Below are 114,431 nucleotides of genomic sequence, written 5' to 3'. Positions count from 1 at the left end.
CTCTTCGCCCGTCCAGACAAGGAGGGGAAGGAGGAAGCCGAGCCCGGCCAGATAGCCGAGTCCGAACGCGGCCCGCAGGCGTCGCCCGTACAGGCACCAGGCGAGCAGGGCGAAGCCGGGCAATACCAGCCACCAGAGCGGGCGGGGCGGGAAGCTCGCGTACAGGAGCAGGCCGGACAGTGCGGCGGCCGACGAAGCCACGAGCCGGCGCAGCATTGTTCTCCCGCGGTGGGTGGGGGCGGACTGCGGGGCCAGCTGTGCTGGCTCGTCTACGGCGGTGCGGGTGGCGCTCACGCCGGGGAGTCTACGGTGGCCGGGCGGGGCACCGGGAGTCCGGTCCCGGCGGCTGATGCAACGTTCCTGCGCAATCTGTACACAAACCCGTGTCCCTACCGTTACGGTGTGCGCCAGTCCCTGCCACCGGCCGGATTCAGCCGTGGTGAGCGGGGCCCGTCACATGTCGGGGGGTCGACGGGGATGGCTGCACAGGCCGTACGGTCCGTCGCGCGCGAACGCGGCGGCATCACCGATGGCGCCGGTGTCGTGATCCTGGGCGGCTGCGCCGTCTGGTCGCTGATCGCCGCCACGGGCAGGGACGCCAGGCCGGAGGGCGTCCTGCTCGCCGTGCTCGCCGTCGCCGGGGGTTACGCGTGCGGCCGGATCTGCGGCTCACTGCTGCCGGTCGCCGCCGCGTCTGCCGCTTCCCTCGCCGCACTCTGCCTGGCCGTCGCCTCGCTGCCCGGATCCGGAATGGCCGGTGCAGACCCGGTCACTGCCCCCGGGAGTACGGGCGCGACCGCCGCGCTGCTGGCTCTCGCCTCGGGCGCCGCCTGCTGTGCGGCCTGGGCAGCGCGGCCGTATCCACTACGGCTCGGGCTTCGGCTGCTGGCCCTCGGCATCGCGGTCACGGCGCTGCTGCTCGGCTCTGTCGCCGGGTTCGCGGCGGCGCTCGGCGTACTCCTCTGTTCCCTGGCGGCGGCCCGGGCGCATCGCAGGGCGGTGGGACTGGCGGGGCTGGCGCTGGCGGCGGGACTCGTGGTGGGGGGTTCATGGGCGGTGGCGGAGGATGCGCTGCCCGACGGGCTGACCGTCTCGCTGGAGGGCCGGCTGAGCACGAACCGGGTGCTGCTGTGGCGGGACGCGATCGCTCTGGCAAAGGAGAATCCGGCGCGCGGCACGGGTCCCGACCGGTTCGGCAGGCTGAGCCCGACCGCCCGGCAGACGCCCGGCGCCGACGGCAAGCCCCACTCGGCGCCGTTGCAGCAGGCCGCCGAACAGGGGATCCCGGGGGTCGTGCTGCTGGGCGCCGCGTTCGCCTGGATGCTGTACGGGCTGTGGCGCTCGCCCCGGTCCACACCGGTGGCCCTGACGGCCGCGGCGGCCCTGACCGCGCTGGCGGCCCTGGCTGGCATCGGCAACGCGCTGAGCTTTACGCAGGTGACGGCGGGCGCCGGTCTGCTGGCGGGTCTGGCGACCGCGCGGCAGCTGGGCGAGGACGGGGCGGACGCGGTCGCCGTATCCGGGGCGGGGGCGCGGCCGCGCAGCCGTCAAACGTAGGGAGGTAGGGACGTACAGGTTCATACAGGTGACAGGTACGTCCGTCCGGGGGATCAGGCCCCGGCGGCCTTGCCCGTGGTGCCGAGGCCCAGTCGGCCACGGATAACGCGTACCGCGGTCTGCGCATCGTCCACGGTCACCGAGAACGTCCCGCCGTCCCCGAGCTTGAGGATGACGCCCTCGCCTTCACGGACGATCATGCCGACCCCCAGGTCGGGGCGCCAGCGGTAGCCCCAGCCGCCCCAATGCCGGGGTGTGAGGCTCGGGGCGAATTCGGCGCCCGCCACATGGTCGAGCCGGATACGCCGACGGGGCAGACCCAAGTGGCCGCAGCGCACCTCGACCACATCGCTGTAGACCTTGACCGCCACATGGACGAAAGCCAGGGTCCCGAAGAGCATGAGCACGCCCACCGCGAGGCAGCCGACGATCGACATCACCAGGGGCACATTCGTCCACGAGGCATCGACGGCCAGCACGATGCCGAACGCCAGGCAGGCGACGCCCGCGGTTGCGAGCAGCCACTGTGCGCGGTTGGTCGCGCGACCGGTCCAGATCGGGAGAGCGGGCTTCGCGGCAAGCCCCTCGCCGTTGGGGTGGTCCCTCATGCGTAGCAGCGTACTCACGTTCAGCGTTCCGGGCAGTGCCGCGCCGGGCCCCGGTCAGCGCACGGTGCTGACGGCTTCCAGCAGCCTGCCTTCGGCGTACGCGAGGGCCGGTCCCGGCAGGGCGGAGTCGCTTCCGCCGAGCAGCACGGTGAGCCCGCCGCCGGGCGTGGCCTCGGGGGCGGGCTGCGCCCCGATGCGGCGCAGTGCCTGCGCGGCGACGGCACCGGCGGAGCCGTGCAGCACCACGGGGGGTGCGCCGGGCGGCTGGACGGCGGCGCGGATGCGCTCGGCGACCAGTTCGTAATGGGTACAGCCCAGGACGACGGCCCTTACATCGGCCGGGGTGAGGGCGGCTGCCGCGGCGACGGCCCGGTCGATGGCCTCCTCGTCGGCGTGCTCCACCGCGTCGGCGAGACCGGGGCAGGGCACCTCGGTGACCGTGACGCCATCGGCGAAGTCACGGATGAGGCCTCGCTGGTAGGGGCTGCCCGTGGTGGCGGGGGTGGCCCAGATGGCGATGGGTCCGCCGCCCGCGGCGGCCGGCTTGATCGCGGGCACGGTGCCGATGACCGGAATCCCGGGCTCCAGCTCTGCGCGGAGCGCGGGCAGAGCGTGCACGGAAGCGGTGTTGCAGGCCACGATCAGGGCGTCCGGCCGGTGCGCGGCGGCGGCGCGTGCCACGGCGAGCGCGTGCGCGGTGACATCGGCGGGCGTCCGTGGCCCCCACGGCATGCTGTCGGGGGCGGAGGAGAGGACCAGAGCGGCGTCGGGCCGCAGCCGGCGTACAACGGCGGCCGCTGCCAGCAAGCCGATTCCCGAGTCCATGAGCGCGATCTTCACCCGGTCACCATAGTCGACTGCCCTCCCACCCCGGCCGGGGTGGGGCAGACTTCGGCGGATGAGCGCCATTGCGTGGATTGCTGTGGGATCACTGGCCGCATGGGTGTGGCTGCTGCTGGGCCAGGGCTTCTTCTGGCGTACGGATCAGCGGCTTCCGCAGCGCGCCGAGCCGGACCGTCTGCCCGGCACATGGCCGGATGTCGCCGTTGTCGTACCGGCGCGCGACGAGGCCGAGGTGCTCCCGTCGAGCCTGCCTTCGCTTCTCGCACAGGACTATCCCGGACGGGCGGAGATCTTCCTGGTCGACGACGGCAGTCAGGACGGTACGGGCGCGCTGGCCCGCGAGCTGGCCGCCCGGCACGGCGGGCTTCCGCTGACCGTGGTCTCCCCCGGCGAGCCCGAGCCCGGCTGGACCGGGAAGCTCTGGGCGCTGAAGCACGGCATCGCGCTGGCCCGCGCGCGCGAGCCCGAGACTCCGGAGCCGGAGTATCTGCTGCTGACGGATGCCGACATCGCGCACGGTCCGGACAGCCTGCGCGAGCTGGTGGCCGCCGCCCGCTCCAACAGCCTCGACCTCGTCTCCCAGATGGCGCGGCTGCGCGTGGTCAGCGGGTGGGAGCGGCTGGTCGTACCTGCCTTCGTCTACTTCTTCTCCCAGCTCTACCCCTTCCGGTGGGTGAACAGGGCGGGTGCGCGGACGGCGGCGGCCGCCGGTGGCTGTGTGCTGCTGCGGACCGAGGCCGCGGTGCGGGCGCGGGTGCCGGACTCCATCCGCCACGCGGTGATCGACGATGTGTCACTTGCGCGGGCCGTCCAGCGCAGTGGGGGCAGGATCTGGCTGGGGCTCGCGGAGGGCGTGGACAGCGTGCGCCCCTATCCGCGGCTCGGCGATCTGTGGCGGATGGTGTCGCGCAGCGCGTACGCCCAGCTCCTGTACAGCCCGCCGCTGCTCGCCGGGACGGTCGTGGGGCTCGCGCTGGTATATCTCGCGCCCCCGGTCACGCTTTGCGCCGGTCTGCTGTCGGTTGACGGGATCGCGGCGTGGGCGGGCGGCCTGGCGTGGGCGGTGATGACAGCGACGTACCTGCCGATGCTCCGCTACTACCGGCAGCCGCTGTGGACGGCTCTGCTGCTGCCGATCACGGCGGTTCTGTATCTGCTGATGACCGTCGATTCCGCCGTGCAGCACTACCGCGGGCGGGGCGCGGCCTGGAAGGGGCGTACGTACTCCCGTCCCGAGGCCGCGCCGGAGCGCTGACCGGAGCGTTGAGGCGTCACTTCCTGCCGGGGGTCCAGTTCATGCCCCAGCCGTAGGCGTAGTCGATGGTGCGCTGCGGGCTGACGCCGCGTTCCGGTACGAGATAGCGGGCTTCGCGGCGCACGGTCAGGTCTCCGTCCTCGTTCGTGATGAGGGCGAGCGAGGCGACGGTCGACGGCACGGTGCACTCGTCGAGGGAGAAGTCGATGGGGGCTCCGTGCTGCGGCTGGAGGGTGACCGTGGCGTGCAGATCGGCGAACGAGCGGGCGCCTTCGTACACGGCGACGAAGATGATGACGCGGCGGAGCTTGTCCTTGTGGTCGAGGTTGATGGTGAGGTTCTCGCCGGTGCTGACGGCTCCCGTGCGGTCGTCACCGTCGAGGTGGATGTACGGCGGCTGGTGCAGCGAGCCGAAGGCGTTGCCGAGGGCCTGGACGACTCCCTTGCGGCCGTCGGTGAGTTCGTAGAGGGCGCACAGATCGAGGTCGAGGTCGCTGTGCATGGCGACGGCCCGGCCGAGCTTGGCGCCCCAGCCCTTGAACTGCTTGCGCACCTCCCAGTTGAGGTTCACGCGCATGGTGCCGGTGGTGCCGCCCTGCTTGGCGAGGGAGACGGACGGGGCTTCCTTGGTGAGCGTGATCTTGGTGAGGCGTACGGGGGTGGCGGCGGGGGCCGGAGGGGCCTGGGGCGGCTGGGGCGGCGCGGCCTGGAGCGGCTGGGCCGGGGCTTGGGTGGGCTGAGCCGGCGGCTGGGCGTGGGCCTGGGCCGGCTGCTGGGGCTCGTCGACGCTGATACCGAAGTCCCTGGCCAGGCCTTCCAGGCCGCTGTCGTAGCCCTGCCCCACCGCGCGGAACTTCCACGCACCCTGACGCCGGTAGAGCTCGCCGAGGACGAAGGCCGTTTCGACGGTGGCGTCCTGGCTGTCGAAGCGAGCGAGCTCCGCGCCGTTCGCCATATCCAGGATTCGTACGTAAAGTCCTGGCACCTGCCCGAAGTTGCCGCCGTCCGCCGATGCCGCCACGACAACGGTCTCGACGGACGGCTCCACGCTCGCCAGGTCGACGGAGAGCGTGTCCGTCACGCCGTCCCCGGCGGGCGTCTTGCCGTCGTGCCTGACCGCGCCCGAGGCGTGCGCGGGCTGGTTGTAAAACACGAAGTCCGCGTCGGAGCGGACCTTTCCGGACACCAGCAACAGGGCGGAGGCGTCGACATCCGGCACTCCGGGGCCTGAACGCCATCCCAATTCGACGCGCACACTCGGCGTCGGCACCGGCACATTGGTTCCCTTTAGCATGGACATGCTCGCCCCCATCGCGAGTCCCCCGGTGTCTGAAGTCCGGGCGTCTGAAGATTTCTGTACGGCCAACCTATTGCCCAGCGTTCCACAGACGTCACGGCGGCCGTTTCAAGATCGCCCGCGACCGCGGGTAACCCATGGCCAGGGCGGTCTTTACACGATCCGAACGCCGCGCGGCGACCGATTTTGCCAAGTTCGCTCGGATTAGGGATCCGCAGTCACTCGCAGCATGTAAAACAACCCTCTTATCGGGCTCCCCAACCAGAACATCTTCGGCTTAACTTAGGTGCCATGACGTCCCCCCGCGCCACCTACGGCGGCGGTTACTACTCCGCCCCGTCCTTCCCGGACACCCCGATCTACGACTCCCTGGTCGCAGAACGAGGCACGCCCCAGATTGCTCCTATCCGGGTGCCCTCCGCGTACGACACCGGGAACAGCTACCTGCCGGCACTCCCGGCCGCGCTCCCCGCCCTCCCGTCCGCGCCTTCCCAGTACGCCCCTTCGTACGGTTCGCAGGGTTCATACGGCTCGCAGGGTTCGTACGGGTACCCGCAGCAGGCGGCGCCCCAGCCGATGCCCCTGCAGCACGCGCCCGCGCCGTACATCCCGCAGCAGGCCGCGGCCCCGCGCGGCTACGGCTACCCCGGCCCGCAGCAGCAGCCCCGCCAGGCGGCTGCCACCGGGTACGAGGCGATGCGCCCCGCGGCGCAGCGTCCTGTGCCGGCGGCCGGGCCGTACGAGGACCCGTACAACCGTCAGTACCAGGGCCGGGGGTACTGACCGGCCGCACGGATGTCAGACCTGGCTGGCAGGATTGACCGCATGCCGAATCCAGTTCTCCATGCGGTCCATGTCTATCCGGTCAAGTCGCTGGCGGGGTGTGCGCCGGGCGAGGTGAAGGTCGAGCCCTGGGGACCGGCCGGGGACCGCAGATGGATGCTGGTCCACCCGGACGGCAAGGTGGTCACCCAACGACCCCAGCCGAGCCTGGCACTGGCGCGCGCCGAGCCGCTGCCGGACGGCGGGATCCGGCTGTCCGCGCCCGGGCGGGAGACCCTCACCGTTGCCGTGCCCGAGCCCGCCGGCACTACATGCGTGGAGATCTGGAAGGACAAGGTCGAGGCTGTAGAGGCGGCTGCGGGGGCGCACGCCTGGTTCAGCGACTATCTGGGCACCGAGGTGCGGCTCGTCCATCTCGACGATCCGGCGAGCCGCCGTGCCATCGATCCGGATTACGCGAAGCCGGGCGAGACCGTGAGTCTCGCCGACGGCTATCCCCTGCTGGTCACCACACTCGCCTCGCTCGACGCTCTCAACTCCCTGATAGCCCAGGGCGACCACGCCGACGAGGGCCCGCTGCCGATGAGCCGGTTCCGGCCGAACGCGGTGGTGGACGGAGCCGCGCCGTGGGCCGAGGACGACTGGAAGCGGATCGCGATCGGCGAGGTCAGCTTCCGGGTGGCCAAGCCCTGCGGCCGCTGTGTCGTCACGACCACCGACCAGCGGACGGCGGAGCGTGGCAAAGAGCCGCTGCGCACGCTCGCCAGGCACCGGCGCTCGGGCGACAAGCTGCTTTTCGGTCAGAATCTGGTGCCCGAGAACACCGGGACCATCCGCGTCGGCGACCCGGTGGAGATACTCGAATAGCCTCCCCCCGCCCGGGAACCCGCCGGGGCGGCAGGCGCGTTGAAGGGGCGGACGCGGAAGGGGGTGCGGACCGTGCGAACGGCAGTCGGCGTCTGGCGTCGGCGGCACAGTCCCCTGTGCCGCCCGACCGATCTCGTCGAGGCATGGGTGGCATTCGCCGCCGTGCTGCTCATCGCTGTGGCCGCCCCGGCCGTGGGCTGGATCTGCGGTTCGCTCACCGGCGAGTCGCTACACCGGTCGGTACGCATCCAGCACGAGCAGCGCCACCCGGCGACGGCCGTCGTCGTCCGTGCCGCGCCCTCCCCCGCCGCTGCCCCCGACCCCGAAATCTCCTCGGAGCGCGCTACGCACACCCGGGTCGTCGCCAACTGGATGGCGTACGACGGAAGCCGGCACAGCGGGACGGTTTTCATGAGCGAGCGGTCCCCGCGGCCGGGCGACCGGTTCCGGATATGGACGGACGCGCAGGGCCGGTCCGTCCAGCGCCCGCTGGACGGTGCCACGGCCTCCGCCCACGCCGCTCTCGCGGGGCTCGGCGCGGGAGCGGCCACCGCGGGGCTCGTCGAAGGCGGCAGGCGCCTGGTCGTATGGCGCCTCACGCAGCGGCGGTACGCCCGCCTCGACGAGGCATGGGCAGAGGCAGGTCCCGACTGGGGGCGTACGGGCGCGGGCAGCTAGGGCCTGTCAAATTCCCGGCGTCCGCCCGAAGGGCTGGGGGCACCTCCCGGCCGAAGGCTGGGGGAGGGAGTTTGACGACAGGCCCTAGAGCCCGGCTCCCAAGCATCAGTGACCTGTCAACTCCCCGTCGCCGCGCGCGCTACGGTGGACCGACCAGATCGTCGGCACAAGGTGGGGGCACAACAACGCCATGGCACAGGGCACGGTCCAGGTGACGCACACCGGCACATCGCGGTGGCGGCGCCGCACAGGCGAGTACGCTTCCCTCGCCGCAGCCCTGGAGGCCGCGGGAGACGGTGACGTCCTCACCGTCGCTCCCGGTACGTACCGGGAAAACCTTGTCGTCGAGCGTGCTGTGACCCTGCGCGGGCCCGAGGGCACCGTCGGCTCGGTCCGTATCGCACCCTCCGACGGTGTGGCGCTGACCGTGCGCGCCTCCGCCGTGGTCCAAGACCTGTACGTCGAGGGCCAGGACACCGCCGCCCCCGCCCTGCTCGTCGAGGACGGCACCCCCGAACTCGTCGACCTGCGGATCGTGACCCGCTCCGCCGTCGGCATAGAGGTGCGCGGCGCGGCCCGGCCGACGGTGCGCCGCTGCACCGTCGACAATCCGGCGGGTGTCGGCATCGGCGTGCTGGAGGGCGCGGGCGGGGTGTTCGAGGAGTGCGAGGTGGTCGCGGCGGGCCAGTCGGGCGTCTCCGTTCGCGGCGGGGCGCACCCGCGACTGGAGCGTTGCCGGATCCATCGCACCTCGGGCGCCGGCCTGTCCGTCACCGGCGAGGGCAGCGGCCTCGAGGCCATCGGGTGCGAGGTGTACGAGATCAAGGGCACCGGCGTGCAGATCACCGCGCGCGCCGCCGCGCATCTCACCGACTGCACGGTGCACCGCACTTCGGCCGACGGCATCACGCTCGACACCGACGCCGTGCTGACGCTCTCCGACTGCGACATCCACGACATTCCGGAGAACGCGATCGACCTGCGCTCCCGCGCGGTCCTCACCCTCACCCGCTCCACGGTCCGCCGCTTCGGCCGCAACGGCCTGTCCGTCTGGGACCCAGGCACGCGGGTGGACGCCAACCAGTGCGAGATCCACGACAGTACGGGCGACTATCCGGCGGTCTGGATCAGCGACGGCGCGACTGCCGTCCTCGAAGCCTGCCGCGTCCACGACGTCCCCGACGCGCTCTTCGTGCTCGACCGCGGCTCGCGCGTCGATGTCGTCGACAGTGACCTGTCCCAGGTGCGCAATACGGCGGTATCCGTGAGCGACGGCGCGACCGCGCAGCTCGACGACTGCCGGATCCGCGAGGCGTCGACCGGCGCCTGGTTCCGCGACCACGGCAGCGGCGGCACGCTCTCCGGCTGCACCATCGACGCGGCGCAGACCGGAGTCATCGTCACCAAGGGCGCCGATCCCCGCATCGAGCGCTGCACGGTCACCTCGCCCGCCGAGGCGGGTTTCTACGTCTCCGCCGAGGGCCGCGGCACCTTCCACAACTGCCGGGTGAAGGGCAGCAGTGGCTACGGCTTCCATGTGATCGACGGCTGCCGCACGACGCTGACCCGCTGCCGGACGGAGCGCTGTGCGCGCGGCGGTTACGAGTTCGCCGAGGACGGACCGGTCGTCGAGGACTGCACCAGCGACGAGAGCGGCGTACGGTCGACGGCCCAGGAGGCCGCCGCCCCGGCCGTGCTGCCCGCGACGCAGTCCGCCGGGCTGCTGAGCGCGATCCCGGGCCCGCGCGCCGAGCACCCCACGGCGCCCGCCCCCGCGCCGGAGGCCGCCCCCGCCCGCTCGTCGAAGGCCGTCCTCGGTGAACTCGACGCGCTGGTGGGCCTGGAGAGCGTCAAGCGCGAGGTGCGCGCCCTCACCGATATGATCGAGATCGGCCGCCGCCGCCAGGAGGCCGGGCTCAAGGCCGCGTCGGTCCGCCGTCATCTGGTCTTCACCGGCTCCCCCGGCACCGGAAAGACCACGGTGGCACGGCTGTACGGCGAGATCCTGGCCTCGCTCGCGGTCCTGGAGCGCGGTCATCTCGTCGAGGTGTCCCGGGTGGACCTGGTCGGCGAGCACATCGGCTCGACGGCCATCCGCACGCAGGAGGCCTTCGACCGGGCGCGCGGCGGTGTGCTGTTCATCGACGAGGCGTACGCGCTGTCCCCCGAGGACTCGGGGCGCGACTTCGGCCGCGAGGCCATCGACACGCTCGTGAAGCTGATGGAGGACCACCGGGAGGCGGTCGTCGTCATCGTCGCCGGGTACACGGCGGAGATGGAGCGCTTCCTGTCCGTCAACCCGGGCGTGGCGTCGCGCTTCTCACGGACCATCAGGTTCTCCGACTACGAGCCCGACGAGCTGCTGCGGATCGTGGAGCAGCAGGCGGAGGAGCACGAGTACCGGCTGGGTGCGGGCACGGCCGAGGCGCTGCTGAAGTACTTCACGGAGCTTCCCAAGGGCCCCGCCTTCGGCAACGGCCGTACCGCCCGCCAGACCTTCGAGTCGATGGTGGAGCGGCACGCGGGCCGGGTCGCCCAGCTCACCGAGATGAACACGGACGACCTGACCCTGCTCTACCCGGAGGACTTGCCCGAACTCCCTTGACCCTGCGGGGCGTCCGGCCGCTGCCTGGGCAGTGCGGGCGGTGGCAGCCGGTCGAGCAGTGCGGTCCTCTCCCGGTCGAATTCGGGGTCGGCCTGGTAGTCGGAGTGCCCCAGTACGGGGGCGGGCAGCGGCTGTTCGCGGGTACGCCCGTAGGCGAGCGGGTCCTTGAGCGCGGCCCGGTCCACCTCGGGCTCCTGGCCGCCGCCCGTGACGCGCACCGGGCCGCCGATCGGGTCGGTGGGCCGCCACAGGTTCCGCCAGCAGTGCACCTCGTCGCTCAGGGCCTCCAGGCAGGCGGGGCCGAAGTACGCGGGGAACCAGCGTCCGTACAGCCGCTCCAGCGGTGATCCGTACGTGAGCAGGGCGACCCGGCGCCGGGTGCGCAGGGGCAGTTGCCAGACCGCGGCCGCCGACAGGACGCTGCCCTGCGAGTGGCCGGAGATGACGAGCCGTCCGCCGGTGCGGTCGGTCCAGGTGGCCATGCGCCAGGTGAGGTCGGGGACGGCGCGCTCGGCGTAGCAGGGGGGCGCGAAGGGATGCGCCGCGCGCGGCCAGAAGGTGCCGACGTCCCAGAGGATGCCGATGGTGCGGCGGGCCGCGGCGTCGCGGTAGGCGCGGCGGCCCCAGGTGACGAACAGTATGAAGCCGAAGCCGATCAGCCAGGAGCCGAGGGCCTGCGCGGTCTGGGCCGCCGATGCGATGAAGGCGTACGTCCCTTCGGCCGCCCTGCCCGGCACTTCCCCCGTCCCCCAGGCGCCGACGACTGCGGCCGCGCCCAGCAGCAGTGTGGTGCCCGCCGTAATGCCGACGATGGAGGGCGCCGAGTCGGTGAGGGCGGCCCTGGCGCGGGTCCCCGCTATACGGCGGGTGCGGACGGAGTCGGGCTCCGCGTCCGGGAAGTCCGCCTCGACCTCGCCGGTCAGTGCGCGGCGCACGCGCCAAGTACGCACGGCGAGGAAGGCTCCCAGTGCCAGCAGGACAACCAGCAGGGGCGGGATGGCCGACGCCTGCCAGGTGAGCAGTACCGGGGGCCCTTCGAAGCCGCCTCCCGCGCCTTCCCCCGGGGTGGCCGCGCCGTCGAGCCAGTCGCCGACGCGCTGGGCGACTCCGCCGGTCATGACGCCGCCGAGGGCGCAGGCGAGCATGGCGACAGCGGGGCCGCCGAGTCCGCGCATCACCGTACGGGCGTCGGGCGCCCGCCGGTACATGGCCAGGGCGACTGCGGCGAGGGCGATGACGAGGCCGCCCTGACCGAGGGCGATGATCCCGAATGTACGGTCGCCCGGGAGTCGGCCTCCTGAGACCCAGTCGGGGCGGGACCAGGCGGCGTACAGCATGCTCAGGGCCAGCAGGGCGAGTGCGGCTCCGGGCAGCCAGGCGACGACGGCCTGGTCGAGCTTCAGGTCGAGGCGGGATTCGCTGCGGCCTCTGCGGCAGACCACCCAGACCACCAGGGCGCCACCGGCGAGCAGGGTCAGTTCGAGGACCCAGCCGAGGGTTTCCAGGAGCGGGCCCGAGGCGCGGCGGTCGTAGCGGGCTCCGGCGCCGGCGAGCGCCGCGGCGACGGTGAGGAACCCGGCGGCGGTGTGGGCGGCGCGCAGCCGGGCGACGAGCCTGCGGCCGTACCAGAAGCCGGGCATCCCGAGGGCGGGGCGGGCGGTCGGCTCGTCGGGGTCGGGCTCGGCGCCGGGCGGCAGGGGGCGCTGGGACTCGTACGCGCTCCAGGTGCGGTTGGACAGGTACCAGAGGAGGCCGGTCAGGGCGACGGGCACGAGGGCGGCGAGGGCGAGGCGCCGGCCGGGCTGGCTCCACCAGCCGTCGCGGGCGGTGGACATGAAGCCGAGCCAGGACTTGTCGCGGGAGCAGCCGGGCGAGCCCGCGCACTGCCAGGCGGCCAGGTCGAGGGCGACCTCGCAGGCGGCGGCGGTCAGCAGCACGGTGAGGCTGAGGGCGACGAGCCGCACCAGCACCCCGTACATGCGCACGGTCTTCTTGAGGCCCTCGGTGGTGGGCTGCATCCAGTGCGCGAGATTGGCGACCATGAAGGGCAGCAGGAGCAGCCACAGGGCGCGGGCGCCGTTGCCCGAGGTGAGATTGCACCAGACGTACGCCTCCGGGACCGGCCGGTCGCGGGCCTCGTCCGGTGCCGGTTCGTCCGGGTGGAGTCCGGCTTCGGCGTCGTCGGTACGGCGGTACACGGCGGCGGTCTCGTCGCCGGTGACGCGGACCGTGCGCGGATCGCCGAGCATCTCCTCGGGGGTGGTCCCGCCGACCCCGTGGACCAGCAGTTCGAGCGCGGCTCCGCCGTCGGTGGGGGACGGTGTGACACGGGGCACTTCTGTGGCTCGCTCTCGTGGTGGGAGGATCGTGTTCCGCGCACGGCGGCGCCGCTCAAGGATCCCGGATCATGGGCGGCTGCCGCAGGGCTCTCACCGAATCTCCCCGAGGTCCGGCCGTCGAGCGCCCGTGCGAGGATGAGCAACCCCCAGTGCACGCACCGAGTTCACCAACGCGAAAGGACCGGCCTGTCCGTGACCGAGAATCAGAACCTGCTCGCCGAGCAGCGTCGTGCCCTGATCCTCGACGAGGTAAGGCGGCGCGGCGGTGTCCGGGTCAATGAGCTCACCAGGAAGCTCAATGTCTCCGACATGACGGTCCGCAGGGACCTGGACGCGCTGGCCCGCCAGGGTGTGGTGGAGAAGGTCCACGGCGGCGCGGTGCCGGTGGTCGAGGCGAGTACGCACGAGCCTGGTTTCGAGGCGAAGTCGGGTCTCGAACTGAGCGCCAAGGAGGACATCGCGCGGGCGGCCGCGGCGATGGCGGCGCCGGGTTCGGCGATCGCGCTGTCCGGCGGGACGACGACGTACGCGCTGGCCCAGCATCTGCTGGAGGTGCCGGACCTGACGGTGGTGACCAATTCGGTGCGCGTCGCGGATGTGTTCCACACCGCTCAGCGCGCGGGCACGGGCGCGGGCAGCGGGCTGCGGCCCGGTGCGGCGACGGTGGTGCTCACCGGTGGCGTGCGGACACCGTCGGACTCACTCGTCGGTCCGGTCGCCGATCAGGCGATCCGCTCGCTCCACTTCGATGTGCTGTTCCTCGGGGTGCACGGGATTTCGGTCGAGGCGGGTCTTTCCACCCCGAATCTGGCCGAGGCGGAGACGAACCGGCGTCTGGTGCGGTCCGCGCGGCGGGTGGTCGTGGTCGCGGATCACACCAAGTGGGGCACGGTGGGCCTGAGTTCGTTCGCGACGCTCGAAGAGGTCGACACGCTGGTCACGGACAGCGGGCTCTCCGCGCAGACCCGCGAGGAGATCGAGGAGCATCTGCCGGGCCTGGTGGTCGCGGGCGAATCCCAGGAGACAGATCCGGAGCCCGCAGACATCTGACGGTCCGACAGTTACGGTGTACGGGCCCGGGACCACTCGTGTCCTGTCCTGTCCTGTCCGTCACCGAACCCGCTGGGGGTGCAGGTTCCATGGCACGCCGACTCCGCCCTGTCGAGCTCGACTTCGTAGAAACCGCGCCGCTGCGCCTGGTCTTCACCGCCGAGGTGTCCGCACCGCCCGAAGCTGTGTACCGGGCGCTCGCGGAGGACGTCGATGCCTGGCCCAGCTGGTTCGCCGCAGTGACGCTGGCCCGGCCCACGGCGGGCGGCGCGGGGCGCGAGGTGCGGCTCAAGGGCGGGACGCGCTTCCAGGAGACGATCCTGGCGGCGGAGCCCGGCGAGCGGTACGCGTACCGCGTCGACGAGACCAACGCTCCCGGCCTGCGCGCCCTGTTGGAGGAGTGGCGGATCGCTCCGGTCGGTACTGGTGCTGGACCTGGTACTGGTACCGGTACGCGCGTGCAGTGGACGTTCGCGGCGGACGGCCCCGCGCCGCTGCGGCTGGCGTTGCGGGTCGGCCGGGCGGGGCTGGGGCGGGCGTTCCGGGACGCGGTACGCAGCCTGGACCGGCGACTTGCGTCGGCAGCCGCCTGAGCCCCTACCCGTATCCCTTCGGCAGGACCGGTCAGCAGGGGCCGGTCAGCAGGTCCACTCGCCGGTGGCCAGGAATTCGTCGATCGCGGCGGCGTACGGCGCAATGTCCAGGCCCTGTTCGGCGAGCCAGGCGTCCGAGTAGTACTTGTCGAGGTAGCGCTCGCCCGGGTCGCAGAGCAGCGTGACGACACTGCCCCTGCGCCCCTCCGCGACCATCCCTGCGATGATCTTCAGTGCGCTCCACAGCCCCGTACCGGTGGAGCCGCCCGCCTTCCGGCCGATGGCCCTGTCCAGCGCGCGTACGGCCGCGACGCTCGCCGCGTCCGGGACCTTCATCATCCGGTCGATGGCGCCGGGCACGAAGCTGGGCTCCATCCGGGGCCTGCCGATGCCTTCGATGCGCGAGCCGCAGTCGCTGGCGGCGAGCGGGTCGCGGCGGGTCCAGCCGTCGAAGAAGCAGGAGTTCTCCGGGTCCGGGACGCAGATGCGGGTGTCGTGCTGCATGTAGTGCACATAGCGCGCGATGGTGGCCGATGTGCCGCCGGTCCCGGCGGTCGCGACGATCCAGGCCGGTTCCGGGTAGCGCTCCAACTTCAGCTGCTGGTAGATGGATTCGGCGATGTTGTTGTTGCCGCGCCAGTCGGTGGCCCGTTCCGCGTACGTGAACTGGTCCATGTAGTGGCCGCCGGACTCGACCGCGAGGGCGGCCGACTCTTCGTACATCTTCCGCGAGTCGTCCACGAAGTGGCACTGCCCGCCGTGGAATTCGATCAGGCGGATCTTCTCGGGGCTGGTGGTGCGCGGCATCACGGCGATGAACGGCACGCCGATCAGCTTCGCGAAGTACGCCTCGGAGACCGCGGTCGAGCCGCTGGACGCCTCGATGACCGGTTTGCCGGGTCTGATCCAGCCGTTGCACAGGCCGTACAGGAAGAGCGAGCGGGCGAGCCGGTGCTTGAGGCTGCCGGTCGGGTGGGTGGACTCGTCCTTGAGGTACAGGTCGATCCCCCACTGCTCGGGCAGCGGGAAGCGCAGCAGGTGCGTGTCGGCGGAGCGGTTGGCGTCGGCCTGGACCTTACGGACGGCTTCTTTCAGCCACGCCCGGTACTCCGCGTCGCTGCGGTCCACATCGATGGTCGCCATGGCGGCGTCGCCGCCGCGTGCCTGGTCAGTGGTGCTCATGCGGGCCACTCCTCGTCGTAGCGTCCCCGCGGCAGCTGGTTCCACCTCGGGACTCACGTCTCCCACCCGCCACTTTAAGCCTCTCACCTGCACAAACGTTGACTTTGGGCATCCATAGGGATCCCTTGTTGATGGGCGAGGTGCTCTGGTGCGTACGCCCACGTTTGTGCAGACTGCCCCCCAGGACCTATGCGCGAAGGGGGCGAAGTGGCATGGCGGAGCCCGAGTTCAGCGCGACGGGCGTACGGATCGAGCGTTGGCCCCGCTCACTCACCAAGGCCGGCCAGGTGCTGGTCAAAGACGGCAGGCTGGTGCTGCTGACGAGCAACGGGCGCGAGATCGACAGTGCGCCGCTGGGCTCTGTGAGTGCGGGGAAACCCTGGTACGCCGGGGAGGACAGCACGGTGGCGACGGTCAACGGAACCCGGTACCGGCTCATCATGGGGAAGCACGGGCGCACCCCGAAGGGTGAAGAGCTGGCGGGCCGGCTTCTGGAGGCCATTCGCAGCGCCCGCGACACGCGGGGTGCACGTGACTGATGTGATGCGAGTTGCGGAGCAGTATGACCTGGGTCACCCTGATCTCACATCACTCAGGGTGCAACGGCGGTGACGCTGAGATCCAGTCCGCCGGACCACACAGCAGCCAGCAACTGCTGGATCCGTTCTTCGTCTTCTTCCGGACCGATTTCGGGGAGTCGCAGCCGTGATCAGCCAGCCAAGCAGGCACTGCACGGTGGAGCTCCAGGCCCTGCCGTCGCGGATCGGTCAGGTCCGCAGAATCATCTCGGCGCAATTGCGCTACTGGCATCTCGATACCTTGATCGACCAGGCGGCGCTCGGCGTCACCGAATTGCTGACCAACGTCCACCGGCACGCAGAGCCGGACAAGACATGCACGGTGAAGATCGAGCTGCTGCTCGACCGCCTCACGGTGTCCGTCCACGACCACGATCCGCGTCTGCCCACGGTCCGTGCGGCCGACGCGGGTGAAACGAGCGGGCGCGGGCTCGCTCTGATAGAGGCGTTCAGCGAGAGCTGGGGTGTACGCCCGCAGGGCGATGCCGGGAAGGTCGTGTGGTTCACACTGCCCGCACCGCCCTCCCCCGTTGTGGCGCTGTCCTCCTACCCCGTGTACGGGGCGACGACCGACGGACCGTTCTCCCAGGACGACGCTGCTCACGAAGTCGTCGAGGCGACGCACGCACATACGCCCGCCCGGTCGGCCGTGGTCGGCTGACGGGTCGGGCGAGGCGCGCACCACGGGCTGCCATCGGGGGCCCGCACGACCGGCGTTCACGGGCGTGCGGGCCCACGTGATTGGCCTCAGCCGGGCGCGGGCCGCACTACCGGCCTAACCGGAGTGGCCTGCGCGCTACCGGCCTCAACCTGGTGCGGGCCGGGCCCGCACTGGCAGCACCTCACTCCGTGGCGATCGCGCGCAGTACGTCCAGGCGTGCCGCCCTGCGGGCCGGGCGCCAGCCCGCGAGGGCGCCGGCGGTCAGGCCAACCAGCGCGACCACCGCCAGCTGGAGCAGCGGCAGCGCGAACGCGAAGGCGGTGTCGCCCGCGCCCTCGGAGGCCTTCACCAGCACCCACCCGAGGAAGGCGCCGAGTGCCAGGCCGCCCGCCGTACCGAAGGCGGCGACCAGCACCGACTCCCAGCGGACCATGGCGCGCAGCTGCGCCCTGGTCTGGCCGACCGCGCGCAGCAGGCCGAGTTCCCTGGTCCGTTCGTGGATCGCAAGGGTGAGGGTGTTGGCGATGCCGAGCAGCGCGATCAGGACGGCGAGGGCCAGCAGTGCGTAGATCAGCGTCAGCATCATGTCGATGGCGCCGGCCGCGGACTGGGCGTACTCGTCGCGGGTCTGCACCTCGGGATCGCCGTACGCCGCCGCAGTCTTCTCGACCGCTGCCGTGCCGTCCGCGTCCGTCACGCCGCCCTTGAAGGTGACGGCGACGAGGGTGTCGGAGTCCTGTCCGCGGTGCGGGGCCCAGGCTTCGCGGCTGATGACGTAGTCGCCCGGCAGCTCGGACCGTTCGAAGACGGCGCGGACGGTGAAGGTCTGTTTCCGGCCGTCCGTGAACGCGAGTTCGGTGGTGCTGCCCGGCCGCCACCCCTTCTTGTCCGCCTCGGACCGCGATACGGCGAGGCCCTCGGCACCGAGGCCGTCGAGCGATCCTTCGACCGTGCCGAGGTCGAAGCCCTTGGCCAGCGCGGCCGGGTCGGTGACGGTCAGCTGCCGTCCCCCGCCGTCGACGTCCGCCACGCCCTGGCCGAGTGCGACCGTGGCCGCCACCTCGGGCAGCTCCGCGATGGCGGGACCGAGCTTCGGGCTGAGTCCGCTGCCGCCCGCGCCGAACGCCGGTGCGCTGATCGCGACATCGCCCGCGAAGGAGCGGGCCACCGTCTGGTCCATCGTCGCCTTCAGCGAGGCGCCGAAGACCGTGAACAGGGACACGACGGCGACGCCGATCATCAGCGCGGTGGCGGTCGCCGCGGTGCGCTTCGGGCTGCGCAGCGCGTTGCGCTTGGCCAGGCCGCCCGTGACGCCGCGCAGCCGGTCGAGTGGGCGGCCGAGTACTCGTACGGCGTACGACGCTGCGACCGGCCCGAGGATCACGAAGGCGACGAGCGCGAGCACCGCGCCGGCCCCCGCGAGCCACACGGACGGGCTGGCCAGCACCCCGACGAGGATGATGCCGACCCCGGCCAGGCCCAGACCCGTACCGGCGACGCCACGCGACCTGGACGCGCCGGAGTCGTCGACGGCGGTTTCGCGCAGCGCGGCGAGCGGTGCGGTGCGTCCGGCGCGGACGGCCGGCAGCAGTGCGGAGCCGAGGCATACGAGGACGCCGACGACGAGCGGCAGCAGCATCGAGACGCCGCTGACCACCAAGTCGCCCTCCGGGAAGGGGAATCCGATGGCGGGGAAGAGTGCCTGGAGGCCGGCGGCCATGCCGATGCCGCCGAGCAGCCCGGCCGCGGATGCGATCACCGCGACGACGGTCGCCTCGGCGAGTGTCGAGCCGAGGACCTGGCGGCGGGAGGCGCCGAGGGCGCGCAGCAGGGCGTTCCCGCGGGTGCGCTGGGCGACGACGATCGCGAAGGTGTTGTGGATGGAGAAGGTCGCGACCAGCAGCACGATGCCGGAGAAGACGAGCAGCAGGGTGGTGAAGAGGCTCAGGAACTGGCCGGAGATGGCGTCCTGGTTCTCCGCGGTCGACTGCTCGCCAGTGATCGCCTCAACCCCCTCCGGCAGTACGGGGGCCAGCGCGTCCACAAGCTCCTGCTGACTGGTCCCGGGCCCTGCCCGTACCTGAATGTTCGACGCCTCGCCCGGCTTCGGCGTGAGGTATTTCTCCGCGTCGGCGCGCGTCATCCCGGTGAAGGTGACCTCGCCCATGCCGTCCTCGCCGCCGAAGGTGGCCAGGCCGACCACCGTCACGCGCACCGGGTCGGGGGTGCGCAGCACGGTCGTGTCACCGACTTTGAGACCACCGTCCTCGGCCGCTCCCCGGTTGACGACGACCTCGCCGGTCGCGCTGGGTGCGCGCCCTTCGGCGAGTTCGTACGGGTTGAGCTCGGGGTCGTCGATCCAGTTGCCGGCGGTGGTGGGCGGGCCCTCGCCACCGATGGGCTCGCCGTCGGAGCCGATGAGCCGGCCCGCGCCCTGGATGCTGGGTACGGCGGCCGCGGCGCCCGGAGCCTCCTCGACCGTTGTGACGAGCGAGGTGGGGACAGCCTGCCGCGTCCCCTGGCCCTCCCCGACGACGTTGGAGCTGCGGACAACCGCGTCCGTACCGCCGGTGGCGTTGCCGAACATCGTGTCGAAGCTGCCGCGCAGGGTGTCGCCCATGACGAGCGTGCCCGCCAGGAAGGCGACTCCGAGCAGCACGGCGGTGAACGTACCGGCGAAGCGCCGCTTGTGGCCGCGCAGGGAAGACATGCTCAGCCGTACGGACGTCCTGACGGAACTCATGTCGTCACCCCCCTGACGTCGAAAGCCTTGAGGCGGTCGAGCACGCGTTCGGCGGTGGGCGATTCCATGCGGTCGACGAGACGCCCGTCGGCGAGGAAGACGACCTCGTCGGCGTGGGCGGCGGCGACCGGGTCGTGGGTGACCATGACGACCGTACGGTCCATCTGGCGCACCGCCCGGCCGAGGAGGCGCAGCACCTCCTCGCCGGACCGCGAGTCGAGGTTGCCGGTCGGCTCGTCGGCGAAGACGACGTCGGGGCGGCCGGCGAACGCGCGGGCCACGGCGACGCGTTGCTGCTGACCGCCGGAGAGCTCGCTCGGCCGGTGGTGCAGCCGGTCGCGCAGCCCGACGACGTCCACGAGCGCGTCGGTCCACTCCTGGTCGGCGCGGGTGCCCGCGAGGTCCATGGGCAGCGTGATGTTCTCGGCGACAGTCAGGGTGGGGATCAGATTGAACGCCTGGAAGACGAACCCGATGCGCTCGCGGCGCAGCAGCGTGAGCCTGCGGTCGTCGAGCGCGCTCAGGTCGGTGGGCCCGATGAAGGCGGACCCCGAGGTGAGCGTGTCGAGCCCGGCCGCGCAGTGCATCAGCGTGGACTTGCCGGACCCGGAGGGCCCCATGATGGCAGTGAACCGCCCGGCCGGAAAGCCGACGCTCACCCCGTCCAGGGCCCTGACTTCGGTGTCGCCCTTGCCGTAGACCTTGACGGCGTCGACGACGCGGGCGGCGGTATCGGTACGGACCGTCGTGTCGGTGCTGATCACGCCACACCGTCCTTCGACGTACGGCCGAACTGCTCGTCCAGTACGGAGAGCCGACGCCAGTACTCCTCCTCGTCGATCTCCCCGGAGGCGAAGCGGCGCCCGAGCATGGCGATCGGCGAGCTCTCACTGTGCGGGCCGCGGCCGGCGTCTGCCCGCCAGGGCCCACGGCGCCCACGCCACACGGTACGACGCAGCACGGTGACGACGCCGACGACGACGGCCGCCCAGATGAGCGGAAAGAGAAGGATCCACGGGCCGGGTCCTTCGTGCGCGAGGGTGTTCATGTCGGTCAGCTCCTCGGTGCGATCTGCGTACTTCCTTGTCGCTACCGAGAGTGGCTCGGGGAGGGGGTCCGGGTCGTCGTACGGCCAGCGGCAGTGCACGTACCACGGAGGGAGTAGGCGGGGCGTGCGCGACTGCTTCCGGCGCGCAGCTTCCCAAGCTCAGAGCGCGAGTTCGATTCTCGTCACCCGCTCCACAACGAAGGCCCTGGTCAGAGACCGGGGCCCTGTTTGTTGTCTAGACCTCTCCGGGGCCTCCGCACCTTCCGCGTGCCCCATCTCGCAAAAACACCCTGCCCCGAAGGGTCCTGGTGCGCCATTCACACCTCACCGGTGATCGATCGTCTCGAATAATGAGACGCATTCTCTGTGAGCTGTGCCAGTCAATATGTGGGGTGTGCGAATTCGCTGTCACAAAGGGGCAGTTACCTGCCGGCGTCATCGGATGGGGCGCCGATCAGAGCGCTGGGACCATCGCACGGCGATGAAGGCCAGGTCGGCCACGAGGAGCACGATGCCGATGATCAGCAGATAGCCCAGGCCCTCTGCCACCGCGCCGATGATTCCCAGCACGACGGCCACCAGGACGAGGAGCAGGAAGAGAGTCATGACGCGGACGCCTCCTTCGAACGGAGCGCGGGCGGTCAGCGGCGCGCGAGTTGCCTCTCGCCGCCGGCTCCAGGCTGGTAGGTCATGTCGTAGTGCTGGAAGATCGCTTCCTCTGCCTCGGCGGGCAGGATGTCGTCCATGCCGACCGAGGGCGCCTTCTTCACCAGTGCCCTGGCGTAGGAGACCTTGAGGTAGTCCGGCCCGAGGATCGCGTCGCCAAGGGGCACGAAGACCAGGCGGTGACGGGTGGGGACTCCGGTCCGGACCGTAGCCATGGCCGGCTCGTCGGTGGTGGTGTCCACGTAGATCGCTTCGAGCACGCCTACCTTGTGGCCCTTCGGATCGACGACGTTGCGGTTGCGCCACTCACGGATATCGGCTGCCTGGATCATGGCGCGCCCTCCTGAGCCGTTCACCCGGCCGATGCGAACCGTGACAGACGGGTCGCAACCAGTCAAGATCGATCTGCCTTTTTACTCTCCCAGGCTATCCGGGAACCCGCGCGTCGTGCCCCCGCGCGGCAACGGTATCGACCGTGGTAGTCGACAGGCATGCCGATGAAGCCATCCAATGCAGCAGGCCGTGCATCTCTGTTCGGACGGCTAGGCCGCGCGATCAGCCATTCCCCAGTCGCACGGGGATGGCGGCGGGGCAGCGATATCGAACTGTGGCAGCGCGCCCTGGGCTTCGCGGCGCTGGGGTTCCTCACGCTTGTGCCGCTGCTGATCATTGTCTCCTCGGGTGATCCCAAGCACGGGCGGGGGTTCGCGCAGTGGCTGGGGGAAGGGCTCGGCGTGTCGACGGCCTCCAGCGAACAGGTCGAGCAGTTGTTCACCCGGCCTGGCCAGGCGCTGCGGACCACGACCGCGTTCGGCATCGCCGCCCTCGCCGTGTTCGGCCTGACCTTCGGGGCGGCGGTGCAGACCGGCTACGAGAAGGTCTGGGACTTGCCCCCAGCTCGCTGGGGGCCAGGTGGCGGCATGTGGTGTGGCTCGGTGTCCTCACCGGTTACCTCTTCGTCTCCGCCACCACCACTCTGCGGCGCGAGCCCCTGGCGGGTGGGGCCGTCGCGTCGCTGAGCGCCGTCCTATTCATCTGGTAATCCCAGCGCATGCTGCTCGGCGGGCGGGTCCGCTGGCGCGCCCTGTTTCCCGGCGCGGTGGCCACCGTGATCGGGCTGCTCGGTCTGAGGGTCTTCTCCCGGCTCGTCTTCTCTCCGTTGATCGCATCAAACGCCGTCAGCTACGGGGCCATTGGAACCGTCCTGGTCATCCAGTCCTGGCGGTGGGCGTGGGCGTCGTCGTCTTCGGTGGTGCCCTGGCCGGCCGGCTGCTGCACGAGGAGATCCCACGCGCGGCACACGCACTGAAACGGCGAGGATGAGATGCGGATCTGGATTTGGTCACGCCTGACTCGGGCAGGAGCTCAAGCCCCTCCTGTGGGTGTCGGTGGGCACTCCCGCCGGAGCGGGACGTGGACAGCTCGCGCATCAGGGCCTGCGCGGTGTCGTTTGAGGGCCGCTGCTTTCCGCTGCCCGCCGGGGTGTGTCGCTCACTGCGGGTTCGGTCCCGGGACCCGGGCCGTCTGCGGCTGCTTCGCTGGACTGCACCGCAGTCCCCGTCCCCGCCGCCGTCGCCGTCGCCGTCGCCGTCCAAGCTGCGCAGTACAGCAGCAGCCTGGCCATGAGGTTGATCCACAGAACGACGGCGACCGGCACAGCGAAGGCGCCGTACATGCTCTTCCCCGCGACGCCCTGCAGATAGCCGGTCAGCAACAGCTTGAGCAGCTCGAAGCCCACCGCACCGATCAGACCGGCCACCACGACCGCGCGCCGACCCGGATGCACCCGCGCCAGCCGGGTGAGCACGTAGACCAGCAGCAGGAAATCGACGAGCAGGGCGATGGCCAGACCCGCGAAGAACAGCAGCGCCCGTCCCGCCCCGCCCTCGATCCCGACCCTGTCGGCGGCCCAGCCAACCGCACTGTTCGCGAACACCGAACTGCCGAGCGCAACCAGCCCGACCACGCCGAGACCGACCAGCACAACGGTGTCCTTGACCCTGAGCAGGATCGGATTTCCAGGGTCCTGCTCCTTCTCCCACACCGCACGCAGGCACCCGCGCAGGGCGCCGACCCAGTTGATGCCGATCACAAGCAGCAGCGCGCCCGCGATGAGCCCGACGGCCCCGGCGTGCGCGACGAGACTGTCCAGGTCCAGCAGGTCGGAAAACCCCGGCGCCTGGTCGGCGATCTTGTCCTGGAGTTTCCCGAGCTGGTCGTCGCTCAGCAGCTTGGCGCTGATCGCCGCGGCGACGGTGACCAGCGGAAAGAGCGCAACGAAACTGGTGAAGGTGACGGCGGCGGCAAGCCGGGCCCAGTGGGCCGAGGCCACCCGCTCGTACGCGCGCCACACGTGCGTACGCATCAGCCGCGCAATCATGGGCCCAATCCCGGGCAACCTGGTCAGCCATTCCATGGTGGTCACCCACTCACAAGCGTACGCACCGAGACGATGAGCTCACCAGGGCAGGGAAGCCGAAGCGGCTCAGGCCGACAGGTGCGAAGGCGCGACAAGGGGCACCCTCGCTTGACAGGACGCCTTCACCATCGACGCCGAACACCGACGAACCGCGAAGCACTGGGGCGACGTCCGACGACCTCCTGCTGCCACTCGTCGTCGTCGGAGTGCTGATTCAGCATGCCGTTCCGCGGATGGTTAACCACAAGCTCGTCGTACGAGTGCTCGCATCCGTCGTGCCGTTGCAACGAAGCGCGCACATGACGCGCCGCTCAGCGCCGGGGGGATGCGGTGGCCGGGTGGGGGATCAGGGTGGTGTCGAAGTCGCCGTCGGCGATCTCGCGAGCGAGCTGTGCGAGCTGACGTTGGTGGGCGCGGGCGTAGGAGCGGAAGGCGGTGAACGCGTCGTCGAGTGAGATGTGCCAGCGTTCCGCGAGGATGCCCTTGACCTGTTCCAGGACGATGCGGCTGGTGAGGGCGTACTGGAGTTGGGCACGCTCGATGTGGCTGTGGTCCAGGGTGCGCTGCTGCAGGATGGCGATGGTCGCGATGTCTGCCAGGGCCTGGGCGAGGGTGATGTCCTGGTCGCTGAGGGGGTCGGGGTCGGTCTGGAACAGGGAGAGTGCGCCGATCACGCGGCCGCGTAGCCGCAGCGGGAGTGCGTTGGTGGCCACGAACCCGGTCTCGTGGGCGCGGGTGGCGAACTGCGGCCAGCTCTCCGTGGCTTTCGGATCGGTGAGGTTGATGTTGGTGCGGGCGTGGCCGCTCTTGTAGCACTCCACGCAGGGGCCTTGGTCGTGCTGCAGGGCGAAGAGTTCGAGCAGTCGGGTGTGTTCGTCGGAGGCGGCGATGGTCTGCAGGGTGTCGTGCTGGTCGGCCAGCAGGATGCCGACCGCCGCCACGTCCAGCAGTTCCATGCAGCGCACCGAGAGCTGCTGGAGGAAGTCGATGAGGTCGAAGTCGTCGGTCAGGGAGTCGGCGACTTCCACGAAGACCTCGGTGAGCCGTTGTTCGCGGGGCATGTCGATCAGTCCTTGTCTACGACGGTCGGGGGCGTGCCGTTGCCGTTGTGGTCCAGGCGAAGCCGCCGGTCCACCACGTCCTGGGAGATGTCGGTGATGGAGCGCGCACTGCTGTAAGCATGCGCGCGCAGCCGCAGCAAGGCTTGGGGCAGGGACAGGGAGAGTTGGACGCTGACCATGCCCGTCGCCTGGTGGATCACAGCGTGCTGCAGGGTGCCGGCGGGCGAGCCGTCCACGGGGGGCTCGCCACTGCCCAGGCACCGGGCGGTGAGCGCGTCGGCCAGGATCAGCGCGTCGTCGGCCTGCTGTGCGGTCAGCGGGCCCGGGGTGCGGCGTACGGCGGTCAGGACGCCGGTGCGGATCGCGCCGATCCCCATCGGGAAGCAGAAGACCGCCCGGGCCGGCAGGCCGGGGGCCTCCATGGCCAGCGCGGGCCAGCGCGCAAGGCGAACGCCGGCCAGGTCGGGCACCCACACCATCGCGCCGGTGCGGGCCGCGTCGGGCCCAGGGCCCTCCCCGAGGGTGAGCTGAAGGTCCTCGAAGCGGCGCGTCGCGGCGTCAGAGCACCACAGGAGCTCGGTGAGGTCGCCCTCGGTGACCAGGGAGACCGCGAGGCCGTCCACGCCCAACGCGGCGGCGCCGGCCGCGGCGACATCGGCGACCTGGCCGGAGCCGTCGTCGGACTGCAGCAGACGCAGAACCCCGACCATGCGGTCACTGATCACCCACCACCACCTCGCCCCGTGCCACCTGCGTCGGGCGGGCTCTTGGTCGTGCTCCCGGGCCCGGTCACGAGGCCAGCGACGTGGGACGCGCGGCAGCCAGGTCGTCCGTAATGGCGACAGGCGGCGCGGGTACCAGAGGCCGGTCGTACAGGAGGAACCCGGTGGCGGTCAGATCCAGGAGTCGGGTCAGCATCGGACTCGGGTGGCGCAGGCACAGCGAACCCTCAGCTGTGGTGGTGAGCCGAGCGGTGGCCAGGAAGGCATTGAGGCCGCTGACATCGCAGAAGGTGAGAAGGGTCAGGTCGATGTCGAGCGTACGGATTCCGTCCCGCAGACAGTCCTCGATCATCACGCGCACGGAGGGTGCCGTCTCCAGGTCGAGTTCACCCGCCAGGGTGATGGTCGCGTGGCTTCCTCGGTCGTGCCGGTGGAGGTTCAAGCTTGACAGAACAGGCATAGTGCCTCAGTTCCTATGTGACCACCTGGTGCACCGCTGGGCGGGCCTTAAATTTCGGCTTAACCTGGCGCGTATTCCCCGTGGTCGGACGCCTTTACAGGTCAGGCAAAAGCGACGGATGGCAACCCTGTTTCCAGGGCCGTGAAACCGACCGGCTTCGCCTCGAAGGTGGGCCTGTGGTGATCCAGACGAGTCGTCCACTCCCCGCAGGCACGAGCACGACAACAGCATGGGTCACGCCGGGGTCTGGGACGTCCATCGCAGCATAGCCCGTGCGCCCACCCCCCCCAACAGCCGTTCCTCGGTCACCGCGTTCCACCGACCCCGCGGCACCTCCTCGGCGTACGGCCCCAAGGGCTCACTCACCGACCGGTGCCACCTGTGGACGCGCGAGCAGTCCACCGCCACTACGCCGCACGAAGGCACCGCAACGCACGACGCCACTCCCGTTGCATCTCCTGCGGGAGCTTCTTGCCCTCCGTCGTGGCGACCAGGGCCGCAGCTACGTCCCTGAGTTTGACGTTGCAGTGCTGCGACACGTCCACCAGCAGATTCCAGGCCCCGTCACTGGAACACGGCGCCAGGGCCATCACCATCCCGCACGCCTGGTCGATCACCGCGTGGCTGACCAGCGCCTGCCCCAACTGCTTGTTCTCGGCACGCAGTGCAAGAATTTCCACGACCAGAGCAGCGTCTGCCACCACGCCCACAGTCGTCACAGCCCGCTGCTCTTCATGAACCGTGATCGTCTGACGCATGGTGTGTACCTCGCAGCGCAGTCAGCACGTCCGGCCTGGGCGAAAGCCGTTGGCACGCCTGGAAGGCAGTCCGCCCCATCGGTCACCTGTGATGTTCACGGTCCCGACGGTCCCAGCCGCCCCGGCGCTGCCGCCTGTACCGGCGGTCCCAACGGTCCTGACGGTCCCGGTAATCCCGGTAATCGGAATCGCCGCCACGGGCCCCGCCCCTGGCGCCCCCGCGGCCGTAGTGCACGAGACCGAAGATGAGAACGGCTGCTGCCACCCACCAGACGGGGCTGAGGAAGCCGAGACCGAACAGGACCACGATGAGGATGAGAAGCAAGACGAACACGGCGACCCTTCCCGGAGCGCAACAAGACATCGCTGCCAGGGACCGGGGCCTCACTCAACAGCATAGTCCTGACCAAAGGTTGCGGATAGCGCCCCGTGTCAGCCCGTATCACGATGGCTGCATGGAGACTTGACGCCCTTTCAGAAGTGCGGCGACGACTGGCGTGCGCGGTGCGGCCAGCCCCCCGTCGCCGGCCCCGGCATCATCGAGAAGCGACCGCGCTCCGACGGAAGCACACCTTGCGCATCGGTGTCCGGACCTGCCTCGTCACAAATCGACTCTCCGATGCCGACCTCGATGCCATCAGGTCTGTCGATCGCTGGGACCGAATCGAGCCAGTGCCGCAAGAGCGCGTTGCGTCGCCTGCTTCTGTGTAGCTCGACGACGCTGTAGCCGGGCAAGCGAGGCAGCGTCAACCGGCGTAAGACGATCGCGGCGATGAACCGGATCATGGGCAGGGTCACAGACCGGCGCGGCGACTTCTGCGCGTGGACAGCGAACCGGATCACCGCCCGCAACGCCCTGGTAGTGCTGGAAGACCTCAAGACGAGGAACATGTCTGCGTCGACCTCGCACACCGTGGCGGCGCCGGGCGTGAACGTCGCCCAGAAACGGGGCCTGAACCGGGTCATCCTCGATAAGGGATGGCATCGTCTCGAACTCGCCCTCACCAGCGCCGCCCGGTACACGGGCAGCGTCGTGGCGAAGGTCAGTCCCGCGTACACGTCGCAGCAGTGCCACGCCTGCAAGCACACGGCACCGGAAAACCGCGAGAGCCAAGCGGTCTTCCGGTGCCGTGCCTGCGGCCACACTGCACACGCTGACGTGAACGCGGCCCTCAACATCAAGGCGGCAGGGCTTGCCGTCTCAGCCTGTGGAGACCTCGGCATCAGCCGGTCCCTGAAGCAGGAACCCGTAAGCCGGGCAACCGGCCGAAACCCCTGAAAAAGGGCAATCCCCCTCATTCATGAGGGGGAGGACGTCAACGGACCGTACTCGGTGAGCAGCAGGGCGATGTCGTCGGCGCGGTACGAGGAGCGCCGAGCGTCGCGCAGAAGCCGGTCGGCGAGTTCGTCCAGTGAGTCCGCGCGGGCGTGGGCCAGGGATGCCCGCAGGCGGTCGATCCCCACGTCGATGTCGGTGCCGCGCTCCTCGACCAAGCCGTCCGTGTAGAGGGCGAGTACGGAGCCCGGCGGGAGGCCGATCCGGGTTCCCGGATAGGCGCTCGCGCGATCCACACCGAGGAGAGGGCCGATGTCCAGGTCGAGGACGTCGGTCGTCCCGTCGGGGCGGCGAAGCAGTGGCGGGAGGTGGCCGGCACTGACGGCGTACGCCTGGTGGCGGCGGGGTTCGAAACGGATGTAGCAGCAGCTGGCCAGCAGCCCGGCATCGAGGTCGATGAGGGTCTGGTTGGCGCCCGCCACCACGTCACCGGGCGTATGACCCACCGCCGCGAAGGCCCTTACAGCACTGCGCAGTTGAGCCATGGTGGCCGCGGCAGCGATGCTGTGCCCCTCCACGTCTCCGATGACGAAAGACACTCCGTCACCGGTGAGGATGACGTCGTACCAGTCGCCGCCGATGTCCATTCCGCTGGTGCCGGGCAGATAGCGCGCGGTGGTGCGGACGCCCGGGACTGCCGGCAGCCGGTGCGGCAGGAGGGCCTGCTGCAGACCACGGGCGAGGGCGAATTCCGAGTCGTAGAGCCGCGCTCGTTCCAGGGCCTGGGCGATCAGCCCGGCAAGTGCGGTGAGGACGCCGCGGTCCTTCGCGGTGAACGGATGGGTCTCGTCGAAGCCGAGAACGCAGGTGCCGACGGGGCGGCTGGAGGCGATCAGCGGCAGATACGCCCAGGAGTTCACCTCGCCCGTGGGGATGTCCGGGTATCCCTGGGACAGGTCCTGCCGCGACTCGATGAAAAGCGGAGCCCCGGAGGTCAGGGCCTCCGTACCGGGGAGGCGGGCGTGCAGAGGCACGCCCTCCAGCCAGTCGAGGAAGTTCGCGTGGTGGCCGGTGTGGAACAGCAGGTGCATCGTTCCCTCGCGAACCATGTAGATCGCCAGCTGCTGGCCGCCGAAGGCCGGGAGAAGCTGGTCGGCGACGACGTCGCAGACTTCGCGGACGGTGACTGCCTCGGTCAGCGCGCTGCCCAGTTGCAGGACGTGATACATGACGCCCAGGCGCGCCGATGCGGCAGCGGGTGCCGGCACGGCCGATGGGGCAGGTGCTGCTGTCGCGGCCGGGGCAGCAGGTGCCCTCGCGGCCGGGGCAGGACGCCCCACGGGGACCACCCGGCCGGTAACCCCGTCCGCCTCCGGATGGAGGTAGAAGGCGAGCCACCGGTCGGGCGGGCGGCATGCAAGGAAGGAGACCGGCGCCTGCGAGATCATCGCGGACCGGTGCCGGTACTCGAAATCGGGGTCGGACAGCCACGGCAGCACGTCCCAGAGGCACTGGCCCAGCAGCTCGTCGCCGCGCAAGCCCAGCAGCTGCTCAAGCCTGTGGTTGGCGTGGCTGATCCGTCCGTCGGGAGCGAGGGAGAAGAGCCCGTCCCGCAGCCGCTCGACCGCGGCGACGGCCGCACTGCCGGCCCGCGCGTCGACGACCGCGCCGACCAGATGGGTGCGCGCCCGCGTGTCGTCAGGCTCCGGTACGCGGCCCCACAGCTCGACGGTCCGGTACCCCTCGCCGCCGCCCGTTCGCTCTCGTATGCGCAGCCGCCGTCCGTTGATCCGGCCCTCGTCAGCTGCCGCGCGGGCCGCGGCCCGGAAGGCAGCGAGGTCACCGGGGTGCAGGCGGGAAGCAAGCGTTTCGGCTCGTCCGTCGAAAGCGCGCGGGTCGATACCGAAGATCGCGCAGAGCTCGTCGTCCAGGGTGAAGGTGCCGGCGACGAGGTCCCAGTCGAACAACCCGACCCGTACAGCCGATTCCGAGGGAGCCGGGGACTCGACGGGAACCGTCTGCGGGTCGCACTCGACGGGATCGCCGGTACGGGCCCGGAGGGCGGCGAAGGAAGCGCCGAGCCGGTTGGCGATGGTGCGCACCTGGCGGCGCTGGGCCTTGGACAGCCCTTCGCCACCCTGAGACGCCCCCCAGACGACGGCCAGTGCCCCGAAGGTCTCCCCCTGTGCGCCCACCGGCACGGAGCAGGAGCCGAAGGAGTGCGGCAGAGCCACCGCGAGCTGGGGAAACCGGCGCATCGTCTCGTCGGCGTCGGCCAGGTGTACCGTGCGCCCGGAGCTGTACGCCACGGCGACCGGGATGGGGCTGGTCACCGGAATGAAGCGCCAGCCGCCCAGCAGGGAAGGTGGCACCCCGCACGTCGCGGCGAGCACGATCGAGCGGCGGTCGCCGGAGCGGAGAAAGACACTCCCGGCGTGCGCGCCAGTTCCTGCGACGGCTTTGACGACGGCCGCAGCAAGCAGATCCTCGCGCTCCGCCGTCTCGCCGGCGATCGTCCCGCGCATAATCCCAGTGTGCGCGGAGCTAGCCCAACCGGCCCAATATGGCAACCCAGCGAGACTCGCTGATCACAGATCGCAGCGCCCTCCGCTGTCCCGGGACACCCTTCTCGAAGAAGGCCAGGGCCCACAGCCGGTAGAGCGGCCCGCGATGCGTAAGGGCACTCCCACCAGGCGTGGCGGTCACCAAGATCTTGTGTGGTGTTGTCGACTCCCGACGCCACCGCACGGCGCTGAACCAACCGCGTGCCGCAATGTGCTTCCGCGAACCACGGCTCGAAAAATGGCCGAGCGAGCGCGAGTGCACCATGAACCAGCCCGCACACCTGCTGCGCAGGTTGAAATTCAGCCAAAGCGGGAGCAGGGGATTTCTGCGGTTCGTCTGTATCGCCGGCTTTGCCGGCTGAGGCTCGGCGAATATGCCTTTGTCATATGCCGCAGCCTGGGGGTGTCCCGTGATGCACCCTCCCGCCCACGAGTATGCATCACGGGATTCCTCAACGGCAGCTGGAACCAACCACCTTGGCAAAAGTCCAGGTCAGATGACTGTTACGTTCCTGCCCAGAACGAGCCCCGCCTCCTGCCTCGACCGGGACGGGGTTCACCTGACGGGCCCTCGGCAGGGGCAACCGACCTAGGGCCTGCACCAAGTGAAGGACCAGCGTGACACATACCGATAGCCCTCCTGGAGGCGAGCGCAATGACAACAACCACCGGCGGGTCAATCTGTGGCTGGCGGGCATAACGGCTCTCGCGGCTTTGGTCAGTGCTCTGGCGGCAGTGATCAACGCTGTCCAGGGCTGAGAGACGCACAGCCGGCACATTAGGCGCCCGGATGCCTGGGGTGCCGGCTACGGCACTGAAGCTGTCCGACTCGCGTTCAGGAACGTGCAAAGCGGTTGAGCGCGGCGAGCTCCAGTTCGCGCATCGACTCGCTGCCCTTGTGGCCCGCGTCGTCGACCACCACCAACTCCGCGCCGGGCCAGGCCCGGGCGAGTTCCCAGGCCGTGCCGTGCGGGCTGCTCAGGTCGTGGCGACCGTGGATCAGTACGCCGGGGATCGCGGACAGTCGTCCGGCTTCGCGCAGCAGTTCGCCCTCCTCCAGCCAGGCGCCGTGGGAGAAGTAGTGGGAGGCGATACGGACCAGGGCGAGGCGGGCGGCGGTGGCCTTCGCCCGTACGTCCGGGTCCGGGTGCGAGACGAGTCGTGCGTAGGCCGCGATGAGATCACCGTCGCGGTCCTTCTCGGGTACCCCGGCCCTGAACCGCTCCCACGCCTCGGGGAAGAAGCGGGCAACGCCCCCGTACAGCCAGTCGATCTCGGAGCGGCGGGTCGTGGTGACACCGGAAATGACGATTTCGGATACACGGTCCGGGTGGCGTTCCGCGTAGGCGAGGATCAGCGTGGAGCCCCACGAGCCGCCGAACAGCAGCCAGCGGTCGATGGCCAGATGGTCCCTCAACTGCTCCATGTCGCGGACCAGGTGGTGGGTGGTGTTGTTGGTCAGGTCCGTCACGGGGTCACTGGCGTGTGGCGTACTGCGGCCGCATCCTCGCTGGTCGAAGAGGACGGTGCGGTAGCGGTCCGGGTCGAAGTAGCGGCGTACGCCGGGTCCGCAGCCCGAACCCGGGCCACCGTGGACGACAAGCGCGGGCTTGCCCGCCGGGTTGCCGCAGACCTCCCAGTGGATGAGGCTGCCGTGGCCTACGTCGAGCATTCCCTCGTCGTACGGCTCGATGGGCGGGTACATGCCGGTCATGCCAGTGCGGCCAGCGGGTCGTCCAGCACCGGCTGCCACGCCAACTCGGCCGCGCCCACCAGGCTGTTGTGGTCCAGTGTGCACGGCAGAATCGGTACGCCGCCGCTCCTCCCCCACAGGCTTCGGTCCGCCACGACGGCGCGCAGCCGCACCGGGTCGGCGTCCAGCAGTGCGCGGTGGAGGCCGCCGAGGATGATGCGGTCGGGGTTGAGGATGTTCACCAGGCCTGCGAGGCCCAGGCCGAGGCGGTCGATCAGTTCCTCGGCCGCGGTACGGATCGTCGGGTCGTCGTATTCCTCGCGCAGCAGGTCGCGGGACTGCTGGAGCAGCGAGACCTCGGGTCCCGGGGTGCGGCCCGCCGCCGTGAGGAAGGCGAGCGGGTCGGCCTCCACGTCGAGGCAGCCTCGGCCTCCGCAGTAGCAGGGGCGTCCTTCGGGGTTGACCGTGAGGTGGCCGACTTCGAGGGCGAGGCCCGAACTGCCGGTGTGCAGGCGGCCGTCGATGACCAGTGCGCCGCCGACGCCGCGGTGCCCGGTGGCGACGCAGAGCAGGTGCTGGGCGCCGCGTCCCGCGCCGTGGCGGTGCTCGGCGAGTGCGGCGAGGTTGACATCGTTGCCGGTGAAGGCGGGGCCCGCGAGGCCGGCGGCGCGTACCTGCTCGGCGAAGATGTCGCAGACCGGGGCGCCGGCGGGCCACGCGAGGTGCAGGGGGTTGAGGGCCGTGCCGTCCGGTTCCGCGACCGCCGACGGCACGGCGAGGCCCGCGCCCACGCAGCGCAGTCCGGTCTCGCGCAGCAGCCCGGCGCCCGCCTCGACCACCGCGCCGATCACCTGCGCCGGGTCGGCGGACACCGTCAGGCAGCCGGGCGCGGTCGCGACGATGCGCCCGCCGAGGCCGACGAGCGCCGCCCGGAAGCCGTCGGCGTGCACCTGGGCGGCGAGGACGACGGGGCCCGAGTCCTTGACGGCCAGCCGGTGCGAAGGACGGCCCTGCGAACCGGCCGCAGCTCCCGGCCGGGAGTCGACCTGGATCAGTCCGAGGGCCTCCAGCTCGGCGGCCACCGCACCGGCGGTGGCCCTGGTGACGCCAAGCTCCGCGGTGAGGACGGCACGGGTGGGCGCCCGGCCCGTATGCACCAGTTCCAGAGCAGGCCCGAGAGCGCTCCGGCCTCTCTCCAGCTTTGTTTTGACGGTGGTCGCCTTGCCGTTCATGGGGGCGAGTCTCCCATGTCTTCGAAGATCGTCCGGGTCCGGCTCCGTCTCCGGGCCGGTGGCCAGCCTGCTTGTACGGATCCGGGCGCGGCCCCTATGCTGAGTTTGTGCCGCTACTAAACAAAGTAACCGCGACCGCCCCGGGGAACAAGCGCGGAAACCCCGCCGCAGCCTCCCTGTCCCGCCTCCGTACCGCACTGACCGTGTTCTTCGCCCTCGACGGCTTCCTCTTCGCCGGGTGGGTGGTCCGTATCCCCGCCATTAAGGAGCAGACCGGGGCCTCGGCGAGCGACCTCGGCCTCGCCCTCCTCGGCGTCTCCGGCGGCGCGGTGATCACGATGGTGCTCACCGGGCGGCTCTGCCGGCGCTTCGGCAGCCATCCGGTGACCGTGGCCTGCGGCGTACTGCTGTCGCTGAGCATCGCGCTGCCCGCACAGACGCATTCGACGCTCGCGCTCGGCCTGGTGCTGCTGGTCTTCGGAGCCGCGTACGGCGGCATCAACGTCGCGATGAACAGTGCCGCGGTCGATCTGGTCGCGGCGATGCGGCGACCCGTAATGCCGAGTTTCCACGCCGCCTTCAGCTTCGGCGGCATGACCGGTGCCGGGCTCGGCGGCCTGGTCGCGGCCGAAGTGTCCGCCACCACGCACCTGTTGGCACTGACCGGCATCGGGCTTGTCGTCACGGCCGCGGCAGGTCCCACGCTGCTGCGCCACCGGGCGCCCGTCCCCGAACGTACTGAGGCGGCGGCCAGGAGCGGACCGCTCTCCGGAAAGACCCGCAAGATCGTCGCGCTGTTCGGGGTGATCGCGCTGTGCACGGCGTACGGCGAAGGGGCCCTCGCCGAATGGGGTACCCTCCATCTCCAGCAGGACCTCCACGCCCACCCCGGCATCGCAGCGGCCGGCTACTCCCTCTTCGCGCTGGCCATGGCGGCGGGCCGGCTGAGCGGCACCACCCTTCTGGAGCGGCTCGGCCAGACCCGCACTCTCGTGGCGGGCGGATCACTCGCATCCGCCGGAATGCTGCTCGGCGCGCTCGCGCCCACGACCTGGCTCGCGCTGTCCGGCTTCGCCGTCACCGGACTCGGCCTGGCGAACATCTTCCCCGTGGCGGTTGCCAGGGCTGGCGCACTGGCCGGGCCGAGCGGGGTGGCCGCGGCATCCACCCTCGGTTACGGCGGCATGCTCGTCGGGCCACCCGCCATCGGATTCCTCGCCGACTGGTTCTCGCTGCCCGTCGCCCTGACGACGGTGGCGCTACTGGCTGCCGCTGCCGCGCTGCTGGGGTACTCGGCGCGGAACGCGTCCTCCGCCCCGCCCGCCTGAGTAGGCGTACTCAGGCGCGGCCGGATCACGGGCCGCACCATGAAGGCACCAGACCGAATGGGGAGACGACCATGACCGCTCGACGGCTGCGCAGCATCGCGCGACTGACGTTCCGCAATCCCGCCTCGCTTGCGTACCTCGGCGTGGTCGCGGTGACGGCGGTGCTCGTCACGATCGACACGCTCTTCGTCACGCACGAGGACGCCTCGCTCGCCGGGGTGTGGCTGTTCCTGCTCAGTGCGCCCACCGTGTTCGCGTTCTTCATCGGCGGCGATCTGCTCGGGGAGGCCGTGAACGAGTCCACCTGGTTCGTGTACGTCGCCCTGGTGCTCTCCGTACTGATCCAGTCGTTCGCCCTCGGCTGGTTCGTCCGACTGATCCGCGGCGGCGCCGCACGCCCTGCCCATCCGCAGGGCGCCTGACCACCGGTCGTCTGCAATCGCTCAGCTGATCACGACAGCTCGACATCGCGCCGGCCAGTGGCGGGACCATGGTCTTGGACCCCACGTCCGGAGGCGCCATGCGTACGAGCGAGGAGATCTACCACCAGGTCCTGTGGGACCCGCGGTTCGACCCGGCCCGGTTCGTTCTGGGGATCAGCCAGCGCGGGGCAGCGGTCGAGCCGATGCCGCTGCCCTCCTTCGTACCGGGCGGTGACATCCCGTGGCACCGGGTGGTGTTCGTAGAGGCGGACGGCGAGGTGGTCTGGGACCGGGCCACCGGTGTGGACCGGATCGATGCCTCACAGGCGGGCCGGGCACGGTATCCGCGTCGCCTGCTGGGACCGTTCTTCACGGCCGGAACGCCGTACGCATGGGACCCGGCGGCCGGATGGCGCCCCGCGGACCGCGACCGCGCACCCGGCGCAGCGCGGGCCGAGCGTCTGCGCGTACTGACCTGGAACACCCTGTGGGACCGGTACGACAGCGACCGTATCGACACCGCCCGGCGCAGGCCGCTGCTGCTGGACGCCCTGGAACACGCCGATGCGGACGTCATCGCGCTGCAGGAGGTCGAGACCGAACTGCTCGCCATGCTACTGCGGGCCCGCTGGGTCCGCGACGGCTACACCGTGTCCACGGGCCCCGAAGGGGAGGACGTGGAAGAAGGCGGGCTGCTGGTGCTCAGCCGACTGCCCGTACGCGAAACGGCGTGGCACGAGCTCGGCCCGCACAAGGCCGCTGTCGCCGTCACCGTCGAGACCGCCGCAGGGCCGCTGGTGCTGGTCACCACCCATCTGTCCAGCGACCACTCCACCGACGGTCGCGTCCGGCGGGAGGCCGAACTGACCCGGCTCGCCGAGGGACTGGCCGCCGTCGGAGGCGATGTGATCCTGCTGGGCGACCTCAACGAGCACCGGGACGGACCGGCCCGTGTGCTCGGCCTGCTCGACGCCTGGACCGAGGTGCACGGGGCCGCTGATGCGGCGCCCACCTTCGACCCGCGCGTCAACCCGCTGGCCGCGCTCTCCTCACTGTCCGGCCGGGCGGCCCGGCTGGACCGGGTACTCCTGCGGGACGGGGGAACGCTGCGGGCGACCGGGGCGGTCCTGCGGGGCGTGTCGCCGAGCCCGGAGGGGCAGTTCGTGTCGGACCACTACGGCGTGGAGGTGGATCTGGCCGTACGCGCCGGGCCCGAGATCCCAGGTGTCTTCGACGTTTCACCGACGCCCCGCACAGCGGTGGCATGGATGCCCTCGGCGGAGCTCTGGCCGCCCATCCAGAGCATCCGCGAGGAACACGACCCGCAGATCCGCCGCTGGCCACCACATGTGAACCTGCTCTTCGGCTTTGTGCCGGAGTCCGACTTCGAGCAGGCTGCCCCGCTGCTCTCCGCCGCAGCGGCTGAGACGGCCCCGTTCGCCGCCCGCCTCGCAGGCGTACGCACCTTCAAGCACCGGGAGTACTCCACCGTCTGGCTCGACCCGGCGGCGGCCGACGCGACGCCGTGGGCGGAGTTGCAGCGCGCACTGGAGGAACGGTTCCCCCGTTGCCGGGGCCGTGCCGGGAGATTCACCCCTCATCTGTCCCTCGGACGGAGCCGGGAGCCACGACGGCTCGCCACCGAGTGTGCCGCCCTGCTGGGCAGCATGTCGGCGTACGTCGGGGAGCTGGTCCTGCTCTCCCGCCGGGGCGGGGAGCCAATGCGGCCACGGGCGACGATCGCCCTGGGGACGGGCGAGGTGCGCTGGCTGTCCGAGCCCGGCACGGAGGAGCCCGTAACAACGCCCGCAACAGAGGCCGGTCCGGGGACAGGGACGGCAGAGCAGGTCGCGCAGTGCGTCTCCGAGGCACTGGCCGAAGGAATCGTGTACGTCACCGGATCGCGCCGCATGGGCTGCGCCCTCGCCGACGCGGACCTGAACCTGGTGGCGGCGCTGCCGGGCACCGTCGACGTCGTGGAGATCCAGGCGCGGGTGGCGGCGGTACTGCCCGGCGCCACCCGGGTACGTCGGGTACAGCAGGTGCCCGGTGCCGAAGTGCCGGGTCTGCGGCTGCGCGTCGACGGCCTGGACGTCGACCTCGTGGTCGTCGGCACCGGAAATCTCGCCCCTGCCGAGGCGGTAGACCGCCGCACCGAGCTCGGTGACGCAGCCGCGATCGCCTTGAGCGCGGTCAGCGACGCGGCTGCCGTGCTCACCGCGACCGGCGGCAACCTCGACGCATTCGCCCGGCTGGCCAGGGAGGTGAAGGCCTGGGCCCGGGCACGCGGCCTGGACTCGGCCCCCTTCGGCGGACTGCCGGGCCTGGCCTGGGCCGTACTGGCGGCACGCACGGCTCGGGAGGCCGGGCACCTTCCGGCCGCCGACCTGCTCCGGCGCTTCTTCTCCACCTGGGCCGCCTGGGACTGGCGCGAACCAGTGGCTCTCTCAGCCCACATCAGTACATCCGCGGCACCCGTCTCGATCATGACCCCGACCGCGCCCGTCCGGAGCTGCACCGGACAACTCGGCACCGGCGGACGGGAACTGCTGACCCAGGAGCTCTACCAGGCGTGGGAGACCGTGGAGTCGGCGGCCCGGACCGGCACCGACCCCTGGCCGGAACTCCTCTCGCCACCGCCTCTCCACCGGCGCCACGCGGCCTGGGCGATCTTGACCGTACGAACAGAGACCGTACGAACAGAGGCGGACGAAGACGTCGAGGTCATCCTGGGCCACCTCTGGGCACTGCTCACCACCCTGGGACAAGCGGGCTCGCCGGACGCCCGCGCCTGGCCCCGCCCCTTCGAGACCGCACCGGGCTCGGCTCGCTACGCGATCGGCCTCGGCCACACACCCCCGGACGCACCCCAACTCGCCGACCTGGCCGCCGGATGGCTCAAGGGCCTGCCCGGGGTCGAGATCGAATGGGCGGAAGGCGGCGCCGTACCCACGCTCCGATGACTCCTGATCCGATGACGTCGGATCGGCGTCCCGGAGACACGTTTGGCACAATCGCCCGCATGGAGATCTCCGAGCTCGTCAACTGCCTCGACCGCGAGGCCAAGTTGCTGGCCGCTGCCGCCGAAACCGCGGGACCCGGCGCCGAAGTGCCCACCTGCCCCGGCTGGCAGGTGCGGAATCTGCTGCGGCACACCGGCATGGTCCACCGGTGGGCGGCGGCGTACGTCACGGCGGGACACACGGCGTACCACCCCGACGAGGGCGAGCCGGACCTGGACGGGGATGCGCTGCTCGGCTGGTTCCGCGAGGGCCACGCCCTGCTGGTGGCCGCGCTGAGCACTGCGCCCAAGGACCTGGAGTGCTGGACCTTCCTGCCCGCGCCGTCGCCGCTCGCCTTCTGGGCACGGCGGCAGGCGCACGAGACGGCGGTCCACCGAGCGGACGCCGAGTCGGCGCTCGGTGCCGGACTTTCGCCGCTGCGGCCGGAGTTCGCCGTGGACGGCATCGACGAACTGCTGCGCGCGTTCCACGCCCGCGGGAAGAGCCGGGTACGCACGGATGTGCCGCGAGTTGTGCGCGTACGGGCAACAGACGCCGGCGATGTGTGGACGGTCCGGCTCTCGCCCGACGGGCCTCCGCAGACGGAACGTACCGGAGAAGGGCCTGCGGACTGCGAGTTGAGCGGTCCTGCCGAGAGGCTCTACCTGGCCCTCTGGAACCGGCTGCCGCTGTCCGCGATCACGCTGTCCGGTGACGCCACGCTCGCTCAGCTGTGGCGGGAGAAGTCGTCCGTCACCTGGTCGTAGCGACGTAGCGTCGAAGTGTCGAAGCCACATGACGACGTATCGACGTAACGACGTAGCCCTTGGCGTTACGCGGGCCGGTCCGCCAGCATCCGCGCGAGCACCGCGCGCTGGAGCGGCTTGACCTCCGCATAGCGCGCCCGGCCCGCGTCCGTGAGCACCACCCGCACTCCCCGGCGGTCCTCGCTGCACATTCCGCGATGCACCAGGCCGTCCTTCTCCAGCCGGCCGATGAGCCGGGACAGCGCACTCTGGCTCAGGTGGACACGGGACGCCAGTTCCTGGACGCGGTACGCACCGCTGCCGTCCTCGGCGGTCCCTTCCGCCAGTACGTCCAGCACCTCGAAGTCGCTCGCGCCGAGGCCGTGCTGGTGCAGCTCGCGGTCGAGCTCGCAGAGCGTGCTGGCATGCAGCGCGAGGATGCCGCGCCACTCATCGACGAGCGCTCGCTCGGACTTTTTCGCTGCCATGGGCGCACGGTAGCAGAATTCAGCACTTTGTTGCATCGGAATTAAATGCGCTTGCACTCAATGCATGTGCATGTACTGTGCTCCTCATGACTTCTCCGCTCAACGTCCCTCATTCACCTGTGCGTTGGAGCCCGCGCCTGTGGGGCACCCTGCTCGTGCTCTGCGGCGCGATGTTCCTCGATGCCCTCGACGTCTCGATGGTCGGCGTCGCCCTGCCCTCCATCGCCGCCGATCTCGACCTGACCACCTCGACGCTGCAGTGGATCGTCAGCGGCTACATCCTCGGTTACGGCGGACTGCTGCTGCTCGGTGGCCGCGCGGCCGACCTGCTCGGCCGGCGCCGCGTCTTCCTCATCGCACTCGGTGTCTTCGCCCTCGCCTCACTGCTCGGCGGGCTGGTCGACTCGGGGCCGCTGCTGATCGCCAGCCGCTTCATCAAGGGCCTCAGCGCCGCGTTCACCGCCCCGGCCGGGCTGTCGATCATCACTACGACGTTCAAGGAAGGCCCGCAGCGCAACCGCGCGCTGGCCATCTACACCACCTGCGCGGCCACCGGCTTCTCCATGGGCCTGGTCCTCTCCGGCCTGCTCACCGAGCTCAGCTGGCGCTGGACGATGCTGCTGCCGGCGCCCATCGCGCTGATCGCCCTCGTCGCCGGCATCAAGCTGATCCCGCACAGCGCCCGCGACACCACCCGCGGCGGTTACGACCTGCCGGGCGCCGTCACCGGCACGGCCTCGATGCTGCTGCTCGTCTTCACCGTCGTACAGGCGCCGGAAGTCGGCTGGGCCTCCGCCCGTACGCTGCTGTCGTTCCTCGCGGCCGCCGTGCTGCTCACCGTCTTCGTGGTCATCGAGAAGCGCACCGCGAACCCGCTGGTCCGGCTCGGGGTACTGCGTTCGGGCAGCCAGATCCGGGCGCAGCTGGGCGCCGCCACCTTCTTCGGCAGTTACGTCGGGTTCCAGTTCCTCGTCGTCCAGTACATGCAGTCGCTGCTCGGCTGGTCCGCGCTGGAGACGGCGCTTGCCTTCCTGCCCGCCGGTGTGCTGGTGGCGCTCTCGTCCACCAAGATCGGCGATGTGGTGGACCGGTTCGGCACTCCGCGTGTCATCACGGCGGGCCTGACCTTCCTGGTAATCGGCTACGCGCTCTTCCTGCGCATCAGCCTCACTCCGCAGTACGTGGCGGTCATCCTGCCCTCGATGCTCCTGATCGGCGCCGCCTGCGCGCTGGTCTTCCCCTCGCTCAACATCCAGGCCACCACCGGCGTGGACGACAACGAGCAGGGCATGGTGTCGGGCCTGCTCAACACCTCGATCCAGGTGGGCGGCGCGATCTTCCTGGCCGTGGTCACCGCCGTCATCACGGCGGGCGGCGGCGAGGGCGGCTCCCCGCAGGCCGTACTGGACAGCTTCCGGCCGGGCCTGGTCGTGGTCACCGTGATCGCGCTCGTCGGACTGCTCATCACGCTGACCGGGCTGCGCACGCGGCGCCGCCAGGAGACCGTCGTGCTCGCGAAGTCCATACCGGTGGCGGCGGAGGAGGCCGAGCCGGAGCGGGTGGGCGTGCGCGACTGACCGGGGGGCGGGTGCGGCCGGCGGGTGTCCCTTGCCCGCCGGCCGCACCCGTTGGGACACTTCCGGGCATGGGGACACGGACGCAGGCTCAGCGCGATGCGATGACGGTCGAGATCGGTTACGCGCTGCTGAGCGCGGCCGTCCTGGCGGTTGCCACCTTCGCCGCCCTCACCGCTCCCGCGTATCTCCTCGGATGGCCGCCGGCCCTGAACAAGGTCCTGTTCGTGGCCGGCTGCGCGCTGGCCGCCGTCGTGTTCGTCCTGCGGGTCGTGCATGTGCTGTGGCGCTACAAGGGGGCGCCCAGCACTCAGCCCAGCCAGCCGGGCCGTACCAGCCCCGACTCGTAGGCCAGGACGACCAGTTGGGCGCGGTCGCGGGCGCCCAGCTTGACCATGGTGCGGCTGACGTGCGTCTTCGCGGTGAGCGGGCTGACGACGAGGCGGCGGGCGATCTCCTCGTTGGACAGGCCCATGCCCACCAGGGCCATCACCTCCCGCTCCCGGTCGGTCAGTTCCACCAGGGCCTCGGCCTGCGCCGGTTCCTTGGACCGGGCGGCGAACTCCGCGATCAGGCGGCGCGTCACGCCCGGCGACAGCAGCGCATCCCCGTCCACCACGGCCCGTACCGCCCGCAACAGCTCTTCCGGCTCGGTGTCCTTGACCAGGAAGCCCGAGGCACCGTTGCGGATCGCCTCGAAGACGTACTCGTCGAGCTCGAAGGTGGTCAGCATGATCACCTTTACGCCGTCCAGCGCCGGGTCGCCGGTGATACGGCGGGTCGCCGCGAGGCCGTCGAGCAGCGGCATCCGGATGTCCATCAGTACGACATCGGGGCGCAGTTCGCCGACCAGGCGCACCGCTTCTTCCCCGTCGGCCGCCTCCCCCGCCACCTCGATGTCGGGCTGCGCGGCGAGCAGGGCCCGGAAGCCGGCCCGTACCAGCGACTGGTCGTCGGCGAGCAGTACGCGGATCACGAGTTCTCCTTCGGCGAGATCGGCGAGATCGGCGAAGCGCGGAACGGAAGGGTGGCCTCCACGCGGAAGCCGCCGTCCGGACGCGGCCCGGCCTCGATCGTGCCACCGAGGGCCGCCGCACGCTCGCGCATCCCCACAAGTCCGTTGCCGCTGCCGCCCGCGTGGCCGCCGGTGGCAGGTCCTTCGTCGTCGATGCGCAGGTCGAGGCGGCCGGGCGCGTAGGCGAGCCGGACGCGGGCGGTGCGCGAGCCGGAGTGTCTGACCACATTGGTCAGGGCCTCCTGGACGATGCGGAAGGCCGCGAGGTCGGTACCGGGCGGCAGGGCGGCCCGCACACCCTCTGTCTCGATCTCCACGGTGAGGCCCGCGCCCGAGGCCTGTTCGACGAGCTCGGGGAGCCGGTCGAGGCCGGGCGCCGGGGAGCGCGGCGCCTCGCCCGGGGTGCGGAGGGTGTCGAGGACCTGCCGCACTTCGCCGAGCGCCTCCTTGCTTGCGGACTTGATGGTGGTCAGCGCCGTACGGGCCTGCTCGGGGTCGGTGTCGAGCAGGGCCAGACCCACGCCCGCCTGGACGTTGATGACCGAGATGCTGTGGGCCAGTACGTCGTGCAGCTCGCGGGCGATGCGCAGCCGCTCCTCGTCGGCGCGGCGCTTCTCGGCGGCCTGGCGCTCGACGCGCTCGCGCGCCCATTGCTCCCTGCGTACGCGCACGAGTTCCGAGGCGGCGACGATGGCCACCACCCAGGCGGCGACGACGAGTTCCTGCCCCCAGGGGGCGGCGTCGTCGTCGGCGGGCGGCAGCCACCGGTAGAGCCAGTGCGAGAGCAGGACGTGGCCTGCCCAGAGCATCCCGACGGCTGTCCAGGCGGCCCGGCGGTGACCGGCGACGATGGCGGAGAAGCAGCCGATGGCGACGGGGACGAAGACCGGTCCGTACGGGTAACCCGCGCCGAGATAGATCATCGCGCCCGCCGACGTACCGAAGGCGACGAGCACGGGGTACCGATGGCGCAGCAGGAGCAGCGCCGCGCCCGTGAACAGCAGGAGCCGGGCGAAGACGTCGAGCCCTGAGCGGTCGAGCTGCCCCTCGGCCGCGAACCTCGATCCCACCTGCACGAATGCGATCACGAGCAGGGTCGACACCCACGGCAGCCGGCCGCCCGCCTGCCGGGTCACCCAGGGCTGCCAACGCGGCGGCCCGCCCTGCTGCCAGGGGGGACCGCCGCACCACCGTTCATGCTGCGGGCTCATAGCGGCCACCGTAGACGGGGAGCTGCGGCCGGGGCGTCAGCCGTGCGTGGTGATCACACGTACTCCCTGTGCAGTACGTGCAGTACGTGGTCCCGGCCTCGGCCGGGGGCTGGATCGAGCTCGGGCGCTGTCCGGAGTGCGTCCACGAGGGCACTGCGCGCCCTGCACGAACGGGTGCTGCGTCAGGATCCGGCGCTGCTGCCGCCGATCAGACCCACCGTGTGGGCGAGGCCTGCGGCGGAGTGTGCGAAGAACGCGTCGCGGTCCTCGACAATCCGGTTGAACTGGCCGAAGACCTCGAAGGAGATCAGGCCGAAGAGCTGCGACCAGGCGGCGACCAGGGCCGCGACGACCGGCGGTGGGAGGTCGGGGGCGAAGTCGGCGGCGATCCGCTCCGCCTCGGGGCGCAGACCGGCGGGGAGACGCGGGACGGCGAGGCCGTTGGTGCGGTGGGCGTCGCGTGCGATGGAGATGAGGGCCTGGCCGACGCGGGAGGCGGGGCCGACGGTCGCCTGGGGGGCGGTGTAGCCGGGTACGGGCGAGCCGTAGATCAGGGCGTACTCGTGGGGGTGGGCCAGCGCCCAGGTACGTACGGCCCCGCAAACGGCGGTCCAGCGCTCCGGGTGGGCCGTGCCGACGGACTGCTGCGCGAGCGCGGTCTCGGCGGCGGCGCCCACGGCGTCGTACGCGTCGACGATCAGGGCGGTGAGGAGGTCGTCGCGGCTCGGGAAGTAGCGGTAGAGCGCGGAGGAGACCATGCCCAGTTCGCGGGCGACCGCGCGCAGGGAGAGCTTTGCGGCGCCTTCGGCCGCAAGCTGTCTGCGGGCCTCTTCCTTGATGGCCGCAGTGACTTCGATCCGGGCTCGTTCCCTGGCTCCGCGCATGGTGCTCATGGAGGGCAGTCTGCCACGTTCGAGAGCACCGACCAATAACGAGAGCACCGCTCTTGCTTTGGATCACCGATCGAGTGCACACTGCTCTCAAGCGAGAGCAGTGCTCTCACAGCCGGTGGAGGTCACCATGCCGCAGTCCCAGCCGTACTACCTCCAGGGCAGCCCCATGGCGATCAGGCTGAACAACATCATCGGCTGGCTCGCCCGGCACGGCTTCAGCCTGATGGGCTCGGCCGAGCTGTCCGTACGCGGCCGCAAGAGCGGCCAGATGCAGCGCATCCCCGTGAACCCGCACACCCACGACGGCGCCCAGTACCTGGTCTCCGCCCGCGGCCACTCCCAGTGGGTCCGCAACATGCGCTCCGCGGGCCAGGGCGAACTCAAGGTCGGCCGCAAGGTCCGCCGCTTCACCGCGGCCGAACTTCCCGACGACGAGAAGCTGCTGGTGCTCCGCACCTACCTGGAGCGCTGGGGCTGGGAGGTCAACCAGTACTTCAAGGGTGTGACCGCCAAGTCCTCCGACGAGGAGCTCCTGGCAGCCGCCCCCGACCACCCCGTCTTCCGCATCACCGTCACGGGCTGACGGACGACGACCCCCGGTCCGCCGTCGCGCCCCGGTCCGCCGCACCCCGGCCCAAGGATGCCGAGTCCACCGCGTTCAGTGCGCGCTGGGCCATGGGGTGCGTACGCACCGTCTCGGCCAGCGTGGTCGAGCCGCGCGTGATCCGGGCGAACATCTTCCAGGCCGGCCGGAAGCCGGTGATCGCCGCATGCAGCAGCCCCGGACGGCGCTCGAAGAGTGCGAGCATCCGCCGCCCGACGCCCATCTCCACACCGAGCCCCGCCTTGATGGCGAAGGCGTAATTCAGTGCCTGGCGGCGGGCGTCCACCGCGTCCTGCGATTCGGCGATCCGCACCGCCCACTCCCCCGCGAGCCGCCCGGACCGCAGCGCGAAGGAGATCCCCTCGCGGGTCCACGGCTCCAGCAGCCCCGCCGCGTCCCCGCACACCAGCACCCGGCCGCGCGACAGCGGCGAATCGTCGCTGCGGCACCGCGTCAGGTGCCCGGAGGAGACGGCGGGTTCGAACCCGGCGAGACCGAGGCGGGCGATGAATTCCTCCAGGTACCGCTTGGTGGCCGCACCGTCACCGCGCGCCGAGATCACCCCGACCGTCAGCGTCTCCCCCTTGGGGAACACCCAGCCGTAACTGCCCGGAATCGGCCCCCAGTCGATGAGCACCCGCCCCGCCCAGTCCTCGGCGACCGTCGCGGGCACCGGGATCTCCGCCTCCAGGCCGAGATCCACCTGGTCGAGCTTCACCCCGACGTGTGCGCCTATGCGGCTCGCACTGCCGTCCGCGCCGACCACCGCGTGCGCCAGCACCGTCTCGCCGCCGGAGAGGACGACCGCGACCGTGCGCCGGTCCGGCACCGCCGACCCGTGCTGCTCGACGCGTGCGACCGTCACTCCGGTACGGACTTCGGCGCCCGCCTTCTGCGCCGCCTCCACCAGACCGGCATCGAACTCCGGCCGGTTGATGAGCCCGAAGAGCATCTGCTTCGAGCGGCGTGTCCGCGACAGTTTCCCGCCCAGCGAGAACGTCACGGCGTACACACGGTCCATGAGGGGCAGTTCAAAACCGGGCGGCAGCGCGTCGCGCGATGGCCCGATGATGCCTCCGCCACAGGTCTTGTACCGGGGGATCTCCGCCTTCTCCAGGAGGAGTACGCGCCGTCCCGCGACCGCTGCCGCATATGCCGCCGATGCCCCCGCGGGCCCGGCACCGACCACGACGACGTCCCAGACCGGCTCTTCGTGCTCACGTCCGGCGTCTGCGTTCTCGCTGCTCACGATGTGCTTCTGCTCCTGATCCGCCCGTTGACCGTACTGCTGACGCATCCTACGGCGCGGGCCCGGCCGATCTCGTTGTGGGAGGATCGGCCCTGCCTTCCGATGTACGAACAACCATTCGTACATGTACACAACGTCGCACCCACGAGGAGCGTGCCCATGACCGCGAATCCGATCGCCGAGACCGTCGCCTCGCTGATGCCCCGCGCCAAGGCGGAGCTGGCCGAGCTGGTGGCCTTCCAGTCGGTGGCGGATCCCGCGCAGTTCCCGAAGAGCGAGTGCGAGGCCGCCGCGAACTGGGTCGCCGGCGCGCTGCGCTCCGAGGGCTTCCAGGACGTCGCGCTGCTGGACACCCCGGACGGCACCCAGTCCGTGTACGGCTTCCTGCCCGGTCCTGAGGGCGCTCCGACCGTTCTGCTGTACGCGCACTACGACGTGCAGCCGCCGCTCGATCTTGCTTCCTGGGTGACTCCGCCGTTCGAGCTGACCGAGCGCGACGGGCGTTGGTACGGGCGTGGCGCCGCCGATTGCAAGGGCGGCTTCATCATGCACCTGCTCGCGCTGCGCGCCCTCAAGGCGAACGGCGGCGTGCCTGTCTCCGTCAAGGTCGTCGCGGAGGGCTCGGAGGAGCAGGGCACGGGCGGCCTGGAGCAGTACGCGGAGGCGCACCCCGAGCTGCTCGCCGCCGACACCGTCGTCATCGGCGACACCGGCAACTTCCGCGTCGGCCTGCCGACGGTCACCGCGACGCTGCGCGGCATGACCATGCTGCGGGTACGGATCGACACCCTGGAAGGCAACCTGCACTCCGGCCAGTTCGGCGGCGCCGCACCCGACGCGCTGGCCGCGCTCATCCAGCTGCTGGCCTCGCTTCGCGCCGAGGACGGTTCGACGACCGTGGACGGGCTGACCGCGGACGCTTCGTGGGACGGCGTGGAGTACCCGGAGGCGGAGTTCCGCAAGGACGCCAAGGTGCTCGACGGCGTCGGCCTGATCGGCAGCGGCTCCGTCGCCGACCGCATCTGGGCCCGCCCCGCCGTCACGGTGATCGGCATCGACTGCCCGCCGGTCGTGGGCGCGACGCCGTCCCTCCAGGCGAGCGCGCGGGCGCAGATAAGCCTCCGGGTGCCGCCGGGCCAGGACGCCGCCGAGGCGACGAAGCTGCTGACCGCACACCTCGAATCGCACACGCCGTGGGGTGCGCGGGTCTCGGTGGAGCAGGTGGGTCAGGGCCAGCCGTTCAAGGCGGACATCAGCAGTCCGGCGTACACCTCGATGGCCGAGGCGATGCGTGTGGCGTACCCGGGCCAGGAGATGCAGGCGTCCGGCATGGGCGGCTCGATCCCGCTGTGCAACACGCTCGCCGCGCTCTACCCGGAGGCGGAGATTCTGCTCATCGGGCTGAGCGAGCCGGAGGCGCAGATCCACGCGGTGAACGAGAGCGTGTCGCCCGAGGAGCTGGAGCGGATGTCCGTTGCCGAGGCGCTGTTCCTGGTCAACTACGCGGAGTCCAAGAAGGGTTAAGCGGAGAGCGGAGATCGCCGACAGCGAAGATCCGTGCGGCGGGCGGCACGCGCTGCGTACGTTCGTCGCATGGATCTTGTCGAGGTAATCCCCGAGCGACTGCACATGTTCCGCTTCCCGATCGGCCAGGCGTACCTCTGGCGCGAGAGCGGGGAGCCGGACGCGGAACTGACCCTGATCGACGCGGGCAACAAGGACGCCGCCCCTGACATCGAAGCGGCGATACGGAGCCTGGGCCTGCGCCCGCAGAACATCCGCCGCATCGTCCTCACCCACTGCCACCGCGACCACGTGGGCGCCGCCCAGGAACTCGCCGACCGCTACGGCGCCGAGATCGTGGCCCACCGGCTCGACGCGCCCGTCATCCGAGGCGACCGGCCGGTGCCGGAGCCCGTACTGCTGGACTGGGAGCGTCCGCTGTACGCCCACGGGCTGACCGTGCCGCCGGCCCCGCCCACCCGGGTCGACCGGGAGGCCGAGGACGGCGACCTGCTGGACTTCGGCGGCGGCGCGCAGGTGGTGCACTCCCCGGGCCACACGGACGGCAGCATCGCCGTCCATCTGCCGGAGTACGGCGTGCTGTTCACGGGCGACTGCGTCGCAGGCGTGGGCCAGGTCATGCTCGGTGTGTTCAACACCGACCGGGAGCGGGCGCTGGCCTCGTTCCGCCGGCTGGCCGCGCTCGCCCCCGCCACGGTCTGCTTCGGCCACGGCGATCCGCTGACCGCCGACGCCGCCGCCGTCCTGCGCGCGTCAGCCGACCGGGACTCCGGCCTCCAGGTTGAGCACGACTGACCGCTCGCGGGCCCGCAGAGCCCAGCGGAGACGCTCGTAACGGTTGGGGGGCAGCAGCCCGGCGGCCTCCTCCTCGGTGACGAACCGCCAGCCACGCAGCTCGGATCCTGGCAGCAGCAGCCGCTTGGCTTCCGTGCTGTCGAGCCTGCCGCCGTCGAAGATCAGCCGCAGGCCGCCGTAGGCGGGCGCCCGGGGCGGCTCCCAGTCGACGACAAGCAGCCCTGGTACGTCGGTGAGTTGTATCCCTATCTCCTCCTTGACTTCGCGCATTCCGGCGCGCGCGGGCGGCTCCCCCGGCTCCACGACGCCGCCGGGGAACTCCCAGCCGGGTTTGTACGTCGGGTCGACGAGCAGTACCCGGTCCGCCTCGTCGAAGAGGAGGACCCCCGCGGCAACGGTCTCGGCGGTCGGCTCCGGCGTCTGCACGATCTCGCAGGCGCCGGCGGCCCCGGTCCGTACCGCGTCGGCTATCCGGCAGGCCGTCTCGGCGGGGCTCAGCCGGCTGGTGTCGACGACGTGGGCGTCCTCGGCGAGCCAGGACAGGGCCGCACGGTACGGCTCGATGTGCTCGTACGCCCATTGACGTACACGTTCACTGACTTCGGGGTCGTCCTCCAGCTCCTCGCGGTCGGCGATCCGTTGGCGCAGGATCGTTTCGTCTGGCGCCAGCAGCACATGGCACACCGGGATACGGCGGGCAGCGAGCCCGCCGAAGATCTCGTCCCGGTACTCCTGCCGCAGGATCGTCATGGGCACCACCAGCGGCCCGCCGACCTCGGCGAGCAGAGCGGCGGCGGTGTCGACGACGAGGCGGCGCCAGATCGGGAGGTCCTGGTAGTCGCTGACCTCGGAGAGTCTTTTCTGCGGCAGCAGGTTGCGCAGTCCCCCGCCGATCAGTTCGGGGTCGTAGAAGGTGCTGTTCGGGATCAGATCGATCAGTTCGCGCGCGGCGCTGGTCTTGCCCGCACTGAACGCACCGTTGATCCAGACGATCACGGTTCCCCCTCTTCCGTAGCCCCCTGTGGCTTGCCCGCAACACCCTGCCACGGAAACCCGGGGTCACCGCATGGTGCCCGCGACCGTTTGGGCACACAACCGTGCTGATGCTGTTGCGGGTCGGAAGCAACGCCGACGGGCCCCGGCGGCGTCGAATCGTATGACAAGAGTGCCCTGGTGGGACGGGGGAACCGTGACGCACGTGCACGGAGTCTCGTTGGAGCACATGAGCGAGAGTTCGGCTGGTATGGGAACGGGGGTGCGGCATGAGTCGCATGGTGTTGGAACAGTTCCCGGCCGGAGGCCCGAGGGGCAGCTGGCCGGCGGAGGAATTCGCCTTGGCACGACGCGCGGAGGGGTGCCCGGCGGAGGTCGTGATGGACCTGGAGTCGGACGCGTTCCTGGTGATCGTGGTGCAGCGGGTGCCGGAGGGAGCCGGCACGTAGCCGCGGGCCGGCTTCTTTTCACTTTCTGGCCGGTCAGCTGCGGGAGCTGTCACAGAACACGTGAGTCGTCGGTTCTTCATGAGTGACAGCAACACGAGAAGGGCCGACTGATGAACAACGACGCGATCATGGTGACCGGTGCGACGGGCGTACTCGGCCGCAAGGTGCTGGAGCGGGCGCGCCGCACCGGGTTGCCGGTGCGGGCGCTCACCCGCAGGACCGTGCTGCCGGGCGATGCGGGCGTGACCTGGTTCACCGGTGACCTCGCGAGCGGGGCGGGTCTGGACGAGGCGTTCGCCGGGGTCCGCACGGTCATTCACTGCGCGACCGACATCTGGCACTTCAAGAACGACGTCCCGGCCTTCCACCACCTGCTGGAGGCCGCGCAGCGGGCCGGGGTCGAGCACGTCCTCAACATCTCTGTCGTCGGCATCGACCGGATCCCGTACCCCTATTACCGGATCAAGCTGGAAGGGGAGCGGCTGCTGGCGGCCTCGGGAATCGGCTGGACCAATCTGCGCGCCACTCAGTTCCCCGAGCTTCTGGACAGGACCTTTGGCGTCTTGTCCAAGCTGCCCGTGGTCATCGTGCCGGCCCGTACCGTCTGCCAGCCGGTCGACCCGGGTGAAGTCGCGGACCGGCTCGTCGAGTTGGCGCTCAACGGGCCGGCCGGACAGGTGCCGGACCTGGCCGGGCCGACGGTGTACTCGATAGACCGGCTGGCCAGGAGCTGGCTGCGGGCGGCGGGCAAGCGCCGCCTCGTCCTGCGCGTGCTCATCCCGGGGAAGGTCGGCGCGGGCTTTCGTTCCGGGGATCTGACCGCGCCCGACCGCGCGGTGGGCAAGCGGACCTGGGAGGAGTACCTGGCCGAGAAGGTCGCCCGCTGACGTCGACGCGGACATTGCGCCGCACGGGTCCCAGCGGGACCGACGCCCGGACGCTCAGCCCTTGCTCGATCCCAGGGTCAGGCCCGCGATGAAGTGGCGTTGCAGGAGCAGGAAGACCAGCAGGGTCGGCAGGGCGACGATCACCGAGCCCGCCGCCAGCAGGTTGTAGTCGGTGAAGAACTGGCCGCGGAGGTTGTTCAGCGCCGAGGTGATGGGGAGTTTGTCGCCGTCGGACATGAAGACCAGTGCCCACAGGAAGTCGTTGTACATCCAGGTGAACTGGAGCGTGCCCAGGGCGGCGAGGGCCGGGCGGCACAGTGGCAGGGTGATGCGCCAGTACTGGGTCCAAACGCCCGCGCCGTCGACGATGGCCGCCTCCAGGATTTCGTACGGCAGGGCGCGCATGAAGTTCGCCAGGACGAAGACGCAGAAGCCGGTCTGGAAGCCGACCTGGACCGAGACGACCGCCCAGTACGAGTCGAACATCGTCATCGAGTCGGACATCCAGTACGGCAGCGGGATGCGGTTGAAGAGGACGTACAGCGGCGTCACGATGACCTGCTGCGGCAGCAGGTTGCCCGCGGTGAAGAGCATCAGGAGGAGCATCGAGCCGCGCATCCGCAGCCGTGCGACCGCGAAGGCCACGAAGGAGGCGAGGAAGAGGGTGACGAGAACGCCCGGCACCGCGATGATCAAGGTGTTGACGAAATACTTCGTCATCCCCGAGTCGGTGAAGGCCTGTTGGTAGTAGTCGAAGGAGAGACGGTCGGGGAGGGAGAAGTAGCCGTGCTCGGAGGTCTCTTCGTACGGGCGCAGGGACGCGTAGACCGCCAGGGCGAGCGGGGCGAGGAAGGCCAGCGAGACGGCCATCAGGAAGGCGTGCAGGCCGAGCCTGGCCGGGCGTACCCGCGTCATCGGTTCTTCTCCCCTCGGAGCTCCTGGACCAGGTACGTCACGACGAAGGCCAGCGAGACGCCCAGCAGGACGACGGCGATCGCCGAGCCGAAGCCGATGCGGCTCGCCTCGCCGATGATGTTGTCGGTGACGAGCACCGAGAGCACCTCGAGGCCGTTTCTGCCGTGGTTGACGGCGTACACGATGTCGAAGGCGCGCAGGGACTCGATGACGGTGATGACGCGGACGATGATGTTGACGGGGCGCAGCGTCGGGAGGACGACGCGGAAGAAGGTCTGCGTCTCGCTCGCGCCGTCGATGGCGGCGGCTTCCTTGAGGGACCGGTCGACGGCTTTCAGCCCGGCCAGGTAGAGGATCATGACGTAGCCGGTGTGCCGCCAGGCGGCGGCGATCAGGATCATCCAGATGTTCAGGTCGGGGTCGCCGAGCCAGTCGGTGGGGGTCCTGGTGTCGCCGAGTACGGCGTTGAGCGCGCCCTGGTCGCGGGAGAAGACCAGCTGGGCGATGAAGCCGACGACGGCCAGCGAGAGCACGACGGGCATGTAGAGCGTCGACTGGTAGAAGCGGCTGAAGCGGACGCCCTTGTCGATGAGTACGGCGAGCAGCAGCCCGAACGGGGTGGCGAGGCAGCCGAGGAAGGCCAGCCACAACAGGTTGTGGCGTACGGCGGGCCAGAACACCGGGTAGTTGGTGAAGAGGTTGGTGTAGTTGTCCGTACCGACCCACTCGATGTCTCCGATGCCGTCCCAGTTGGTGAAGGACAGCACGACGGAGGCGAGGGTCGGGCCCCACACGATGGCGATGTCGAGCAGGATCGGTATGCCAAGCAGCACGCCGAGGACGGCGAGGTCGCGCGGAGTGAACCGGCGCGGGCCTCGTCGTCGTCCGGCGCGCTGTGCGGTGGTCGACGGCACTGGTCGGGGCTCCAAGTGGGTGGGGGCGGGCGTCAGTCGGAGGCGAAGATGGTCTTCTTCTGGCTCTCGATGTCGTTGACCAGGCCGTCCACGTCGTTGGGGTTGCTGATGAACTTCTGGATGGCCGGAATCATCACGGTCGACGAGAAGTCCGGCCGGGTGTCGCGGTCCAGGAACTGGGATATCTGCCGGGCGCCCGAGACGAGTGCGACGGCCTTCTTCTGGATCGGCGTGTAGGTGGAGGTGTCGGCCCGGTCGCTGACGGCGATGTTGTTGGGGTCACCGGCCAGGTAGATGTCCTCGGCCTTGCCCGTGGCCAGCCAGGACAGCAGGTCCTTCGCGCTCTCCATGGTCTTTTTGTTCTTGAGGTTCTTCGACTTCTTCGCCAGCAGGAAGCCGTCGATGGGCGCCTCGACCGCGTCCTGGCCGTGCTCCGGATTGATCTCCGGGAACGGGAAGAAGTCGAGGTCGTCCTGCTCCGCCTTCGGGAACTGGGCGCCGGGGTGCGGGAGTCCGAAGACCGCCATGCCGGTCTCGCGCTTCTGGAGGGAGGTGGCGGCTTCCTGCCAGGTGCGGCCGTTGGCGCCCTCGTGGCAGTACGGGAGGATCCTGCGCCAGGTGTCGAAGACCTCCCTGACGCGCTTGTCGGTCCACGCCTCGCGGCCTGCCATCAGGGACTTGTGGAATTCGTAGCCGTTGGTGCGCATATTGATGTAGTCGAAGGTGCCCATCGCGGGCCAGCCGTCCTTGTCGCAGAAGGCGATGGGGACGAGCTTGTCCTTCTTCATCTGCCGGGCGAGGGCAATGTAGTCGTCGAGGGTGCCGGGGGCTTCGTAGCCGTACTTCGAGAAGACGCTCTTCCGGTGGAAGACCGCCCACGGGTAGTAGTAGTACGGCACGAGGTACTGCTTGCCGTCCTCGCCCGTCGACTGGTCCTTGAGGGCCGGGGAGAAACCCTCGAAGCCCTTCCAGATGTCGCTGATGTCGTACAGCAGGCCCTTCTTGGCGAAGAACTGCATCCGGTAACCGGCGAACCACATGAATACGTCGTCCGGCTTGCCCTGGAGATAGCGGTTGATGTTCTCCTGGAAGGTGTTGTGGTCGACGGTGTTGACCTTGATCCTGCGACCGCCTCCGGCCTGTTTCTCGTACGCCCGGAAAGCCTCGGCGAATGCCTTCTTCGGCACCGGGTCGGAGGAATTCGAGCCCATCGTGACCGTACGGCCGTCGCCGCCGGGACCACTGCCACAGGCGGTGAGCAGCGAAGGCAGCGCGACCGCTCCCGCGCCCGCGGCCGCACCGCGCAGGAGATCCCGGCGGGACATCCGATGTCCTGCCACGCTCCCGGGAACGGCTGGACCATTGAACCCTGACTGAGCCATGTCCCCTCCTCCGAGGTAGAACTCAACACAACCGAACGCGAGGCTTGGATCTCAACCCCCAAGCGGGCACGCCGTCAAGCGTTCTGACGAGATACCGGACAACCGTTACCGCGCCTCTTCCAACAGACTCCAACGCGCTCTACCTTAAACGCGCATGCTGACACGTACACGACATCGGCTGATCTCTCGCGCACACGGAGGAACGTAACGATGCGTCACCTTCCCGTCCGCACACCCCCTGGCGGAGTCGCCGGCAGAGTCGTCGGAGCGCTGGCCGCAGCGCTGCTGGCCACGACCGGACTCGCCGCGCCGGCCGCCGCGCACAGCGACGGCACACCGCCCTCACCGGCCACAGCAGCACCCGCCGACCCGCTCGCCGAGGGACTCGCGCCCACCCCGCCCATGGGATTCAACAACTGGAACTCCACGCACTGCCGGGCCGATTTCAACGAGGCGATGATCAAAGGCATCGCGGACATCTTCGTCGAGAAGGGCCTCAAGGAAGCCGGATACGAATACGTCAATCTCGACGACTGCTGGGCGAAGCCACAGCGCGACGCGGACGGCAAACTCGTGCCCGATCCGGTGCGTTTCCCGAACGGCATCAAGGCCGTCGCCGACTACGTCCACTCCAAGGGCCTCAAGTTCGGCATCTACACCAGTGCCGGCACCAAGACCTGCAACCCCGCGGGCTTTCCCGGCGGGCTCGGCCATGAGTACAGCGATGCGAAGCAGTTCGCCGACTGGGGCGTCGACTACCTCAAATACGACAACTGCAACAACCTGGGCGTCGACGCCAAGTTGCGCTACAAGACCATGCGCGACGCGCTCAGGGCCACGGGCCGCCCCATCGTCCACAGCATCTGCGAATGGGGCGAGAACAGGCCCTGGGAGTGGGCCGCCGACGTCGGACACCTGTGGCGTACGACCGGCGACATCAGCGACAGCTGGGGATCGATGCTGTCGATCATGAAGCAGAACCTGCCGCTCGCACCGTACGCGGGGCCCGGCCACTGGAACGACCCCGACATGCTGGAGGTCGGCAACGGCGGCATGACGGACACCGAGTACCGCACCCACTTCTCGATGTGGTCGGTCATGGCGGCGCCCCTGCTCATCGGCTCCGACCTGCGCAAGGCGACCCCCGAGACCTTCGAGATCCTCGGCAACCGTGAGGTCATCGCCGTCGACCAGGATCGTCTCGGCAAGCAGGGCGCCGTGCTGAGCTCCGAGGGCGGGCGCTGGGTCGTCACCAAGGAGATGGCGGACGGCGGCCGCACCGTGGCCCTCTTCAACGAGAGCGGCAGCCCGCAGCGCATCGCGACGACGGCGGAGGCGGTCGGCCTGCCGGACGCGCCGGGCTACCGCATGCGCGATCTGTGGCAGCACAGGAGCAGCCACACCACTGGGACGATCTCGGCGACCGTTCCCGCTCACGGCACGGTGCTGCTCCGCGTGGCGCCGGACGAGAAGTGGGCCGGGCTGCCGCCGGCCGTGGAACTGACCGCGGACGGCTCCCCGACGGCCGAGGAGGGCCGGACGGCCGGGATTGTCTCCACGGTCGCCGACCTCGGCCGTACGCCCGTACGCGACGTCTCGGTTTCGCTGGCCGGTCCTGCGGGCTGGACGGCCGTACCGGCCTCGCGGCCTTCGGTTCCGGTGCTTCAGGGCGGCGCGAGGCTCCGTACCGAGTGGAAGGTGTCCGTACCGGACGGCACGGACCCGGGTACGTACGATCTGGCACTCACCGCGAAGTACCGGACGCCGCAGGGTGATCGGACGGCCGTCACCGCGCCGGTGGGCGTGCGGGTCGTGGTGGCGCCGCCCGCCGGGGTCTCGCAGCTCAGTGACCTGGGCTGGATGAGCGCCGCCAATGGCTGGGGTCCCGTCGAGAAGGACCGCAGCAACGGTGAGAGCGGCGCGGGCGACGGCAGGCCGATCACCATCGGCGGCCAGGCATTCGCCAAGGGCCTCGGGGTCCATGCCGCGAGTACGGTCGAGTACTACGCGGGCGGGAAGTGCTCCGGCGTCACCGCTCGGGTGGGTCTCGACGACGAGGCGGGCCTCCGGGGCACGGTCGCGTTCGAGATCTGGGCCGACGGGAGAAAGGCCGCCTCGACGGGCACGCTGACCAACGTCATGCCGTCGCAGCCGATTTCGGCCGATGTGAGCGGTGCGCAGGTGGTGCGTCTGGTGGTCACGGACGGCGGGGACGGGATCGACTACGACCACGCGGACTGGGCGGATGCGAAGTTGAGTTGCTGAGATGGTGAGTTGCGAGCGGTGAGGTGATGGCCGTGAAGTGATGGGCCGTCAGTTCGTCAGTTGCTGAGGGCCGTCGCCGTCTCGCCCGGCTTCCTCCCGAGTAGGGCGGCGGCGGCCGCACCGACCAGGCCGGCGTCGGTGCCGGTGAGCGCCGGGGCGACCGTAAGACGTTGTACGAACGAGAGCGTGGCGTAGTCGCGCAGCGCGCGGCGCAGGGGCACGAACAGCACGTCGCCCGCGCCCGCCACTCCCCCGCCGATGACCGCGATGTCGATCTCGACCAGCGTCGCTGTGGCCGCGATACCCGCTGCCAGGGCCTGGGCGGCCCGTTCGAACGAGGCGACGGCGACCGGATCTCCGGCGCGGGCGGCAGCCGCCACCGCGGCGGCGGTGGCGTCGCCGTCGGGGCCGGGCCGCCAGCCCTGCTCGACGGCCCTGCGCGCGATATTGGGCCCGCTGGCGATTCGCTCCACGCAGCCGCGCGATCCGCACGGGCAGGGGTCGCCGTCCAGGTCGACGCTGATGTGGCCGATGTGGCCCGCATTGCCCGTGGGCCCGGGGTGCAGCTGCCCGCCGAGGACGAGGCCGCCGCCTACGCCGGTCGAGACGACCATGCACAGGGCGTTGTCATAGCCGCGGGCCGCGCCCTGCCAGTGTTCGGCGGCCGTCATGGCGACGCCGTCGCCGACGAGTGCGACCGGCCGGCCGCCGACCGTACGCCGTACCCGCTCGACCAGCGGGAAGTCGCGCCAGCCGGGGACGTTGACCGGGCTGACCGTACCGGCGGAGGCGTCCACAGGACCCGCGCTGCCAATACCGACGGCCGTCGCGCGCTCCCACAGCGGGGACGCGGTCAGCTCGGCGAGCACCGCGGCCACGGCACGCATCACCGTCTCGCCGTTCTCCCGGGCGGGGGTCGGCCGCTGCGCCCGCAGGAGAAGTCGGCCGTCGCCGTCCACCAACGCGCCCGCGATCTTGGTGCCGCCGATGTCGAGAGCTGCGACGAGGTCGGTGTGCATCGGTGTGGGATCTCCAGGCGGAACGAGGTGGCGGCAGGTCAGAGCCAGTCTCCATTCACCTGACAACGTTGTCCAGGCCCTATGCTCGACGCCACACCCCTTCGACCCCGCCGCACACCCCGACCGACACCTCCGAGCACTACCCGGAACACGACCCGAGCACGCCCCGAGCACGCCTCCGACGACGACAGGACAGGACAGCGCACCGTGGCCGACACCGAGAGCCGCCCCGAGCCCCGTTACGGCAACCGGCCGACCATGAAGGATGTGGCCGCCCGCGCCGGAGTCGGTCTCAAGACGGTCTCCCGCGTGGTGAACGGCGAACCGGGCGTCACACCCGACACAGAGCAGCGCGTCCATGAAGCGATCGCGGCCCTGGGCTTCCGCCGCAACGACAGCGCCCGGGTGCTCCGCAAGGGCCGCACCGCCAGCATCGGCCTGGTGCTGGAAGACCTCGCCGACCCCTTCTACGGGCCGCTGAACCGCGCCGTCGAGGAAGTGGCCCGCGCCCACGGCGCCCTCCTCATCAACGGGTCGAGCGCCGAAGACCCCGGCCGCGAGCAGGAGTTGGTGCTCGCGCTCTGCGCCCGGCGCGTCGACGGCCTGATCGTGATCCCGGCCGGTGACGACCACCGTTACCTGGAGCCGGAGATAGCGGCGGGCATCGCCACCGTCTTCGTGGACCGCCCCGCCGGGAAGATCGACGCGGACGTGGTGCTCTCCGACAGCTTCGGCGGCGCGCGCGAGGGCGTGGCCCATCTGATCGCCCACGGGCACCGCCGCATCGGCTTCATCGGCGACCAGCCCCGCATTCACACCGCCCACGAGCGGCTGCGCGGCTACCACGCCGCCATGGAGGAAGCCGGGCTGCAGGTCGACGACGCGTGGGTGTCGCTCGGCAGCACCGCACCCGAACGGGTCCGCGACGCGGCCACCGCGATGCTGGACGCAGCCGAGCCCGTCACCGCCCTCTTCGCGGGCAACAACCGGGTGACCGTGACGGCTGTACGGGTCCTGGCCGGCCGGGAGCACCCCGTCGCCCTGGTCGGGTTCGACGACATCGAGCTCGCCGACCTGCTGCAGCCGGGCCTCACCGTCGTGGCCCAGGACGCCACCGCGCTGGGCCGCACCGCGGCCAACCGCCTCTTCCGCCGCCTCGACGGCGTGGACGACGCCCCCAGCCGCGTGGAACTCCCGACACGCCTCATCGCGCGCGGCTCGGGCGAAATTCCGCCCTGGACGCACTGAGCCGGACGGGTGGCCGGACCGTCGTACCGTTGCGCGGCCTCAGCAGACGGGGAGGCCGGGCACCGGCTGGTCGTTGTCGCCGCCCTTGATGTAGACATCGCTGACGAAGACGTTGGTGTTGCCGTTGTCGTCGTCGGTCTTGGCCCACCAGACGTTCGTCCACTGGCCGGAGGTCTCCCTGCGGCCGAGGTTCTGCTGGCAGTAGAAGTAGTTGGTGCCGGCGTTCAGGACTCCGACTTCGGTGCCGGACGCGGTGTAGGACTTCGCGGTCTGCCAGACGGTGCAGTTGTACTTGCCCGCGCCGATGGAGTGGCAGGCCGGCTCCGGGGCCGGGGTGCCGGGGTCCCCTCCGCCGCCGCTGGTCGTGGTCGTGGAGCCGCCGCTGCCCGAGCCGCCGCTCGTCGAGCCGCCCGAATCGCCCGAGCCCCCTGACGTGTCCGAGCCGCCGGAGGAGCCGGACGTATCCGAATCGCCGTCGTCGGAACCGCCGTCCGCGCCGCCCGAGCCCCCGGAGTCCTTGCCGTCGTCGCCCTTCGCGGGCGGCTTCGCGTCCTTGCCCGGCGTCTTGTCGGCGGGCTTCCCGGAGGGCTCGGCGCTGGTCGGCATCTTCGTCGCGGAACGCTCGCCGTCTCCGGGTTCACGCTCGCCGCTGCCGGGCGACGCGCTCTCCCCCGCGCCGTTCGCCAGCTCGCCGGACGTCTGTTCCGTACGGTCGGTGAGGGCGTACGTCACGCCGCCTCCGGCGAGCAGCACTGCCGCGACGCCCGCCGCCACCAGGACCTTGCCGCGCCCCGGCCGCCGCTCTGGAGTCGCGGGCTGGGCAGCGGGAGCGGGAGCGGCGGCCACGGGAACGGGCGCGACGGGACCCGGTCCTGGCGGTGCCTGCTGCCGGTCCATCGCGGGGCCGAACCCCTCGGGCCGGTGCGGCAGCACATCGCGCACCGTGGCCTCCCTCGGCGCACCCTGCGGCCCGGGGCCGCCCTGGGTCTGCCCGGCACCGCCCAGCGCCGTGGTGGCCGTCGTGTCCTCGCCGGCCGCCACCGCCGCCAGCAGCCGGGCCGCCTCCGCCGCGTCGGGCCGCTGCGCCGGGTCCTTCTGCATCAGCTGCTGGAGTACGGGCCCGAGCGGCCCCGAGCGTCGAGGCTCGGGCAGCGGCTCCTGGACGATCGCGGTCAGCGTCGACCAGGTCGACGTACGGCGGAACGGCGAGCCGCCTTCCACCGCCGCGTACAGCGTCGCGCCGAGCGCCCATACGTCCGACGCGGGCCCCGGTTCGTGGCCCTGTGCGCGCTCGGGCGCCAAGTAGTCGAGGGAGCCGACCAGTTCGCCGCTGCGCGTGAGATGGGTGGTGGAGCCGTCGCCCGGGTCGTCCATCGCGGCGATCCCGAAGTCGGTGAGGACCACCCGTCCGCCGGGCTCCAGCAGCACATTGCCCGGCTTGACGTCACGGTGCAGCACTCCGGCACGGTGGGCGGCGCCCAGCGCGTCCAGCACCTTCGCGCCGATGGACGCCGCCTCGCGCGGCTCCAGGACGCCCCGCTCGTTCAGTACGTCGTCCAGGGAAGGCCCGTCGATGAGCTCCATGACGATGACCGGGCGTCCGTCGTGGTCGGCGACGTCGTGCACGGCGATGACTCCGGGGTGGCGCACACGCGCGGCGGCTCGCGCCTCGCGCTGCATGCGCACCCGCAGACCGGACAGTTCGGGCCCGGAGGCGTCGTTGTACGTCCGCAGTTCCTTGACCGCGACCTCACGGCCCAGCACCTCGTCGACGGCCCGCCAGACGACGCCCATGCCACCCCGGCCGAGCTGCTCGACCACCCGGTAGCGGCCGGCGATCCGCTCGTTCTCCCCCGAAGACACCGCTGCCCCGTTCCTGCTGTCGCGTGTGTGGACGCGTACAGAGTACGGGGCAGCTGTGACACCGGATTCGGGGTGTCGGCGGCCGTTACCGGGCCGTGGCCGCCACTTCCCGCGGCCGCTACTTGGCCGTGGCCGTGAGGTCCCCGCGGCGCGGCGACGCGAAGGCGTCGAGGTCCGCGCGGGTCAGGCCGGTGAGCCGGGCGACCTCGGCGGTGTCCAGGGCGCCGCAGTCGATGCCGCGCAGCAGGTAACCGCTGAGCGCCTTGGCGGTGGCGGGCTCGTCCATGACGTCGCCGCCCGCGTGGTTGACGTACGCGGCGAGGCGCGCGGCAGCCTGCTCGTACCCCTCGCGGTAGAACGCGAACACGGCCGCGTACCGGGTCGGGATGTGCGCCGGGTGCATGTCCCAGCCCTGGTAGTAGGCGCGGGCCAGGGCGCGGCGGGTGAGGCCGTAGTGGAGCCGCCAGGCCTCGTGTACGTGCTCTGTGGAGCCGACCGGCAGGACGTTGGTGGAGCCGTCGGAGACGCGCACGCCGGTGCCCGCGGCCGCGACCTGCATGATCGCCTTGGCGTGGTCGGCGGCCGGGTGGTCGCTGGCCTGGTAGGCGGCGCTGACGCCGAGGCAGGCGCTGTAGTCGAAGGTGCCGTAGTGCAGTCCGGTGGCGCGGCCCTCGGCGGCGCCGATCATCCGTGCCACGGCGGCGGTGCCGTCGGCGGCGAGGATGGACTGGCTGGTCTCGATCTGGATCTCGAAGCCGATCCGGCCGGCGTCCAGGCCGCGCGCCTTCTCGAACTCTTCGAGGAGGCGCACCATCGCGGTGACCTGCTCGGGGTACGTCACCTTGGGCAGCGTGAGGACGAGCCCGTCGGGCAGACCGCCGGCCTCCATCAGGCCGGTGAGGAAGATGTCGAGGGTGCGGATGCCGCGGTCGCGTACGGCGGCTTCCATGCACTTCATGCGGATGCCCATGTACGGGGCCGCCGTCCCCTTCGCGTACGCCTCGCTGATCAGCCGGGCTGCGCGGGCCGCGTGGGCGTCCTCGTCGGCGTCGGTGCGGCCGCCGTAGCCGTCCTCGAAGTCGACGCGCAGGTCCTCGATGGGCTCCCGCTCCAGCTTGGCCCGTACGCGGTCGTAGACCGGTCCTGCGAGCTCGTCGGAGAGGCCGAGGACGGCGGCGAGCGACGCGGCGTCCGGCGCGTGCTCGTCGAGGGCGGCCAGGGCCTGGTCGCCCCAGCTGCGGATGGTGTCGGCGGCGAAGACGTCGCCGGGGACGTAGACCGTGTGGACGGGCTGCCGGGTCCCTGGGTCTCCCGGGTAGCGGCGGGCGAGCTCCTCGTCGACCGGTACGAGGGACGCGCTGATGCCCTCGCTGACCGCGCCTGTGAGGCTCGTCGCCACCTTCTCCTGCTGACCCATTCCAACCCTCCAATTTTCCGCTTCACGGAATCAACAATCCGCATGGTGAAGTTAATGGTCGGTCGTGACCTGCGTCAATGGTCTCCGGAAAGCGGCCGGGGCCGCGCGGTGAAGATCACCACACGGCCCCGGCTCTTTACGCCCTCTCGCTGACTTCCGCAGGTCAGCCCTTGCGGGCCTTGACCTCTTCGGTCAGCTGCGGGACGACCGCGAACAGGTCGCCGACCACGCCGTAGTCGACGAGGTCGAAGATCGGGGCCTCGGCGTCCTTGTTGATGGCCACGATGGTCTTCGAGGTCTGCATGCCGGCCCGGTGCTGGATCGCGCCGGAGATGCCGGAGGCGATGTACAGCTGCGGGGAGACCGACTTGCCGGTCTGGCCGACCTGGTTGGAGTGCGGGTACCAGCCGGCGTCCACGGCGGCGCGCGAGGCACCGACAGCGGCACCGAGCGAGTCGGCGAGCTCCTCGATGACGTGGAAGTTCTCGGCGCCGTTGACGCCGCGACCGCCGGAGACCACGATCGCGGCCTCGGTCAGCTCGGGGCGGCCGGTCGACTCGCGCGGGGTGCGGGAGACGACCTTGGTGCCGGTGGACTTCTCACCGAAGGAGACGGCGAGCGCCTCGACGGCGCCCGCGGCCGGGGCGGCCTCGACCGGCGCCGAGTTCGGCTTCACGGTGATGACCGGGGTGCCCTTGGAGACACGGGACTTGGTGGTGTACGAGGCGGCGAACACGGCCTGCGTGGCCACCGGGCCCTCGTCGCCCGCTTCCAGGTCGACGGCGTCCGTGATGATGCCGGAGCCGATACGGACCGCGAGGCGGGCCGCGATCTCCTTGCCCTCGGCGGAGGACGGGACGAGCACGGCGGCCGGCGACACGGCGTCGTACGCGGCCTGGAGCGCGTCCACCTTCGGTACGACGAGGTAGTCGGCGAACTCGGGGGCGTCGGCGGTGAGGACCTTCACGGCGCCGTGCTCGGCGAGCACCGCGGCGGTGGCCTCGGCACCGGAGCCGAGGGCGACGGCGACGGGCTCGCCGACGCGGCGAGCGAGCGTCAGCAGCTCAAGGGTGGGCTTGCGGACGGCGCCGTCCACGTGGTCGACGTAGACAAGAACTTCAGCCATGGGACTTCAATCTCCTGCGAGTGCGAAGAATCTGGGGGCAGTAGGGGGCGCGCGAGCCTTAGATGAACTTCTGGCCCGCAAGGAACTCGGCCAGCTGCTTGCCGCCCTCGCCCTCGTCCTTGACGATCGTGCCGGCGGTGCGCGCCGGGCGCTCCGTGGCGGAGTCGACCTTGGTCCAGGAGCCTTCGAGGCCGACCTCGTCGGCGTCGATGTCCAGGTCGTCCAGGTCCAGGGACTCCACCGGCTTCTTCTTGGCGGCCATGATGCCCTTGAAGGACGGGTAGCGGGCCTCGCCCGACTGGTCCGTCACGGACACGACGGCCGGCAGGGAGGCCTCCAGCAGCTCGCTCGCGGTGTCGCCGTCGCGGCGGCCCTTCACGACACCGTCCTCGACGGAGACCTCGGAGAGCAGCGTGACCTGCGGGACGCCCAGGCGCTCGGCCAGGATCGCCGGGAGGACACCCATGCCGCCGTCGGTCGACGCCATACCGGCGATGACCAGGTCGTAGCCGGTCTTCTCGATGGCCTTGGCGAGCACCAGCGAGGTGGCCATGACGTCACTGCCGTGCAGGTCGTCGTCCTCGACGTGGACGGCCTTGTCGGCGCCCATGGACAGCGCCTTGCGCAGGGCGTCCTTGGCGTCCTCGGGACCGACGGTCAGCACGGTGATCTCCGCGTCGTCGGCCTCGTCGGCGATCTGCAGCGCCTGCTCGACGGCGTACTCGTCGAGCTCCGACAGCAGGCCGTCGACGTCGTCGCGGTCGACGGTCAGGTCATCGGCGAAGTGCCGGTCGCCGGTGGCGTCGGGCACGTACTTCACACAGACAACGATCCTCAAGCTCACGCCGGCTCTCCTACTGCATCGTCTATTTCTTGACTGCCTCGTTGCAGGCAGCATAGGCGCCTGAAGGGGCGGATCCCGGTCGGGGCGGACCCCGCGCCGACTGGAATATTACTCGTCAGTACACCCAGCTCTTTCCCCGTAAGCAAGCGCTTTGAACTGTGACCTTGCCAACGCTGCGTAATCGGAAGGCAGCGGGAACTCTCAGTCCCTCAGCGCGTTGAAGCGACCTTGGTGATAGAGCAGCGGCCGGCCGTGTCCCGCGGGGTCTCCGGCAACAACCTGGCCGAGCACGATCCGATGATCCCCCGCGGGCACGCGCGCCACCACACGGCACACCAGCCACGCCAGTACGCCGTCGAGCAGCGGCACGCCCTCGGGGCCGGTACGCCACCGGGTGGGCGGCGCGAAACGGTCGGCGCCACTGCGCGCGAAGGTGGCCGCCAGCCCCTGCTGGTCCTCGGCCAGGATGTGTACGCCGATGTGCTCGGCCTCGGCCAGCACCGGCCAGCTGGACGAGCCGGTGCCCACTCCGAAGGAAATCATCGGCGGATCGGCGGCGACCGAGTTGAGCGAGGTGGCGGTGAAACCGACGGGCCGCGAGCCCTGCGCGGTGATCACCGCGACACCGGCGGCGTGCCGCCGGAAGACCGAGCGCAGCAGTTCTGGAGAGCCCACCTGGGCTGCCCTGGTCATACGGCGTGGCCGAGCGCGGCGATGACAGCGGCCCGGCGCGGCTGCCCCGAAGCCCGGCGCACGATCCACCCGTCCGCGTCGAGCACGAGCACGGTCGGCGTCTTTACGATGCCCAGCTCCCGTACGAGATCGAGCCGCGCCTCCGCGTCAATCTCCACATGGGCCACTCCCTCGACCATGTGGGCGACTTCGGCGAGGGTCCGCCGGGTCGCCCGGCAGGGCTGGCAGAACGCGGTGGAGAACTGGACGAGAGTCGCCCGCTCCCCCGGCTCCGCACCGATCTCGGCCGCACCAAGTTTCCTACCGCCGTCGTGCCCTGACACCCGCTGCCTCCCCTTGTTCCGACGTGTCCCTTTCCAGCATTCACGGCATGAAGACGATTCCCGCACTTTCCCTACGTGACGAGAATCTCCCGGCCGAAAGACCCCAGGGCTGGCTACTCGGCCGCTCATGGGGCACGATCTGCCCAACGCCGCTAAACCTACGGCTGCGTAACTTCCGCCGGGAGAGCCCTCCCCGGGCACAGAAGGGTCACCCCTGACATGGCAGAACTCGTCTATCGACCGGTCATCGGTGCCGCACGTACCTTGTTCAAGGCGCTGGACCTGAAGATCGACACGCAGGGTTCTGAAAACGTCCCCCGCACCGGTGGCGCCGTGCTGGTGAGCAATCACATCAGCTACCTCGACTTCATCTTCGCCGGACTCGGCGCGCTGCCGCAGAAGCGCCTGGTGCGCTTCATGGCGAAGGACGCGGTGTTCCGGCACAAGATCGGCGGGCCGCTGATGCGCGGCATGAAGCACATCCCGGTGGACCGCAAGCAGGGTGAGACGGCGTACGCGCACGCTCTCGACTCGCTGCGTTCCGGCGAGGTCATCGGTGTCTTCCCGGAGGCGACGATCTCCGAGTCGTTCACGCTGAAGAGCTTCAAGTCGGGTGCGGCCCGGATGGCACAGGAGGCCGGGGTGCCGCTGATCCCTGTGGCCCTGTGGGGCACGCAGCGCCTGTGGACCAAGGGCAAGCCGCGCAATTTCGGCCGTAACCACATCCCGGTGACGATCCGCGTCGGCGAGCCGATGGACGCACCCAAGGACGAGTTCGCGGGCGCCATGACCCGGCGGCTGCGCGGGCGCGTGCAGGAGCTTCTCGAAGCGGCTCAGCGCGCGTACCCCGTACGCCCGAAGAACGCCGAGGACACCTGGTGGGTCCCGGCGCACCTCGGTGGCACGGCGCCGACCGCCGCGCAGGTGCGCGAGGCCGGCTGACCGTCCGTACGGCCTGATTTACTCCGGGGGGCTACTCCGGGGAGCGGACGGTGATCCGCGCCCCGGGGCTCAGCTTCTCCAGCGACTCGGCGAGTTCGGCCCCTGCGGCCTCGAGCTCGCCGATCGTCATGGGGGCCATGCTTTCCAGCAGGAAGACGGCGCTGACCGACTCCTCGGTCAGGCGCGTGCGGACACCCTGGCGCCAGTTCCAGCGCCGGCAGGTGACGCCTTCGTCGTCGCACCAGACGACCTCGCCCGCGTCGGGGTGCTCGACGACGTCCTCGCCGCCCGCGACCGTCACGAAGGGCTCCTCGCCGGTGGCCCGTACGAGCCTCATGCCGCCCGTGATCCGGTCCAGGTCCTCGCCGCCGACCGGGATGAGGTGCGCGACGCTTATGGCGTTGTAGAGATCGACGAGCAGATTGATGCGCGGCAGTCCGGCGTCCGACAGCGCGCGCTTGGCGAGCGCCTCGGCGGAGTTGCGGTTGCGGGACGGCTTGGTGCCGAAGGCCGTGTACGCGGCCCGCCAGGCGGCCATGTGCGGGTCCTCGTGCGGGGCGAGGCTGCCGAGGCGCTCGGTGAGGCGGCGCGTCGCGTCGTCGAGGAGGGCCGAACTGTTCGCGTCGCTGGGCCCGTTGACCAGGCCGTGGGCCTCGACGGCGAGGTGGGTGAAGCCGGGGGCGAGGGCCCGCACCTCGTCCGACACGGTGAGTGTGAGTGTCATGTCTGCCTTGCCTCGGGGGCGTTCAGAGTGCGACGGGGAGTGTCCGCCAGAGGTACGGCCGGTCCGGGGCGGCTCGCAGAGCGCGCAGGACGGCCGGATGTGGTGCAGCATACAACACCGGGTAGTCCACTTCACTGCACTCTTGACGCACGGACCAGGCCAGCCGCTCACCGTCGAGGGAGAACTGCGCGTCCACGCCGGGCTTGTTGCCGCGCGGATCCTGCCGCGACCAGGCACTCTGCCCCGGGAGCTTGATGGCGACCAAGCCGTGGACCATCGGATTCGAGCCGTCGTCGTCCGTGAGCCGCTGATAGCAGAGCGCGGTGGGGATGGACTCGGCGCGCAGCAGGGCGGCGAGGGCGTGGGACTTGGCGTGGCAGATTCCGGTGCGCTGCGCGAGGACGTCGGAGGCACGCCAGGTGACGCGCATGTCGCCCGTGTCGTGGGAGTGCGGGACGGTGTCGCGTACGAACTCGTAGGCCGCTTTGGCGTATGTGTATGCATCGGACGCTTCGGCGCGCAGCTTCGCCGCCACGTCCCGTACGAGCGGATGTTCATGGTCGACGGCCTCGTCGGACGCCAAGTAGGCCGAAAGGGCCGGGGTTTCCTGGATCATCTCCATGGCGGCCGAGCATAAAGACGCGGCCGACCGGAAGTCAATCACTTTCCGGTCAGCCGCATATTTATGCGATGCGTGCGTTATGCGTGCTACCTGGCCATCTCTTCCTTGAGCGCCTGCACGAAGCCGTCGACGTCGTCCTCCGAGGTGTCGAAGGAGCACATCCAGCGGACGTCGCCCGCCGCCTCGTTCCAGAAGTAGAAGCGGTAGCGCTCCTGCAGACGCACACTGACGTCGTGCGGCAGCCGCGCGAAGACGGCGTTGGCCTGCACCGGATAGAGGATCTCCACGCCGTCCACCGAGCGGACACCGGCGGCGAGCCGCTGCGCCATCTCGTTCGCGTGGCGGGCATTGCGCAGCCACAGGTCGCGCGCGAGCATCGCCTCCAACTGCACCGATACGAAGCGCATCTTGGAGGCGAGCTGCATCGACATCTTGCGCAGGTGCTTCATGGCGCGCACCGCGTCGGGGTTGAGGACGACCACGGCCTCACCGAAGACCATGCCGTTCTTGGTGCCGCCGAAGGTCAGGATGTCGACGCCCACGGTGTTGGTGAAGGTCCGCAGCGGTACGTCGAGCGAGGCCGCGGCGTTGGATATCCGGGCGCCGTCGAGGTGCACCTTCATCCCGTGCTGGTGCGCGTGGTCGCAGATCGCCCGGATCTCGTCCGGTGTGTAGACCGTGCCCAGCTCGGTGTTCTGGGTGATCGAGACGACCTGCGGCATGGCACGGTGCTCGTCCTCCCAGCCGTACGCCTGCCGGTCGATGAGCTCGGGCGTCAGCTTGCCGTCCGGCGTCGGTACGGTCAGCAGCTTGAGGCCGCCGACCCGCTCCGGGGCGCCGCACTCGTCGACGTTGATGTGCGCACTCTCGGCGGCGATGACCGCACCCCACCGGTCCGTGAGCGCCTGGAGGGCGACCACGTTGGCGCCGGTCCCGTTGAAGACGGGGAACGCCTCGGCGAGCGGGCCGAAGTGGCTGTGCATGATCCGCTGGAGGTGGTCGGTGTAGTCGTCCTCGCCGTAGGCGACCTGGTGGCCGCCGTTGGCGAGGGCGATCGCGGCGAGAACTTCGGGGTGTGCGCCCGCGTAGTTGTCGCTCGCGAAGCCACGTACCAGCGGGTCGTGGTGCCGACGGGCGTCGGTCTTCGCCGTGTTGTTCTGGTTCACGGCTTGGGGGTCAGCCACAGGCGCTGTCCATTCACTTCCCTGGCGGGCTTCTCCCAGACTCCGGCGATGGCCTCGGCCAGTTCCTTGACGTCCGTGAAGCCCGCGAACTTCGCGTTCGGGCGCTCGGCGCGCATCGCGTCGTGCACCAGTGCCTTGACGATCAGGATGGCAGCCGCGGCCCGCGGACCGTCGTCGCCCCCCGCCTTGCGGAAGGAGTCGGAGAGCGCGAGGGTCCATGCCTCGGCGGCGGCCTTGCCCGCGTTGTACGCGGCGTTGTTCGCCGTGGGCTTGGCCGCACCGGACTGGCTCACCAGGACGAACCGGCCGCGGTCGCTGCGCAGCAGCGCGTCGTGGAAGGCGATCGAGGTGTGCTGGACGGTACGGATGAGGAGCTTCTCCAGGAAGTCCCAGTCCGCGAGGTCGGTCTCGGTGAAGGACTTCGCGCCGCGCCAGCCGCCGACAAGGTGGACCATGCCGTCGACCCGGCCGAATTCCTTCTCGGTCTTGTCGACCCAGTCCCGGGTGGCTTCCAGGTCGAGAAGGTCGACGATGTCACCGGTGACGGTGGCGCCGCCGTGGGCGTACCGGGCCGCGTCGACGGCCTCCGCGAGGCGTGCCGCGTCGGCGTCGGAGGCCACCACGACGGCCCCTGCCTCGGCGAGCCTCAGCAGAGCGGCGCGGCCGGCCGGTCCACCGGCTCCGGCGACCGCGACGACGGCGCCTTCCAGCGGTCCTCCATTGCCGTTACCGACGGTGTTTGCGGTCATGTTCGTCGCCTCCTGGGCGCGAGGGCTCACGCGGCCACCCGCTCGGCACTCGCCGCGGTGATCCCCTTGGTCGAGGCGATCACATTCTTCAGCTTCTTGGAAAGCGCCTCATAGAACATGCTCAACGGAAACTCGTCCGGAAGCACGTCGTCGACGAGTTTGCGCGGGGGCAGCGACAGATCCAGGGCGTCCGGGCCCTTGGCCCAGCGCGAGCCGGGGTGGGGTGCCAGGTACGTCGAGACCAGGTCGTACGCCGCGAACCAGTGGACCAGCTTCGGACGGTCGATGCCCGCCCGGTAGAGGTCCTCGATCTCGGAGCAGAGCTGGTTGGTGACCTGCGGAGCACGCTCCCAGTCGATCTTCAGCGTGTTGTCGGTCCAGCGCACCACATCGTGCTTGTGGAGGTACGCGAAGAGCAGCTGGCCGCCGAGGCCGTCGTAGTTGCGGACGCGGTCGCCGCTGACCGGGAAGCGGAACATCCGGTCGAACAGCACGGCGTACTGCACGTCGCGGCCGTGCGCGTTGCCCTCGGCTTCGAGCTTCACGGCCTCCTTGAAGGCGGTGAGGTCGCAGCGCAGCTCCTCCAGGCCGTACATCCAGAACGGCTGGCGCTGCTTGATCATGAACGGGTCGAAGGGCAGGTCGCCGTGGCTGTGGGTGCGGTCGTGGACCATGTCCCACAGGACGAAGGCCTGCTCGCAGCGGGTCTGGTCGGAGACCATCGCGCGGATGTCCTCGGGCAGTTCGAGGCCGAGGATCTCCACGGAGGCCTCGGTGACGCGGCGGAAGCGAGCCGCTTCGCGGTCGCAGAAGATGCCGCCCCAGGTGAAGCGCTCGGGGGCCTCGCGGACGGCGATCGTCTCCGGGAAGAGCACCGCGGAGTGGGTGTCGTACCCGGCGGTGAAGTCCTCGAAGGTGATGCCGAGGAAGAGCGGGTTGTCGTAACGGGTGCGCTCGAGCTCCGAAAGCCACTCGGGCCACACCATGCGCAGCACGACCGCTTCGAGGTTGCGGTCGGGGTTGCCGTTCTGCGTGTACATCGGGAAGACGACCAGGTGCTGCAGGCCGTCAGCGCGCTGCTGCGCGGGCTGGAAGGCGAGCAGCGAGTCCAGGAAGTCGGGTACGCCGAAGCCGCTGTCGGCCCACTTGCGCAGGTCGGCCACGAGGGCGCGGTGGTACGCGGCGTCGTGCTCCAGCAGCGGGGCGAGCGTCTCGACCGCGTTGATCACACGGTCGAGGGTGGCCTCCGCGGTGACGCGGGAGGGCGCCCCTTCGGCGTCGAAGTCGATGGAACCGTCGGCCGACTGCCAGGGCCGGATCTCCTCCACGGCATTCTTGAGCTCGGGCCAGGCCAGGTGCTCGACCACGCGCCGGGCGTCGGATATGCCGCCGGCTGCTATGTCCTGCACAAGAATTTCCGTCATGTCACTTCCTCCACGGGAGAACCTCGCGTCAAGGCACCGTATAGGTATTCACCCCTCCCACTCAAGTGGTGCCCCAATAAATTATCCTGCACAGCCCCCTTGATCGCAGCGATTCTTCCTGTCCTTGGCCGTACTGGCGATGGCTTCTGCCACTCCGGCCAAGGCATCGCGGGCGTCATCGAGGATTTCCGAGAAGCCGAAGAAGCCGTGGAACATCCCGGGACAGTGGCGTTCCGCGACCGTCACCCCGGCCCTCCGGAGCCTCTGCGCGTACGCCTGCCCCTCGTCGCAGAGCGGATCACAGCCCGCGGTGACGATGTACGCGGGCGGCAGCCCCGCAAGGTCGCCGGCCCGCAGCGGCGAGGCGTACCGATGGCCCCCGTCGCCGTCCGGGCCCAGGTACTGCTCCCAGAACCAGCGCAGCGCGGTCGCCCCCATGAAGTAGCCGGTGGCGTTCTTCCGGTACGAGTCGGTGTCCTGCCCGGCGTCGGCCGCCGGATAGACGAGCGCCTGAAGTGCGATGGCAGGGCCGCCACGCTCCTTCGCGATGAGCGCGGCCACGGCCGACAGGGTGCCGCCCGCGCTGTCGCCCGCGACGACCAGCGCCCGCGGGTCGCCGCCCAGCTCCCCGACATGGCCGGCGGCCCACAGCAGGGCGGCGTACGCGTCCTCGACGGCGGCGGGAAACCGGGCCTCGGGTGCGAGCCGGTAGTCGACGGAGACCAGCACGGCGCCCGAGGCGCGGCACAGGCCCCGGACGGTGAAGTCGTGGCTGTCCAGACCGCCGATGACCCAGCCGCCCCCGTGGCAGAAGACGACGGTGGGCCGGGGTCCCGGCGCGGCCTGCGGGTCGGGCCGGTAGATCCGCACGGGTATCCCTGGAGCGCCGTCCGGGCCCGGAATGGTCCGGTCCTCCACCGAGCCGACCTGCGGCGGCGCCACCGGCGGCTTCGGCAACGCGTCGATCATGCGGCGGGCCTCGACGGCGTCGGTGACGGCGCCGCCGAGATCGGGGAAGACGGAGGTCATGAGGTCGACCAGTTGCCGCGCATCGGGGGCCAGGCGGTCGCCGGCCTCGCCTGTCATCGGCCGCTCTCCTGGAGGCCGCTCTCCTTGAAGCCGCTCTCCTTGAAGCCGCTCTCCTTGAAGTACGGGATGACTTTCTCGCCCCACTGCCGGATCGTTTCCAGGCACGCCTCCTGCGGGACGGTGCCCATTTGGATCAAGCACATGATTTCGTCGGCGCCCGCGTCGCGGAGGCGTTCCACATACGCGATGGCGTCGTCCGCCGTGCCGTAGGCGTGGTCGGCGTTGAACGTGGCCGTGGAGGCGGGGCGTACCGGGATGTCGTGCTCGTGCAGCCGCGCGACGACCTGCTCGGCGGCCCTGCGCATCTCGGCCGCCTCGTCGGCGCCGTCGACGACCGCCTCGTCCGGGATGCCCGCGCCGCCGTACCAATGGCCGATGGACTGGGCGAAGAAACGCTGGCCGCGTACGCCGATGCGCCGCGCCCGTTGGCGGTCGTCGAGCACGATCGTCGGGCAGAGCACCGAGAAGTGGTCGTTGACGACGCTCGACACGAACCGCTCCGGGGTGCGGGTGGCGAGGGCGGCGTCGTACGCGGTACGCATCCCCGCGATCGACTCCGGTCCCGCGAAGCCCATCACCAGCGCGCCGATACCGAGCTCGGCGGCCTGGGTGAGGGTCTCGGTGCGGCTGCACGCGAGGAAGAGCGGAGGGTGCGGGATCTGCTCGGGCCGGGGCAGGATCGGATGCGGATCAATGTCGATCAGCTCGCCGTGATACTCCAGCTCGTCCTCCTGCCACGCCCTGCCGATGATCCGCAGCGCCTCCTCGACCTCCTGGGTCGTACGGTCCCTGTCGACCCCGCACAGCGAGGTCTCCTGCTCCGTACCGCCGCGCCCGGCTCCCAGGTCGAGCCTCCCGCCGGAGAGCAGGTCGAGCATGGCGGCGCGTTCGGCGACGCGCGCCGGGTGGTTGAAGCGGAACGGCATGCAGACGACGCCATGACCGATGCGGATGGTCGTGGTCTTCGCGGCCACCCAGGTGAGGAAGATCTCCGGGGCGGACATGTGCGCGTACCACTTCAGGGAATGGTGCTCGACGGCCCAGATCCGGTCGAAGCCCATCTCCTCGGCGAGCACCGCCTGTTCGACACTGTCGCGGATGACCTGATGCTCGCGCTCGACGGTGGGGTCGGCCAGTTGCGCCTCGAAGATGACGGAGAACTTCACGGTGCCTCCAGGGGGTTGCGTCCATGGGGCTGCGCTTATTTCAATCAGCCATATGACTAGTCGTCAGATATCGAAGAAGCAAGACCCGGGCCCGGGCGACCTGCCGCCGACCGCCTGGGCGGTGCTCGGTCTGCTCTCCTTCCCGGGTGAGCGAACCGGCTACGAACTGAAGAAGTGGGCGGACGCCTCACTGCGCTTCTTCTACTGGTCGCCCGCCATCAGCCAGATCTACGCGGAGCTCCGGCGCCTCGAATCCCTCGGTTACGCGGCGTCCCGGCGCTCGGGCCCCGAAGAGCCGCGCACCAAACGGCAGTACGCGATCACCGAAGCGGGCCGGGCAGCGCTTGCCGAGTGGGCGGACAGTGCCGGGGACGTGGGCCCGCCGGTGCTCAAGCATCCGCTGGTGCTGCGCGTATGGCTGGGTCACCTGGCGGACCCGGAGCGCCTACGGGAGCGCGTGGAGGACCACATCGCCCGTACGCGGGGCGAGTTGAAGGAGGTACGGGACGCTCTGGCGCGGGCGGGGGGTGTCGCCGACTGGGCACATCCTCAGGTGGCACTGCGCTGGAGCGAGCGGCAGCACCTGGCCGAGCTGGAACTGGCGGAGGCGATGCTGGCCGATCTGGACGGGCTGGGGACGCTGGGCCCGCCGGGGACGCCTTCGCCGAGGAGGCCGCCGGGGACGCCTTCGCCGGGGAGGCCGCCGCTGGGGACGCCTCCGCCGGGGACGCCGCCGCGTCAAGGCGCCGGGGGTCCGCTCACGCAAGGGTGACGCGGCTCGCGCCGGCCCGGCCCGGGCCCGAGCGGAGCGGTCCGCTTCCGCGTGCGAGCGGGGTTCCCTCGGGGAAGAGGGCCGTTAGGCTGCCCGGGAGCCGCCGTCGACGGAAGCGAGATTGCCTTGAGTTTCCTCACCATTGGTCATCGTGGGGTCATGGGTGTCGAGCCGGAGAACACCCTCCGTTCCTTCGTCCGTGCCGAGCAGGCCGGCATGGACGCGATCGAACTGGATCTGCATCTGAGCAAGGACGGCGCGCTCGTGATCATGCACGACGCGGAGGTGGACCGTACGACCGACGGCAGGGGCGCGATCGCCGACCTGACCCTCGCGGAACTGCGGGGACTGGACGCCGGGCAGGGCGAACGCGTTCCCCTCTTCGAGGAGGTCCTCGACGCCGTGAAGTCCCCGCTCCAGGCGGAGATCAAGGACGTGGCAGCGGCGCGGGCGCTCGCCGAGGTCATGCACCGGCGGGATCTGGCCGGGCGCGTGGAGGTGTCGTCGTTCCACGACGAGGCGGTCGCCGAGATCGCGTCGCTGGTACCGGGCGTACGCACCGCGCTGATCGCCAGCCGCTGGGGCGGCGATGTGGTGGACCGCGCCAAGGCCGTGGGCGCCGCGACGCTCGCGCTGAACATCCGGAGGCTGACGCTGGAGACGGTGGAGCGTGCGCACAGGGAGGGTCTCGCGGTCATCGGCTGGGTGGTGAATACGCAGGACCATCTGCGGCTGGTGCGGGCGCTGGAGCTGGACGGTGCGACCACGGACTACCCGGAGATTCGGCGTACGGGGCGGTTCACGGCGTAGAGGCGGCTCCGGGCGTGGGCGGGTGCGGGTTGCTGCGGCGCGGTGCCCCTACCCGCCCAGCGTCTTGACCAGCAGCTCGAACTCGAGGTCGTCCCGCTGCGGCAAGCCGAACCGCTCGTCGCCGTACGGGAACGGGGTCATCCGCCCCGTCCGCCGGTATCCGCGCCGCTCGTACCAGGCGATGAGTTCGTCACGTACCGAGATCACCGTCATGTACATCTCACCCACGCCCCACGCCTCACGCACCGTCCGCTCCGCCTCCGCGATGATCACCCTCCCCAAGCCGCCGCCCTGCAGGCCCGGCGCGACGGCGAACATGCCGAAGTAGGCGGCCTCACCCCGGTGTTCGAGCTGGCAGCAGGCGACCACCACGCCGTCCCGCTCGACGGTCAGCAGTCGGCTGTCGGGCGACTTGATCACATCGAGGACGCCCTCGGGATCCGTCCGCTGCCCTTCGAGGATGTCGGCCTCCGTCGTCCACCCCGAACGGCTGGAGTCCCCGCGGTACGCCGACTCTATGAGCGCGACCAGCACGTCGACATCGGCTTCCGTCGCGTCGCGGAAAGTGAGCTCTGCGTCGGCCGGGCGCGAGGTGGTGTCCATGGGAGGCGCTCTCCAGATCTGTACGGCGGAGGTCGGGCGACCTGAGCCTAACGCCCGCTAAGGTCCGGATGCATGGTGCATGTACTGAGCAGCAGGACACTCCTCCGCCCCACGGACCCCGAGCGCTCCCGCGCGTTCTATGGCGAGGCGCTGGGTCTCGCCGTCTACCGCGAGTTCGGTACGGGCCCCGAGCGCGGCACCGTGTACTTCCTCGGCGGCGGCTTCCTAGAGGTCTCGGGACGTTCCGATACGCCGCCCTCCCCCGCCCTCCAGCTGTGGCTCCAGGTCGCCGACGCGACAGCGGCGTACGAGGAACTGTCGGGGCACGGCGTCGAGGTGCTGCGGCCGCCGGTGAAGGAGCCCTGGGGGCTGGTCGAGATGTGGATCGCCGATCCGGACGGTTGCAAAATCGTAATCGTAGAAGTCCCAGCGGATCACCCTCTTCGCTACCGGCCGTGACGTGAGGCTCCGCAGGCGACACCGCTCGCTACGCCTTAGCGTCGAACCATGGACTTCAGCATCACGACTGAGGAGGAGGCGCTCCTCCTGCGGCTCCGCGAGCACCTTCAGGCCGGCAACATGCCGCACGAGGACGAGCTGACCGCAGAGCTGGGCGACGAAGTACGGCAGCAGCTCCACGGCCTAGCGGGCAAGGGGTTGATCGTCCTGCGGCAGTTGCCCGGGAGCACGGTCTACGTCGAAGCGTTGACCCCTTTGACGGAGTCAGCGCTTGCGAATCGACGGGACGTCGGGGACGAGTAGAGATCTTTAAGGGTGCGGGTTACGTGAGGTCGTGACGGCTGTCGTGAGCCGCGCTATGCCGGAGAAATGAGGTATCCCGATGGCGGAGGGCTGACCGGAAGAACCGCAGGTGGGAGCCCCGCCGTCTCCGGCTCCGCCTCTTCTCCGCCGCCGCCCAGATCGTCACGACCGCCCGCCGCCCAGCGTACGGCCCCCTGACCATGCCCGACCCCAAACCAGGCAGGACACCGGCCAAAGCCGCTCCAACCAGCCGCGTGGGTAGGCGCGCCGCTCACGAGGCTTGGGAAGAGCAGGTCAGCTCACCAGCGCTGGACGCGCGATTACCCGTGCCCGGTCGTACAAGTCGCGGGCAGTCGCGTTCTTTAGGTGAGGGCGCAGGAGGCTGAACATCGTCTTCACACGCTCATCGGCCCGACCGGACTGGACCATGGGGTAGTCGTCGAGGGCCTGGCGCCAGGTGGCGCAAGCCGCTTCCAAATGGCCAATCTCCAGTTGCCGCTCAGCCAGCGTTGCCCTGTGCCGCACCCGAGCACGGCGATAGACGCTGAAGCGCACCTTGTCCGATTCCTGCATGGCTTCGATGGCGCCGGACACGTCGCCCAGCTCGTAACGAACCTGGCTGATGTGGTAGTTGAGAGCCGCCGGGTCGTAAGAGCCGAATGCTTTGCCGCGCGACTCGGCACGGTCCATGGCGGCTTCCGCCTCACGGATGTATCGCAAGGCACTTGTACGGTCGCCGGTCTGTGCGGCTGTGTGCGCTTGCTGCCCGGCGAGGAAGGCCCGCATCCGAGGGCCAGCTTTCGGTGAGGCGGCAGCAGCGGCGTTGGCCAGCTCCATTGCCTTGGTCCCGTGGTGTAGGTCGACGGCCTGGACGCTCATGCCGCGCAGGGTGGTGCAGTACGTCAGATGATCCTCGGCCGCGCCTGCCAGTTGCAGGGCGTTGACGTAATAGCGCTGTGCAAGGCCGTGCAGACCTTCGTCCACGGCCATATAGCCAGTCAGGTACAACAGGTCTGAGGCAGCGGACAGCATCGCTTGCCGTACCTCCTCCGACGCGTCGGCGCGCAGGTATGAAGCCACGGTGTTGACCATGAACGAGGCGGCCATGGGACGCGCGTGACGACCGCCGAACTGGTCGTCGAGATCCGAGACTCGTTCGGTCATGGCGATGACCATGTCTACTTCGTTCATGCCGATACGCCCGGTGCGGCCGGATTGCACAGCTTCCGCACGCCCGATTACGTCCGGCCAACCGGGGATCGTGAGCGCCACGGAGAACAGTCCGGCTCCGAGAACGCCGCGGCGGGACGGGTCCATGTCTTGCCTCCCCAGGTCGATCACCCCTTCCACGGTATCCGTGGCTGCGGGGGAGTGATCGCGGGGAAGAGGCAAGCCCGCCTCGGCGTGGGTCACAGGCCGGCCGAGGTGGCGGGAGAGGGCTTCGAGGATGCACGCCCGCACGGCACTGCGAGGAACAGTGCCGCCGAGCCAGTGACTCACCGCCGACTCGTCGTAGCGCAACGGCGTGCCGGTCTCAGTGCCGACGCGGTTCACGGCACGAGCGAATTGGCGATGTGTCCAGCGGCTTTCAGCAAGCAGGCGGCCGAGTGCCGTGTTTGGTTCGCGCTTCGCCATGACGGTCAACTCCCCGTGCTCTTGCGAACTTTCAAGGCTTTCAAGTCCCGACGCTGCTGCAACGGTACCGCTCTGCGTGGCCAGGCGGTTGCGTAGGGGCAGGAGCGAACGGCGAGTTCTTCGCCGCAGGAATCGTCTGAGGGAGTGAGGCATGAGGAGCGAAGCGCGGGCCCTGCTGGCCCAGATGACCGAGGAAAGCGGCACGAGTGGAGTGCTGAGGCTCGAAACGCACGAGGGCGCAGATCTCCCGCCTGGGTCCACGGAGTATCCGCCATGCCAGTGCCTTGGCGTGGACCTACAGACCGGCTTGATCGACTACGCACACCGAGTACGGTCCGGGCTCGACATCCGCGCCGGCGACATGCGAACGGTTCGGCTCCACCGACGCATGGACGCCGTGACCTGCCTCGGCAACTCTCTCTCGTACGTGCATGACAACGACGACATCAGCAAAGTCTTCGGTACCTTCGCCGCACACGCACGGCCCGGAGCGCTCCTGGTGCTTTGCTCGCCTGTATCGCCCATCACCCGCCCTGAGCCGACCAGCGCCGTTGTCGGCACTCCGGACGGACCCGCGCGGGTCACCATCGGCTATGAGTGGGACCTACGAACACAGATCAACACAATGCACAGACGCTGGGTGCTCCCCTCTGGTGACGAGGCCGAGGACGAGATCCGGCGGCGCGTGCTGTTTCCGCGCGAACTGGAGAGCTACGCATTGGCCGCGGGGTTCGAGGTCGTGGAAATGATTGACGAGTGCGAGACCGGACTCACGGGGCCGATCGCGCACACCGTGGCCCGATACATCTGTTGATCCGACCCCCGGTAGAGGCGGACGGACGCCGTCGGCCTCAGGTAGTTAGCCTCGCCGTTTCGGTTGGATACAGCGGCTGGCAGGGCCGAAACGCGAAAGTGCCTTCCTGACCTGGGACGATGAACCTTGCTGAGGGGTTCTGTCGGTCCAGGCGGAGGGCACTTTCCACGTGCAGGGTATCGGGTTGCGCCCCAAGGTCCATGTCAGTGCCGATGGTTCGGGGGTGGTCGGTCATGCCGGGGCACGGTTGCTGGCGGATCTTGCTGATGCCACCGGGCTGAGCGCCGCGTACTCCGCCGCACTCAGGCAGCTTCGGCCGCGCGGGACAGGACATGATCCGGGACGGATCGCCGCCGACCTGGCGGTGATGCTCGCCGACGGCGGCGAGGCCATCGCGGATCTGGCCGTACTGCGGGACCAGGCAGGGGTGTTCGGCCCCGTCGCCTCGACACCAACCGCCTGGCGGCTGCTCGCCGACGTTGACGAGAAGGCACTGGCGTCGCTGCGCTCGGCCCGTGCCTGAGCCCGGCAAGTCGCCTGGCTGCAGGCCGCCGAGCACGGTGAGGACATCCCCGCAGTCCGGGCCGCGGCACGCGTTCTGCCCGGTCTGGTCCTGGACCTCGACGCCACCTGCCGGGGGCACATCGCACAACACGCTGACCTGGGGTTTCCTCCCAGGGAGGCGTTCTATTCGGCCTCGGACTCCTCGTCCGGGGCCGTTTGCGTGAGCGGTGCGTGAGCGGACGGGTCGCCAGGCTCCGATATTTGATCGGATTCCACAGCACGGTCCGGCACAGGCTTCGCGCTGGACTCGTCGGCCTCGTCAGGCTCCGGCTCGGCTTCGGGCTCGACCCGCGGCCGGGTCGACCTGGCCCGGATCGAGCGGCACTGGGAGGACATCCTGCGGATCATCGGCTCCATCCACACCGGAGCCGTCCGCGCCTACGACGTGATCCGGATGCTGTCCCGCGACGCACGCCCCACCCCGCTCGGGGATGCGATCGCGCACTACGGGCGGATCGCGAAGACCCTGCACATCCTGCGTCTGGCCGAGGAGCCCGGCTACCGCCGCCAGATCAAGGTGCAGGCCACTCCGGGAGGGTCGCCACTCCCTCGCCCGGAAGATCTTCCACGGCCGCTCGGGACAGCTCTACCAGCGCTACCAGGACGGCATGGAGGACCAGATCGGCGCCGGGGTCTCGGAGTCCGGCACCGCCAGCCGCTTCGCCCAGGCCGGGACCGCCGGGCCCTCGTAGCCGCGGTCCCGGCACCAGCCGAGCCAGGACAGCACTGCCGCCCGGCGGGAGTTCCAGGTGTTCACTGCCGCAGTGCCCCACAGCAGTTCCAGAGCCTCACCGATCTCGTCGTCCGCCACCATCGCCAGCGGCCGGCCTCACCGAGCCGCTCGGCGGTCTTGCCCAAGAGCCATCCCTGCCGAGACAGGGATGGACTTGACACAGAAGCCTGAATTCACAGTCGAGTTGGTCTGGAGATCCGGGTGTGTACGCATCGCAGTCGTCGAAGTGCCGGCGGAGCATCCCCTCCGCTACCGGCCGTGACCAGCGGCTAGGCTGAGTCGACCTGAAGCTGACTGAAACTCCAGTCAAGGCCTGAGGCACAGCGGGTCCGGGGAATGGATAAGGAGTGGATGAGTCGACATGGCGTCCGACCGTCAAGTATTGATCATGGAAGCGGCCGTACGTGTCATTGCCCGCAGCGGGGTGCGGGGACTGCGTGTCGAGCAGCTGGCCGCGGAGGCGGGGGTGTCCACGGCGCTGATCTATTACCACTTCAAGGACCGCTCCGGGCTCATCCGCCGGACTCTCGAATTCGTCAGCGACCGGGCCGTCGCCTACACCGACGAGGCGATCGCTCGTGCTGATGATGCGCGCGGCGAGCTGGAACAGATGCTGCTGACGGAGCTCCAGGACACCCCCGGGGTACGGGAGAACAGCACCGCCTGGGGTGAACTCCGCGCCAGCGCGGTCTTCGAGAGCGACGATCTGCGGGATGCTCTGGCGCGGTCCACCCGGTCCTGGGTGAACGATGTCGCCGAGGCGATCAGGGCGGCGCGGCCCGATGCAAACGCGGAGGACGCGGCGGAGCGGCTCACCGCGCTCGTCGAAGGGCTCAGCGAGCGCTGGCTGAGCGGCTCCTTGGCGCTGGAGCGTGCGCGCGAGCTGCTGCGCGGAGCGATCGCGATTGAACTCGACGCGGGGTAGGCGTACGGGCCCGGGGGTCTGGGGCTTGCCCCCCCACGCGGTAGGGGAATCAGCGCCGCAGGCGCCCCGCCCCCACACCCGGACCCGCACGCTCCCCCTGCACACCCCCCGCGTACACCCACGCGCCCGTATACGACCCCCCGCCCCTGGGCATCGCATCGACGGGACGACACCGTCGAACGGGGAGGTACGCCGTGCACGGACAGGCGTTGTCCGGCTGGCTGCTCGTCGCGCTGTGCTCGGCGACCGGCGCGTACTGCGTTCTGCGCATGCGCACCGGCATGAAGGAACACCGCAAAGATGCGGGCAGCGATGCCCTGATGGGATTCGGCATGGCGGCCATGGCCGTGCCCGCAGCGGTGGTCGCCCCGCCGTTGCTGTACGCCGCCGTCTTCGGCGGCGCCGGCCTGCGCGCCCTGTGGCAGGCGCGCGGGAGTACGCACCATCTGCACCATCTCGTCGGCTCGCTGGCGATGGTCTACATGGCCCTGGTCATGGCACCGGGCACTGGTCACACGCCCGGATACGCCCCCGGCGGTGTACCCCTCCTGACCGGGGCGCTGCTCCTTTACTACGCGACGTACGTGCTGCGCTCCGGCGCCCGGCTCATGCCCATGCACGTGTCCACCGCGGCTGCAGGAACCGGCGGCCGGGCGCCCGCCTGGGGTGCCCGGCCCGAGCTGGCGATGGCCTGCCGGCTCTCCATGGGCATCGCCATGATCGCCATGCTGGTCACCCTCTGAGGCGCCCCGCGAAACCGTGGCCTGCGTCACTTGACGCACTCAGGTCCTACCCCGGAGTAGCCCCGTACTCATAGGCTGGATCCCATGACGGTCCCCTTCGCACTTCTGCTGCTCGGTGTCGTCGCCGCCGTCGCCGCCCCGCGGCTGATGTCGCGGGCCGACTGGCGGGAGCGCGAACCCGTGGTGGCTCTGTGGGTGTGGCAGTGCATGGTGGCCGGTGTCCTGCTGTGCCTCGGTCTGTCGATGACGTTCAGCGCGGCCGCCGCCTGGCAGGCCGTACGGGGCCATATGTTCGCGCCCGCCCCGCACGGTGTGGTCGAGGCGTACGCCCTTGCCGCCTACGGGCCCTGGTCCGCCGTCATCGCGGTGCTCCTCGCGTGCGGCGGTGCGTGGACGGCGGTGATGCTGACCCGGGAGATCCGCAGGGCGAGCGTACGGCGCAAGGTGCGGCGCGCGGAGCTGCTCGTACGCTCTCCGCTGCTGCCCGGCGAGGAGCCCGGCAGCGACCGGCTCGTGGTCCTTGAGGGCGAGCGGCCCGACGCCTGGTGGCTGCCCGGCGCCGCGCCCCAACTGGTCGTCACCACGGCGGCGTTGCGCCGCCTGAAGGGCCGTCAGCTCGATGCCGTGCTCGCTCACGAGCAGGGTCACGCGCGCGCCAGGCACGACTGGCTGCTGAACTGCGCGTCCGCTCTGGCGATCGGTTTTCCGCAGGTACGGGTGTTCGCGGCGTTCCGCGACGAGATGCACCGGCTGGTGGAGCTGGCCGCTGACGACGTGGCCTCGCGGCGCTTCGGGCGGCTGACGATCGCCCTGGCCCTGGTCGAACTCAACGAGGACCGCGGCGTGTTCGGCCCGTGCCCGACGCCCGGCGCCGAGCTGCCGCAGCGCGTGCACCGGCTGCTGACCCCCGTGCCGCGGCTCGCCGCGGGCCACCGGCTGGGGCTGACGGCCGCGGCCGCGCTCGTGCCGGCCGTGCCGCTGCTGGTCGCGTTCGTTCCGGGGCTCAACGCTCTCGGATAGCCCTGCACAACGTGCTTGGGTGACGCGCCGGGGCGGTTGCGCGCGCCGCCCGTGGGCGAGGATCTTCCCATGCGCTCCCCCCACCCCGCCCTCCCGGCCCTCGTCCTCACCGGAATCGTCTGCACAGTCCTCTCCGTTGCGCTCCTGGTGCTCGTCGCCGTCGAGTGGGCCCCGCTGATGTCGCTCGACCGCTCGGTCGCGGACGGGCTGCACAGCTCGGCCGTCGTCCACCCCGACGTCACGCAGACCAACCGGGTGCTGACCGACTGGGTGTGGGACCCATGGGCGATGCGCGCGCTGGTGGCCGTAGCCGTGGTCTGGCTGCTGTGGCGGCGTGAATGGCTTCTCGCGATCTGGGCCGCGGTGACGAGTGCGCTCGGCTCGCTCGTACTGCACAGCCTCAAGGCCGCGGTGGACCGCGACCGCCCGCGGTGGCCCGACCCCCTCGACTCCGCGTACTCCGCCGCCTGGCCGTCCGGTCACGCGATGACGGCCGTCGTCACGTTCGGGATCCTGCTGTGGCTGCTCGCTCTGCGGGGCGCGGACCCACGCCTGCGCACCGCCGTGCTGGTGGTGGGGGTGGTGTCCTGCGTCGGTGTCGGTTTCACCCGGATCTATCTGGGCGTGCACTGGGCGTCCGACGTGCTGGGTGGCTGGCTGCTCGGAGCGGCGCTCGTCGCCGTCATGGCACTGGCATACGGTCGCCTCGTCTCCTCCCGGGAAGGAACCCCCGAATGACAGTCAAGGGCGCACTCTTCGACTTCTCCGGCACACTGCTGCGGATCGAACCGACCGAGGTGTGGCTGCGAGCCGTCCTCGACGAGGTGGGAATCGACGTAACGGCCGACGACTTCGCCTTGTACGTGCGGCAGTTGGAGGCAGCGGGCGCACTGCCGGGCGGGGCGCCCCCGCAGCAAATTCCGTCGCGTCTGGCCGATCTGTGGGCCACGCGCGACCAGAGTACGGAGCGCCATCGCGCGGCGTACACGGGCCTCGCGCGCCAGGTCGCCCTCCCGGACGAGCGCCTTTACGACGCCCTGTACGACCGGCACATGACGCCGGCCGCCTGGCATCCGTACCCCGACGCCGCCGAGGTCCTCGGTGAACTGCGGCGGCGCGGTGTCGGGGTGGCGGTGGTCAGCAATATCGGCTGGGATCTGAGGCCGGTGTTCCGTGCGCACGGGCTCGACACGTGGGTGGATGCGTACGTCCTGTCGTACGAGCACGGCATCCAGAAGCCCGATCCGCGTCTTTTCCGCGCCGCATGCGAGGCTCTCGGCCACGACCCGAAGGACGTGCTGATGGTCGGCGACGACCGGCGTGCGGACGGCGGTGCGGCGGAACTGGGCTGTGCGGTGCACTTCGTGGACCATCTGCCGGCCGGAGAAAGGCCGTCCGGTCTGCGTCCGGTGCTCGAACTCGTCGGATGAGTGGATGAGTCGGCTGACCAGGGTGGGGGGGCGGACTCGTAAAAGAGCCGCCCGTATCCGGCGGTCCCCCGCGCCGCCGGATACAGACGGCAAGCCCACGCAACAGGACCCCGTAAGGGACCCTGCGTGGTACGACTGAGTATATTGGCTGAGGGCCAGTCAACGCAGGAGTTACAGCATGTCCCCGCGCAGCGCATCGGTCAATGAAGAGTTGCGTCGGCGTTCCCGGGAGCGGCTGTTGCAGGCGACCGTGGAGCTGGTCGGCGAGCGCGGTTACGAGGCCGCGACCCTCGGGGACATCGCGGACCGGGCCGGTTCGGCGCGTGGTCTCGTCTCGTACTACTTCCCGGGCAAGCGGCAGTTGCTGCAGTCGGCCGTCCACCGGCTGATGCACCGGACGCTCGAATCGGCCCTGGAGCGGGAGCCGCGCAGCGAGGACGGCCGCGAGCTGCTGGCCCGGGCCATCGACGCCATTCTGGGGCTGGCGAGCGAGCACCCGCTGCTGATGCGCACGCACATGGCGGGCATTCTCCAGGCCGAGGGATTCGTCCAGTGCCCGGAGCAGCGGCGGCTCGCCGAGCTGCTGCGGAACACGGTCGTCCGGTACGGATCACAGGACGTGGACGTCGATTACCCGCTGCTGCGCGCCCTGTTGATGGGCGCGGTGTTCGCCGTACTGCTGCCGGGGGCGCCGATGCCGCTGACGAGTCTGCGGGCCGAGCTGTTCCAGCGGTACGGGCTGGACTGGGAGCTCGGCGTGCCGCCGGACGGGGATCCGCCCGGCGGCACGCGTGCGTACGGGGTCGATCAGCGGCGGTAGTCGGGCTGGGTCTGCACGTTGAGCTCGTGCAGCCGGACCTTCTTGGCGCCGTCCGTGCGCTTGTCGTTGAGCTTCAGGACGTCGAAGCCCTTGGCCATGTCGTTCGAGTAGATGTAGCCGTTGTAGTAGTACGCCGACCAGGAACCGGCGGTCACCGAGGTGTCCGCGCTGACCGGACCGCGCTCGAAGAAGGCGATCTCCTCGGGCTTGGACGAGTCGGTGAAGTCCCAGACGGACACGCCGCCCTGGTACCAGGCCTGGACCATGATGTCCTTGCCCTTGACCGGAATCAGCGAGCCGTTGTGGGCGACGCAGTTCTCGGTGTCCGCCTGGTGGCGGTCGATCTTGAAGTAGCTCCTGAAGACCAGCTTGCGGCTGTCGCCCTTGCCGGTGATGTCGTAGATGCCGTCGGCGCCGCGGTTCGGGCCGGTGGCTTCGTTGCAGGTGGCGCCGACGCCGCCGCCGAGCTCGTCGGTGAAGACGACCTTGTTGGCCTTCTGGTTGAAGGTCGCCGAGTGCCAGAACGCGAAGTTGACGTTGTCCTGGACGCGGTCGATGACCTTCGGCTCCTCCGGGTCCTCGATGTCGAAGAGGATGCCGTCACCCATGCACGCACCGGCGGCCAGGTCCTTCGAGGGCAGCACGGTGATGTCGTGGCAGCCGGTCGTCTTGGAGACGCCCGGGTTGGTGGGCGCGCCCGGGTTTCCGCCGTCCGGGAAGAGCACGGGGAAGCCCACGATCGCGGACTTCTCCGGAGCACTCCGCGGCACCTTGATGACGGAGATTCCGTCGTGCGGCGGCTTGCAGTCGGGGAAGCTGTCGCTGGGCGAGTACGACGAGACGTAGACGTAGACGTTACGGCGCTCCGGCACCAGGGTGTGCGTGTGCGAGCCGCAGGCGGTCTCGACAGCGGCGACGTACTTCGGGTTGCTCTTGTCGCTGATGTCGAAGATCTTCATGCCCTCCCAGGAGGACTTCTCCGTCGCGGGCTGCGAGGTGCTGGCGCAGGAGTTGTCGTTGCGCGAGGAGTCCGTGGAGAGGAAGAGCAGGTTTCCGGAGACGGAGATGTCGTTCTGGGCACCGGGACACAGAACCTGGGAGACCGTCCTGGGGGCCTTCGGGTTGCTGATGTCGAAGATCCGGAAGCCGTCGTAATTGCCGGAGAAGGCGTACTTGCCCTGGAAGGCCAGGTCCGAGTTGGTGCCCTTGATCGCGTCCTTGGGGACGTTCACGAGGTGCTCGATGTTCTTGCTGTGGGCTATCTCGTCGACGCCGGGTATCTCGCCGCTCTCGATGGCGGCCTTGGCCTCGGCCTGCTGTGCGGTGGAGACGCCCTGCTTTTTGGCGGGCGAGTCTCCCGGGTCGGGGATCGCGGCCGCGGGTCCGGCCGTCAGCAGCGTAGCGAAGAGCCCGGCCGCGGCTGCCGCCACGCCGAGATGTCTGCGCCGCACGCGGGTGATGTGCAACGAGGTCACTGCGTCCTCCCTTGTATCCGTTCGTAGTTGAACGGTTCATACACCCCGGCAGTATCGTCGTTTGCATGCACATCTCAACAGATGGCAACTAAGACGTAATGAAAGTTTTTGATCAGTGGCGTGCGTGAGCGTGCTAAGAACTGTCATCAACCAGCCCATCTGCCTCAGGAGGTCGCCGTGTTGAACCGCCGAAAGCCAACGCGCGTCCGCAGACTCGCACTTGTGGCGGCGTCGGCCGTCTTCGCCGTGACCGGGCTCGGCGCGTGTTCCGCGGACGAGGACGCCCCCGAGGCGAAGGCGGGCAGCGAGCCTTCGGTGGTGGCGCCGGGCAAGCCGGGCGAGCCCGCGAAGACCATGTCGGCCGAGGAAGCCGCGAAATCCCTCCCCGACGACACGCCCAACAGTGCGGACTTCTCGTATGCGCACATGATGATCACGCATCACGCGCAGGCGCTCGTGATGACGGAACTCGCACCGAAGCAGGCCGAGTCGGCGAAGGTGAAGCGGCTCGCCGAGCGGATCACAGCAGCCCAGCGGCCGGAGATCGACGCCATGCGGGGCTGGCTCGACAACAACGGCGGCAAGAAGCGCAAGGGCGGCCACGACCACGGCGCGATGCCCGGGATGGCCACGGAGAAGCAGCTCGCGCAGTTGCGCGAGGCGAAGGGCGAGGAATTCGACCAGCTCTTCCTCAAGCTGATGATCACTCACCACGAGGGGGCGGTCGGCATGGCCACCGAAGTCCTCTCACAGGGGAACAACGTCCAGGTCGAGGAGATGGCGACCGACGTGCTCGCCCAGCAGACCGCCGAGATCGGCAGGATGCGCGACATGGCGTGAAAGGGCCCGTCGCTCAGCGGTGACCCGCCGGACGGCGCTGCCGCCCGGCCAGGAACCTTGATCCGGTCCGCGACTGGTCCATAATGGTCATTAGCCCCTAAAAGTTACTTTCAAGTACATCGGAAAGGTACCCCGGACAGCCCGGGGTCCCTACGGCACGCACGCAGAGCATCTCCCGCTATGCCACCCACCAATGCCATGCTGGAGTCACCTTGCGGGAAGGAGCACCCGCCGTGCTTCGCGTCGCTGTAATCGGCTCGGGCCCCAGTGGGGTCTACGCCGCTCAGGCCCTGGTGCAGCAGGAGACGGTGCCCGACGTACGGGTGCACGTGCTCGACCGGCTGCCCTGTCCGTACGGACTGGTGCGCTACGGCGTCGCACCGGACCACGAGAAGATCAAGTCGCTGCAGAACAATCTGCGCACCGTGCTCGAACACGACCGGATCACCTTCGTCGGCAACGCGGAGGTGGGCTCGGCCGGGCTCACCACGGCGCGACTCCTGGAGCTCTACCACGCGGTGGTGTACTGCGTCGGGGCAGCGACCGACCGCAGGCTCGGCATTCCGGGCGAGGAACTGCCGGGCAGCTTCTCCGCGACCTCCTTCGTCTCCTGGTACAGCGCGCATCCCGACGCGGCCGCGAACGGCTTCGCGCTGGCCGCCCGGTCTGCCGTTGTCATCGGGGTGGGCAATGTGGCGGTCGACGTGGCCCGCATCCTGGCGCGCGGCGCGAACGAGCTGCTGCCCACCGATGTGCCGCAGCCCGCGCTCGACGTGCTGGCCGGCAGCCGGCTGCGCGATGTGCACATGGTGGGCCGGCGCGGCCCTTCGCAGGCGAAGTTCACCACCAAGGAGCTGCGGGAACTCGGCGCGCTGCCGGACGCCTCGGTGGTGGTACGGCCCGACGAACTCGCCCTCGATCCGGCTTACGTGGACCCTGCGGTGTCCGCGGCCCTGCCCGCTGTGAACCGGCGCAATGTCGAGGTGGTGAGGGCCTGGGCGACGAGCCCCGCGCAGCAGCGCTCACGCGTCATCCACCTGCGGTTCTTCCTCCGGCCCGTGGAGGTGCTCGAGGAGGACGGGCGGGCAGCCGGGGTGCGGTTCGAGCGGACCCTGCCGGACGGTACGGGTGGGGTGAGCGGCACGGGAACGTACGAGGACATCGAGGCTCAGCTGGTGCTCAGGTCGGTCGGCTACCGCGGCAGGCCGCTCCCCGGCCTCCCCTTCGACCCGGCACGCGGCACGGTGCCGAACGCGGCGGGCCGCGTCCTGCGCGACGGGGCGCCGTCGCCCGGGGAGTACGTCGCGGGCTGGATCAAGCGGGGCCCGACAGGCGTCATCGGCACGAACCGCCCCTGCGCCAAGGAGACGGTGGCCTCACTGCTGGCGGACGCCCCCGAGCTCGCCCGCAGGCAGCTCCCGGACGACCCGCTGGCCGTACTGCGGGAGTCGGGACTGCGCCTGGTCGAGTGGAAGGACTGGAAGTCGATCGAGGCGGCAGAGGCGGCGCTGGGGCTCTCGCTGGGCCGGGGGCCGGTGAAGCTCCACGAGTGGGCGGATCTGCTGGCCGCGGCGCACCGGGCGGCGGGTCGAGGGCCTGATGGCTGAGGGGCTGGGGGACTGACAACCGGAGGGGGCGACCCCACGAGGCCGGTCGCGGGCGGGGCTATGTGCGGCTGACGGTCGAGGTGGCTTCATTGGGCCGCACGGCCCCCCGCCGGGCAGGGGGCCGTGCGGCCCCTTGGTCCGGGCAGCCGGGGCGCAGCTGACATGCCTGGGCCCTGGCGTCGGCCTCGCCGGGCCGGGCCCGATGGACGGACCTTGGCGCGGGGCTCCGGCCTCGGCCGCCCTGGGCGCCTGTGCGCGTCCGATGGACAAGCCAGGGTGCGGGTCACCCGACGTCGACGTCTGACCCCGGGGCCGGATTCCGCTGCCCACACCAGCCCTCGACGCCGAACCGGCCTGTTCCGGGCCGGTAGTTGCGTAGTGCAGGGGTTGCGCGGAGGGGGCGGCCGGGGGGTTTGAGCAGAGCGGCGGGGCGTGGACAAGGGTTTTCCCCGTATCGGCTTCATCTCGTCTTTCCCTACTGTCTGTCCACCGGCGATCTTCGATTCCGTCGAAGCCGGTAACACCCCTCTGCCCCTGCCCTGACCCGGCCGGGGCGTGCTTCAGGCGTGCGGCGGCCGGTGGCGCCTCACATCAGCCATCGGCCCCGCGTCGCAGCGCCTGCTCAGCTCCGCTCACGAAGTGCGCCAACTGCCGCTCCGGCCTGCCCGGTTCCGGCTCTCGAAAGGGAACACCTTGCACGCTTCCAGACGAAGACTCATATCCGTCGTAGCGGCCTCCGCCACCCTGCTCGGGGCCGCCGCCACCTCCTCCGTCGCCCTTGCACAGCCCGCCGCTCCGGCGGCTGCGGCAGCATCCCCGGCCCCCACCGCACCGATCGAGAACCTGATCGTCGGGTACAAATCGTCGGCCTCCGAGGCGCGTTCCAACAACGCGGCATCGGACGACGCCGAGGCAAAGGGCCGCAAAGCAGGCGAATCGGTGGAGTTCGAGCGTCGGCTGGGGACCGGCGCCGCGCTGGTCGACCTGGGCGGCAAGCTCGCGCCGGCCGATGCCGCCGACGTGATGGCGCAGTTCCGCGCGGACCCGGATGTGGCGTACGTCGAGCCGGACGCCAGGGCTTACGCGATGGCGGACCCGAACGACACCGACTACGCCAAGCAGTGGGACCTGTTCGAGGCCACGGCCGGTATGAACGTCCCCGGCGCCTGGGCCACCACGACCGGCACCGGCGTGACCGTGGCCGTGATCGACACCGGCTACGTGGCCCACTCCGACCTGGCCGCCAACGTCGTGGCCGGCTACGACTTCATCACCAGCTCCACCGCCGCCCGTGACGGCAACGGACGCGACAACAACGCGGCCGACCAGGGCGACTGGAGCGCTGCGGGCGAGTGCGGCACCGGTTCCACGGCGTCCAACTCCTCCTGGCACGGCACGCACGTCGCGGGCACGATCGCCGCGGCGACCGGCAACGCGAAGGGTGTCGCCGGTATCGCGTACGGCGCCAAGATCCAGCCGGTACGTGTGCTGGGCAAGTGCGGCGGCGCCACCTCCGACATCGTGGACGCCATCACCTGGGCGTCCGGCGGCTCGGTCCCCGGTGTCCCGGCGAACGCGACGCCCGCCAAGGTGATCAACATGAGCCTCGGCGGTTCGGGCGCCTGCGGCAGCACCTACCAGAACGCGATCAACGCGGCCGTCGGCCGGGGCACCACCGTCGTGGTGGCCGCGGGCAACAGCAACTCGAACGCGAGCGGCTTCTCGCCGGCCAGCTGCAACAACGTGATCAACGTCGCGGCGAGCAGCCGCAGCGGTGACCGTGCGTTCTACTCGAACTACGGCACCATCATCGACATCGCCGCCCCCGGTGGCGAGACCCGCCGGGCGACCGACACCCCCGGCACGATCACCACGCCGGAGAACGGCATCCTCTCGACGCTGAACACCGGCACCACCACCCCGTCGGCCGAGAACTACAAGCCCTACCAGGGCACCAGCATGGCCGCCCCGCACGTCGCCGGCCTCGCCGCGCTGATGAAGGCGGCGAAGACCACGCTGACCCCGGCCGAGATCGAGTCGGCCATCAAGGCCAACGCCCGCCCGCTGGCCGGTACATGCACCGGTGGCTGCGGCGCCGGCCTCGCGGACGCGGCCAAGACGGTCCAGGCCGTGACCGGCGGTACGCCGACCGGGCCCACGTTCCAGAACACGGCCGACGTCTCCATCCCCGACAACGGCGCCGCCGTCACGTCGTCGATCACGGTCAGCGGTGTGACCGGCAACGCCCCGGCCGCCCTCAAGGTCGCCGTCGACATCAAGCACCCCTACCGCGGTGACCTCGTCGTCGACCTGGTCGCTCCCGACGGCACCACCAAGCGCCTGCAGAGCTCCTCCAACGACAGCGCCGACAACATCATCACCACGTACACCGTCGACGGCTCCGCCCTGGCCGCGAACGGCACCTGGAAGCTCCGGGTGCAGGACGTGGCGAGCGCCGACACCGGCTTCATCGACTCCTGGGGTCTCACCTTCTGACCACGCTGACCAGGCGATAAGTCCGGACCAAGCACCACCACGGACCTGCCGACGCCCTGCGCGTCGGCAGGTCCGACGGCTTTTTCACGCCAGGACTGACGCCTGCGTCACACTCCTGTCCTGTTCCGCGAACGACCTCGTATTCTCGCGCTCACAGGAAAGGCACAGGGACGGGGACCGAGAGGCTGGTGGCTGTGCGTGGCGGCGACGGCGAACGCTGACGCGCCCGTCGGGCGCGGTGAGCTCATCGCACTCCTCGACCGCGCGCTCGGCGCCGACGGCCGGGCCGTCCTCACCGGTACGGCAGGCGTCGGCAAGAGCGCGGTGGCGGCGGCTGTCGCGGCGCTGGCCGAATCGCGCGGGGATTCCGTACTGCTGCTGACCCCCGAAGAGGCCGACCGATGGATACCCGGGGCCTGTGCCGCCGCTCTGCTCGCTTCGGTGCCGCGCACGGCCCTGGACTCGCTGTCCGGACCTCAGCGGCTGGCGATCGCGATGTTCCGGCGTGAGACCGACGCTCCGGACGACGGCTGGGACCGGATCGCACTGCGGCTCGCGATCGTGGAGGTGCTGCGCGCACTCGCCGCGGTTGATCCGGTGCTACTGGTCGTGGACAACGCCCAATGGCTCGACGGAGAAAGCGTCGATCTGCTTCGTTTCGCCCTGCGGCTCACCCCTCCCCAGGTCCGCATCCTCGTGGCCGAAAGCGTCCAGGGCGGCGCACCGTTGGCGGAAGCCCTGTGCGGACCCGGCGCGCGGACCGTACTGGTGCCGCCGCTGGACGCCGACGAAGTGGCCGAGCTGCTCGTACGGCACAGCCTGCCGTCCCGGCTCGCGGGCCGGATCCACCGGGCCAGCGGCGGCAACCCCCGGCTGGCCCTGGCCCTCGGGCGGTCGCTTGCCGAGGCGCGCGAGCCCGTCCACCACGCCGACACGCTCCCGGTGTCGGGACAGGCCCGCGAGGTCGCCCGGCGGCTGCTGGCCGAGGCGTCCGCCCCGGTACACGGCACTCTGCTGCTGGCGGCGCTCGCCGCCCGGCCGACGACGGCGCTGCTCCGCCGGGCCGGCAGACCGGCGGCCGAGGCCGAGCTGGCCGCCGCCGAGGAGGCCGGCCTGGTGACCGTCGAAGAGGACGGTGCGGTGGCCTTCACCGCCGGGGCGCTGCCCACGGTTCTGGCGGCGGATGCGGGCTGGACGGATCGCGCCGCGGGCCACGCCGCGCTGGCGGGCGCGGTCGACGATCCGGTGGAGGCGGTACGCCACCGGGCGCTGGCCGTGGACACCCCCGACGCGGAGCTGGCCACCGAGGTCGCCGACGCGGCGGCGGCCTGCCGGCGCCGGGGCAAGCGCGCCCTGGCGGCCGAACTAGGGCTGCTGGCCGCCGAACGCACCCCGCTGGACCGGCCGGCCGCCGAGCTGGCCCGGCTGGTCGACGCCGCCGAGGACGGCGGCTGCGCGGGACGCGCCGATCTGGCCCGCCGCGCCGCCAGGGCGGTCCTGGCCCGTGACTCCTCTCCGGCCGACCGGGTACGCGCCCGGCTGGCCGTGATCGACTCCGCCGGGCAGGCGCTGGCCGACCTCGACGAGACCTTCGCGCACGCGATGGCCGACGCCGCCGGTGATCCCGCGCTGCTGGCGTTGGTCCAGCTGCGGGTGGCGTGGAAGCTCAACCTGTGCGACGGGGACCCCGTACGCTCCTGCGCCGCCGCGGCCGAAGCGGGCGCCCTGGCGGCCGTGGGCGGCGATCACGTGGCCGAGGCGATGGCGCTGACCGTGCGCGCCCGGATGGGGCGCATCCTGGGCGACCCGGCGGCCGAGGGGATCCTGGCCGAGGCGCTTGCTCTGCCCGCGCCCGAGGTACCGCTGGGGATGCGGAACGCCCCGCAGTACCTGGCGGTGCGCCACGCGCTCTTCGACGACCGCCTCGCCGACGCCAGGGCGCAACTGCTCGTGCTGCTGCCGGCGGTGGAACGTACCGGTTCCGCCGAGGACGTCTTCGAAGTCCTGCGGAGCCTCGCCGAGGTCGAGTTGCGCCGCGGCAGGTGCGCCGCGGCGCTCGCCCACGCGCGCCGCTCCGTGGAGCTGACGATCGAGGCGGGCCTGTCACCCGGGCCCGCGTGGTACATCGCGGCCATGGCCGAAGCCATGGGCGGCAGCTTCGTCCGGGCCGCCGGTTACGCGCGGCGGGGAGTGCAGGCCTCGGAGGAGGAACAGGACCAGGTGTTCCTGTCCCGCAGCCTGTACGCGCTGGGGCTGGTGGAACTGGTCACGGGCGAAACCACGAAGGCGGTCGCCACCCTGCGCCGGGTGGCCGATTCGGAGGCCGCCCAGCAGGTCGTCGACCCTTCGGTGCTGCGCTGGCACGGAGAGCTGGCCGAGGCGCTGGTGGCGGCGGACGCGCCCGACGAGGCGGCGGCGCTGATCGACGGTGTCCGTGAGGTCGCGGTCGGTCTGGGCCGGTCCGGGGTGGTCGCCGCCCTCGACCGCGCGTACGCGCTGGGCCTGGCCGCCGGTGGCGACGCCGGCGCGGCGGTCCGTCTCCTGGAGGACACCTCGGCGCGTTTCGCCGAACTGGAACTGCCCGTGGAACGCGGCCGGACCCTGCTCGCCCTGGCCCGCGTCGAACGGCGCCGCCGCAGGCGGGCCCCCGCGCGCACCGCTCTGCAGAGCGCTGCCGAAGTGTTCACCCAGGCGGGCGCGAGGCCGTGGGCGGAGCTGGCCTGCGAAGCTCCGGCCCGGCCGGACAACGGCTACGGGCGTGAGGGGGCGCCCGTACTCACCGAGGCGGAGATGCGGTTGGCGGTGCTGGTCGGTGAGGGGGCGAGCAACCAGGAGGCGGCGGCGAAGCTGTTCCTCAGCGTCAAAACGGTGGAGGCCAGACTGACCCGTATCTACCAGAAACTGGACGTACGCTCCCGAGCCCAGCTGGCCACCGCACTGCGCGGAAGGTGACGCCCGGGACCCCCGGGGAGCCCGTTCAGGGGACCACGGCCGGAGAAGTGCCGGACTTCACGATCATGCGTGGTGCGCCGCCGCCGTCCGCCGGGACCGACCAGAGGTCGGCGCCGAAGTCGCCGGGCAGGGCGTAGAGGAGGGTGCGGCCGTTCAGCCACAGGGCCTGGTCGTCGACGCTTCTGCGCTCCGCGAGCGTGGTCTCACGACCGGTGCGCAGATCCAGGACGTACAGCCGCCAGGGCGTACTGGCGGATGCGCCGGGGACGCGTTTCTTGAAGGCGACACGAGTGCCGTCCGGGGACAGGGACGGGCATTCCACGTTCTCGCGCAGGGTCCGCAGGGTGCGCCGCCCCAGGTCGCCCTCGACGAGGTACGTACGGCCACGGGTGGCGAGGGTCGCGTAGAAACGGTTGTCGTCGGCGGCGAAAGTGACGCCCCAGAAGTTGTGGTCGGCGGCGCGGTGGCGGCGCCCGTCCTTGATCACGGCGAACTTCTCCAGGTCGGGCCGGAGGGTGCCGGTGCGGCTGTCGTAGACGGCGGTACGAGTGGAGAAGGCGCTGCCCGCGTACGAGTCCCCGCTGACGAAGACCGTCCACGCCACCAGTCGTCCGCTCGGCGATACGCGGGCGCGGGTGGGCATCCCGGGCACCGGGAACGTACGGACGGGCCGCAACCGCGCGTCCAGCAGCACGGCTTCGTGACCGGGGATCACCCCACCGGTGGCGCGGAGGCAGATGCCTGTACCGGCGGCCGCGTGGAAGCGCAGGCAGTCGCGGGGCGCGGAGGTACGGGGGCCGGCCGGGGTCGTCAGCGGGACGGAGGAGACGTGATCGCGTTGCGGGCCCCAGGCCAGGTTGCGGAAGAGGAGCCGCTGCGACTGACGCAACGTCACCTCACCGGCCTGGGCAGCTGGTTCGCCCGGTCTGGCCCGCTCGCGTTCGGCGGCGCGGTCGGCGGCCCGCAGGGTGACGACGGCCGCGACCACGACCAGGACGGCGGTGACGAGCACGAGGACGAGCAGCCGAGCCCTGATGCTCATGAGGGACTCCGTCGGTGGAGGTGGAGGTCGCGGTGGGGGCGGAGGGCGGACAGGACGGTGACCGCTGCCAGCGCGACGGCCAGACCGGCGACGCCCACGGTCAGGGCGTCTTCCGGCCCGAAGTACATCCAGCCGGCGCCGAAGAGCAGGGAGCCCGCGAAGCGGGCGAGAGCTTGCGCTGTCTGGACGAGGGCGAGGCCGCTCGCCCTCAGGTCCGTGGGCAGCAACGGACCGGCGGCGGCCATCAGTACGCCGTCGGTGGCCGCGTAGAACGCGCCGAGCAGTACGAGTACGCCTCCGGCCACCACCGCCCCGCCGCCCCAGGGCGCGAGCAGCAGCACGTACGCGATGAGCAGCGCTCCATGCCCCGCGAGGAAGACCTGTCGGCGGCCGATCCGGTCGGCCAGATGCCCCAGCGGCACAGCCAGCAGCAGGAATCCGGCGGCGGCACCGACGGGCAGCAGTGGGAAGTACGGGGCGGGCAGGTCGAGGCGGCGCTGCAGCAGCAGATAGAGGAACGAGTCGCTGACGGTGACCACGCCGAGCAGCGCGGCGATCAGACACAGCCGGGGCAGGCCCGAAGTGCGTGCCAGGGAACGCAGGGCACCCGGACGGTGCCTCTTCTTGTCAGCGACTTTGTCCCCGTTCTTGTCCGCGCCCTTCCCCCGGCCCGTAATGGCGGACGGCTCCCGTACGAACAGGACGAGCAGCAGCACGCCGAGTGCGGCGGCGCAGAAGCTGACCACGAACACGGCGTCGTAGCCGTCCCGAGCGGCCCACAGCACGGCGAAGGCGGCGAGCGGGCCGAGCAGCGCTCCGGCCGTGTCCATCGCCCGGTGCACCCCGAAGGCGCGGCCCTGCTCCTCGGGCGGGCAGGACAGGGAGATGAGCGCGTCGCGCGGGGCGGTGCGAAGCCCCTTGCCGGTGCGGTCGGCGGCGAGGACCGCACCGACCGCCCACGGCGTCGTGGCCGCGAGCAGGGCGAGTTTGCATGCGGCGGACACGGCATATCCGGCGCCCGCGACAAGCTTGCGGCGTTGGGCGCGGTCTGCGACATGGCCACCGGCCAGCCGGGACAGGGCACTTGCGCCCTGGTAGAGGCCGTCGAGGGCGCCGAAGGCGAGCGGGGACATGCCGAGACCGACCACGAGATACAGCGGCAGTACGGCGGTGACCATCTCGGCGGAGACATCCGTGACCAGGCTGACCGCGCCGAGGGCGATGACATTGCCGGCGACCGCGCGGCGGGTTCTGGTACCGCGCGGCGGGCGCGGCCGGGTGCGGCGTACGCCCGCCGTGGTGTCGGCGGCCCGGCTTGCCGACAGGTACACGGGTGACTCCCTTCCGGTCAGAACCAGTTGACGGTCAGCGGGAAGGCCGCGTTCGACGAGGCTCCGGCGGAGTCGGTGGCCGTTACGGTGATCTGGAGTGTGCCGGTCTGCCAGGGTTTGCCGGTGATCCGGCCGGTGGCGGTGTCGATGCTCAGGCCGAAAGGCAGTCCGGTGGCGCTGTACTTGAGGGGTGGTTTGCCGCCGGTGGCGGTGATCTGGATCGTGCAGCTCTGGTTGAACTTGCACGTCTGCGTACCCGGGTTGGACACCTTCAGGTCCCCGTCCGGCGGCGGAGTCGTACCGTCGCCGAAGACCTCACTGATGGGGGTGGCGCTCGCCGCGTTGCCGGCATGGGTGGTGCCGAAGAGGTCCTCGAAGGTGCGCAGCAGGTTGTAGTGGTTGTACGCGCTGCTGTATTTGCCCTGCTTGACCTTGGCGCCGGAGAAGACCGTGGCGATCTGGTTGGAGCCGAGGAAGTTGTCCTCGTCCCAGGTGAGCACCAGCAGGCTGTTGTTGGCCTTGGCCCACTGCGCGTACGCGTCGAGGTTGTTCTTCACCCAGGTGTCTCCGGTGCCGACGGGGCACGAGTGCATGTCGTTGCACTGGTTCGGGACGACGAACGACAGATGAGGCAGCTGGGAGAAGTCGCTCTTCGGGAACTGCGCCCAGGTCTTTCCGGTGTTGAGAGGCACGTTCTTGAAGGCGAACCAGGGGTTGTGCTTCTGCGCGTACTGTCCGCTGGTGCAGGCCGTGGACCCCTCGCTCGGCAGGTCTTCGTTGTACGTGGCGAAGGTCTTGCCCGCGGCGATCAGCTCCTGTCCGAGGTTGGCGGCGCTCATCGACTGCGGGGTGTAGCAGCCGTCGCCCGTGATGCCCTGGGTCGCACCCGAGAAGAGATTGAAGTAGTTCGGCTGGCTGGGATGGGTCAGGGCCTTCATGGCGGTGAGGCTGGCGCCCGCGTTCGCGAGCTGGTTGATGTACGGCGCGTTGGCGCTGCCGATGATCTCGCCGTACTGCTTGTTCTCGAAGACGACGACCACGACGTGGTCGTAGCTGGGCAGCGCGGCGGGCGCGGGGCCCTGCGCGGCGCTCGAATCGGATACGCCGAAGGCGGCGACCAGGGCGAGGGCGCTGAAGATCCCGGCGGCGGTTGCCCGCCACGTCCTGGACCGGGCCGGTGTCCGGTCCGGCAAAGCTCTTGATTTCATGGGGTGTTCCTCCTGTCCTTTCTCACTCTTCGCGGCGGGCCGCGCCCGCCACGGTGATGTTCACTAGGCGCGGCACAGGCAGCCCGCGGCTGCGGAACTCCTCGGCCACACCGGTACGTACAGCCGCCAGCCGGTCGTACGGCAGCAGCACCAGCCCGCTGCGCTCCGGCTGCGGACCGGGCCACCAGTCGGCGGTGGCACCCGCGCGCCGCGCACACGCCACAGCGCGCCGGACATCGCCCCCGCCCGGGCTGTCGCCGCGCGTCACCAGCAGCATCAGCCGCGCCCCGTACTCGGCCGGGTCGAGGCGGACGTGGCGTCGGCCGCCGTGGCCGCCGCCGAGCAGCAGAGCCCGCCCGGGCCGGGCGAACAGCACGGCCTGGCGCAGCGCGTCGTCGCCGTCGGGCGCGGCGTCCCGGACGAGGGCGGCCACCCTGCCGCGCGGCGGGCGCGGCCTGGCGGGTCCGGTGTGCGGACGGGCGTGCAGGTCGGCGACCGCGAGCGCCACGGCGCACTCCAGCGGTTCGGCGCTCGAAAGTCCGGTCGCGGCGGTCAGCGTGGAGTGGATGTGCAGGTCGATTCCGCCTCGGCCGTATCCGGCGCGGGCCATGGTGCGCAGGAGGGTGTAGGTGCGGGCGGCCCAGGCGGGGTGGGGCTGCGGCGGTCCTGTGAGCAGGAGTTCGCAGCTCTGTGCCGGGTGGGCGAGCGAGCTCAGCCGTACGAGACCGTCGTCCCGCGGCGCGGCGGCGGCTGCCACCGGCCAGCCTGCGGCGGCGACGAGGTGCGGCGAGCCGAGGTGGAAGGCATGCGGGGCGCTCCACACCGTGGCCGGGGGACGGTCGTGCGCCGATTCGAGGGCGTACGCGACGAGCCGGAACAGCGGGTCGGCGGTGTGGCGACGGGCGAGGTCCAGCACGTACTCACCTTCCTTCCGTGTCGGCGGGTGTCCTGCGGGCGAGCAAGCGGTAGGCGTTGCCGCCGTCGGTGGCGCGGGCCACCGCCGAACGCACTCCGTCCAGGGCCGCGGCGGCGGCGTAGCACGGCAGCGAGGCGGTCTGCACGGCCGCACGGAACGCCCGCCGCGCCGGGGTGGCGTGGCCCGGGCCCCAGGGGGCGTACGGGTTGGGGGCGAGCCGGTTCGCGGTGAGGAGGACGGCGCCGAAGAAGTCGCAGGACTGGTGGGCGGCGCCGTGTTCCTCGGCCAGGACGGTGAATCCGCGCTCTGCCAGCGCGCGGCGGAGGTTGGCGACCGGGATGAGGTGCTGGTGCTGGGGCTGGAACCAGGGCAGCCAGGCGGGGCCCAGGAGGCGGGCGAGGCGCGATTCGGGGTCGGGCAGCTCGATGAGCAGATGTCCGCCGGTGGGCAGTACGGCGGCGGCCGCGTCGAGTTCGGCGAGCGGGTCGCGGGTGTGCTCCAGGTAGTGGTACATGCTCACGGTGTCGTAGCGGTGGGCGAGCCCGGCGGCGAGGTCGGGGAACTGGCCGTGGTGGGCGGCAGTGACCCAGCCGCGCGCCTCCGCCTCCCGCACGGCGGCGGCCATGTCCAGCCCGTCGAAGCGGGTGTCGGGCCAGACGTCCCGCGCGCTGTCGCAGAAGTGGCCGTGCCCGGTGCCGACGTCGAGCCAGGCGGCAGGTGTCCCGAAGGGTTTCAGCATTTCGGCGCGGTCGCGGTACGAGCGGCCCATCCTGCCGAATACGACGTCGGCGCCGCCGTCACCGAGGCCGTCGTAGAAGTCGCGGTAGTAGAAGTCGAGGCCGTCGAGGGAGAGTCGGGGGTTCTGGAAGATGTGCCCGCAGTCGCCGCACTGTTCGAGGGTGAACCGGCCCGGCTTGCCCTGAAACAGGTCGGGCACGCGGGTACGCACGGAGAGGGAGTCGGAGCCGCACCAGGGGCAGTCCGGGCGACGGTCCTCGAAGAACCGGTCGGTGCCGGCTTTCAGTTCGGCGGTGTAGTACGGCCGGAGCTCCTCCAGTTCGGGCGACGGTCCGGGGCTGGGGCGGGCGCTCACGGCGGTACGGAGTGCGGCGCCGAGGGAGCGCAGGGGCCGCGCGGCGGCGGCGCGGGGCAGGTCGGCCGGGCGCAGGGGGCTCCGGGGGCCGCCGAGGACGAGGACGGGTTGCAGGCAGTAGAGAGCGGCGGCGGCCGCGCCCCAGCGCCGGTCCGCGAAGGCCGCGCGCAGGAGCAGGGTGAGACCGGCCAGTTGGGCGGTGGCCACCAGGCCCGGGGGCAGCCCTTGGGCGCGGAGCTCTGCGGCCCGCAGGGCGAGTTCGGGGGTGGGGGCGGCCAGGCCGGGGGCGATGGCGACGCCGGTCGCGGTGGCGGCGTACTCCTTCAAGCGCTTGAGGAGGGTGTGGAGTTCGGCGGTGCCGAGGCCGATGCCGGGCTCGATTCCGGCTCGGCGCCGGACGTCCTCGTCGACGAGTACGGCGTGCCCGGCGCCGCGGCCCTCGGCCGTGCGGGCGTAGCGGTGGGCGCTGGGGTCGAGGACGCGGAGCAGGCTCAGAGCGCGTTCCGTGTCGAGGCGGCCCGGGAGCAGGTCGAGTACCTGCAAGCCGGTTCGTTCCGCGTGGGCGACGGCGGCGCGGAGGGTGGCGTCGTCGACGTCGACTCCGCGCGCGGTGATCAGGTGCCATTCGTTCCGGGGCGGGCTGCTCGCGTCGGGGGCGAGGTCCAGGACCGGTACGGCGGCCAGTCTGCGGCGGGCGCGCACGGTCCCGGCGGTGAGTCCGGCCAGCACGGTGACCGCCGCCCATGGGACGCGCGTACGGGGCTGTGTCATGTCAGCTTCTCCAACCGGTCGGCCGCGGCCACGGCACCGCCGGCCGCGGCGAAGGACGCCTGGATGCGGCGGGCGGCGTGGCGGTGCGCGGGGTCGTCGAGTACGGCTTCGAGTGCGTCGCGCAGCTCGCCCGCGCGGGCCCGGCCGAAGCGCACCCGGACGCCTGCTCCTGCCGCCTCGACCTGCTGGGCGACGATCGGCTGGTCGTCGCGGATCGGCGCGACGACCAGGGGCAGGCCGTGGGCGAGGGCCTCGCAGACGGTGTTGTGGCCGCCGTGGCAGACGACGGCGTCGAGGTGCGGGAGGAGCTGCAGTTGGGGGACGTACTCCTGGAGCAGGACGTGGTCCGGCACCTCGCCGACGGTGTCCGCGGGTGCGGCCAGGATCACCTGGACGCGGTCGGCCAGCTGTTCCACGGCTCGCAGGACCGTGGCGTAGAACCGGCCGCCCGCCTCCCGGTTGAGCGTCCCGAGCGAGACCAGCACCCGGCGTCGTACGGGATCCAGCCTCTGCCACGGGAAGGACGAGCCGTCGGAGGGGCGCGGGCCGAGGGCCGGGCCGACGAAGGCGTAGTGCTCGGGGTACGTCTCGTCGGCGCCGACCAGTTCGGGGGTGGAGAAGACCAGGACCAGGCGGTCCGAGAAGCGCGCGTCCCAGCCCGCGGGCGCCCCGCAGGCCGCGAGCAGTCCGGCGATCCGGTCCGCCACCCACTCCCCCACCCGGGGGAAGCCGGCGAAGGGTCGGGTGAACTCCGCCGAGGTCGACGCGGACGTCACCCACGGCAGCCCGCGTCGCCGGGCGACCATGGCTCCGGCGAGGGCCTGCTGGTCGACCACGAGCACATCGGGGGCGTACGCGTCGACAGCCCTCTCAACGCCGGGCAGCATGGCGTGGGTGAGCGGGATGATCGCCTCCTCCCACAGGAAGCGCAGGGCGACGATGCCGCGCAGGTCGCGCCAGTGCTCGTGCAGCGTGCCGTAGCCACCGGCTTCCGCACTGTCGCCGGAAGGATGCAACTCGGCGCCTGCGGGCAGCAGTTGGTGCAGTACCTCGGCGGGGCCTGTCCAGGCGACGTCGTGTCCGCGGGCGGTCAGCTCGGCGGCGACGGCGACCGTGGGATTGACGTGTCCGGCGAACGGCGGGACGACGAACAGGACCCTCATACCGTCACCGCCTCGGGCTGCTGCCGCGCGGGCTCGGCGAGTCGGTCGAGCACCGCCCGCCGGAGCTCGTCGGTGCCGCCCTTGAGTACGTCGTGACCCAGGCCCGGCAGGACGCGGACGGTGCAGTGGGGTGCGTGGCGGGCCAATTCGCGTGCGCCGGGGAGCAGTTCGGAGTGCTCGCCGCAGACGGCCAGCACGGGGCAGTGCACCCGGGCGAAGTCCTCGGGGGTGAAGGGCCGGGCCGCCGCGATGTCGTCGATCAGGGTGGTCCGGTTGAGGAGTTCGTCGGCGGTGGCGGTCAGGCGGGCGGCCTTGCGCGCTCCGATCGAGGCGAGTTCCTGCGGCACGTGGCTGCCTTCGAGGTCGAGGGCGGCGACGGAGAGCGTGTCGAGCATGTTCTCGATCCAGGGGCCGCTCAACGGGGCCTCGATGAGGATGAGCCCGGCGACGAGGCCGGGGTGGGCGAGTGCGGTGTGGAGTGCGAGCATGCCGCCGTAGCTGTTGCCTATGAGGTGTACGGGGCGCTCGTCGAGGCCGAGGGCGGCGAGCAGGGCGGTCAGGTCCCGTACGGCGGTGTCGGTGTCGTACCCGGTGGGCGGCCGCTCGCTGCGACCGTGGCCGCGCAGGTCGTACAGGACGACGTCGTGCCCGGCCCGGGCGGCGGGGACGGCGAGGGTGCAGTAGAAGCTGGAGAGGTTGTCCACGACCAGGCCGTGGAGGAAGACGGCGACGGGTTCGGTGGCACTGCGGTCACGGCCCGGCAGCCGCTGCACGTGGAGGCGTACGGAGTTGGCGAGGATCTCGGCCATGGCGGGCTCAGGCGGCCGAGGCGGACGGGGCTGATGGGGGTGACATGGTCGGCGGGGTCGGTGAGGCGGACGGAGCCGACGGCGCTGTGGCAGCGATGTGGAACACGAGGTCGCCGACCGTCATGGCCAGGATCTCCTCCATGTCCTTCTCGGCCAGGAAGGCGATCAGGTCCACCGCAGCCCCGTACCGCTGGTGGAGCAGCTCGGCGAGTGCGACGAACTCGATGCTCTCCAGCGCCAGATCCTCGTTGAACGTGGTCTTCGGAGTGACCTCGTCCGCGAGGAGGAACTCGTCGCCGACGGTCTCGACGAGCATGGCGGTGATCTCGGCGAGTATCCGTTCGGCCGTGGGGTCAGATGCCATGGCTGGCCTCCGTCGGGTCGGTGGTGGCTGGGGTGGTGGTGGATGCGGCTGTGAGTACAGTCCGGGCGACGACATGGAGGTTGGGTCCGTCGTCGCCGGGACCGGGCAGGTCGTGGACCGTGCTGATCCTTACGGCGTGGCTACGGCCCCCGGGGGACGTCACCAGCAGCCCTGCGGGAGCGTCGGTGACGGTCCACTGCCGCAGGCGTCCCCCCAGACCCGTGCCTTCCGCCTTGGCGGCTGCTTCCTTGGCGCACCAGAGCGCGGTGAGCGCCTGCGCCCGGCCGGTGCCTTCGCGCGCAGCGAGCTCCTCGGCGAGGCGACGCTCGTCGGCGGTGAGGGCGATACGGCTGAGTGCGTCGGGATCGTCGGTGACGGTCTCGACGTCGATGCCGATGCCGATGCCATTGCTGACGGCGTGGGCGGGTTGGGCGTACGCGACTGCCAGCCGGTCCTTGTGGGCGAGGGAGAGCCGTAGCCCTGCGGCGAGCGGGCCCTCGGGGCGCGGGCGGCCCTGGTCGTCGTTGCCCACGGGGACTTCGGCCGGGAAGACGGGTCCCGCGTCGCGCTCCCACAGGACCTGGCGTATCGCGTCCTTCGCCGCGATCCGGCCGAGCAGCCAGGCCGCGCGCGCCCGCGGCGGACGCTGCTCGTACGCCGCCCGCTCGGCGGCGCCGAGGTAGCGCCGCATCACCAGCTCCTGCGAGGCGGGGTCGGTCCAGCGGCGCCGTGCCAGACACCAGCCGCCGGGCTGCGGCTCGCCGATGCCGCAGATCTCCGGCGTGAACTTCATCGGCCACACCCGCTCGTCGGCGGCGAAGCGCCGGTACGTCCAGCCCTCCAGGCGAGCCAGTACGGTGCCGTCGCCGTGGGCGAGTTCCACGTCGCCCAGTACGGAGCCCGGCCGCACGGCGCGGATGCGGGCGGTGGCGCGTACCAGCGCACCGTCACGTGGGGCGGGCCCGTAGAGGCGGACCCGCTCCAGCGTCGCGGGGAAGACCAGCCGGTCGACCGGCAGCCTCAACTGCATCCAGTGCCCGAGGAGTTGCCCGGCGGCATCGAAGAGCGCGCCGGGCGCGGGCAGGGCGCACAGCACTCCCCGGATGCCGTCGTCGGCAACGGCGGTCACCTCGTGGACGCCCGCGAAGGCCGGCCCGTGGAACATCCACCGGTCGCGGTAGAGGGCCTCGGCGCTGACCGGCGGCGGCCCTTCGCGGGTCAGTACCGAAGGATCGGGGGCAGGGCCGGCGGGACGACGGTCGGCCAGGACGACGGTGACGGTCGCGCACCCGGCGATCTCGACCCGCACCCGGCCACTGTCGGAGGGGCCGCGGACAGCGTTGATCTCGGCATCGACGGGCGGGGCGACGGCGAGCCAGCGCAGGGCCCGCACATCGTCGAAACCGGCCACAGTACGCCCGGGGACCAGCTGGCGCGCGGCGTCCGCGGCCAGCTCCAGCAGCGTGGTCATGGGCACGACGGGGAACCGGTCGGAGGGCTCGGGCCAGGTGTCGGGCTGGAGGTAGACGCAGTGGTCACGGACGTACGGCATGGTCTCCAGGGAGAGCTGACGGCGGGTGCGGTGCGCCTGCGGCGCGGTGGGCGGCGGCCGGAGGGCGGGGGCCGCACGCCAGGCTTCCGCGACGCTGCGTGCCGCAGCTTGCGTCTCCTCCAGTACGGCGTCCAGGGCGGAGACCAGTGCGGGGCTGGAGGCGGCGGGTGGCCGGGACGGGCCGCCCACGGACAGCGCGGGCGCGTTGCTGCCGAGGCGCACCAGCGGGGAGCCGAGGTCGAGGCGTACGAGGCCGGGTCCGGGTGCTGGAGGCGCAGTGTGGCTGGCCGGCATCATCCCGGGGGTGCGGCCCGTCAGGCGTTCCCAGCGGGGGTCGAGGCCTTCTGTCCACAGCGCTGCGGCAAGCCTGCGCAGTTGTGTCAGCCCGTCGCTGCCCCGGGCCGCGCCCGCGGAGACGGCGAGGTGGTCCCGGCCGTGCAGGGTGTCCGCCACGAAGCCGGGGAGGCTGCCCGGGCCCATCTGTACGAAGGCCCGTACACCCTCGGCGTACAACCGGCTGGTCAGCTCCCGGAAGCGCACCGGTTCCAGCAGGTGGCGCAGCACCACATCACGGACTTCGTGCTCGCCCCCCGGGTACAGGGCGCACGTCGTCGCCGACCACACAGGTACGGTCGGCGGCCGCAGCGGCAGCCTGGCGAAGGCGGCGCGCACCTGATCGAGGTACGGCGCCCACATCGGCGTATGGAAGCCCGACCGGAAGGGCAGCTCCTGCGTGAGTACGCCCTGGCCGGCCAGCCGGGTCAGCGCTTCGGCAACGGGGCGTGGCTCGCCGCACAGCACCGACTGGTGGGGGCAGTTGTCGTGGCTGACGGCAACGCGGTCGAGCCCACTCAGCGCGTCGGCCGCTTGCCGCGCGCCGCAGCCGAGGGCCGCGTACACGAGATCGGGGACGTCGAGATCACCGGGGCGCAGCGAGTCGAGGAAGGTGTCGACCGCCTGCTGCGGGTACATCCCGGCGACCACCATGGCGGTCCACTCACCGAGGCTGTGCCCGGCCAGCAGGTCGGCCCGGATGCCGAGTTCGGGGAGTACGCGGGCGAAGAACCGGCCGACGGCGATGGCGTCGACCGCCCGCTCGACCAGTCCGCCGCCGCCGGTCAGGGCGGGCCGGGGCAGCCCGAAATGGTCGGCGACGCCATCGACGCAGGGAGCGAACTCGGGCTCCAGCCCAGGGAAAAGAAACGCGAGCCGAGCGTCGCCCACGAGCAACGGCCTCGGCGCAAACCACACACCGCCACGCCCGCGCCAAGACTTCCCCCGAGCGACAACCGCCGCTGCGAGGGCGCGCCGCTTGCGCCCGTGGGGCCCGACAATAGCGAGGCGACAAGGACCACCGGAGCCGAGCGGCTCGGTAGCCTCCCAGCGATCGGGCAACGCTTCGAGCAGCCCCAGGAGTTCGCGGGGCGTGGCGGCAGCAATGCGAAGCACGAACTCGCCCGCCACGGGGCGCGCGGCTACGGGGAAGCGAACCGCCGATGCGGATGCTGAAGCCTCCGGAACCGGTGCCGGCCGCACGGCCCCGCCGTCCGGTGCCTCCTCCAGCACCACGTGCGCGTTGATCCCGCCGAAGCCGAACGCGTTCACCCCCGCCCGTCGCGGGGCGCGCCCGCGCTCCCACGGCTCCTCCGCCGTCACCGGGCGCATACGCGTCCCCGCGAAGCCCTCGTGCGGTTCGTCGAGGTGGAGGGTCGGGGGCAGCGTCCCGTCGTACACGGCGAGTACGGCCTTGATCAGCCCGGCCATCCCCGAGGCCTGCATGGTGTGGCCGAGCATCGACTTCACCGAGCCCATCGCGACCGGCTCGGCGCCCGACGCGCGTGGGCCGAACACCCGGGCTACGGTGGCGAGTTCGGCCTCATCGCCGACCGGTGTCCCTGTGCCGTGCGCCTCCAGCAGACCGAGCGCGTCGGGCGCGGCCGGGTCGAGACCGGCCTGCGCCCACGCCTGCCGCAGGGCGCGTACCTGGCCGTCCACCAGCGGGCTCATCAGGCTCGCCGCCCGGCCGTCACCGGCCACGCCGACCCCTCGTACGACGGCGTAGATACGGTCGCCGTCGCGTTCGGCGTCCGCCAGGCGCTTGAGGAGGACGACGCCGGTGCCTTCGGAGAGCAGCGTGCCGTCGGCGCGGCGGTCGAAGGGGCGGATGGTCTGGGTCGGGCTCAGCGCCCGCAGCTGCGTGAAGACGCTCCACAGCGTGGCGATATGGCAGTGGTGCACGGCCCCCGCGACCACCAGGTCGCAGCTGCCGCCCGCCAGGAGACCGGCCGCCTGCTCGACGGCGAGGAGGGACGAGGCGCAGGCGGCGTCGATGGTGTAGGCGGGGCCCCGGAAGTCGAGGCGGTTGGCGGTACGGGCGGCCGTGAAGCTGGGTACGAGGCCGATGGACGCGTCCGGCCGCTCCGGGCCGAGACCCGCCTGGAACGCCTCGCGGACCGCCGTGATCCGGTCCTCGCCCAGCTCGGGGGCGAGTTCGCGCAGGGTCGCGGCGATCTGGTGGGCTGTGCGTACGCGCTGGTCGAGGCGGGCGGTGGCAACACCCATGAATCCACCGCGGCCGAGGATCACGCCGATCCGGGAGCGGTCGGCGGGCAGCCGCTCATCGCCCCCCGCGTCGGCCACCGCCTCGGCGATGACGCGCAGCGCGAGCAGTTGATCGGGCTCCGCCCCGGCCACGGCCGCGGGCATGATGCCGAATCGGGTCGGGTCGAAGGCTGCGAGGGCGTCGATGAAGCCGCCGCGCCGGCAGTAGAAGTGGTCGCTGCGGGCCGGGCCTTCGGCCGCGTGCGGGTCGTAGTAGACCTCGGGATCCCAGCGGCCGGGCGGTACGTCGCTGATGGCGTCCAGGCCCGCGTAGAGATTCCTCCGGTACGCGGCCAGGTCGGCGGCGCCGGGGAACACGGCGCCCATGCCGACGACGGCCGCATCGGTCGGGCGAGGTCCGCGTCGCGGATCAGCCATGGCGGGCCTCCCCCGGGTGCTCCGCCATGAGGACGACCTGGCCCTCGGTGCCGTGCGCGAGCTCGGCGAGGAACGCGGCGGTTCCGGCGGCCGGATCGAGGAGCGGGACGCCGCGGCTCGCGTACATGCGCTCCAGTTCCGGGGTCACCATGCCGCCGGCCTCGGCGGCCCACGGTCCCCAGTCGATGGCGAGGACCCGGCCCGGGAAGCGGCGTGACCAGGCCGGGGTGGCGGCCAGGGTGTCAAGGGCGTCGTTCGCCGCCGCGTAGTCGGCCTGGCCGCGGTTGCCGAAGACCCCGGCAACGCTGCCGAAGAAGACCAGGAAGCCGGGGGCAGGCACGTCGCCGTGGTCGGCCGCCGCGTCGGCGAGGTGACGGGCACCGTCCACCTTGGTGGCGAAGACCCGCGCGAAGGACGCCGGGTCCTTGTCGCACAGCAGCCTGTCCTGGATGGTTCCGGCACCGTGCACGATCCCGTCGAGGCGGCCGTGGCGTGCGCGTACGTCCTGGATGACGGCCCGTACGGCGTCGGCGTCGGTGACGTCCACCGCGTGGTAGCGCACGGAGGCCGCGACACCGCCGAGCGCGGCGAGGGTGCTGCGTATCTCGCGAGCCGCGAGGACACGGGACGCGGCCGCTTCGACCTCGGCGGGGGTGCGCAGACCTTGCCGGACCAGGGCCGCGCGCAGGGTGACCCGGTCGTGGGCGTGCGCGACCGCCGGATCCTCGGCCTCGTCGGGGGGTGGCGTACGACCGATGAGCTCGATGTGGCATCCGGTGGCGTGGGCAAGGGCGACGGCCGTACGGGCGGTGATGCCGCGCGCTCCGCCGGTGAGCAGCACGACCGCGTCGCGGCCGAGCCGGAGCGGTGGCGGCGGTTCGGTGTCGGGGAGGGGGGCAGTGACGGTGCGCAGGCTGTTACGGGTGCCGTTGGTGTAGCCGACGGCCACCGGCTCCTCCGGGGAACACAGTTCGGCGATCAGGTGGGCGGCGATCCGCTCGGGACGGTCCTTGGGGTCGACGTCCACGGCGCGGACTGCCACGCCGGGGTATTCGATCGCCGCCGTACGGGCGAACCCGTACAGCCCCGCACCGGGAACCGGGTCGGCGGAGTGCGGTGACGAGGCGGTACGCCCGAACGCCCCGCCGCAGCCGGTGACGAGCAACATCCGGCGCGTGCCCGCGATCAGCATCTCGCGCAACGCCCCGAACGCCTCGGGAAGCACGGGCGCCTCGGCCGCACGCAGCGCACCCAGGTCCACCACGCCGTCGGCTCCGGCGGCGTCCGCCAGACGTTCCCGGCGCACAGTACGCACCTCGGCCCCGTAGGACTCCAGCGCGGCGGCGAGGGCAACGCCGACACCAAGCCCGTCGTCGACCACGGCAAACCGCCGGCCGGGCAGTACGTCGGCGGGCTCACGGCTCACGGGCGGCCCCACGGGGGCGACTTCGACGAGCAGCCGGGCGGCCCGGGAGGCGGGCCGCAGGACGCCACCGCGAGCGAACGCACCCTGGGGCGCACCGTCGTCCGTATCCAGGTGCCCCATGGCGACACCGGCAAGGGGCCGATGGGTGCGCGGTTCGGTGCTGGGGCCGGTGCCGGAGGCGGGGCCGGAGGCGGGGCCGGAGCCGGGAACGGTGCCGGACGCGGGAACGGGGGCGGGGGCCCGTGCTGGGCCCGCGGCCGGTTCGGAAACAGCACCCGTACCGAGGCCCGCAGCCAGGCCCGAGGCGGGGCCCAAGGCCGGTACTGCAGCGGGGCCCGCGTCAGAGCTCGTGCCAGAGCTCAGGCCCGAACCCGTGCCGAAGCCCGCGTCCAAGCCCGAGGCCGGACCCGAAGCTGCGCCCGTGGCAGAGCCAACGGCTGGACCCATACCGAAGCCCGCGTCCCGTCCCGAGGCTGGGCCCGTGCCAGAGCCCGCCGCCAGAGCCATACCCAAGCCCGCAGCCGGGTCCGAGGCTCGGGCCGAGGCCGGACCCGTGCCAGAGCCCACCGCCAGGTCGGTACCGAAGCCCGCACCCAGGCCCGTGGCGGAGCCCGCAACGGGGTCCGACGCCATGGCCGCGGGCGAGTCGGCGGGGTGAGTCACGGCCGGGGCCGGGGGCGTGGCTCGGGATGTCAGCCAGTCGACCATGCCGCTGATCGTCTTCAGCCGGGCGAGTTCCTCGACGGCCGATTCCGCCGGACCGTCCGCCCCGCGCGGCAGCCCGATCCGGTCGGCGAGCGCGCCGATGATCTCCACCCGCTTGATGGAGTCCACCGAGAGGTCGGCTTCCAGGTCGAGGGCCGGGTCCAGCATCTCCCTCGGGTAGCCGGTGCGGGTGTGGACGATCTCCAGGATCGCGTCCATCAGCTGATCGGGCGTCAGGGCTCGGGGAGCCTCTGGTTCTTCGTCGGTCGCGCGCGGAGCCAGCACCTCGGGGGTGTACTGCTCCCGGACGGAAGGCGGCATCGTTGCCGAGGATGGAGCTGCCTCCGCCCCCAAGTAGCCCAGCAGTACGTCGCGTTGCGCGGCCACCAGTTCCCGTGCACCGCGCAGATACTCCAGTACGGCGTCCTCCCGCCGGTCCACCGCCGCCACCGGGCCGGGCGCCGCCACCCGCCGGGCCGGGCGCAGTCCGCCCGCCACCGGTTCGCCGTCCGCGGTCCGTACGAGGTGGCCGTCCACCAGCCATCCGGCACGTCGGGGCGCTTCGGCGGGCAGTTGCGCGGTGCGGCCCTTGAACAGGGGTTCCGGGTCGAACGGGACGCCCGCCGCCGCTAGTTCGGCCAGTGCGGTGACCAGGCGGGTCAGGCCGTGTTCGCCCGGGACGTCGAGCGGGACGGCGGTGTGCGGCCGGTCGCCCAGGGTGCGGCCTACGAGACCGGTGAGTACCCGTCCGGGCCCGGCTTCGACGAACGTCCGCACTCCGGAGGCGTACATCGCTTCGATCTGTTCGGCGAAGCGCACGGGTTCGGCGAGCTGGCGGGCCAGCATGTCCCGTACTGCCGCCGGGTCGGCGGGGTAGCGGCCCGCTGTGGTGTTGGACCACACCGGGATCGTCGGCCCCGCCACGACCTCATCGGCCAGCTCGTCGGCCAGGGCCTCGGACGCACCGGCGACGACCTCGCTGTGGAAGGCGCAGGCCACGGGTATGCGTTCGGCGGTGATGCCCGCGTCGCGCAGCGCGGCGATCGCGGCGTCGACCGCCGGGGTCGGGCCGGAAATGACGGTCTGTGCGGGTGCGTTGTGGTTGGCGACGACGCACCCGGTCGGCAATCCGGGTAGTTCGTGCGGGGCCGCGGACACGGCGGCCATCGCCCCGGGGTCGTCACCGGCGGCGGCGAGAATCGCATCGGCCCGGCGGTCGCTGAGCCGCAGGAGGGTCGCGGTGTCATAGGCACCCGCTGCCCACAGGGCGACCAGCTCTCCGTAGGAGTGACCGGCCGTGCAGTCGGGGCGTACGCCGAGCGAGGTGAGGAGCAGGTGCGCAGCGGCGCCGGCGAGGCCGAGTGCGGGCTGGGCGGTCCGCGTGTCGGTGACGGCCGCGCGCTGGGCCGCTCGTTCTCCGGCGGTGAAGGCCGCGGGCGGGAACATCGCGGCGACTCGGCGCGGATCCGCACCGTCGAGCAGTGTCCGCAGGCGCGGGAAAGCGACGAAGAGGTCGCTCAGCATGCCCGGTCGCTGGCTGCCCTGCCCGGGGAAGAGGAAGGCGACCTGCCCGGGGGGCGTGGTCTCGTCCCGTACATGGACCCCGTCGGCGGCGACGAAGTCCCGGGCCGGGCCCAGCTTCGCGGCCAGGTCGTCGAGGCCGGTCGCGACGATCGCGACCTGGACCTCGCCGTCACCGGCGGAGGCGGAGGCAGAGACAGATACGGAGGCTTCGGCGGCGAGGTCGCGCAGCGGCCACGGGCGCCCTGCCGCGTCGTTGTGTTCCAGCCTGGCCGCGAGCCGGTCCATGGCACGGCGCGCGGCCGCGCGGTCGGCGCCCCGGAAGCAGAACAGCTCCGCGGGCCAGCTCTCCAGCCCATGCGCAGGCTCGCCCGCATCACCGTAACTCGCCAGCACCGCATGGTAGTTGGTGCCGCCGAAGCCGAATGCGCTGACCGCGGCGACCCGTCGTCCCGCCGGCGAGGACCACGGCCTGGCCTCGGTGTCGAAGAAGAACGGGCTGGAGTCCGGCTGCCAGTCGGGGTTGGGGCTGTTCAGGTGCAGGGTCGGCGGTCGTACGCCGCTGTACACGGCCCGTACCGCCTTGATGAGCCCGGCCAGGCCCGCCGCGCATTTCGTGTGACCGAGCTGCGACTTGACCGATCCGAGCGAGCAGGAAGCGACGTCCTCGCCTACGCGCCCGCCCCTGCCCCCGAACGCCTCAGTGAGGACGGCCAGTTCGGTGCTGTCACCGACGACGGTGCCCGTGCCGTGCGCCTCCACCAGTCCGATCTCGCCGGGCGTGATCCCGGCCCGCCGGTAAGCACGTTCCAGGGCGCGTCGCTGCCCTTCGGGCCGTGGGGCCGTGAGCCCGAGGGAGCGTCCGTCGCTGGAGGCGCCCACGGCCTTGACGACGGCGTAGATGCGGTCGCCGTCGCGTTCGGCGTCGGCCAGACGCTTGAGTACGACGCAGGCGACGCCCTCGCCGAGTGCGATGCCGTCGGCGGCGGCGTCGAAGGGGCGGCACTTGCCCGTGGGCGACAGGGCGCGTACGGAGGCGAACATCAGGTAGTCGTTGATGCCGTTGTGCACATCGGCTCCGCCGCACAGCGTCATGTCGCTGTCCCGGTCGCGCAGTTGCTTGCAGGCAAGGTCGAGAGCGGCGAGCGAGGATGCGCAGGCGGCGTCGATCGTGCAGTTGGCGCCGCCGAGGTCGAGGCGGTTGGCGACGCGCCCGGCGATGACGTTCGCGAGAACGCCGGGGAAGGAGTCCTCGGTCAGCCGGGGCAACTGGGCATCGAGTTCGGGCGGCAGCTCGCCGAGGTAGCCGGGGTGGAGGGCCCGGAAGCCGTAGGCACCGGCAAGATCGGTTCCGGCCTCGGCGCCGAAGACGACGGAGGTGCGGGAGCGGTCGAAGCGCCGCTCGCCCGCGTAACCGGCATCGGCCAGGGCGCGGGCGGCGATGTCGAGGGCGAGCAGCTGCACCGGCTCGATGCTGCCGAGCGAGGCCGGGGCGATGCCGTGTGCGAGTGCGTCGAACGGGGCGGGCGCCAGGAAGCCGCCCCACCGGGACGGAGTACGTTCGCCCGCCCGCGCCGGGTCGGGATCGTGGTGGGCGGCGGCGTCCCAGCGGTCGGCGGGCACTTCGGTGACGGAGTCGGTCCCGGCGACGATGTTCGCCCAGTACCCGGCGAGGTCGTCCGCGCCCGGGTAGCGGCAGGCCATGCCGACGACGGCGATGTCGAGCGGGGCTTCCCGGTCCGCGTCGGGCCCGGGCTCCCGAAGCTGCTCCGCACGCTCGGCGAGCAGGTCCGTCGCGCCCTCGGTCACCTGGGCGTGCAGAGCGGCCACCGAGGTGGTGGCGGTGCGTGCGGTGGCGATCTGGCCGAGCATGTAGAGGCCCTCTTCGCGCTGCTCGTACTCGTCGACCGGGACGGGCCCCGTCGCTGTGTGACGCAGTCCCTTGCTCGCGATACGCAGCCGCCCGAGGTTGAGCCTCTCCAGCTCCTCCCAGACTTCGTTCGGGCTCGCGCCGTCCTGCCTCAGCCGCTCGGCGGTGGTGGTGAAGGCATCGGTGTACGGCGTGGTGGCGCACCGGGTCGCGTGGCCTGGGGCGGTGCGCAGCAGCGTGGTGGTGTCGCAGTCGAGAGCGGTGCTCTGGAAGCCGGGTAGTACGGCTCCGGCGGCGACCGCCTCCTCGGTGAACAGGTAGGCGGTGCCCATGAGTACGCCGATCCGGGCGCCGCGCTCGGCCAGCGGCCCGGCGGCGGCAGCGGCCATCGCCGCGGAACGCTCGTCGTGGATGCCGCCTGCGAAGAGCACGTCGAGTTCGGCGGCGTACGGGCAGGAGAGCAGTCGCTCGATCTGCTCCTCCCAGAGCGGGAAGGCCGCGCGCGGGCCGATGTGGCCACCGCATTCGAGCCCTTCGAAGACGAAGCGCCGTGCTCCCTCGGCGAGGAACTGGTCCAGCAGTCCCGGCGAGGGTACGTGCAGATACGTTCTGGTCCCGGCGGCTTCGAGCGGGGCCGCCTGGGCAGGGCGGCCGCCGGCGATGATCGCGTACGGCGGGCGCGCTTCGGCGACGGCGGCGAGCTGCTCGCGGCGCAGCTCGTCCGGGGCGAATCCGAGCAGGCCGACTCCCCAGGGCCGGCCGGCCAGGCGCTCGGCGGTTTGGGTGAGCAGTCTGCGTACGTCTCGGCCGTCCATCACGGCCAGGGCGAGGAACGGCAGCCCCTCCGCGTCGGCGACGGCGGCGGCGAAGGCGGGCCGGTCGCTGACCCGGGTCATGGGTCCTTGTACGACCGGCAGATGCTCCTCGCCCGGGCGCGGCAGGAGGGGGCGGACCCGTACGGCGGCCTCGATGTGCCCGGTGATGGCCGCGCGTACGGCCTGTACGACGGAGCCGGTGGTGCGGTGACGCGCCGCGAGCCGGGCGGCCGTCGCACCGTCCTGGCCGATGGGCAGGGGCTGCGTGGTCAGGCCACGCGCGCCCAGCAGCCGGGCGATGTCGCCTTCCGGCAATGCCAGATCGGGGCGGGTGTAGACGCGGTGGCCCGCGACCACCGTGGTTTCGCTGCCGTCCATGGCACGGATCGCGGACGCGACCGCGGCCGGCAGTTCGGCGGCTCCCTCGGCGGTGAGCGCGAGCTGTGCGTCGAGTACGACACCGGCGGCGCCGCCCGCGACGGCGGCGGCGGCCGTGTGGAGGCCGATGCCTCCCGCCGCGAAGACCGGGACGTCCAGCTCCCGGTCGGCGAGGAGGCGTTGCAGCAGTACGAAGGTGGTCAGTTCACCGACCCGGCCGCCGGCCTCGTGCCCCCTGGCCACGAGCCCGGCCGCTCCTGCGGCGACGGCGGCCACCGCCTCGGCGGGGCTGACGACCTCTGCCCACAGCCGGCGCCTGCCGTCGGCGGCCCACTCGCCCGTCCCGGTCCGCCACGACTCTTCGGCGAGCAGGACGGTGTCCACGGCGTCGGGCAGTTCGTCCGGGGTGAGCGGGCATCCGGCCGGTACCCGGACTCCGTACGGCCCGCGTCCGCGAAGTGCGGCCAGCGCGGTGCGCGCCCGGTCGGGGTCCCTGCCGAGGTCGAGCAGGCCGAGGGCACCGGCTCGCTGCGCGGCGGCGACCATCCCGGGATTGGGTTCCTCGAACGGGCTGACCACGACGACGAGGTCCCGACGGAAGGACCGGGCGGGCTGAGAGATCACGGGCTCTCCTTTACTTCCGGGCAGTTGCTCCCGGTCACTTCCGGGCAGTTGCTTCCGGGCAGGACCGGGCGAGGGAGCGGGGACCGGTGGCAGGCAGAGGGCGTACGGGCGCAGGACGTAGGGGCGGACAGCGCGTAGGACCTAGGGGCGTACGGACGCCACGAATGAAGTAACCGGCGGTAACACCGTCATGTCGCGTTGCATCGTGCGGCGACCGCCCCGCAGTGTCAACGCCC

General features: G+C 71.0%; 97 protein-coding genes and 4 pseudogenes (1 of these 101 only partly in view). 44 read left to right on the top strand and 57 right to left on the bottom strand.

The genetic code is table 11. From position 1 onward, the window contains the following. Positions 1-294, bottom strand: the 5' end (the start) of a protein-coding gene (lnt, locus tag J7I98_RS21930; protein WP_308377884.1) for an apolipoprotein N-acyltransferase. It extends 1,323 nt beyond the left edge of the window; 294 of the gene's 1,617 nt are visible here — the first part of the coding sequence; it begins with the start codon at positions 292-294; its stop codon lies beyond the left edge, outside the window. A gap of 183 nt (positions 295-477) precedes the next feature. Here lnt and J7I98_RS21925 point away from each other — a divergent pair, with 183 nt between their 5' ends. Continuing rightward, the gene (locus J7I98_RS21925) at positions 478-1,557 is read left to right on the top strand and encodes an O-antigen ligase (protein WP_214922992.1); all 1,080 of its coding nucleotides are present in this window, start codon (positions 478-480) and stop codon (positions 1,555-1,557) included. Between the two features lie 53 nt (positions 1,558-1,610). Here J7I98_RS21925 and J7I98_RS21920 read toward each other — a convergent pair whose 3' ends face one another. Beyond that, positions 1,611-2,165 (bottom strand): hypothetical protein, encoded by a 555-nt coding sequence (locus tag J7I98_RS21920; RefSeq protein WP_214922990.1) that lies wholly within the window; start codon positions 2,163-2,165, stop codon positions 1,611-1,613. A gap of 54 nt (positions 2,166-2,219) precedes the next feature. Continuing rightward, complete coding sequence (locus J7I98_RS21915) at positions 2,220-3,005, bottom strand: glutamate racemase (RefSeq protein ID WP_214922987.1); 786 nt, start codon at positions 3,003-3,005, stop codon at positions 2,220-2,222. A gap of 58 nt (positions 3,006-3,063) precedes the next feature. Here J7I98_RS21915 and J7I98_RS21910 point away from each other — a divergent pair, with 58 nt between their 5' ends. Beyond that, positions 3,064-4,263, top strand: a complete 1,200-nt coding sequence (locus J7I98_RS21910) for a glycosyltransferase (protein WP_214922973.1) — start codon at positions 3,064-3,066, stop codon at positions 4,261-4,263. Positions 4,264-4,279: 16 nt separating this feature from the next. Here J7I98_RS21910 and J7I98_RS21905 read toward each other — a convergent pair whose 3' ends face one another. Then, positions 4,280-5,575, bottom strand: a complete 1,296-nt coding sequence (locus tag J7I98_RS21905) for a TerD family protein (protein ID WP_214922965.1) — start codon at positions 5,573-5,575, stop codon at positions 4,280-4,282. A 276-nt stretch (positions 5,576-5,851) separates the two neighbouring features. Between J7I98_RS21905 and J7I98_RS21900 the strand changes: the two genes are divergently transcribed. From J7I98_RS21900 to J7I98_RS21885, 4 genes are all read left to right on the top strand, one after another. Then, positions 5,852-6,343 (top strand): DUF6643 family protein, encoded by a 492-nt coding sequence (locus tag J7I98_RS21900; protein WP_214922963.1) that lies wholly within the window; start codon positions 5,852-5,854, stop codon positions 6,341-6,343. Between the two features lie 42 nt (positions 6,344-6,385). Continuing rightward, positions 6,386-7,210, top strand: a complete 825-nt coding sequence (locus tag J7I98_RS21895) for an MOSC domain-containing protein (protein WP_214922956.1) — start codon at positions 6,386-6,388, stop codon at positions 7,208-7,210. 72 nt (positions 7,211-7,282) lie between these two features. After that, positions 7,283-7,888 (top strand): hypothetical protein, encoded by a 606-nt coding sequence (locus J7I98_RS21890; RefSeq protein WP_214922943.1) that lies wholly within the window; start codon positions 7,283-7,285, stop codon positions 7,886-7,888. A gap of 190 nt (positions 7,889-8,078) precedes the next feature. Then, positions 8,079-10,493, top strand: a complete 2,415-nt coding sequence (locus tag J7I98_RS21885; RefSeq protein WP_214922941.1) for a right-handed parallel beta-helix repeat-containing protein — start codon at positions 8,079-8,081, stop codon at positions 10,491-10,493. Here the strand turns inward: J7I98_RS21885 and J7I98_RS21880 are convergent. After that, the gene (locus tag J7I98_RS21880) at positions 10,463-12,829 is read right to left on the bottom strand and encodes a hypothetical protein (RefSeq protein ID WP_214922939.1); all 2,367 of its coding nucleotides are present in this window, start codon (positions 12,827-12,829) and stop codon (positions 10,463-10,465) included. The genes J7I98_RS21885 and J7I98_RS21880 overlap by 31 nt on opposite strands. A gap of 195 nt (positions 12,830-13,024) precedes the next feature. On the opposite strand from J7I98_RS21880, the gene J7I98_RS21875 reads away from it, so the two are divergent. Further along, positions 13,025-13,882, top strand: coding sequence for a DeoR/GlpR family DNA-binding transcription regulator (locus J7I98_RS21875; protein ID WP_214922937.1), 858 nt, complete (start codon positions 13,025-13,027; stop codon positions 13,880-13,882). 89 nt (positions 13,883-13,971) lie between these two features. Beyond that, positions 13,972-14,475 (top strand): SRPBCC family protein, encoded by a 504-nt coding sequence (locus J7I98_RS21870; RefSeq protein WP_214922935.1) that lies wholly within the window; start codon positions 13,972-13,974, stop codon positions 14,473-14,475. 45 nt (positions 14,476-14,520) lie between these two features. On the opposite strand, the gene J7I98_RS21865 is transcribed toward J7I98_RS21870, so the two are convergent. Then, on the bottom strand, positions 14,521-15,657 hold the full coding sequence (locus tag J7I98_RS21865; protein ID WP_214922928.1) for a PLP-dependent cysteine synthase family protein: 1,137 nt from the start codon (positions 15,655-15,657) through the stop codon (positions 14,521-14,523). 212 nt (positions 15,658-15,869) lie between these two features. Here J7I98_RS21865 and J7I98_RS21860 point away from each other — a divergent pair, with 212 nt between their 5' ends. Then, the gene (locus J7I98_RS21860) at positions 15,870-16,196 is read left to right on the top strand and encodes a hypothetical protein (RefSeq protein ID WP_214922926.1); all 327 of its coding nucleotides are present in this window, start codon (positions 15,870-15,872) and stop codon (positions 16,194-16,196) included. Positions 16,197-16,362: 166 nt separating this feature from the next. Next, positions 16,363-16,896 (top strand): ATP-binding protein, encoded by a 534-nt coding sequence (locus J7I98_RS21855; RefSeq protein ID WP_214922923.1) that lies wholly within the window; start codon positions 16,363-16,365, stop codon positions 16,894-16,896. Between the two features lie 181 nt (positions 16,897-17,077). Here J7I98_RS21855 and J7I98_RS21850 read toward each other — a convergent pair whose 3' ends face one another. From J7I98_RS21850 to J7I98_RS21830, 5 genes are all read right to left on the bottom strand, one after another. After that, positions 17,078-19,639 carry an ABC transporter permease gene (locus tag J7I98_RS21850; RefSeq protein ID WP_214922921.1) on the bottom strand — a complete coding sequence of 854 codons (2,562 nt, stop codon included), beginning with the start codon at positions 19,637-19,639 and terminating at the stop codon, positions 17,078-17,080. Continuing rightward, complete coding sequence (locus J7I98_RS21845) at positions 19,636-20,400, bottom strand: ABC transporter ATP-binding protein (protein WP_214923065.1); 765 nt, start codon at positions 20,398-20,400, stop codon at positions 19,636-19,638. The genes J7I98_RS21850 and J7I98_RS21845 overlap by 4 nt, the downstream gene beginning before the upstream one ends. Further along, complete coding sequence (locus J7I98_RS21840; RefSeq protein WP_214922919.1) at positions 20,400-20,687, bottom strand: SHOCT domain-containing protein; 288 nt, start codon at positions 20,685-20,687, stop codon at positions 20,400-20,402. Before J7I98_RS21840 ends, J7I98_RS21845 begins: the two co-directional genes overlap by 1 nt. Before the next feature lie 435 nt (positions 20,688-21,122). Then, positions 21,123-21,293, bottom strand: a complete 171-nt coding sequence (locus J7I98_RS21835; protein ID WP_214922918.1) for a hypothetical protein — start codon at positions 21,291-21,293, stop codon at positions 21,123-21,125. A 35-nt stretch (positions 21,294-21,328) separates the two neighbouring features. Then, positions 21,329-21,685, bottom strand: coding sequence for a PRC-barrel domain-containing protein (locus tag J7I98_RS21830; protein ID WP_214922916.1), 357 nt, complete (start codon positions 21,683-21,685; stop codon positions 21,329-21,331). 159 nt (positions 21,686-21,844) lie between these two features. On the opposite strand from J7I98_RS21830, the pseudogene J7I98_RS21825 reads away from it, so the two are divergent. Next, positions 21,845-22,676 (top strand): annotated as a pseudogene (locus tag J7I98_RS21825) (ribonuclease BN). Between the two features lie 106 nt (positions 22,677-22,782). Here J7I98_RS21825 and J7I98_RS21820 read toward each other — a convergent pair. From J7I98_RS21820 to J7I98_RS21795, 6 genes are all read right to left on the bottom strand, one after another. Further along, positions 22,783-23,769: a YihY/virulence factor BrkB family protein gene (locus J7I98_RS21820; RefSeq protein ID WP_214923063.1), complete on the bottom strand. Its 987-nt coding sequence runs from the start codon at positions 23,767-23,769 to the stop codon at positions 22,783-22,785. A 314-nt stretch (positions 23,770-24,083) separates the two neighbouring features. Next, a complete protein-coding gene (locus tag J7I98_RS21815; RefSeq protein ID WP_214922914.1) occupies positions 24,084-24,833 on the bottom strand; it encodes a GAF and ANTAR domain-containing protein in 750 nt (249 codons plus the stop codon). Between the two features lie 5 nt (positions 24,834-24,838). After that, entirely contained in the window at positions 24,839-25,558 is a 720-nt protein-coding gene (locus J7I98_RS21810) for an ANTAR domain-containing protein (protein ID WP_214922912.1), read from the bottom strand. A gap of 64 nt (positions 25,559-25,622) precedes the next feature. Beyond that, positions 25,623-26,015, bottom strand: coding sequence for an STAS domain-containing protein (locus J7I98_RS21805; RefSeq protein ID WP_214922910.1), 393 nt, complete (start codon positions 26,013-26,015; stop codon positions 25,623-25,625). A gap of 407 nt (positions 26,016-26,422) precedes the next feature. Then, positions 26,423-26,773, bottom strand: a complete 351-nt coding sequence (locus J7I98_RS21800) for an ANTAR domain-containing protein (protein ID WP_214922908.1) — start codon at positions 26,771-26,773, stop codon at positions 26,423-26,425. A gap of 474 nt (positions 26,774-27,247) precedes the next feature. Further along, positions 27,248-27,559 (bottom strand): hypothetical protein, encoded by a 312-nt coding sequence (locus J7I98_RS21795; RefSeq protein WP_214922906.1) that lies wholly within the window; start codon positions 27,557-27,559, stop codon positions 27,248-27,250. Here J7I98_RS21795 and J7I98_RS21790 point away from each other — a divergent pair. After that, positions 27,558-28,052 (top strand): RNA-guided endonuclease TnpB family protein, encoded by a 495-nt coding sequence (locus tag J7I98_RS21790; RefSeq protein ID WP_251020964.1) that lies wholly within the window; start codon positions 27,558-27,560, stop codon positions 28,050-28,052. The genes J7I98_RS21795 and J7I98_RS21790 overlap by 2 nt on opposite strands. A 20-nt stretch (positions 28,053-28,072) precedes the next feature. Here the strand turns inward: J7I98_RS21790 and J7I98_RS21785 are convergent, their stop codons facing one another. Continuing rightward, positions 28,073-30,574 carry a SpoIIE family protein phosphatase gene (locus tag J7I98_RS21785; RefSeq protein ID WP_214922904.1) on the bottom strand — a complete coding sequence of 834 codons (2,502 nt, stop codon included), beginning with the start codon at positions 30,572-30,574 and terminating at the stop codon, positions 28,073-28,075. A gap of 170 nt (positions 30,575-30,744) precedes the next feature. Between J7I98_RS21785 and J7I98_RS21780 the strand changes: the two genes are divergently transcribed. Continuing rightward, positions 30,745-30,975, top strand: a complete 231-nt coding sequence (locus tag J7I98_RS21780) for a hypothetical protein (RefSeq protein ID WP_214922902.1) — start codon at positions 30,745-30,747, stop codon at positions 30,973-30,975. Between the two features lie 473 nt (positions 30,976-31,448). Here J7I98_RS21780 and J7I98_RS21775 read toward each other — a convergent pair whose 3' ends face one another. Together J7I98_RS21775 and J7I98_RS21770 are read right to left on the bottom strand one after the other, a co-directional pair. Further along, positions 31,449-32,327: an alpha/beta fold hydrolase gene (locus J7I98_RS21775; RefSeq protein WP_214922900.1), complete on the bottom strand. Its 879-nt coding sequence runs from the start codon at positions 32,325-32,327 to the stop codon at positions 31,449-31,451. Continuing rightward, the gene (locus J7I98_RS21770) at positions 32,324-33,538 is read right to left on the bottom strand and encodes an ROK family protein (RefSeq protein ID WP_214922898.1); all 1,215 of its coding nucleotides are present in this window, start codon (positions 33,536-33,538) and stop codon (positions 32,324-32,326) included. The genes J7I98_RS21775 and J7I98_RS21770 overlap by 4 nt, the downstream gene beginning before the upstream one ends. Positions 33,539-33,645: 107 nt before the next feature. Between J7I98_RS21770 and J7I98_RS21765 the strand changes: the two genes are divergently transcribed. The 4 genes from J7I98_RS21765 to J7I98_RS21750 all read left to right on the top strand — a co-directional run bounded on the left by J7I98_RS21765 (position 33,646) and on the right by J7I98_RS21750 (position 39,057). Then, positions 33,646-34,866, top strand: coding sequence for an MFS transporter (locus J7I98_RS21765; RefSeq protein ID WP_214922896.1), 1,221 nt, complete (start codon positions 33,646-33,648; stop codon positions 34,864-34,866). Between the two features lie 71 nt (positions 34,867-34,937). Continuing rightward, a complete protein-coding gene (locus tag J7I98_RS21760) occupies positions 34,938-35,288 on the top strand; it encodes an SCO4225 family membrane protein (protein ID WP_214922894.1) in 351 nt (116 codons plus the stop codon). Between the two features lie 98 nt (positions 35,289-35,386). Beyond that, entirely contained in the window at positions 35,387-38,251 is a 2,865-nt protein-coding gene (locus J7I98_RS21755) for a poly(A) polymerase (protein ID WP_214922892.1), read from the top strand. A gap of 59 nt (positions 38,252-38,310) precedes the next feature. Next, the gene (locus tag J7I98_RS21750; RefSeq protein WP_214922890.1) at positions 38,311-39,057 is read left to right on the top strand and encodes a maleylpyruvate isomerase family mycothiol-dependent enzyme; all 747 of its coding nucleotides are present in this window, start codon (positions 38,311-38,313) and stop codon (positions 39,055-39,057) included. 65 nt (positions 39,058-39,122) lie between these two features. On the opposite strand, the gene J7I98_RS21745 is transcribed toward J7I98_RS21750, so the two are convergent. Beyond that, positions 39,123-39,524 carry a MarR family winged helix-turn-helix transcriptional regulator gene (locus J7I98_RS21745; protein ID WP_214922888.1) on the bottom strand — a complete coding sequence of 134 codons (402 nt, stop codon included), beginning with the start codon at positions 39,522-39,524 and terminating at the stop codon, positions 39,123-39,125. Between the two features lie 86 nt (positions 39,525-39,610). On the opposite strand from J7I98_RS21745, the gene J7I98_RS21740 reads away from it, so the two are divergent. Next, positions 39,611-41,101 (top strand): MFS transporter, encoded by a 1,491-nt coding sequence (locus tag J7I98_RS21740; RefSeq protein WP_214922886.1) that lies wholly within the window; start codon positions 39,611-39,613, stop codon positions 41,099-41,101. Between the two features lie 68 nt (positions 41,102-41,169). After that, positions 41,170-41,448 carry a DUF6332 family protein gene (locus J7I98_RS21735; RefSeq protein ID WP_214922879.1) on the top strand — a complete coding sequence of 93 codons (279 nt, stop codon included), beginning with the start codon at positions 41,170-41,172 and terminating at the stop codon, positions 41,446-41,448. Here the strand turns inward: J7I98_RS21735 and J7I98_RS21730 are convergent. The 3 genes from J7I98_RS21730 to J7I98_RS21720 all read right to left on the bottom strand — a co-directional run bounded on the left by J7I98_RS21730 (position 41,409) and on the right by J7I98_RS21720 (position 44,217). Beyond that, the gene (locus J7I98_RS21730) at positions 41,409-42,074 is read right to left on the bottom strand and encodes a response regulator transcription factor (RefSeq protein ID WP_214922877.1); all 666 of its coding nucleotides are present in this window, start codon (positions 42,072-42,074) and stop codon (positions 41,409-41,411) included. The two genes, J7I98_RS21735 and J7I98_RS21730, sit on opposite strands and share 40 nt — an antisense overlap. Beyond that, positions 42,071-43,333 (bottom strand): sensor histidine kinase, encoded by a 1,263-nt coding sequence (locus tag J7I98_RS21725; RefSeq protein WP_374225162.1) that lies wholly within the window; start codon positions 43,331-43,333, stop codon positions 42,071-42,073. The genes J7I98_RS21730 and J7I98_RS21725 overlap by 4 nt, the downstream gene beginning before the upstream one ends. Before the next feature lie 173 nt (positions 43,334-43,506). After that, complete coding sequence (locus J7I98_RS21720) at positions 43,507-44,217, bottom strand: TetR/AcrR family transcriptional regulator (RefSeq protein ID WP_214922874.1); 711 nt, start codon at positions 44,215-44,217, stop codon at positions 43,507-43,509. Positions 44,218-44,344: 127 nt separating this feature from the next. Here J7I98_RS21720 and J7I98_RS21715 point away from each other — a divergent pair, with 127 nt between their 5' ends. After that, positions 44,345-44,800, top strand: a complete 456-nt coding sequence (locus J7I98_RS21715; protein ID WP_214922866.1) for a nitroreductase family deazaflavin-dependent oxidoreductase — start codon at positions 44,345-44,347, stop codon at positions 44,798-44,800. Here the strand turns inward: J7I98_RS21715 and J7I98_RS21710 are convergent. After that, positions 44,790-46,070: a geranylgeranyl reductase family protein gene (locus J7I98_RS21710; protein ID WP_308377883.1), complete on the bottom strand. Its 1,281-nt coding sequence runs from the start codon at positions 46,068-46,070 to the stop codon at positions 44,790-44,792. The genes J7I98_RS21715 and J7I98_RS21710 overlap by 11 nt on opposite strands. A gap of 159 nt (positions 46,071-46,229) precedes the next feature. Here J7I98_RS21710 and J7I98_RS21705 point away from each other — a divergent pair, with 159 nt between their 5' ends. After that, positions 46,230-47,594, top strand: coding sequence for a dipeptidase (locus J7I98_RS21705; RefSeq protein WP_214922856.1), 1,365 nt, complete (start codon positions 46,230-46,232; stop codon positions 47,592-47,594). 69 nt (positions 47,595-47,663) lie between these two features. After that, a complete protein-coding gene (locus tag J7I98_RS21700) occupies positions 47,664-48,389 on the top strand; it encodes an MBL fold metallo-hydrolase (protein ID WP_214922849.1) in 726 nt (241 codons plus the stop codon). On the opposite strand, the gene J7I98_RS21695 is transcribed toward J7I98_RS21700, so the two are convergent. Next, positions 48,348-49,385, bottom strand: a complete 1,038-nt coding sequence (locus J7I98_RS21695; protein WP_214922846.1) for an NUDIX hydrolase — start codon at positions 49,383-49,385, stop codon at positions 48,348-48,350. The two genes, J7I98_RS21700 and J7I98_RS21695, sit on opposite strands and share 42 nt — an antisense overlap. 266 nt (positions 49,386-49,651) lie before the next feature. Between J7I98_RS21695 and J7I98_RS21690 the strand changes: the two genes are divergently transcribed. Continuing rightward, positions 49,652-49,831 carry a hypothetical protein gene (locus J7I98_RS21690; protein ID WP_214922839.1) on the top strand — a complete coding sequence of 60 codons (180 nt, stop codon included), beginning with the start codon at positions 49,652-49,654 and terminating at the stop codon, positions 49,829-49,831. Between the two features lie 110 nt (positions 49,832-49,941). Then, on the top strand, positions 49,942-50,718 hold the full coding sequence (locus J7I98_RS21685; RefSeq protein ID WP_214922837.1) for an SDR family oxidoreductase: 777 nt from the start codon (positions 49,942-49,944) through the stop codon (positions 50,716-50,718). A 54-nt stretch (positions 50,719-50,772) separates the two neighbouring features. On the opposite strand, the gene J7I98_RS21680 is transcribed toward J7I98_RS21685, so the two are convergent. From J7I98_RS21680 to J7I98_RS21670, 3 genes are read right to left on the bottom strand one after another with little or no spacing between them, the layout of a single operon-like run. Beyond that, positions 50,773-51,633, bottom strand: a complete 861-nt coding sequence (locus J7I98_RS21680; protein ID WP_214922830.1) for a carbohydrate ABC transporter permease — start codon at positions 51,631-51,633, stop codon at positions 50,773-50,775. Next, positions 51,630-52,547: a carbohydrate ABC transporter permease gene (locus J7I98_RS21675; protein ID WP_214922822.1), complete on the bottom strand. Its 918-nt coding sequence runs from the start codon at positions 52,545-52,547 to the stop codon at positions 51,630-51,632. Before J7I98_RS21675 ends, J7I98_RS21680 begins: the two co-directional genes overlap by 4 nt. Before the next feature lie 32 nt (positions 52,548-52,579). Continuing rightward, positions 52,580-53,872 (bottom strand): ABC transporter substrate-binding protein, encoded by a 1,293-nt coding sequence (locus J7I98_RS21670; protein ID WP_214922820.1) that lies wholly within the window; start codon positions 53,870-53,872, stop codon positions 52,580-52,582. 267 nt (positions 53,873-54,139) lie between these two features. Here J7I98_RS21670 and J7I98_RS21665 point away from each other — a divergent pair, with 267 nt between their 5' ends. Continuing rightward, complete coding sequence (locus J7I98_RS21665) at positions 54,140-56,194, top strand: NPCBM/NEW2 domain-containing protein (RefSeq protein WP_214922818.1); 2,055 nt, start codon at positions 54,140-54,142, stop codon at positions 56,192-56,194. A gap of 56 nt (positions 56,195-56,250) precedes the next feature. Here J7I98_RS21665 and J7I98_RS21660 read toward each other — a convergent pair whose 3' ends face one another. Continuing rightward, positions 56,251-57,213, bottom strand: coding sequence for an ROK family protein (locus J7I98_RS21660; RefSeq protein WP_214922816.1), 963 nt, complete (start codon positions 57,211-57,213; stop codon positions 56,251-56,253). Between the two features lie 258 nt (positions 57,214-57,471). On the opposite strand from J7I98_RS21660, the gene J7I98_RS21655 reads away from it, so the two are divergent. Then, positions 57,472-58,461 (top strand): LacI family DNA-binding transcriptional regulator, encoded by a 990-nt coding sequence (locus J7I98_RS21655; protein ID WP_251020988.1) that lies wholly within the window; start codon positions 57,472-57,474, stop codon positions 58,459-58,461. Positions 58,462-58,500: 39 nt separating this feature from the next. Here J7I98_RS21655 and J7I98_RS21650 read toward each other — a convergent pair whose 3' ends face one another. The 6 genes from J7I98_RS21650 to J7I98_RS21625 form a co-directional block, all read right to left on the bottom strand. Further along, positions 58,501-60,324: a serine/threonine-protein kinase gene (locus J7I98_RS21650; protein WP_214922811.1), complete on the bottom strand. Its 1,824-nt coding sequence runs from the start codon at positions 60,322-60,324 to the stop codon at positions 58,501-58,503. A gap of 118 nt (positions 60,325-60,442) precedes the next feature. Beyond that, positions 60,443-61,741: an aldolase/citrate lyase family protein gene (locus tag J7I98_RS21645; RefSeq protein WP_214922809.1), complete on the bottom strand. Its 1,299-nt coding sequence runs from the start codon at positions 61,739-61,741 to the stop codon at positions 60,443-60,445. A gap of 163 nt (positions 61,742-61,904) precedes the next feature. Further along, positions 61,905-62,867 (bottom strand): electron transfer flavoprotein subunit alpha/FixB family protein, encoded by a 963-nt coding sequence (locus tag J7I98_RS21640; RefSeq protein ID WP_214922807.1) that lies wholly within the window; start codon positions 62,865-62,867, stop codon positions 61,905-61,907. A gap of 58 nt (positions 62,868-62,925) precedes the next feature. Next, positions 62,926-63,711 carry an electron transfer flavoprotein subunit beta/FixA family protein gene (locus J7I98_RS21635; RefSeq protein WP_214922800.1) on the bottom strand — a complete coding sequence of 262 codons (786 nt, stop codon included), beginning with the start codon at positions 63,709-63,711 and terminating at the stop codon, positions 62,926-62,928. 201 nt (positions 63,712-63,912) lie between these two features. Continuing rightward, the gene (locus tag J7I98_RS21630) at positions 63,913-64,404 is read right to left on the bottom strand and encodes a flavin reductase family protein (RefSeq protein WP_214922793.1); all 492 of its coding nucleotides are present in this window, start codon (positions 64,402-64,404) and stop codon (positions 63,913-63,915) included. After that, positions 64,401-64,856, bottom strand: a complete 456-nt coding sequence (locus J7I98_RS21625; protein ID WP_214922791.1) for a thioredoxin family protein — start codon at positions 64,854-64,856, stop codon at positions 64,401-64,403. The genes J7I98_RS21630 and J7I98_RS21625 overlap by 4 nt, the downstream gene beginning before the upstream one ends. Before the next feature lie 90 nt (positions 64,857-64,946). Between J7I98_RS21625 and J7I98_RS21620 the strand changes: the two genes are divergently transcribed. Beyond that, the gene (locus J7I98_RS21620; protein WP_214922788.1) at positions 64,947-65,669 is read left to right on the top strand and encodes a 1-acyl-sn-glycerol-3-phosphate acyltransferase; all 723 of its coding nucleotides are present in this window, start codon (positions 64,947-64,949) and stop codon (positions 65,667-65,669) included. Positions 65,670-65,700: 31 nt separating this feature from the next. Here J7I98_RS21620 and J7I98_RS21615 read toward each other — a convergent pair whose 3' ends face one another. From J7I98_RS21615 to J7I98_RS21585, 7 genes are all read right to left on the bottom strand, one after another. Beyond that, complete coding sequence (locus J7I98_RS21615) at positions 65,701-66,393, bottom strand: B3/4 domain-containing protein (protein WP_214922786.1); 693 nt, start codon at positions 66,391-66,393, stop codon at positions 65,701-65,703. Between the two features lie 22 nt (positions 66,394-66,415). Continuing rightward, complete coding sequence (locus J7I98_RS21610; RefSeq protein WP_214922784.1) at positions 66,416-67,015, bottom strand: transglutaminase family protein; 600 nt, start codon at positions 67,013-67,015, stop codon at positions 66,416-66,418. 86 nt (positions 67,016-67,101) lie between these two features. Next, positions 67,102-68,199, bottom strand: coding sequence for a low specificity L-threonine aldolase (locus J7I98_RS21605; RefSeq protein WP_308377881.1), 1,098 nt, complete (start codon positions 68,197-68,199; stop codon positions 67,102-67,104). Beyond that, positions 68,178-68,948, bottom strand: coding sequence for an SDR family oxidoreductase (locus J7I98_RS21600; RefSeq protein ID WP_214922782.1), 771 nt, complete (start codon positions 68,946-68,948; stop codon positions 68,178-68,180). The genes J7I98_RS21605 and J7I98_RS21600 overlap by 22 nt, the downstream gene beginning before the upstream one ends. Before the next feature lie 26 nt (positions 68,949-68,974). Further along, positions 68,975-70,372, bottom strand: a complete 1,398-nt coding sequence (locus tag J7I98_RS21595) for a DUF6421 family protein (RefSeq protein ID WP_214922767.1) — start codon at positions 70,370-70,372, stop codon at positions 68,975-68,977. Positions 70,373-70,453: 81 nt separating this feature from the next. Beyond that, positions 70,454-71,458 carry an alpha/beta hydrolase gene (locus J7I98_RS21590; RefSeq protein WP_214922764.1) on the bottom strand — a complete coding sequence of 335 codons (1,005 nt, stop codon included), beginning with the start codon at positions 71,456-71,458 and terminating at the stop codon, positions 70,454-70,456. Further along, positions 71,455-72,627 (bottom strand): LLM class flavin-dependent oxidoreductase, encoded by a 1,173-nt coding sequence (locus J7I98_RS21585; RefSeq protein WP_214922762.1) that lies wholly within the window; start codon positions 72,625-72,627, stop codon positions 71,455-71,457. The genes J7I98_RS21590 and J7I98_RS21585 overlap by 4 nt, the downstream gene beginning before the upstream one ends. A gap of 52 nt (positions 72,628-72,679) precedes the next feature. Here J7I98_RS21585 and J7I98_RS21580 point away from each other — a divergent pair, with 52 nt between their 5' ends. Together J7I98_RS21580 and J7I98_RS21575 are read left to right on the top strand one after the other, a co-directional pair. Continuing rightward, complete coding sequence (locus tag J7I98_RS21580; RefSeq protein ID WP_214922760.1) at positions 72,680-73,399, top strand: PadR family transcriptional regulator; 720 nt, start codon at positions 72,680-72,682, stop codon at positions 73,397-73,399. A gap of 126 nt (positions 73,400-73,525) precedes the next feature. Next, positions 73,526-74,209: a glycerophosphodiester phosphodiesterase family protein gene (locus J7I98_RS21575; RefSeq protein WP_214922758.1), complete on the top strand. Its 684-nt coding sequence runs from the start codon at positions 73,526-73,528 to the stop codon at positions 74,207-74,209. A 48-nt stretch (positions 74,210-74,257) separates the two neighbouring features. Here the strand turns inward: J7I98_RS21575 and J7I98_RS21570 are convergent, their stop codons facing one another. Next, entirely contained in the window at positions 74,258-74,812 is a 555-nt protein-coding gene (locus J7I98_RS21570) for a GNAT family N-acetyltransferase (RefSeq protein ID WP_214922756.1), read from the bottom strand. Positions 74,813-74,884: 72 nt separating this feature from the next. Here J7I98_RS21570 and J7I98_RS21565 point away from each other — a divergent pair, with 72 nt between their 5' ends. Together J7I98_RS21565 and J7I98_RS21560 are read left to right on the top strand one after the other, a co-directional pair. Then, the gene (locus tag J7I98_RS21565) at positions 74,885-75,271 is read left to right on the top strand and encodes a VOC family protein (RefSeq protein WP_214922754.1); all 387 of its coding nucleotides are present in this window, start codon (positions 74,885-74,887) and stop codon (positions 75,269-75,271) included. 48 nt (positions 75,272-75,319) lie between these two features. Then, on the top strand, positions 75,320-75,574 hold the full coding sequence (locus tag J7I98_RS21560) for a hypothetical protein (RefSeq protein ID WP_214922752.1): 255 nt from the start codon (positions 75,320-75,322) through the stop codon (positions 75,572-75,574). 294 nt (positions 75,575-75,868) lie between these two features. Here the strand turns inward: J7I98_RS21560 and J7I98_RS21555 are convergent, their stop codons facing one another. After that, positions 75,869-77,209 (bottom strand): tetratricopeptide repeat protein, encoded by a 1,341-nt coding sequence (locus J7I98_RS21555; RefSeq protein WP_251020961.1) that lies wholly within the window; start codon positions 77,207-77,209, stop codon positions 75,869-75,871. A gap of 388 nt (positions 77,210-77,597) precedes the next feature. On the opposite strand from J7I98_RS21555, the gene J7I98_RS21550 reads away from it, so the two are divergent. The 3 genes and pseudogenes from J7I98_RS21550 to J7I98_RS21540 form a co-directional block, all read left to right on the top strand. After that, positions 77,598-78,023, top strand: coding sequence for a hypothetical protein (locus J7I98_RS21550; protein ID WP_251020960.1), 426 nt, complete (start codon positions 77,598-77,600; stop codon positions 78,021-78,023). A gap of 139 nt (positions 78,024-78,162) precedes the next feature. Then, a pseudogene (locus J7I98_RS21545) lies at positions 78,163-78,654 on the top strand (transposase); the annotation flags it as partial. Positions 78,655-78,873: 219 nt separating this feature from the next. Beyond that, positions 78,874-79,216 (top strand): annotated as a pseudogene (locus J7I98_RS21540) (Tn3 family transposase); the annotation flags it as partial. Here J7I98_RS21540 and J7I98_RS21535 read toward each other — a convergent pair. Then, positions 79,213-79,448, bottom strand: a pseudogene (locus J7I98_RS21535) (site-specific integrase); the annotation flags it as partial. The pseudogenes J7I98_RS21540 and J7I98_RS21535 overlap by 4 nt on opposite strands. A gap of 233 nt (positions 79,449-79,681) precedes the next feature. On the opposite strand from J7I98_RS21535, the gene J7I98_RS21530 reads away from it, so the two are divergent. The 6 genes from J7I98_RS21530 (at position 79,682) to J7I98_RS21505 (ending at position 84,258) form a co-directional block, all read left to right on the top strand. After that, complete coding sequence (locus J7I98_RS21530) at positions 79,682-80,245, top strand: TetR/AcrR family transcriptional regulator (RefSeq protein ID WP_251020959.1); 564 nt, start codon at positions 79,682-79,684, stop codon at positions 80,243-80,245. A gap of 194 nt (positions 80,246-80,439) precedes the next feature. Then, positions 80,440-80,988, top strand: a complete 549-nt coding sequence (locus J7I98_RS21525; protein WP_214922748.1) for a DUF5134 domain-containing protein — start codon at positions 80,440-80,442, stop codon at positions 80,986-80,988. Positions 80,989-81,072: 84 nt separating this feature from the next. Beyond that, a complete protein-coding gene (locus J7I98_RS21520) occupies positions 81,073-82,008 on the top strand; it encodes a M56 family metallopeptidase (protein WP_214922746.1) in 936 nt (311 codons plus the stop codon). A gap of 69 nt (positions 82,009-82,077) precedes the next feature. Beyond that, positions 82,078-82,746, top strand: coding sequence for a phosphatase PAP2 family protein (locus tag J7I98_RS21515; RefSeq protein ID WP_214922745.1), 669 nt, complete (start codon positions 82,078-82,080; stop codon positions 82,744-82,746). Beyond that, positions 82,743-83,438: an HAD family hydrolase gene (locus J7I98_RS21510; RefSeq protein ID WP_214922743.1), complete on the top strand. Its 696-nt coding sequence runs from the start codon at positions 82,743-82,745 to the stop codon at positions 83,436-83,438. The genes J7I98_RS21515 and J7I98_RS21510 overlap by 4 nt, the downstream gene beginning before the upstream one ends. Positions 83,439-83,616: 178 nt before the next feature. After that, complete coding sequence (locus tag J7I98_RS21505; protein ID WP_214922741.1) at positions 83,617-84,258, top strand: TetR/AcrR family transcriptional regulator; 642 nt, start codon at positions 83,617-83,619, stop codon at positions 84,256-84,258. On the opposite strand, the gene J7I98_RS21500 is transcribed toward J7I98_RS21505, so the two are convergent. Next, positions 84,246-85,733, bottom strand: a complete 1,488-nt coding sequence (locus J7I98_RS21500) for an LVIVD repeat-containing protein (protein ID WP_214922739.1) — start codon at positions 85,731-85,733, stop codon at positions 84,246-84,248. The two genes, J7I98_RS21505 and J7I98_RS21500, sit on opposite strands and share 13 nt — an antisense overlap. 177 nt (positions 85,734-85,910) lie before the next feature. Between J7I98_RS21500 and J7I98_RS21495 the strand changes: the two genes are divergently transcribed. From J7I98_RS21495 to J7I98_RS21480, 4 genes are all read left to right on the top strand, one after another. Then, positions 85,911-86,573 carry a DUF305 domain-containing protein gene (locus J7I98_RS21495; protein WP_308377880.1) on the top strand — a complete coding sequence of 221 codons (663 nt, stop codon included), beginning with the start codon at positions 85,911-85,913 and terminating at the stop codon, positions 86,571-86,573. 233 nt (positions 86,574-86,806) lie between these two features. Further along, positions 86,807-88,180: an FAD-dependent oxidoreductase gene (locus tag J7I98_RS21490; protein WP_214922737.1), complete on the top strand. Its 1,374-nt coding sequence runs from the start codon at positions 86,807-86,809 to the stop codon at positions 88,178-88,180. A 693-nt stretch (positions 88,181-88,873) separates the two neighbouring features. Continuing rightward, positions 88,874-90,676, top strand: coding sequence for a S8 family serine peptidase (locus tag J7I98_RS21485; protein WP_214922735.1), 1,803 nt, complete (start codon positions 88,874-88,876; stop codon positions 90,674-90,676). A gap of 198 nt (positions 90,677-90,874) precedes the next feature. Beyond that, positions 90,875-93,628 carry a LuxR family transcriptional regulator gene (locus J7I98_RS21480; protein WP_214922732.1) on the top strand — a complete coding sequence of 918 codons (2,754 nt, stop codon included), beginning with the start codon at positions 90,875-90,877 and terminating at the stop codon, positions 93,626-93,628. A 25-nt stretch (positions 93,629-93,653) separates the two neighbouring features. Here the strand turns inward: J7I98_RS21480 and J7I98_RS21475 are convergent, their stop codons facing one another. From J7I98_RS21475 to J7I98_RS21425, 10 genes are read right to left on the bottom strand one after another with little or no spacing between them, the layout of a single operon-like run. Beyond that, positions 93,654-94,670, bottom strand: coding sequence for a TolB-like translocation protein (locus J7I98_RS21475; RefSeq protein WP_214922730.1), 1,017 nt, complete (start codon positions 94,668-94,670; stop codon positions 93,654-93,656). Beyond that, on the bottom strand, positions 94,667-96,001 hold the full coding sequence (locus J7I98_RS21470; RefSeq protein WP_214922728.1) for an MFS transporter: 1,335 nt from the start codon (positions 95,999-96,001) through the stop codon (positions 94,667-94,669). Before J7I98_RS21470 ends, J7I98_RS21475 begins: the two co-directional genes overlap by 4 nt. 17 nt (positions 96,002-96,018) lie before the next feature. Next, the gene (locus tag J7I98_RS21465; RefSeq protein WP_214922726.1) at positions 96,019-97,209 is read right to left on the bottom strand and encodes an alkaline phosphatase family protein; all 1,191 of its coding nucleotides are present in this window, start codon (positions 97,207-97,209) and stop codon (positions 96,019-96,021) included. A 22-nt stretch (positions 97,210-97,231) separates the two neighbouring features. Continuing rightward, a complete protein-coding gene (locus tag J7I98_RS21460; RefSeq protein WP_308377879.1) occupies positions 97,232-98,125 on the bottom strand; it encodes a galactokinase in 894 nt (297 codons plus the stop codon). Positions 98,126-98,129: 4 nt separating this feature from the next. Beyond that, positions 98,130-99,989: a class I SAM-dependent methyltransferase gene (locus J7I98_RS21455; protein WP_214922724.1), complete on the bottom strand. Its 1,860-nt coding sequence runs from the start codon at positions 99,987-99,989 to the stop codon at positions 98,130-98,132. Then, positions 99,986-101,152, bottom strand: a complete 1,167-nt coding sequence (locus J7I98_RS21450) for a glycosyltransferase (RefSeq protein ID WP_214922722.1) — start codon at positions 101,150-101,152, stop codon at positions 99,986-99,988. Before J7I98_RS21450 ends, J7I98_RS21455 begins: the two co-directional genes overlap by 4 nt. Continuing rightward, the gene (locus J7I98_RS21445; RefSeq protein ID WP_214922719.1) at positions 101,149-101,961 is read right to left on the bottom strand and encodes an alpha/beta fold hydrolase; all 813 of its coding nucleotides are present in this window, start codon (positions 101,959-101,961) and stop codon (positions 101,149-101,151) included. The genes J7I98_RS21450 and J7I98_RS21445 overlap by 4 nt, the downstream gene beginning before the upstream one ends. Before the next feature lie 7 nt (positions 101,962-101,968). Further along, positions 101,969-102,325 carry a phosphopantetheine-binding protein gene (locus tag J7I98_RS21440; RefSeq protein WP_251020958.1) on the bottom strand — a complete coding sequence of 119 codons (357 nt, stop codon included), beginning with the start codon at positions 102,323-102,325 and terminating at the stop codon, positions 101,969-101,971. Continuing rightward, a complete protein-coding gene (locus J7I98_RS21435) occupies positions 102,315-106,856 on the bottom strand; it encodes a type I polyketide synthase (RefSeq protein WP_214922717.1) in 4,542 nt (1,513 codons plus the stop codon). Before J7I98_RS21435 ends, J7I98_RS21440 begins: the two co-directional genes overlap by 11 nt. Further along, positions 106,849-114,195, bottom strand: coding sequence for an SDR family NAD(P)-dependent oxidoreductase (locus J7I98_RS21425; protein ID WP_308377878.1), 7,347 nt, complete (start codon positions 114,193-114,195; stop codon positions 106,849-106,851). Before J7I98_RS21425 ends, J7I98_RS21435 begins: the two co-directional genes overlap by 8 nt. Positions 114,196-114,431: the final 236 nt, after the last annotated feature.

The sequence above is a fragment of the Streptomyces sp. ISL-98 genome, assembly GCF_018614055.1.
GTDB lineage: Bacteria > Actinomycetota > Actinomycetes > Streptomycetales > Streptomycetaceae > Streptomyces > Streptomyces spiramyceticus.
This window is presented reverse-complemented; position numbering and strand designations above follow the sequence as displayed.

Excerpts from the sequence above, each read along its gene's own strand:
- J7I98_RS21925 (WP_214922992.1), top strand. The coding sequence starts at position 478 with ATGGCTGCACAGGCCGTACGGTCCGTCGCGCGCGAACGCGGCGGCATC.
- J7I98_RS21920 (WP_214922990.1), bottom strand. The coding sequence starts at position 2,165 with ATGAGGGACCACCCCAACGGCGAGGGGCTTGCCGCGAAGCCCGCTCTC.
- J7I98_RS21910 (WP_214922973.1), top strand. The coding sequence starts at position 3,064 with ATGAGCGCCATTGCGTGGATTGCTGTGGGATCACTGGCCGCATGGGTG.
- J7I98_RS21905 (WP_214922965.1), bottom strand. The coding sequence starts at position 5,575 with ATGGGGGCGAGCATGTCCATGCTAAAGGGAACCAATGTGCCGGTGCCG.
- J7I98_RS21900 (WP_214922963.1), top strand. The coding sequence starts at position 5,852 with ATGACGTCCCCCCGCGCCACCTACGGCGGCGGTTACTACTCCGCCCCG.
- J7I98_RS21895 (WP_214922956.1), top strand. The coding sequence starts at position 6,386 with ATGCCGAATCCAGTTCTCCATGCGGTCCATGTCTATCCGGTCAAGTCG.
- J7I98_RS21885 (WP_214922941.1), top strand. The coding sequence starts at position 8,079 with ATGGCACAGGGCACGGTCCAGGTGACGCACACCGGCACATCGCGGTGG.
- J7I98_RS21870 (WP_214922935.1), top strand. The coding sequence starts at position 13,972 with ATGGCACGCCGACTCCGCCCTGTCGAGCTCGACTTCGTAGAAACCGCG.
- J7I98_RS21865 (WP_214922928.1), bottom strand. The coding sequence starts at position 15,657 with ATGAGCACCACTGACCAGGCACGCGGCGGCGACGCCGCCATGGCGACC.
- J7I98_RS21860 (WP_214922926.1), top strand. The coding sequence starts at position 15,870 with ATGGCGGAGCCCGAGTTCAGCGCGACGGGCGTACGGATCGAGCGTTGG.
- J7I98_RS21850 (WP_214922921.1), bottom strand. The coding sequence starts at position 19,639 with ATGAGTTCCGTCAGGACGTCCGTACGGCTGAGCATGTCTTCCCTGCGC.
- J7I98_RS21840 (WP_214922919.1), bottom strand. The coding sequence starts at position 20,687 with ATGAACACCCTCGCGCACGAAGGACCCGGCCCGTGGATCCTTCTCTTT.
- J7I98_RS21835 (WP_214922918.1), bottom strand. The coding sequence starts at position 21,293 with ATGACTCTCTTCCTGCTCCTCGTCCTGGTGGCCGTCGTGCTGGGAATC.
- J7I98_RS21830 (WP_214922916.1), bottom strand. The coding sequence starts at position 21,685 with ATGATCCAGGCAGCCGATATCCGTGAGTGGCGCAACCGCAACGTCGTC.
- J7I98_RS21820 (WP_214923063.1), bottom strand. The coding sequence starts at position 23,769 with ATGGAATGGCTGACCAGGTTGCCCGGGATTGGGCCCATGATTGCGCGG.
- J7I98_RS21815 (WP_214922914.1), bottom strand. The coding sequence starts at position 24,833 with ATGCCCCGCGAACAACGGCTCACCGAGGTCTTCGTGGAAGTCGCCGAC.
- J7I98_RS21805 (WP_214922910.1), bottom strand. The coding sequence starts at position 26,015 with ATGCCTGTTCTGTCAAGCTTGAACCTCCACCGGCACGACCGAGGAAGC.
- J7I98_RS21800 (WP_214922908.1), bottom strand. The coding sequence starts at position 26,773 with ATGCGTCAGACGATCACGGTTCATGAAGAGCAGCGGGCTGTGACGACT.
- J7I98_RS21790 (WP_251020964.1), top strand. The coding sequence starts at position 27,558 with ATGGGCAGGGTCACAGACCGGCGCGGCGACTTCTGCGCGTGGACAGCG.
- J7I98_RS21795 (WP_214922906.1), bottom strand. The coding sequence starts at position 27,559 with ATGATCCGGTTCATCGCCGCGATCGTCTTACGCCGGTTGACGCTGCCT.
- J7I98_RS21785 (WP_214922904.1), bottom strand. The coding sequence starts at position 30,574 with ATGCGCGGGACGATCGCCGGCGAGACGGCGGAGCGCGAGGATCTGCTT.
- J7I98_RS21775 (WP_214922900.1), bottom strand. The coding sequence starts at position 32,327 with ATGACCGGCATGTACCCGCCCATCGAGCCGTACGACGAGGGAATGCTC.
- J7I98_RS21770 (WP_214922898.1), bottom strand. The coding sequence starts at position 33,538 with ATGAACGGCAAGGCGACCACCGTCAAAACAAAGCTGGAGAGAGGCCGG.
- J7I98_RS21760 (WP_214922894.1), top strand. The coding sequence starts at position 34,938 with ATGACCGCTCGACGGCTGCGCAGCATCGCGCGACTGACGTTCCGCAAT.
- J7I98_RS21755 (WP_214922892.1), top strand. The coding sequence starts at position 35,387 with ATGCGTACGAGCGAGGAGATCTACCACCAGGTCCTGTGGGACCCGCGG.
- J7I98_RS21750 (WP_214922890.1), top strand. The coding sequence starts at position 38,311 with ATGGAGATCTCCGAGCTCGTCAACTGCCTCGACCGCGAGGCCAAGTTG.
- J7I98_RS21745 (WP_214922888.1), bottom strand. The coding sequence starts at position 39,524 with ATGGCAGCGAAAAAGTCCGAGCGAGCGCTCGTCGATGAGTGGCGCGGC.
- J7I98_RS21740 (WP_214922886.1), top strand. The coding sequence starts at position 39,611 with ATGACTTCTCCGCTCAACGTCCCTCATTCACCTGTGCGTTGGAGCCCG.
- J7I98_RS21735 (WP_214922879.1), top strand. The coding sequence starts at position 41,170 with ATGGGGACACGGACGCAGGCTCAGCGCGATGCGATGACGGTCGAGATC.
- J7I98_RS21720 (WP_214922874.1), bottom strand. The coding sequence starts at position 44,217 with ATGAGCACCATGCGCGGAGCCAGGGAACGAGCCCGGATCGAAGTCACT.
- J7I98_RS21715 (WP_214922866.1), top strand. The coding sequence starts at position 44,345 with ATGCCGCAGTCCCAGCCGTACTACCTCCAGGGCAGCCCCATGGCGATC.
- J7I98_RS21705 (WP_214922856.1), top strand. The coding sequence starts at position 46,230 with ATGACCGCGAATCCGATCGCCGAGACCGTCGCCTCGCTGATGCCCCGC.
- J7I98_RS21700 (WP_214922849.1), top strand. The coding sequence starts at position 47,664 with ATGGATCTTGTCGAGGTAATCCCCGAGCGACTGCACATGTTCCGCTTC.
- J7I98_RS21690 (WP_214922839.1), top strand. The coding sequence starts at position 49,652 with ATGAGTCGCATGGTGTTGGAACAGTTCCCGGCCGGAGGCCCGAGGGGC.
- J7I98_RS21685 (WP_214922837.1), top strand. The coding sequence starts at position 49,942 with ATGAACAACGACGCGATCATGGTGACCGGTGCGACGGGCGTACTCGGC.
- J7I98_RS21680 (WP_214922830.1), bottom strand. The coding sequence starts at position 51,633 with ATGACGCGGGTACGCCCGGCCAGGCTCGGCCTGCACGCCTTCCTGATG.
- J7I98_RS21670 (WP_214922820.1), bottom strand. The coding sequence starts at position 53,872 with ATGTCCCGCCGGGATCTCCTGCGCGGTGCGGCCGCGGGCGCGGGAGCG.
- J7I98_RS21665 (WP_214922818.1), top strand. The coding sequence starts at position 54,140 with ATGCGTCACCTTCCCGTCCGCACACCCCCTGGCGGAGTCGCCGGCAGA.
- J7I98_RS21660 (WP_214922816.1), bottom strand. The coding sequence starts at position 57,213 with ATGCACACCGACCTCGTCGCAGCTCTCGACATCGGCGGCACCAAGATC.
- J7I98_RS21655 (WP_251020988.1), top strand. The coding sequence starts at position 57,472 with ATGAAGGATGTGGCCGCCCGCGCCGGAGTCGGTCTCAAGACGGTCTCC.
- J7I98_RS21645 (WP_214922809.1), bottom strand. The coding sequence starts at position 61,741 with ATGGGTCAGCAGGAGAAGGTGGCGACGAGCCTCACAGGCGCGGTCAGC.
- J7I98_RS21640 (WP_214922807.1), bottom strand. The coding sequence starts at position 62,867 with ATGGCTGAAGTTCTTGTCTACGTCGACCACGTGGACGGCGCCGTCCGC.
- J7I98_RS21630 (WP_214922793.1), bottom strand. The coding sequence starts at position 64,404 with ATGACCAGGGCAGCCCAGGTGGGCTCTCCAGAACTGCTGCGCTCGGTC.
- J7I98_RS21625 (WP_214922791.1), bottom strand. The coding sequence starts at position 64,856 with ATGAGCGGCCGAGTAGCCAGCCCTGGGGTCTTTCGGCCGGGAGATTCT.
- J7I98_RS21620 (WP_214922788.1), top strand. The coding sequence starts at position 64,947 with ATGGCAGAACTCGTCTATCGACCGGTCATCGGTGCCGCACGTACCTTG.
- J7I98_RS21615 (WP_214922786.1), bottom strand. The coding sequence starts at position 66,393 with ATGACACTCACACTCACCGTGTCGGACGAGGTGCGGGCCCTCGCCCCC.
- J7I98_RS21610 (WP_214922784.1), bottom strand. The coding sequence starts at position 67,015 with ATGGAGATGATCCAGGAAACCCCGGCCCTTTCGGCCTACTTGGCGTCC.
- J7I98_RS21600 (WP_214922782.1), bottom strand. The coding sequence starts at position 68,948 with ATGACCGCAAACACCGTCGGTAACGGCAATGGAGGACCGCTGGAAGGC.
- J7I98_RS21595 (WP_214922767.1), bottom strand. The coding sequence starts at position 70,372 with ATGACGGAAATTCTTGTGCAGGACATAGCAGCCGGCGGCATATCCGAC.
- J7I98_RS21590 (WP_214922764.1), bottom strand. The coding sequence starts at position 71,458 with ATGACAGGCGAGGCCGGCGACCGCCTGGCCCCCGATGCGCGGCAACTG.
- J7I98_RS21580 (WP_214922760.1), top strand. The coding sequence starts at position 72,680 with ATGACTAGTCGTCAGATATCGAAGAAGCAAGACCCGGGCCCGGGCGAC.
- J7I98_RS21570 (WP_214922756.1), bottom strand. The coding sequence starts at position 74,812 with ATGGACACCACCTCGCGCCCGGCCGACGCAGAGCTCACTTTCCGCGAC.
- J7I98_RS21565 (WP_214922754.1), top strand. The coding sequence starts at position 74,885 with ATGGTGCATGTACTGAGCAGCAGGACACTCCTCCGCCCCACGGACCCC.
- J7I98_RS21560 (WP_214922752.1), top strand. The coding sequence starts at position 75,320 with ATGGACTTCAGCATCACGACTGAGGAGGAGGCGCTCCTCCTGCGGCTC.
- J7I98_RS21555 (WP_251020961.1), bottom strand. The coding sequence starts at position 77,209 with ATGGCGAAGCGCGAACCAAACACGGCACTCGGCCGCCTGCTTGCTGAA.
- J7I98_RS21550 (WP_251020960.1), top strand. The coding sequence starts at position 77,598 with ATGGACGCCGTGACCTGCCTCGGCAACTCTCTCTCGTACGTGCATGAC.
- J7I98_RS21530 (WP_251020959.1), top strand. The coding sequence starts at position 79,682 with ATGGCGTCCGACCGTCAAGTATTGATCATGGAAGCGGCCGTACGTGTC.
- J7I98_RS21520 (WP_214922746.1), top strand. The coding sequence starts at position 81,073 with ATGACGGTCCCCTTCGCACTTCTGCTGCTCGGTGTCGTCGCCGCCGTC.
- J7I98_RS21515 (WP_214922745.1), top strand. The coding sequence starts at position 82,078 with ATGCGCTCCCCCCACCCCGCCCTCCCGGCCCTCGTCCTCACCGGAATC.
- J7I98_RS21510 (WP_214922743.1), top strand. The coding sequence starts at position 82,743 with ATGACAGTCAAGGGCGCACTCTTCGACTTCTCCGGCACACTGCTGCGG.
- J7I98_RS21505 (WP_214922741.1), top strand. The coding sequence starts at position 83,617 with ATGTCCCCGCGCAGCGCATCGGTCAATGAAGAGTTGCGTCGGCGTTCC.
- J7I98_RS21475 (WP_214922730.1), bottom strand. The coding sequence starts at position 94,670 with ATGAGCATCAGGGCTCGGCTGCTCGTCCTCGTGCTCGTCACCGCCGTC.
- J7I98_RS21465 (WP_214922726.1), bottom strand. The coding sequence starts at position 97,209 with ATGAAATCAAGAGCTTTGCCGGACCGGACACCGGCCCGGTCCAGGACG.
- J7I98_RS21455 (WP_214922724.1), bottom strand. The coding sequence starts at position 99,989 with ATGACACAGCCCCGTACGCGCGTCCCATGGGCGGCGGTCACCGTGCTG.
- J7I98_RS21450 (WP_214922722.1), bottom strand. The coding sequence starts at position 101,152 with ATGAGGGTCCTGTTCGTCGTCCCGCCGTTCGCCGGACACGTCAATCCC.
- J7I98_RS21445 (WP_214922719.1), bottom strand. The coding sequence starts at position 101,961 with ATGGCCGAGATCCTCGCCAACTCCGTACGCCTCCACGTGCAGCGGCTG.
- J7I98_RS21440 (WP_251020958.1), bottom strand. The coding sequence starts at position 102,325 with ATGGCATCTGACCCCACGGCCGAACGGATACTCGCCGAGATCACCGCC.
- J7I98_RS21435 (WP_214922717.1), bottom strand. The coding sequence starts at position 106,856 with ATGGCTGATCCGCGACGCGGACCTCGCCCGACCGATGCGGCCGTCGTC.